We start from the raw sequence: 100597 nt of genomic DNA on the forward strand, positions 1-100597 counted from the left end.
GGCGTCGGGCTCGACCTGCTGCCGTGGCCGTCGATCGACTTTGAGAAGTTCGGCGAGGTGGAGCGCGTTGAGCGGTCGCGGATCCAGCGCATCTCGGCCCGCAATCTGGCGCGCAACTGGGTGATGATCCCGCACGTCACCCACAACGATGAGGCCGACATCACCGACCTTGAGGCCTGGCGCAAGCGCCTCAACGAGGAGCATGCCCGCGACGGCGTCAAGTTCACGATGGTCTCATTCCTCGTGGCGGCATGCGTCGCGGCGCTCAAGGAGTTTCCGTTCGTCAACGCCTCGCTTGACGGCGAGGAACTCGTGCTCAAGCGCTACTACAACATCGGATTCGCCGCCGACACGCCCGGCGGTCTCGTCGTTCCGGTCATAAGAAACGCCGACACGAAGGGCTTGATCGAGATCGCGCGGGAGTGCCAAGAGCTCGCCGGAAAGGCGCGCGAGGGGAAGCTGTCGCTTGCGCAGATGCAAGGCGGAAGCTTCACGATCTCTTCGATCGGCGGAATCGGCGGGACGGCGTTCACCCAGATCGTCAACGCCCCCGAAGTCGCGATCCTCGGCGCGACGAAAACGGAGACCAAGCCGGTCTGGGACGGTAAAAAGTTCGTTCCGCGCCTGATGCTCCCGATCAGCGTCAGCTACGACCACCGCGTCGTCGACGGGGCGGGAGCCGCGCGCTTCCTCGTCTATGTCGCCGAGCTCCTCGCAGACTTCCGCCGGGTCATGCTCTAAAAGCTGACAAGAGGTGGGGGGCGATATACTTGACGCATTAACGCTTGCCTGATATAATGGGTTTATGCCAGCACGTAAGCCGAAAATCTCCCCTGAGCCCGCCACCCTCCGCGAGGCGGTTGTCTACTTTGGCGACCTTGATCGGGCGCACGATTTCGTAATGAGCCTGCGTTTCCCGAATGGCCTTGCCTGTCCCCGATATGGATGTGGTTCGGCCAACGTCGGTTTCGTCCAAACGCGCCGCCTGATTCAATGCAAGGACTGCAAGAAGCAATCGTCCCTGAAGGTCGGAACCATCTTTGAGGATTCGCCCATCGGCTTCGACAAATGGCTCCCCGCCATGTGGATGATCGGCGGCGACCGGAACGGCATTTCGTCCCATGAACTTGGCCGCGCCATCGGTGTGACGCAAAAGACGGCCTGGTTCATGCTGCACCGTATCCGTTTGGCGATGAAGGACAAGTCCATCGAAAAGCCCTTTACGGGCGAGGTCGAGGCGGACGAAACCTTCATCGGCGCTAAGGCTAAGCTGACGTGGAATAAATACCATACCCGCAAAGTCCAAGCGCACGGACCTGCGACCGACAAGGCCGTCGTGTTCGGCATAGCGGAACGCGGCAACCCGTCCCAAGTACGTGCGATGGTCGTGCCCGATTATAAGAAAAGCACGCTCGCCCCGATTCTTACCGCGAACGTGGCAAAAGGCTCGACCCTCTATACCGATGCGCTGCGGTCGTACCGTGGACTCGAACCGCATTTCGTCCACGCCTTTGTGGACCACATGATCGAATACGTGAACGGGCGCGTTCATACGAACACCATCGAAAACTTTTGGTCGTGCTTGAAGCGCACAATCAACGGGACGTATATCTGCCCAAAGACGTTCCACATGGAGGCATACGTTGACGAGCAAGCATGGCGGTTCAATAACCGCGAGCTTGCCGATAGTGCACGCCTAAACGTCGCGCTAGAGGGTGTCGAGGGCAAGCGTATCACGTACAAAGAACTCAAGACGCGCAACGCTACTCTTCGGGCTCAGGCCGCTCGCAAGGGTCAATAGCCTCGGGTTCCATATTCTGCACATCCTCTTTGGTAACGGTAAGAATCTGGGAAACGAAGTCCTTGAAGCGGTCCATCGGGCTTTTATCCATCAGCGGTCTTTCCAATCAGGATGCACCGGAAGCTCTTTGAAGCCATAGGGCGGGAACTGCCCGGCGTGCTTTTCCCCCAAGTAGATAGAGCCGTCAAGCCCTGGGTCGCCATCAAGCGAAGCAAAGGCAACGTTGCCGTTAAAATCCTCACACAGAACTTTTATAGAACGGACGTTTTGCTGTGTTGCGCTGTCCGCCGGAAGAAGTGCGAGGAAAAATCCCATCGGGCGTTCACCAGATTCGATCGGCCTTGCCGTCATAGTACCAATGTGATCGTCATCGTCGTAGGCTTTCCTGTTGGACAACGCCTCCGGCGGCTTAACTGACCAATCCACTTCTTGAACCTCTTCGACGTACCGCCAATCGCCAAGCCGTACCTCTGGAACCGGAATGCTCGCTCTCACCTGCATTCGCCATTTAGTAGCGGTGCTGCGGTATCCGTTATTTGCTACCGACACAAGCGCTAGGATAAAGAGGCTCTCGTCCGCTCCTACTTGGGACTTTGATTGAACGGTGAGATGCTCTATGCGAAGCGTAAGTTTCGGCTGTTTCGCAGTCAGGTCCGCGTTGGCTAAGCGTAGGCTATGGGACTGTTCCCCCCACGCCTGCACTAGAGCTGCAAAAAATGAAACAACCAACCATAAACCAGCACAAATACCGACGTAGGTTGCCAGGTTCTTTGAAATTGCACCCCATTGGGGTAGGTCGCCGGGAAAACTAGATGCGGCCCGATATATCCCGCCGAAGATAGCGGCCAAGATGATAAGCCCCAAAGTGACCCGCCCGCCGTTCACGTTTGCCGCCCATTTTCGGGATACGGCGTCGGCCATCTCGATAAAAGTGGCGATCCCGCTGCGACGTTCCATCCGGCCTGCTTCGCCATGTTAGCCCATGCTCCCACTGAGCCAAGTATATTGTCCCCCAGAGCGTGTCAACTATCCGGGTTCCCACGTCGAGCCATTCGTTTCTCCGGATGCCAAGAGAAATATTAACTAAAGTCAATATCTGCAAGAAAAAGTGACTATATTTATTTTTTAGACTCGATTTTATGGTAATAATAATCATCTTTTCGGGGGTGAAGGAGCTCAGAATGACGCCGTCCGGTTCAATGTCGCTCGTTTCTTCGTGCTCCGGTTCACCCGGCGCAGTGCCGGCCGGGGAAAGCGACTCTTTGCAGACGGCGCAGCGCGTACGAGAACGCGTGCCAATCAAACAGTTCAGCGATCTCGTGCCTGGAAGCAGCAGCGCGATTTACGATCCGTCTAACCTTGCCGTCGGGCCCGACGGCGCGCTTTGGGTAACGAATAACACCGATCAGGATTCGGGCGAAAGCGCGGTCGTGCGCATCTCGACGTCCGGAACACGTACCAACACGTACTTTTTCAGCGGCGTCACCAGCCAGGGTTCGTACTTGGACGATATTACCACCGGGCCGGACGGCGCGCTTTGGGTCACGGACGGCTACAACGAAGAAATTCTTCGGCTCAGCGTGCAGGGGAAGTATACTCGCTTCCCCCTCGGCTCGTACGGCAGCCCGTCCGGCATCGTGACGGGTCCAGATAAAGCGCTCTGGTTCACGGAAAACTTTGGAGCGAAAGCCGACGTTGTGAAGATGACGACGAAGGGCAAGCTGACGCCGTACGCGACCACGGGCGAGTTAATCGACATCGCCTCCGGCTCCGACGGAGCCCTCTGGTTCACGGACTTCGGAGGTAATCACATCGGCCGCATTACGACGACGGGGAAGATTACCGAGTACTCCAAAGGCATATCCGCCGGTGCGCAGCCGTTCTCGATCGCGCCCGGGCCGGACGGTGCACTCTGGTTCACGGAGTTGGCAGGGCGCATCGGCAGAATCACGACGGGTGGGAAGGTTACAAAATACTCGAACGGCATCACACAAACCGAAATGCCGCAAGACCTTGTCGCCGGCCCCGACGGTGCGATGTGGATTACCGAGTTCGGGTCGGGGTCGGGCTCAACAGGCGCCAAGATCGGCCGCACTACGATGCAAGGCAAAATCACCGAATATTCAAAGATCGATCCGGCCTCGGGGCCGAGCGGAATCACCAAAGGCCTCAAGGGTGACCTTTGGTTCGGCGAGGGCAGTACGAACGAAGTCGGACGGCTGCGAATTCGATGAACAACGCTTCGCAATTTGGTTTCACCGGAAGCGGTATCGGGTTGAAGCGTATGAACGTATTTTCGTTGGTCGCCCTTCTCATAATTGGTGCGCTGCTTGGAATGCCCGCGTGCTCAAGTTCTACCGGCGCGCTGCCGGCCGCCGAAGCTAGCCGGGGTTTGCAAGCGCCGCCGTCGGTACCCGAACGAATAGAGGTCAAAGAGTTCAACGACCTCGTGCGTGGAAGCAGCAGCGATATTTACGATCCGTCCGACCTCACCGTGGGACCCGACGGCGCGCTTTGGGTATTGGATAACGCCGATCCGGATTACGGCGAAAGCGCGGTCGTGCGCATCTCGACATCCGGTAAGACGCACGCACGCGTACTTCTTCAGCGGCTTCTCCAGGAGCGGGGGGTCGTACTTGGACGATATCACCACCGGGCCGGACGGTGCGCTCTGGGTCACCGATAGCTACAACGACGAGATTGTTCGGCTCAGCGTTCGGGGAAGGTATGCACGCTTTCCGCTCGGAGCGGACGGCACCTTAGGCGGCATCGTGACCGGTCCGGATAAGGCGCTCTGGGCGACGGAGAACTTTGGAACGGATGCCGCTATTGTGCGGATAACGATGGAGGGCGCGGTAACGTCGTACTCGACCACCGGCAACTTGCTAGACATCGCCTCCGGCTCCGATGGCGCGCTCTGGTTTACCGACTTTGACAACGGTCGCATCGGCCGGATTACGCCGGCTGGGAAAATTACCTGGTATTCCAAAGGCCTTTCCCCCGGTGCGAAGCCAGGGTCGATTGCGCCCGGTCCGGACGGCGCGCTCTGGTTTACGGATGTAGGGCGCATCGGCAGAATCACGACGCGCGGGCAGATTACGGAATACTCGAGCGGCATCACCCCAACCGAAAGGCCGCAGGATCTCGTCGCCGGCCCCGACGGTGCGATGTGGTTTACCGAATTCGATTTTAGTTACGCCGGAGACGCAAAGGTTGAGCGCATTACCATGCAAGGCGGAATTACCGAATATTCGAAGATCAATCCGGTCTCGGGCCCGACCGGCATAGCCGAAGGTCTCAAGGGTGACCTTTGGTTCGTCGAGACCAATACGAACGAAGTCGGGAGGCTACGAATTCGATGAGCAACGCTTCGCAATTCGGTTTCACCGAAAGGGGTGACGCGATGAAACAGGTGAATAGGTTTTCGCTGGCCGGCCTTCTTATAACGGGCGCGCTGTTTGGAATGCCGGCGTGCTCGGCTTCTCCCGGCGCGCTGCCTGCCGCCACGATGGGAGGCAGTACGCAAACGCCGCAGGGAGCGCGCGAACGAATAACGATTAAAGCGTTCGAGGATCTTCCGAAGGGGACCCCGCAGCGGCGTTTCCTACCACCCCTCAAACCTTACGGTTGGACCCGACGGCGCGATCTGGGTAACCGACGACATCGATCAGGACTCCGGGTCGAACGCCGTCGTTCGCATTTCGACGTCGGGAAGGCGCACGAATACCTATTTCTACGACGGTCGAACCAGCGAAGGTTCGTCGCTCGGCAGCATTACGACCGGGCCTGACGGAGCGCTATGGATGACCGACGCATACAACTTTGAAATTCTTCGGATGACGCTCGACGGAACGTATACGCGCTTTCCGCTCAGCGGCTACGCCACGCCAAACAACATCGTCGCCGGTCCCGACAAGGCGCTTTGGTTTACCGACGGAGGAGACTCCGGATCGAACGTCGTGCGAATGACGACGGCAGGCGCTATGACGTCATATCCCGAGCCTGGGGCGCTGGTCGACCTCGCCGTCGGCTCCGATAAGGCGCTTTGGATTACGGACTTTGAGGGGAACATCGACCGCATTACGACCGCGGGCAAAATCACCGGATACTCCAAGGGACTCTCGCCCGGCGCGCAGCCGTTCTCGATTGCGCCCGGCCCGGATGGAGCGCTCTGGTTCACGGATTTGGCCGGGCGCATCGGCAGAATCACGACGCACGGACACATCACCGAATATTCGCGCGGCATCTCCCAAGCCGAAAGACCGCAGTATCTCGTCGCCGGCCCCGACGGCGCGATGTGGTTTACCGAGCACCAGCAACAATCGAGCCGCGTTGCCGGCTCTAAAATTGGCCACATCACGATGCAAGGCAAAATCACCGAATATTCAAAAATCGATCCGGACTCGGAGCCGCTCGGAATCGCCCAGGGCGTCAAGGGTGATATCTGGTTTGTCGAAAGCAATACCAACGAAGTCGGTCGCGTGCGAATTCGGTGAACAACGCTTTACCACTGCGCGTTCTCGCAATTTGCTCGCTGGTAGCCGCTGCCGACTGCTCTGGTTTTAGCGGCGGCGGAACTCTTACTCCGGACACCACTACAACGAACGACGCACGATCCGGGAAGGCGACCAGCGAGCGAGCCCGGATCAAGCAGTTCGACGACCTCGTCGCGCCTCGGGGCTACTATAACCCGGCAGCGGTTACGGTAGGGCCCGACGGCGCGCTCTGGGTAACCGACGACACGGACCAAGATTACGGTGAGTCCGCGGTCGTTCGCGTTCTGCCGTCGGGTAAGCGTTCAAAAACCTACTTCTATTACGGCCCGGTCAGCGAAGGCTCGGGGCTTGACGCGATTACGACTGGTTCGGACGGCGCCCTATGGCTGGCCGACTCGTTTAACCGGCAGATCCTCCGCTTGTCGACCTCGGGCACCTTCACAGGGTTCCCACTGAAGCACTTCGAGTCTCCACGGGACATTACAAGCGGTCCGGACGGCGCGCTTTGGTTTACCGCTCAATTCGATTCGACGGCTCAGGTCGGCCGCATTACGACGTCAGGGCAAATCACAACGTACGATGTCGGTGAAGGTGCCAATGGCATCACCGGCGGCCCCGATAACGCGCTGTGGTTCTGCGAAGCGGGCATCGACACGATCGGTCGCATCACCGTCGATGGAACGGTGACAAACTATTCGAAGGGCATTACGCCGGGTTCTCAGCCGACCTCCATTGCCGTCGGACCCGACGGCGCGCTTTGGTTCACCGAATCGGCGGGAGGCCGCATCGGGCGTATCACGACGAGCGGTAAGGTGACCGAATACTCCGGCGGAATAACGGCCGCGGACGAGCCGTCGGGCATCACAGCTGGCCCCGATGGCGCGATGTGGTTCACCGAGTACGAGAACTACCAGTCGTACTCGGTGCAGAATTCGAAGATCGGACGTATCACGCTGCAAGGCGCCATCACGCAGTACGCTCTCGCCAATCCCGCTTCCGAGCCGACTGGGATCGCACTGGGCCGCAAAGGCGATCTCTGGTTCGTCGAAACGGGTACGAACGAACTCGGCCGCGTCAGAATTTTAAAGGAACCGCAATGAACGTCACTTGGAGTCGCTTTGCCCTCGCAGCGGCTATGCTCTTTGGAGCGCAGGCCTGTTCGAACTCGGGGACGCCGGGGGCGTTGCCGGAGAATACCGCCCAATCCACGCAAAGAACCGCGCAAACCCGATCGTCCACCAAACGCGTCACGATCCAGGAGTTTAAAGACTTGCCGCGCGGCTACACCCCCTTCTACTTTCCTACCGCGCTCGCGGTTCGCGGCTACGCCCTTTGGATCGCCGACGACATCGATCAGGATGCGGGCGAGAGCGCGGTGGTGCGTATATCGCCATCAGGTAAGCGCACGAAAACCATTCATTATCAGAACGACGCGAGTCCGGCCTTCGAAGGAATCGCGCAGGGGCCCGATGGGGCTCTGTGGCTCACCGATTTTGGCGACGGGCTCATTGCTCGGGTCACCGTTGGCGGGCAGATAACGACCTACTCGCTCGCGCCGTACGACCTCGGCGAGCCTCAAGGAATCGCCGCCGGCCCGGACCGCGCCTTGTGGTTTGCAGACGATGGTTTTTACGGGGCGATCGGACGCGTTGACCTTTCCGGGCATATTTCGATTTATAAGCAGGGACTTTCCCAAGGCGCGGTGATCCAAGGTATCGCGCTCGGCCCCGACGGCGCTCTTTGGTTTGCCGAATCGAGCGGCGATCGCATCGGCCGCATCACCGTCCAAGGAAAAATCACCGAGTTCGCTGCAGGCATTACTGCTGGATCCGAGCCTTACTCGATCGTCACGGGTCCAGATGGCGCCCTGTGGTTCACCGAACTGCACGGCGGCAGAATCGGGCGCATTACCGCCAAGGGTAAGGTGACCGAGTACTCGCGTGGGATTACCGCAGAAGAGCAGCCTAACGGCATCGCCGCGGGTCCGGACGGTTCGTTATGGTTCACGGAATCGAAGGAGCCGTCTCCCTACTCGTATTCAGATGCGAAGATCGGCCGCGTCACGACCCGCGGCAAGATCACGGAATACGCGGTCCCAAGCGGCAACGGAAACCCAACCGGAATCGTGCAAGGGCCCGACGGCAACATGTGGTTCGTGGAGACGGGCTCGAACAAGCTGGGGCGCGTCGACCTCTAGGCGCGGCCGGCTACGCCTCGCCGTCGTAGTAATCGAGCAGCGGCTCGGAACGCACCAACGTGTCGGTCTTCTCGACGAGCAGTTTCTTCGAATCCGGATAGAAACAAACGTCGTGCGGCGAGACGTTGGAGATCAAGATAACGGTCGCCGGAGCGTCGCTATTGTTGACCAGTTTGTGCGCGCCGAATTCGCGCGTCGGAAAGGCGACGAAGTCGCCGGGGCGCAGCGGTATCGATCCGTGTGGAGTCTCGACCGCCGGCGTGCCTTCCCACACGATGAACAGCTCCTCTTCTGCCGTGTGCCAGTGCATCGGGCAGAAGACGCCGCCCGGCCCGATGCGCGTCGTCCAGTAGCCGAGCCTTTCCGCCCCGAGGCGAAAACCGATTTCGGCCAACTCGACGGTATAGTTTGCCGGACCCGTCTCGGTTCGCAAGCGCAGCTCGTCGAGGTTGACGCGGTTGACCGCGGCCTCGCTGCGGCGCTCCAAGCAGTCGTTGATTGCTTCGTACGCGCGCCCGAAAATCGGCGCGCCGTCGCCGACCAAGAGATTGAGCGGGAAGACCTCGCGCAGCCGGCAGAGCGAACGCGCCGCTCGAATCGGATCGATGAGTTTATCGTCGGGCATCATTCGAAGCGAGCCCACCGGTTCGCCCCATAGTGCGTCTCCCGCGATAACGGTGCGCGTCGCGGGGAGGTGCAAGGCAAACTCGCCCGCCGTTTTGAGGCCTTCGAGCGCGATCACGCGCGCCGGGCCGATTTCGTCACCGTCGCGCAGGATGCGGTCGGGCGGACGAGCGAGTTCGTTCGCGTCCGCAGCGCCGGAAGCGATCCGCGCGCCGAAACGGGCTGCCAAGTCGCTCGACGCGCGCTCGTGGTCGCGGTTGGTAACGACGACCCAGGCGACTCCGCCGGCAGCGAGCATTCCATCGATGTCCGACTCGTCCGCCGGCAACGGATCGACCAGCAGATTCTCCGCGCCACTCTCGACGAAGTAGGAATTGAAAAACATGCTGCGGTCGGGTTGCCAGCGAGAGTACATCGCGATGCCGGCGATTGACGTTGGCTGCACGTGCGTGCTCCTCGTCGTTACCGCTTGTTTCGCAGCTGGCGAAGCACGTACTGAAGAATTCCGCCGTGCCGGTAATACTCGGCTTCGTTGGGCGTGTCGATGCGAACTCGAACGTCAAACTCGATCGACTTGGCGCTCTTGGGATCGGTCGCCTTGACGTGCGCGCGCATCTGCGGTTCGACGCCGCCGGCGATGCCGTCGATTTCGAAAATCTCTTCACCGGTGAGAGCAAAGGTCGAGCGATCCGCTTCGTCGACGTATTCGAGCGGCAGGACGCCCATCCCGATCAGGTTGCTGCGGTGAATCCGTTCGAACGACTCGGCGATTACCGCCTTGATTCCGAGCAGGTACGGGCCCTTGGCGGCCCAGTCGCGCGACGAACCAGAACCGTATTCTTTTCCGGCTAAGACGATCAACGGCGTGCCGTCCGCCCGGTAGCGCATCGCTGCGTCGAAAATCGACATTCGCTCGCCCGACGGCAGATATCGGGTGACGCCGCCTTCGACCCCGTCGGCGAGCGCGTTGCGCAGGCGTACGTTGGCGAAGGTTCCGCGCACCATGACCTCATGGTTGCCGCGCCGTGCGCCGTACGAGTTGAAATCCGCCGCTTCGATGCCATGTTCCAAAAGATACTTCGCCGCGGGGCTGATCTTCGAGATGCTGCCGGCCGGCGAGATGTGATCGGTCGTGACCGAGTCGCCGAGCACGGCGATCGCGCGCGCGCCGGGGATGTCCGCCAACGGGGCCGGCCGCTCGGGCATTCCCTCGAAGTACGGCGGCTTCTTGATGTACTCCGATCTGGGATCCCATTCGTAGCGCTCGCTGCCGTCGACTCGCAGCTCTCGCCAGTTCTCGTCACCGTCGAAGACGTGCGCGTACTCGGTCGAAAACATCTCTTCGCCGATCGCCCTGGCCATCGTCGCCGAAATCTCGTCGTCGCTCGGCCAGATCTCTGCAAGGTAGACGGGGCGTCCGTCGCGGCCGACCCCGAGCGGCTCGCTCGTCAGATCGAGATCGATCCGACCGGCGAGCGCGTAAGCGACGACCAACGGCGGCGAGGCTAAGTAGTTCGCTCGAACCTGCGCGTGGATACGTCCTTCGAAGTTCCGATTGCCCGAAAGCACCGCGGCTACGATCAAGTCGCGATCGGCAACCGCTTCGGCAACATCGGTTGGCAGCGGCCCCGAGTTTCCGATGCAGGTCGTACAGCCGTAGCCGACGAGGTTAAAGCCGAGCCGGTCGAGGTACTCGCGCAGCCCGGCCTTGTTGAGATAGTCGGTGACCACCTTTGAGCCCGGCGCCAACGAAGTTTTCACCCACGGCTGCACCGAGAGACCACGCTCGACGGCGTTTCGCGCCAGCAGGCCGGCGCCGATGAGCACCGACGGATTCGATGTATTCGTGCAGCTGGTAATCGCGGCGATCACGACGGCGCCGTCATAGATATCCATCGCCGTCTGCGCGATCGTCGCCGTTCCGCCTCCGCCCTCATCTTCGAAACGCGCGATCGCACCGTTGCGCTCGCGCGAGGCGATCCACTCTTTGGCCGCCTCCTGGAAGTTGCGTTTGACGTCGCGTAACGGGACGCGATCCTGCGGCCGGCTCGGCCCCGCGAGGCACGGTTCGACCGTACCGAGGTCGAGCGAAAGCGTATCGGTAAACTCGGGGTCCGGCGTCGCATCGGTGCGGAAGAGACCTTGCGCTGCAGCGTAGGCTTCCACGAGATCGATTTGCGCCTGCGAGCGGCCGGTGAGACGCAAGTACTCCAACGTACGTTCGTCGACCGGAAAGATCGCCACCGTCGAACCGAACTCCGGCGACATGTTGCTGATCGTCGTGCGGTCGACGACCGGCAATGCCGAGAGTCCGCTGCCGTAGAACTCGACGAACTTTCCAACCACGCCCTTGCGCCGAAGCATCTCGGCGACGGTCAGCACCAAATCCGTAGCGGTCACGCCTTCTCGCAATGCGCCCTCGAGACGAAAACCGACGACTTGCGGGATCAGCATCGTCACGGGCTGGCCGAGCATCGCCGCTTCGGCTTCGATCCCGCCGACGCCCCATGCAAGGACGCCCAGACCGTTGACCATCGTCGTGTGCGAATCGGTCCCCACGGCGGTATCCGGATAGGCGAGCGCAGCGCTCGTCTCGCCGGAGGCACCGAAGACGACGCGCGCAAGATACTCGATATTGACCTGATGCACGATTCCGGTTCCCGGCGGGACCACGCGAAGGCCGCTCAACGCAGACTGTCCCCACTTCAGGAAGGCGTAGCGCTCGCGATTGCGCTCGAACTCGAGATCGGTGTTCTTTTCCAGCGAGCCGTTTGAGCCGAAATAATCCACCTGCACGGAGTGATCGATGACGAGCTCGACGGGCTGCAGCGGATTGATCTTGGCAGGATCGCCCCGCATCGCCGCCATCGCGTCGCGCATCGCCGCAAGATCAACGACGCAGGGTACGCCGGTAAAATCTTGCAGCAGAACGCGCGCGGGCGAAAAGGCGATTTCCCGCTCCTTCCCGGGGGCTCCGTCGTAACGCGCCAAGGTTTCGATATCGTCTCTGCTTACGCCGATGCCGTCCTCGCATCGCAGCAGGTTCTCGAGCAAAATTTTGAGCGAAAATGGGAGCCGCGAGAGTTTCGTGAGGCCGCTCTCTTCGAGCGCCGCCAGGCGAAAGTACGCATAGGAGCGATCGCCGGCGCGAAGCGTGTCAAGCGCGTTGAAGCTATTCGGGTGGTTGTTCATCGAGCAGCCGTACTTTGGGATCGCCGCTCGCGTAGCCTTCGATCCATAACGAGGCGCGGCCGCACAACAGCCGCCAGAGGGGATCCCCGACGAGCGCCAGCCGCCAGGGCTGCAGCGCCAGGCCGCGCTCGAAGCTCGCCCGATCGCGCGGGACCTCGCGCGCGATCCGTTCGAGCGCAGCCCGCGGCACCAGCAGGCTCGACGGCAGCCCCGCTTCACGAGCGATCTCGGAGATCGCGGCCCCGAGCAACGAAACGAGCGCATCGCGCGCGGGCGTTGCCGGCCGAACGGGACGCTGCGGCAAATCGTCCTCGGGCAGCGCCTGGCCGCGCGCAACCGCTTCGAGTATTGCAGGCCCAAGCTGGCGCTTCATTCCGCCATCGAACCGGCGCAGCTGCGCGAAATCGTCGGCGCGTGCCGGTTTGGTCGTCGCCAGTCCGGCGACGACGTCGTCGGGGAGTATGTATCTCACCGGAAGGTCGCGATCGCGTGCGACATCGTTGCGCAGCCGTACGAGCTCGCTGAGAATGCCCAGCTCGCGACGGCTCATCCGCATCGCGCCCGGAATGCGTAAATACGCGCGCCGCTCGTCCATTCGATACCGCTCGATATCGCCGAGTTCGGCGCATTCCTCATAGACCCACTCGTAGCGCCCTTTTTGCTCGAGTCGCGGCTGGAGCGAGTCCCACACGGGCAGCAAATGCACGACGTCGCCTACCAGGTACTCGATCTGCCGCTCGGAAAACGGCCTTGCCGACCAGTCGCTGACCGTCTGCGATTTCGACAAACCTACGGCGCGGACGCTGCGCACGAGGTCGGCGAGTGAGACCTGCATACCGTATCCGAGAAACGCCGCCGCGACTTGCGTATCGAAGACCCGCGACGGCACGAGGTCGTAACGATCGGCGAAGATCTTCAGATCGGCGGAGAGCGCGTGACCGACGACCGTGGTCTGCGTCAACGCCAGCACCAGCTCTCGAAGGTCGGGCAATGCCAGTGCGTCGACGATCGCCGCACCTTCGTCAAAGGCGAGTTGAACGACCATCAGCCGCGGCGAGTACGTGCGCTCGGCGTGGAACTCGGTATCCAACGCAACCCGCGCCGCGTCGCGAACCTGCGCGCAGAGGCGCGCGAGGGCGGCTGAATCGGCGACGATGGCGGGCGTCATGGCGAAGGCGAGGGTTCCCCGCGACGGCGGAAGTGAAAGTGCGGGCAGCGATGCGTGATACAGTACGTACGCGCGTAGTGGCGGGCGCGCCATTCGTAGCCGTGCAGCGCGACCGTCAGCCGATCGCCGAAAATCGTCAACAGCGCGCAGATCGGCACGGCGATGGCGCACATCGTCCACACGTGAATCCAGATCGGGACGCGAAAGGTGGCTGCCGTGGTCGTCGCGACGGTTCCGCCAAAACCCGGGATGACGCGCACTGCCAGCAAAAAGGCGGGAGAACCGACCGGAAAGCGTTTGACCCATGGCGGCAGCCGGTCGAGCGATTGTTGCAGATCGAAGAGTTTGGTCGCGTGCAGGTTGATCCAATAGCCGAGCAGCGCCGCGAAGAAGAGGCCAACCGCATCGATAAGCGTCCCCTTAACCGGGCCAAAGATCGCTCCATTCATGATCGCGAGCGCGTCGGTCACCGAAAACGGAGCGGACGCCACGACGGCAAAGATTACGATCGCGAGGGGATACGCAAAGGGTCCGATTACCCGAATCACGTGCTCGACGTGCGGTTGATAGCGGATCACGAAGAACGCCAAAGCAAAGGAAGCTGCCAGCAGCGCGACGGCAGCGCAGCGCCGAAGAAGGCGGGTCAAGCGATGATCGTACGCGGAATTATCACGGTTCTCTGCGGAGTTGGGCTCTACGCCTCGCTTTTCATGCTTCACAAGAGCCGGCGCGCCGCGCGCGGCGAGCTTCTCGGACCGAGCGTCGTTAAAACGCCCCGGGCACACCTTTTTGGCGTACCTAATTCCCTGCTCGGCGCGCTTTATTACCCCTTTCTCGCGATCGCCGTGTGGTTCGTCGGACCTCCAGCGACGATTCTGCTGCTCGCCGCGGCCTTCTTCGCAGCCGCCACATCGGTCGTGCTGGGCTACTCCCTGCTCTTCGTAACCCGTCGAGGCTGCCCGTATTGTTGGACCTCCCACGTGGTGAATTGGGCACTGCTTGCTCTCTCTGCCTGGATTTTCGTTCCAGACGTATTGAGTAAAGGGATATGATTTTGGTAAAATCGGCGTCTCTGGTCAGGACGGCGAGAACGGTCGCCGAAACCGCCCGAGAAGCGGTGCCGGAAGCGTAGCGTTAGTTTCTACTTTCCGGCAAACGGCAGAAAATGAGGGGGTGGCGCGAGCGCGCCACCCCTCTGCTTTTCCTTTTCGCGTTTTGCGGACCGTTCGCGTTGTCGCGCGGGCCCTTGTGAACGATCGGAGTTCACGGCGGGCCCGCGCTCCTAGCGCCCGGCCCGCAAAACGTGAAAAGGCTCCCCTCGGTCCTATGGGTCAATGGCCCTATTGGTGGCGGAGGGTGTCGATCATTGCGCGGTAGGCTGGGTCTTGCGTGGGGCAGGCGGCAAGCCACGCGGTCAGCATCTCGCCGGCGAGCGCCGGCGGCGTGGCGCGGATGCTCAAGCAGAGGACATTAGCGTCGTTCCATTCGCGCGCGCCTTCGGCGGTCTGGGCGTCGGCACAGAGCGCCGCTCGAACGCCGGCGACCTTGTTCGCGGCAATGCTCACCCCGGTGCCGGTCCAGCAGCAGAGAACCCCAAAATCGGCTTCGCCGGCGGCGACCGCCTCGGCGACGCTGCGTCCCACCGATGGCCACGCGTCGTCTGCGCCCGGCGCCAGCGCTCCGTAGCGGCGAACGCTGTGCGCTCGCTCGCGCAGCCAACGATCGATCGCCTCCGGCAGCTCGCCGGCCATATCGCTTCCCAGTGCTACTCGCATCGAGAGGTTTTCGCCACGCGGTGACAGGACGCTACTCTTTCGTGAACGATGTGCGTTTGGCGGCTACGGTGATCCTCGCCCGTGCGCCGTTCGAGGTCTACCTAACGCGACGCAGCGCTCGCAGCGCGTTCGCTCCCGACGCGTTCGTCTTTCCAGGCGGTACGATCGAAGCGCAAGACTCTTCGGCCGCCATGCGAGAGCGGGCCGTGGGGCTGCAGGCCGAGCGCGTCAGCGAAGAGTTTCGCGCAACCGTTCCTGCGGCGCTGTCGACCAGCGAGCCGGCCGTCGATACCGACGCCGGCCGCGCGCTGCTCGTCGCCGCGGTGCGCGAGCTCTTCGAAGAAGCGGGCGTGCTCCTCGCCTGCGACGCCGCCAAGCACCCCGTCGGCGTGACGGGCGCCGATTTGGAAGCGGCTGCACGCGATCGGGTTGCGCTGCGATCGGGCGAGCTCGCGTTTTCCGAGTATCTGCGCCGCCGCGATTGGTTTGCCGACACGCGGACCCTCACGCTCTTCTCGCACTGGATTACGCCGCGCAGCGAGCCGCGCCGATATAACACGCACTTCTTCTTTGCGCTCGCGCCGCCGAACCAGGCCGCGCAAGCCGATGCCTACGAAACCCACGACGGTATTTGGATCCCCCCGCGCCTCGCTCTCGAACGCTACCGCGACAAAGAGCTGCATCTCGTCTATCCGACCATCAAACACCTCGAGCGTCTGGCGCTCTTCGATTCCCTGGGGCAAGCGCAGCGCTACGCGCGCAGCAAACCGGTTTTGACGATCATGCCGACGGACGGCGACGACGAATTTGCGATTCCGGCGGTGCTCGAAAACGCATGGTAACGCTCGTCAGCGCTCCCAATCCGTCGCCGATGACGCTCTCGGGTACCAACTCGTATTTGCTCGACTGCGGCGAAGACACGGCGCTGGTTATCGATCCGGGGCCGCCGCTGCAACGGCACGTCGATGCCCTGCTCGAAGCCGCCGCCGCGCGCAACGCGACGATTCGCCACATCGTCTTGACGCACGGTCACCCCGACCACTCGGCCGGCACCGCGAAACTCGCGGCGATGACGGGCGCGGTGATTCACGCCCATGCCGCGTGTCGAGTCGCCCATGACGTCGACCTCCCGCTCGAAGGCGAGCTCTCGGTCAACTCGCTGCGGCTGCGTACGATCGACGCACCCGGGCACACCTTCGATCACGCGATCTTCTATCTCGCCTCGGAACGCGCACTCTTTACCGGCGATACGATTCTCGGCGAAGGAACGACCGTCGTCGCTCCCCCGGGCGGGGCGATGCGCCCCTATATGAAGACACTGGCGAGGCTGGCAGACGAGTTTGCCGGCGCGCGTACGATCTACGGGGGCCACGGACCGGTCGTAGACGACGCCCCGGCAAAGATCGCCGAGTACATCGCGCACCGGAAGATGCGCGAGGAACAGATCGTCGCCGCGCTGGGGGTTGGAGCGCGCACGATTCCGGATCTCGTCCGCGCGATCTACTCGCAGCAGCGGGTCGCGCTTTGGCCGGCGATGGCGCGCCAGGTCCTCGCGCACCTTCTCGCGCTCGAAGAGGAGGGTCGCGTCACGTCTACGCCCGTACGCCGCGCGCTGCGTCCCGAAGAGTCCGAGATGCTCAATCCGAATCTCGAAGAGATCGTCGGCCCCGAGGAGGCGGCGCTTCTCGAAGCCGAGCTGGGCACGCAAATGCGTCTGGAGTCGCTCGATGAATACCGGCTCGCCGAAGGGGGCTCCTGAGGCGCTTCGAACCACGCGTCATGCCGATGCGCCCGCGCCGCTGGCTCCTCCTTACGATCGTCGTCGCGCTCGCCTCTTGCGGCCGGTCCGCCGGCCCTTTGCTTCCTCCCGGCGCCGCGCCCGCGAATCACGCCTCGTGTTACGCCGTCAAGCAAGATCCGCAGACGGTCTCCGCGACGATTACCTTCTACGGCTGGCCGGACAACTCACCGCCCGGCAATAAGATCGCCCACGGCGTCATCCACAAACGGGCGGGCGGTGACGGAACGTACTGCAATCCGACGACCTTCGCAACGGAACGCGCGAACGACAAGCAGATTCCCTACGGCATCAAGATCTACGTGCCGTTCATCAAGCAGTACTTCATTCGCGAAGACCTCTGCGCCGCGTCCGGTCCGAAGAAAGGCAGCGGCAGCAACGGCTGCAAGAAGTTGTGGTTCGATCTTTGGATCGGCGGCGACGGGAAATCCCGATCCCGGGCGGTGATCAAATGCGAACGCGAGTTAACGCCGAACGAGAAGGTCTCGGTGATACTCTATCCCAACGAGGGAATGCCGGTCGCGCACGCTGGACCGATCTATCGAGACGATCCCCCGCCCAACGGTACGTGCGACGGCGCGCCGGAAGGCTCGTCAGCCGTCGACGTTTAGTACGACTTTGCCGAACTGATTGGAGTCGAGCAAGTGCTGCGCCGCGGCCGGCGCATCCCCGAGCGGAAAGACGCAGTCGACGACGGGACGCAGACCCGCCGCGAAGAGATCGAGCATAGCTTCAAAATCCTGGGGACTTCCCATCGACGTACCGAGGATCGTTACGTGCTTCCAAAAGAGCGGGAAGAGTTTGATGCTCGCTTCGCCGTTGGTTCCTCCGTAGATAACGATGCGTCCTCCGGGCCGCACGGCCTCGAGCGCCACGCGCAGCGTCTCCCCTCCGGTCGAGTCGACGACCAGATCGATCGGGCCGGCGCGAAGCGCCTTCCGCCAGTCGGAATCGGTGCGGTAGTTGAGGCAGAGATCGGCGCCGAGCGCCTTCGCTCGTTCGAGCTTTGCGTCGCTGCTCGACGTAACGATCGTGCGCGCACCGGCGTGCTTGGCAAAGAGCAGTACGAAGGTCTGGACGCCGCCGCCGACGCCGGGTATCAGTACGGTTTCGCCGCGCGTTAAGGCGCCGCGCTTGAAGAGCGCGCGATAGGCCGTCAAACCCGCGAGCGGAATCGCCGCGGCCTCCTCCATAGAGAGGTTCGCCGGCTTGGGGTAGACGTTGGCTTTCGGTACGGCAACGTAACCCGCGAACGTTCCGTCGTGGGGCATGCCCAAGATGTTTGCCGTCTCGGGATCCCAGACGCGTGGGTCATTTCCCCACGCCAGCATCGGATCGATGACCACCTCCTCGCCGGTTTCAACGAGCTCGCCGGCACCGTCCGCTCCGAGGATCACGGGTAACGCAATCTTCGGGTAAAGACCCTGCGTGATGAAGACGTCACGGCGATTGAACGCCGCCGCCCGAACTCGAACGAGTACCTCACCGGGCGCCGGCACCGGCAGCGCAACTTCGTCGAGACGCAGGCCCTGCGGCCCCGAGATCTCGTGCAGCCGCACGGCCCGCATCCTCGTCATTCGTGCGCTCCCTTGGCATTGCAGAAAAACATGGCTTGCTCGCTTCGGCCGCAAGGGTGCCAGGCCTTCCCGGACGATTCGACGTAAAACGCTGCTGCATGAATAATCGAGCGCGGACGCTGCGCGCACTTCTCCGCGGTTTCGCGCGCGTACAAAAGAGCTTCACGATCGAAATTGGCCCGCTGCGCGCCACCGGCGTCCCGGCGATCCTGCTCGGCGTAACCGGAATCATACTCGCCGGCGGCGTAACGACGGCGCTTTCGAAGAGCGCCGACCGGCTGCCGGAAACGTTCGGCGAGGCGCGTAAATTGGCGGACAGCCTCAACGCGAACTCGCCGCGTTTGCGATCGTGATCGACTACGACGCGTTGGCGGGCCTCATCGTCGCGCGGCTTCCCGACGCGCAGGTCAACATCGAGGATCGAACCGGAACGATGGACCATTTCAACGTCACCGTACGCTCGCAGGCCTTTCGCGATCAGTCGAAGCTCGACCAGCACCGGCTCGTGCTATCCGCGCTGCGGGCGGCGCTCGACGACGGGCGCATTCATGCAGTCGAACTCAAGACCATCGTTGACGAAAGTTAAGGAGAACTCGTTTTATGCCCGAGGATTTGAAAGAGGAGATCGCGCGCGAGATTGCCGGCGCCCGCATCGTAATTTTTGGAAAAGGAACCAAGACCGCTCCGCGTTGCGGATTCACGCTCGAGACGATCGAGTTCTTCAATCGCTACGGCTATCCGTTCGAAGTAGTCGACGTCTTGGAAAATCTTCCCAAGCGCGAAGCGCTCTCGGAGCTGACCGATTGGCCGACGCTGCCGAAAGTTTTCATCAACGGAAAATTTTACGGAGATACCGACGTGCTCGAACCCATGGCGCAGAGTGGGGAGTTGAAGGCCGCGCTCGAGGAGGCCTTTGGAGCCGCGCCGCCCGAGCCCAAGCAAACGATCAATCTGCACTAGCCTCGTGGCGTTCACGACGATCGTCGCCCCGCGGGAACTCTACGAACGGCTCGGCTCAGCCGAACTGGTCGTTATCGACTGCCGTCACTCGCTCGGCGATTTTGCGCTCGGGCGGCGGCTTTACGAGGAGTCGCACATTCCCGGCGCCTTCTTCGCCGGCGTCGAGGAGGATCTCGCGGGCGAAAAAACCGGCCGCAACGGCCGCCACCCGCTCCCCGATCCGCAAGTCTTCGCGCAGTTTCTTTCCGGGCTCGGTGTCGAAGACGGCACGCAAATCGTTGCCTACGACGCGGGCGGCGACATGTTTGCCGCACGCTTGTGGTTTCTGTGCCGCTGGATCGGTCACGATTCGGTGGCGATTCTCGACGGCGGCCTCGCCGCGTGGACGAAAGCGGGCTACTCCGTAACGGCTGCGCCGTCGGTGCCCGCGCGCGAAGGCCGCGTCAGCGTGCGCTTACGCCCGGAACTCGTCGTCGACGCGCAGTACGTTCTCGCCAACCTGCACGACGAAGCGACGCAGCTGCTCGACGCGAGGGCACGCGAGCGTTTCTCCGGGGAGACCGAGCCGATCGACCCGGTCGGCGGCCACATCCCGGGAGCCCGCAACCGCTGGTTCAAAGCGAACTTCGAAGCCGACGGGTCGCTGAAATCGCCCGAAAGCCTGCGGCGCGAGTTCGCGCAGGCAGCGCTCGACGCGCAACGGACGATCCATCAGTGCGGTTCGGGCGTCTCCTCCGCGGTCAACGTGCTGGCGATGGAACACGCGGGACTCACCGGCTCACGCATCTACAACGGCTCGTGGAGCGAGTGGGTCGCCGATACCTCGCGCCCGGTCGAGACCGGCTCCTAGGCTCCTAACGTTTAACCGGAGGCGGAACGGCGTTCGGCTTCGCGATCGCTCCAGCCGGCGAAGCGTTCAGCCGCTCGAGTTCCTCGCTGCTCGGGACTTGCGGAAAATCGCGGCAACTCTCGACGAAACAGTAGAAGCCGAACGGCGTCTCGCCACGGTTGACGAACTGATGTAGTTCGTGTGGGCCGACGTAGACGACGTCATCCGCGCTAAGCTCCGTGACGTCGTTGCCGATAACGGCGTAGCCGAGGCCCGTCCGCACGACGACGTAGTGCTCGTGCTCGTGCTTCTCGAGACGCGACGCGGCTCCGGGAGCCACTTCAAAGTAGCGCAACTCCATCTTGGGTCCCGGCTCGCTTGCATCGTTCTTGCGGGTTCCGACGATCGTGTGACGAGCGACGCCCGTACGGGGCGCGTTCGGGTCGTAACCGCTGGGTTCCACACCTTCCCAACCGTGCTCGGCCGCACGGATAATTCGCTGCTGCATGGCCGCCCCCACGATAGCATAGGGGGCGCTCGGATAGCCAGGGCATACCTCACGCCCCGCGAAAGGCGCCCGTATGCTGAAGCTTCTTGAGAAGGCGCGCTGCGCGGCGTGCCTATCTGCATTTGCCGCTCTCTCCGCCTGCGCGGGAAACCAAATGCAGGCGGCTCCGGCGGTGCCCGCACAGCAGGCTTCTGCGCATCGGGCGGCTCGCGGCAGCGGCGATCTCCTCTACGTCGGCGCCCAGCGCGAAGGAACGATTTATTCGTATCCGGGCGGACGCCTCATCGGCACGTTCAGCACCGCGGCAACGATTCACGGCATGTGTTCCGACGCAACGGGCGACGTTTTCGTCGTCGCCGGCAAAAACGGCGCGGAGCCGTCGGCCGCGGGCTACGTCTACGAGTTCGCGCACGGCGGCACGTCGCCGGTCGCAACGCTGAATCTTCCGAAGCGCGAAATCCCGGTCAGCTGCTCGAGCGACCGGGGGAGCGGCGATCTCGCCGTCACTAGTTACAACAGCCGCAACTTTGCACCAATGATCGAAGTCTACGCGGGCGCGCACGGCACGCCGACGACGTTTATGAGCCGCGCGCTCGGAGCGAATCCGCAAGCCGGGTACGATGCCGGCGGCGATCTGTTCGTGACCAGCGGCGGCAATGTCGGCGTAGAACTTGTCAAGGGGAGCCGGCAACTCGCAACGATCAACCTCGATCAGACGCTCGGGGGTGTCGACCACGTTCAATGGGACGGCGCTCACTTCGCGCTGCAGTCGTTCCAAGACTCGGAGCACAATAAAGAGCGCATCTTCGAGCACATCTATCGCCTAAAGATCTCCGGAGACCGGGCGACGATTCTGGGATCGAGCCAGTTCAAGAACTGGCACGCGGGTGAGCCGGGACAATCGTGGATCGACGGTCATACGCTCGTCGCGACGCCGGGCAGCAACATCGCGCTCTGGAAGTACCCGGCGGGCGGCCAAGCCTACCTCGTTCTTCACCCTTCGCGCGTCAGCAAAGCGGTAACGATTAGCAGCGCGCCCTAATGCCGCGCTACTGGCTGTTCAAGACCGAACCGGGGGCCTATTCGTTCGAACAGCTTCGCACGGACGGCAACACGCCGTGGACGGGAGTGCGCAGCTTTCAAGCACGCAACAACATGATGGAGATGAAGCTCGGCGATCTGGGGCTCTTCTATCATTCGAGCATCGCCCAACCGGCTGCGGTCGGCATTTGCCGGGTCGTAAAAGCGGCCTACCCCGATTTCACGCAGTTCGATCGCGCCGGCGAGTACTTCGACGGACGCGCAAAGCCGGACAAGCCGATCTGGTTCATGGTCGACGTCGAGTACGAGAAAGCATTCGACCGGCCCGTCACCCTCGCCCAAATACGCGCGGAACCGCGGCTAGTGGGCATGGCCTTGCTACGCCGCGGCCAGCGCCTTTCGGTGCAGCCCGTCATGCCGCATGAATGGAACGTGGTCCTCGCCCTCGGTAAAGCCGCGCGAATCTCGGACAAGCTCTAAAGGGCGACTCCGGTGCTCGTTACCAGCACCGTCCAGGTTGCGGGTCCGAGGACGTTGCCGAGCGTCGCCGCCGTTCCGCCCCCGGCGAGCGGAATGGATACGCCCCCTCCGTAGATCGGCACGACGCCGGACCACGCGTTGAAGATGTTGTTTCCCGAGATCTGCAGCGCCAGCGAGCGCGTCACGGAGTAGCGCAGCGTAACGTACCCGTACCCAAACGGCGGCTCGTTGTACGAGTTGTTATTTCCGTAGTACGTCGTTCCGAGCAGGGCGTAGGCCCCGTTGGGAAACGCATAGGAGAGCGACGCGTTGCCTTGCGCGTACGGAATGCGCGTATTGAGCGATCCGACGGTGCTTCCAAAACCGAAAAACGGCGAGAAGGCGACCGTACCGATACCCTCGCCGTTGAGGTTCTGATTCGCGATGATGTTGAGATTCTGGTTGTATTGGCAGCGTGGGCCGGGACTGCTGCAATAGAAGTACGGCGGCAAATTATAAACGTAGCCGCGCATCAGCGAGCCGGCGAGATCGAAGCCCCAGCCAACGTGCGGTGCGCGCTGCAGCTGCAACTCGATCCCCTCAAAGCGGAAATTGCTGATGTTGGTGTTGAGCGCGTAGTAGAGCGGCGTCGCACCGGGCGCCTTCATCCCACTCTCGGAGAGGCAGGGGTACGGGGCCTGAGCGCAGGTCATGCCGCTGTAGAGCGTCTCCCCGAAGTAGTGATTGAAGAGGTTATTTTCATAGACGTCGCCGGATGCGACCGTCGCGCCGTCCTTGAACCGGTAGTCCGCACCCAGATCGTACCCGAAGGCCGTCTCCGGGAGCAGCTGCCCGCTGTTCTTCGTCAGGGTTGCGATGTTGGTCTGCTGGTCCCAAAGAGCGGTCGGCGCCGTCACCTGGCTCAACAGATCGAGGTAGGGCGGTGCGATCGCGCTGCCCGCCGCAAACCGGACGGCAAGGTCGTGCGACGGCTGCCAGACCAATCCGAGGCGCGGATCGTTGTGCGCCGTCGTCGAGCTCGCGAAGGTGACGTTGCTGCCGTCGATCGCGCAGTTCGAAAAGCCGAAGGCGAACGGACAATTCGTTGCGTACCGAACGCAACGCACCGGAGTAGCCGCTTCCGGGGCGGTACATACTCGCCGGCTACGTGCCTGCGAGTTAAGGCGTCTTTACCGCAGTCTTAACGAATTATTGGTCTGATGATTACGCGAGCGCTTGCGCTTGCGTGAGAAAGACGCGCTGCGCATCGACGGGCATCTGACCCGTGCCGGGCGTGCAGCGGCGATAGCTGCCGTCGCTTTGCAGCTCGCGGCTCTTGACGTTGTCGGAGAGCAAGACTGAGAGGATTTGCGAAGCGACCGTCTCGGCCATTACCGGGTCCAAAACCGGTACCGCCAGCTCGACGCGGCGGTCGAGGTTTCGGCCCATCCAGTCGGCGCTGGCGATGTGAACCTCCAGCTCGCCGCCGTTTTCGAAGACGAACATTCGCGAGTGCTCGAGGAAGCGTCCGACGATGCTGCGCACCCGAATGTTCTCGCTCACGCCGGCGATACCGGGCCGCAGGACGCACATTCCGCGGACGAGGAGGTCGACCGGTACCCCCGCCTGCGACGCGCGGTAGAGCGCGCGCACGACGTCGCCTTCGGTGATGGCGTTGATCTTTGCCCGGATGCCGGCGCGGCGACCCGCGCGCGCGTGCTCTGTTTCCCGGTCGATTCGCGCGATCAGCTCGCGGTGCAGCGTCACCGGCGCGACCCAAAGATCCTCGTAATCGGTAACCTTCGAAAAACCCGTGAGCGCGTTGAAGAGCTGCGCGTCGTCGGTTCCGATCTCGGGGCGGCAGGTGAAGAGGCTGAGGTCCGTGTAGAGGCGCGCCGTTTTCTCGTTGTAGTTTCCGGTTCCAAAGTGCATGTAGCGGCGCAGTCCGTCTTCGTCTTCGCGGACGACGAGCAGCGTCTTCGCGTGGACCTTCTGATTGGCAAACCCGTAGACTACATGCGCCCCGGCGCGCTCCAGGCGCTTGGCCCACTCGATGTTGTTCTCTTCGTCGAATCTCGCTTTGAGCTCGATGACGACGGCGACTTGCTTTTCGTTCTCCGCTGCGGTCAAAAGCGCTCGTACGATCGGCGAGTTCTTCCCCGACGTGCGGTACAGGGTCGCCTTGATGGCAAGAACCTTTTCGTCCTCCGCGGCCTGCTGCAAGAACTGGATCACCGGGTCGAACGACTCGTACGGATGGTGCAGAAGAACGTCGCCGTCGCGAATCTGTGCGAAGATATCCGTCACGCCGATGAGACGCTTGGGGATCGCCGGCATGAACGGCTTGTCGCGCAGGTGCGCGTAGCCGGGCAGGTTGACGATCTGCCAGAGATCGCTCAACGCCATCAGCCCTTCGATCTCGTAACAATCGACGGCTTCGAGCTCGAGCGACGTGCATAGGAAGTCTCGCATGTACTCGGGCATGCCGCGCTCGATCTCTAGGCGCACCGGTTCGCCGAAGCGGCGCCGGCGAAGTTCCGACTCGATCGCCCGGAGCAGATCGTCGGCCTCGTCCTCTTGCAAATCCAGGTCGGCGTCGCGCGTTACCCGGAAGAGATACGAATCCCGCACGTGCATTCCGGGGAAGAGCCCGTCGAGATGATGGGCGATCAAGTCTTCGAGCAGCACGAAGGTGCGTTCGCTCGAGCCCTCGACCGGCACGAATCTCGGAAGGGTCGGCGGGATCTTTACGCGCGCAAAGTGCAGCTCAACACCGTCGCTGGTGGGCTCCTCGAGCTCGACGGCTAGCGAGAGCGAGAGATTCGAGATATAGGGGAACGGGTGCCCGCTATCGACGGCCAGCGGCGTCAGCACCGGGAAGACGCTGTCGTCAAAGGTTCGCTCGAGCGCGGCCTGGGTCTCGTCGTCGAGCTCGGCGACGCGCAACAGACGGATGCCCTCACGCTCGAGTGCCGGGAGCAGGCCGTCGTTGAGCAGGTGCATCTGCTGCGGGAGCGACGAGCGCAGGCGCGCCGAGATGGCGGCGAGGTGCTCCGTGGGCGTTCGCCCGTCCTCGGAGCGGCGGACGACCTGCGCCTCGATCTGCTGCTTGATCGCGGCCACGCGAATCATAAAGAATTCGTCGAGGTTCGTACCGTAGATCGCGACGAACTTGAGGCGCTCCATCAACGGGTTGCGCGCGTCGAGGGCTTCCTCAAGGACTCGGTCATTGAACTCGAGCCACGAGAGTTCGCGGCTGATGTAAAGCGACGGGTCGTCGAGGGCGACTGTGGGAGGCGCTGGCTGGGCCGGGAGCGGTTTCGCGATCACAAGTGGTCTCTTTGCTTAGCTCTCGGGGCCGGGTTTCGCCTTCCGTTGGACAAAAAACGGCAGGGATGGCCTCGATGGACCTCGTCGCGCACGTGGGCGAGCACTTGCAGCTCGCGTTCTCCGCACTGGGCTTGGCCCTAGCGGCGGGGTTGCCGCTGGGAATTCTGGCCGCGCAAGCCTCTCGGCTGCGAGGCGCCGTCCTTTCTTTGGCCGGCATCGGACGCACGCTCCCCAGTCTCGCGGTGCTGATGCTGTTGCTGCCTTGGCTCGGCGTCGGCACCACGCCGGCGATCGTCGCGCTTGCGCTGCTCGCCATTCCGCCGATCGTCATCAGCGTGGACCTCGGGATCCGCGGCGTCTCGGCTGCCGCGCTCGACGCGGCGGCCGGTATGGGCATGACCTCGGTGCAGCGTTTCGGCCGGGTCGTCGTGCCGTTGGCGCTGCCCGTCTCATTCGTCGGCCTGCGCACCGCGACGACTGAGACGATTGCCAGCGCCACGCTGGCGACCTTCATCGGTGCCGGAGGCCTCGGCGACGAGATCGTTCGCGGTCTACAGACCGACGATGCGGCACTGCTCTTTATCGGCGCCGCACTGGTTGCCGCCCTCGCGTTGGGAGCCGATCTTCTCTTGGGCCTCCTGGGCCGGCGCTGGGCGGAGCGATGGTGAACTTCTCGCGCGGTCGCGCCATCGCGCTGCTGGCCGGGCCAGCGCTGCTCCCGTGCTGCGCGTTCGATGCTTCTCGCGTTCGCGTCGGCTCGAAGAACTTTACCGAGTCCTTTCTGATCGCAGAGATCTACGCACAGGCGCTGGAAAACGCCGGCATGCGGGTCGAGCGCATCTTCAACCTCGGTTCCACGCAGATTGCAATGGCGGCCATGCGACGCGGTAATATCGATCTCTATCCCGAGTACACCGGAACGGCGCTCATCGACGTCTTGCACCGCGCACCGATTTCAGACGCGCGCGAGGCCTACCGCGTCGTCGCGCAAGTCTTCGAGCAGCGCTACGGCATCATTTGGCTGCCGCCGTCGCCGATGAACGATTCGCAGGGGCTCGCGACGACTCGAGAGATCTCGGCGAAGCGTCATCTTCTCACGCTCTCCGACGTCGCCGCCGCTGCATCGCACCTCCGCCTCGCGACGATTCAGGAGTTCCTGGCCCGACCCGATGGATTGCCGGGCCTGCAGCGCGCTTACGGCGGCTTTCAATTCGCATCCGTGCGAACCTACGACATCGCACTGAAGTATCGAGCCCTGCTCGACGGCAACGCCGACGTCGCGAGCGCATTTACGACCGACGGGGCTATCGCCTCCGACGAGCTCGTCGTTCTGCGTGACGACAAGCACTTCTGGTCGGCCTATAACGTCGCCCCTGTCGTGCGACGCGCGGCCCTGACCGCTCGGCCCCAGATCGCCCGCGTTCTCAACGCCGTTTCGCCGGCGATCACCGACAGCGCGGCGCGCAGGATGAACGCCGAGATCGAGACCGGACAACAGGACCCGGCCGACGTCGCGGCCGCGTTTCTCAAATCGCGCCACGGCGCGGAACCGAAAACGTGACGCCGGCTTCGATCGCTTTCGACGGAGTCGTCGTCCGTTATCCAAACTCCGATCGCAACGCCGTCGACGGCGTATCGCTCGAGCTGGGCGGCGGAGAGCTCGTCGTCATCCTCGGCCCCTCGGGCTGCGGCAAGTCGACCCTCCTGCGAACGGTGAACCGCCTGGTGAGCCTCGATGCGGGCCGCGTCCTGCTCGACGGAGGGGACGTGACCGAACTCGATCCGGTGCAACTCCGCCGCAGCATCGGATACGTCATTCAAGCAATCGGACTCTTCGGGCACATGACCGTTGCGCAGAATATCGGCGTGGTTCCGTCGCTGCTGGGCTGGAAGCCCGCGGAGATCGCGCGGCGCGTCGACGAACTGCTCGAACTCGTCGGGCTCGACCCCGCGCGATACCGAGATCGGCGCCCGAGCCAGCTTTCCGGCGGCGAGGCTCAACGGATCGGCGTAGCGCGCGCGATCGCGGTCCGGCCCCGGGCGCTGCTGATGGACGAGCCTTTCGGCGCGGTAGATGTGGTGGCGCGCACCTCGCTGCAGCGCGAACTCATTCGCATCGTGCGCGAACTGACGACGACGACACTCTTCGTGACGCACGATGTCGACGAGGCGTTTCGTCTGGCCGACCGCATCGTGGTAATGCGCTCGGGCCGCATCGAGCAGGCGGCCCAGCCGCTCGAGCTCTTCGACAACCCGGCGACCGGCTACGTACGCGATCTCACGCACGCGGGCGACGACGTGTATCGCCGCTATTTCCTGCACACTCGGGATCAACTGCGAAGCTCGGCGCAATGAACTATCTCTTCTCGCACGCCGCCCGCGTGGCGGCGTTGTCGCTCGAGCACCTGGAAATCGTCGCCGTCTCGCTCGCAGCCGCGGCCGTCATTGCCGTTCCCCTGGGCTTGTGGGCTGCGCGGCGGCCACACGTCGCGCCCTGGCTGCTGGGCATACTCGGGGCTATCTATACGATTCCGAGCCTCGCGCTCTTGGCGATGCTCGTCGAACTCTTCGGCCTTGGCTTTACGCCGATCTTCGCCGCATTGGTGGTCTACGCGCAGTTCATGCTGGCGCGCAACGTCGTCGCCGGCATCAATGCCGTCGATCCGGCGCAGATCGACGCGGCACGGGGGCTCGGGATGTCGCCGTTCCAGGTACTGCTGCGAGTAGAGTTCCCGCAGGCGCTCCCCATACTCATCGGCGGCGTCCGAGTCGCCGCGATCGCCTTGATCTCTATCGCAACGCTCGGCGGTTACGTCGGGGGCGTGGGGCTCGGCGTGCTGATCTTCAACGGGCTGACCCTGCATCAGCCGCAGATGATCGTCGCCGGAAGCCTCGCCGCGTGCCTCCTGGCGATCGCCGCGGATGCCTCACTACGCTTCGTCGAACGCCGAACCGCACCAAGGTAACAACTGAGCCGCGCTCATTTCATCGGCGAGGAGCCCGGATCTTAGCAACAACGAGATCCGCGAAATAATGAATCGAGGCGCGTGCTCTAGGGCCGAGATTTCGTCGAGCTCTAGGAGCCGGGGGACGAAGTTTGCTTCGCAAACGAGGCCCCCGGCGACAACGAGATCGGCGAAATAACGGCCCTTAGATGACTTCGATCTTGGCCATCATTCCTAGATCTTCATGATCCAAGATGTGGCAATGGAAGACGAACTCGCCACGGATAACGGGATCGCGGAAATCCATCAAGAGCACGAGCGTACCGGGCGTCGCCTTCTTGCCATTGGTAATGCGATGAGGAACCACGACGCTGTCGGCCCAGTACGGATGTTCCACCTTTACGCCGTTCACGCTCTCCACCAAGAAATGGATTTGGTGAATGTGGAAATCGTGAACCTCCTGCGTAACGTTCTCAATAGTCCACTCCTCGGTCGTCCCGCTGTGCACGACGAACATCGGCTTGGAGTGGATGTTGAACGCTTTGCCGTTGATGAAAAAGCGCGGCTTCAGTATTTCGCTGAAGATCACGACGCGTTTGACCGTGGGACGCGGAAGGCCCGTGTTATAGTCGTTGGGCACCAGCGGGGCGGCGACCGCTACCGGCCCGTAGTAGCCGGCTTCTTTGTGCGGCGGCGGCACGATAGTGGCTAAGAAGATCTGACGATCCGGATCGCCGTTCGGACCGGTATTGTAACAGAGCGTGCGAAGCCGATCGCGTTTGGGCAGACCAGTCACGATGAACTCCGCGCGAGCCGCGGGCGGAATGATAAGGAAGTGGCGTTTCTGAAACTCGGGCGTGCCCGGGTAGGTATCGAGCGCAAAGCCGTCGATCGCGACGAGCGAAACGTCTTCGTCTTCCAAGTTGAGCTTCAGCGTCTTATGGCCGGTCGCATTGACGACCCGGAAGAACTGCTTCTCGCCGGGCGAGATCGTGATGAGGGGCCGGTACGCGCCGTTGAGCGTCGTCGTCAGCAGGTCTTTACTCTTGGCCGAGCACGGGGTCTTGTTGCTGCCGTCGGGATTGATCCCGTTCTTTCCGCTCATATCGGTCATGCTTTGAATCCCGAGCTTATCTAATGCGTCGTCGGGAGCATTCGACATATTCTGATCGGACATGTCGTTGTCCGACATGTCCATGCCGCCATCGTGCGGCGGGGCGTTGATGCCGACGCCGGTCGAGCGGACAATGATAACGCGCTGCTTCATCTTCGCGAGGGCGGGGATGTGCTGCTCGAGCCCGTCGATGATGATGGCGCCGGATGCGCCGCCTTCACCGACTTGGTAACTGGTCTGCCCGTGAACGTGCGGGTGGTACCAGTAGAGACCCGGCTCTTGGTTCTTCGGAACGTGCACGACGTAGTGGAGGCTTTGCCCCGGCGTCGCGAGCCGGAAAAGAACGTCGTCGGCATTACCCCGCGGAGAGACCGTCAGGCCGTGAAAGTGGAGATTGATGTCATCGTACATCTTGCCGCTGGCCGGCAGATCGTCGGTAAGGTCGACTTTAAAAGTCTCGCCGGGTTTTACCTCGATCGTGGGGATGACCCCCTGCATGCCGTCGTAGCGGAAGGTCGGCAATCCGGTCGCCGGGTTCACGTCGGCGATGAGCGAGACGTTCGCGACGCCGTGAACGGCCTTGATGACCGGCGGTTCGGGCAGTTCGTTCACGCTGTAATCCGGCGTTGCGTTCGCGCCCGGGCCGGCCTGCGGCAGCGATTGCGGCCCCGCAGCCGTTCCCGGTGGGAGCGCGCCGGTTGGTCCGCTGGCTCCGCGGCATCCGGCGATGCAGGCGCAGGCGAAAATAAAGAGCAGTAGGCGTGGTTTCATGGAAGTCCCCGTCGCAACAATGAGGTGTAACGCGCCAGGCTAGCGCGTCGGGGCGTTACTTCCAATAAACGGTTCTACAGCCTTCTTTAGTTCCTCACGAGGAGGCTGACGCTGAAGCGCTTGGCGCGGTCCCGCCAGACTGAGACCGCTCGAAAATCCGCGTCGGCCGCGAGTCGCGCTACGTCGGCCTCGGCGAATTTGTACGAAGACTCTGTGTGGATGCGCTCGCCCGCCTCAAACGCGGCGTCGAACGCGGCACCAGGTATGTGAACGAGCGTACGCTCGCGCGCTTCGAGGAAGGAGGCAACGCGGCCCTGGGCCTCCTCGTACTGCGCGACGTGCCGGAAGTTGCGCAGATCGAAGTCCCCGCCCAGCTCGCGATTGATGCGCGCGAGCAGGTTGCGATTGAAGGCAGCCGTAACGCCGGCCGGATCGTCGTAGGCGAGCTCAAGCGTCGCGGGATCCTTTTTCAGATCGGTGCCGATCAACAATCCGTCGCCGCGGCGCAGGGCGGAGCCGAGGAGCCGCAAAAGCCGCTGCGCTTCCTCGGGTTCATAGTTGCCGATGTTCGATCCCATGAACATCGCGAGCATCTTGCGGTCCGAATGCACCGCGTGCGATCCGAGCACGTCGAAATAATCTCCGGCATACGCGCGCACGCGCAATCCCGGATAACTCTCGACGAGCGCGAGGGACGAGGCGCAGATCGCCTCGGTCGAGATGTCGATCGGACTGTAGCGCAACTCTCCTTGAACGCGCAGCGCTTCGCCGATGAGCAGCCGCGTCTTCACCGCGCTTCCGCTTCCGAGTTCGAGAAAGTCGACCGGCGCATCGAGCAGCCGCACGATCTGCCACCCCCACTCGGAGAGTATCTGGGTTTCAGCGCGCGTCAGGTAGTATTCGGGCAGCCGCGTGATCGCGTCGAAGAGCGCGGAGCCGACCTCGTCATAGAAATATTTCGACGGCAGGCGCTTGGGCGATGCGCTCAAGCCCCCGGCGACGACCTCGGCAAAGGAGGGCAGCCCCTTCGCCGGGGGTACGGTGACGAGTTCGAAGCGGTCGGAGACCGCGGTTTGCAAGCTCAACTGAGCCCCCTAGTTCCCATGTAGGTGGTGCTTATAAACAAGGATCGCCCCCAGGGTTGCACTTTTAGGGCTCGACGGCCTCGAACCGCAGGCGCGAATTGTGAAATCCGTAGAGGGCGTAGACCAGGATTCCGACACCGAACCAGATCCCATAGCGCACCCAGGTCGCGACCTGCAAGCCGCTGATCAGATAGAGGCACGCCGCCGCACCCACGATCGAAAAGAGCGGCACCAGCGGTGCCCGGAAGGGCCTCGCCGCCGAGGGATTGACGATTCGTAGAACCAGTACGCCCGCGCAGACGATCGCGAATGCCGCGAGCGTGCCGATGTTGACGAGCAGCAGCAGCTGCGTCAGCGGAAGCACGGCGGCAAAGATCGCGACGATGCTTCCCGTGATTATCGTCATGCGCGCCGGCGTTCGGAAGACGTGGTGAATCTGCGCAACGGCGGGAGGCAGCATTCGATCGCGCGCCATCACGTAGAAAATGCGCACCTGTCCGAGCAGCGAGGTGAGCATCACGGTGGCGTTTCCGGCCAATCCGCCGATCGCTACGATCCAATAGAGCGCGTGGCTCTTGCTCACCGCCGCCAAGGCGTCGAGCATCGCCGCTCCGTCGGAAAGCCGGTCGAAACGCACCACGCCGACGGTACAAAGCGTCAGCGCGACGTAGAGAATACCGCCCAGCGTCAGCGCGAGGATGATGCCAATGGGCACGTTGCGCTCGGGCTGTTTTGCCTCTTCCGACGCCACCGTTACGGTATCGAAGCCGATGTAGGCAAAGAAAACCAGCGCGGTACTCGCGAGAACGCCGTGATACCCCATCGGCGCGAACGGCCGCAGGTTCGACGGGTGCACGGCGTGCGCGACCGCGACGATGAAGACAATCATCGATACGATCTGCACGATTACGAGCGCGCCGTTCACGCTCGCCGATTCTCTGATGCCGCTCGCGACCAGCATGGTCACCGCGAGCGTCACGATGCAGGCGAAGAGATCGATCTGGGGATGACTCGCGTGGACGTTCGCGGTTTGCGCCCACATGGGAAGAACGATTCCCACGTTGGCGAGCATGTGCTGGAGGTAGTCGGAGAGCGATGACGCCGTCGGCGCGAGCGACAGGCCGTACTCCAAGATCAGATCCCAGCCGATGATCCAGGCGACGATTTCGCCCATCGTTGCGTAAGCGTACGTGTAGGCGCTTCCCGCAACGGGCACCATCGACGCAAACTCCGCATAGCACAGCGCGACGCAGAGGCTGACCAGTCCCGAAAGGACGTACGCCAGGATGACGGCGGGCCCGGCGGCGTGCGCTCCGGCGCCGATCGTCGGAAAGATGCCGCCGAGCATCGTTCCGAGCCCGATTCCCGTCAGCGCGGGCCAACTCAAGACGCGCCGCAGGGGCGGCCCCGACGATTGCGGCGCAGTCCACCCGAGGGGCTGTCGCGCGAAGAGCTGTCTTAACGCACTGCGCTGCGCCAAACGATCACGGTTTCGCGCAAAGCTCTCTCAGGGATGCCATCGCCATCGGATTGGGCGGCGCGTCAACCGGCCGCACGTACATCGCGATGTACGACGTGCCGCCGACGTCGCTTAGCACGAGGTCGACGCGGTCCGAGCGCCCCTTTGAGGACGAGCCGCGGGCCTCGACGTAGGTGGCCGGCTGTCTCCCGCAGATCGTGATCGGCTGGCGCCGGACGATTGAGGCGTCCTGCAGCGTATCCTTCATGCGATCGCTCGAGAAGATGTCGTCGGGCGTCAGTCTCTTCGGCGAGCGAAAGAGCATCAGGAACTCGCCGTTGTTCGCCGGGGCGCGCCAGAACTGCATGAAGCCCAGGACCCCGGGGGAGGCTTTCCAGCCGAGCGGCGCCGCAAAGTTCAGGCCTTGAGCCGGACTGCTTTGGAACCCGCATCCGGCCGGCACGAGAGCGAGCAGCGCGACGAGGGCACAGCGTGCGGGCGAACCGATCACGACCACCTCCTATGGGCGGGTACGCTTCAACGCTGCGACGCGAATTCCGCCGGGCGCTCGTACGACAGGATCCGAGCCCAGCGCTCGTAGATCAGCGCGATGTACTCGCGCGTTTCGGGATACGGCGGTACGCCGTCATAGCGCGCGACCGCGAGCGGGCCCGCGTTGTAGGCCGCGAGTGCGAGCGCATAGCGGTCGCCCGAACGGTAGCGGTACGCGGCAACGTAGCTCCCCGCCAGCGCGGCCGCGCCGTCGATCGAGTCGAACGGATCGTACGGATCGATCCCCATCCCCGCCGCGGTCTCCGGCATGAACTGCGCGAGCCCGATCGCACCGGCCGACGAGATGGCCTGCGGATCGTATGCCGATTCCTGAAGCAGCATCGCTCCCAGAAACTCGGGGGGAAGCAGGTGCGCGCGCGCAGCGCGCGTCGTCGCTCCGGCAAACACGAGGGCGTACGCCTGCACGAGCCGCGGATTCGTTCGCAGGATCGCACGCGTAATCGCCAGCTCCGGCGCATCGACGGGCCCGCCGTCGCGCAAGAGCACCGCTCCGGCAAGCGCGTCGATGTCAGCCGGCGCCGGCCAGCTTAGTACGATATTAAGAGCACGCTGCAATCTGGGCGCTTTAGGCGTGACGCCAGTATGGTATATGGTAGGTATGGTGCATGTGCACAACACTATGACCGCCATAACGAACGAGATACTGTGAATCTGCAAAAGGCCGCCTGAGGGAAAGGAACGCATGCTCTTCATTACGGCTCTCATCGTCACGCTGGTCGTGGGAGACTTTGGTTCGACCTTCTTCTATCACGTTCCGCAGCATCTTTGGTTCACGCTTCACCTGCGCACCCACCACGACCGCCGCCGTCCTTACTTCGATCACGCCGTGCTCTCGATCGATCCGGCCGTACTGCTCGATGGATTTCTCGGTGCCGTACCCTACATCGTCGCCGCCGCCGTCGTCTGGCACCTCTCGTGGCCGGGAGCGCTTGCCGGACTCCTGCTCGGCCAGCTGCACGTCTGGTGGCGGCACACGACCGAGCTGGGATGGCGGACTCCGGGCTGGGTCCGAGGCACCCTTCGCCCGCTCTGTGTCGTGCTTCCCGAGGACCACGACGGGCACCACCGAAACCCGGATGTCGAGTTCGGCGACATCTTTCGTTTCTACGATGTGCCGGCTCGAGCGCTATTAGCTTGGCTCGCCCCAACGAGCCGGAGAGCGCGAAACGCCGGCCGGCGCACAACGAGGAGGGTTCCGGCCAGAGCCTAATCGGGAGGTCGAATGGCCAAACGGGCGCTTCTTTTGATTTCGGACACCGGCGGCGGCCATCGCAGCGCCGCCAATGCGATCGTGGCCGCGCTAGAGGAGCCCAGCGCGCCAAACGCCTTCGAGACCCGGATCGAAGATGTCGCAGCTCATTGTGCCTTCCCGCTGACGCAGCTGGGCCTCGGATACAGCATGGCCCTGCGTTACGCTCCGCCGGTCTACGGCGCGCTGTACTACGCTACCAATGGCCGGCGGCGCTACCGGGCGCTCGTGCGCTTTTGCGAGCCGCTCTATCGCGAGCGTCTGCGCGACCTCTTCATCAGTTACCAGCCCGACGTTATCATCTCGGTTCACCCGCTGCTTAACCACGCGGCGTTGCGAGCCCGCGACGATGCGCGCATGCAGCACGTTCCGGTCATCACGGTCATTACCGACCTCGGGAAGGTCCACGAGTCGTGGCTGGTGCCTAATGCCGATGCCGTCGTCGTACCCGCGCGCGAAGTCTACCAGCGAGCGCTATCGCGAGGCGTCCCGACCTCGCGTCTGCATCTGCTCGGCCATCCGATCCATCCGAAATTCGACGACGTAACAGGAAGCAAGGAAAACCTGCGCGCGGCGCTCGGTCTCTCGCCCGACTTACCGGTCGTCATGCTGATGGCCGGCGGCGAGGGCGGAGGAAAACTTCTCTCGACGGCGCTGGCACTGGCGCGCGCAAAGCTTCCGATCGAACTCGTCGTCGTCTGCGGTCGCAACGAACCGCTGGAACAAAAACTGCGCGACGTCGCGCCGTCGCTCCCGACGCGGATGCACGTCCTCGGCTTTACCGACAAGATTCCCGAGTATTTCCGGGCCGTCGATCTGCTCGTCACCAAGGCCGGCCCGGGGACGCTCGCCGAGGCCAACGCCGCGCAGCTTCCAATCATCGTTTACGATTACGTTCCCGGTCAGGAACGCGGCAACGTCGACTTCGTACGGCACAACGGCCTCGGTCTCATCGCCCTCAACGGTGCCGCGGGCGTCGTGCGCGCGGTCAAAACGCTGATCGACGCGCCGGATCGCCTCGAAATGATCCGGCACAATCAGGAGGTCGTCGCGCCTCGCCGCAGTTCTCGCCGCATCGCCGCACTGATCTCCGACATCACCGAGCACGCGGCGCACCCAACGCTCGCAGCAGTCTAGCTACTTGGCGTCGACGCCGTTCCAGACGATCGCGTTGGGCAGCACTTCGGGCGCGCGCGGCGCCTGAGAAAAGTCGAAGTCTTTACGAAGGTCGCCGAGGATTTCCACGTTCTCGCGAACCGTGGGACGGCGGTCGGGGCGGCCGTCGGTGCTTGGATCGATCCGCGAACCGCCCAAGAAATCGTCCTCGATGAATTTGACGTAGGCGTCGTGGCTGAGGGTTTGGTGGTCGATGAAACCGCGGCGAGCGTACGGGCTGATCACAATTCCCGGTACGCGAAGGCCATAACCGTTCTGGTCGACGCGCGGCGGAACGACGTGATCGTAGAATCCGCCCCAATCGTCCCAGCTCAAGAAGATCGCCGTACTCTTCCAATCGGGGCTTCGCATGACCGCATTGACGAGGCCGGTTACATAGGACTGACCGCGGCTGATTAATGCGGGCGGATGCTCGCTAAATGGGCCGGCCGGGCAGATCCAGACGACTTCGGGCAGCGTGCCGTTGTGCGCGGCAGTGTAGAAATCGCGCAGATCGCGGATGTTCCCGAGCTCGCCGTCCTTTTTGACCGTATCGAAATAGGGCAGGACGTTCCAGATTCCCGGGGTGTGGTACCGCTGGTCCATCGGCGCGCAATCCTCTTCGTTGTTGACGCAGTCGGGCGCAGTACCGGACATGATGTAGTAGGCCCAACTGACGTGGCGCGCGTGGAGCAGGTACGTGAGATCGGTCCAGGCGTAGTCCGGATGTCCGGGCGCGTGGACGCGACTATTGCGCTTGTCGTAATCCGGCGGAAGGTCGGGGTTCTGCAGTTCGTTGATACAGCTTATCGGGTCGCCGATTCGCGAACACGCGGCCGACCACTCCGAAACCATGAAGAGATGCTGCGGCAGACTCCACGACGCATTTGGTTCGAAGAGTCGATCCTGCAGCACGTAGTCGCGAGCGTAGCGCCAATAGTTGACGAGCTGCCTCCCGTCGTGGTAGCCCATCACGTCGGGCGAGCCCCCGCAGTTCGGTGCGTTGGGATCGCGGCATGGGCGCCGTGCGCGACGCGACTGCTCGAGAAAACCGTCCATCCGTCCGTCGTCGACGTCGCCGCTCGCCGCTTTGGCGTTGTGCGGACCGCCGCGATCGACGTCCTTCGTATCGTAGAAGGGCCGCACGCAGTTGCCTCCGCGCGGATTTGGTAGGCAAACCGCGGGCACGCCGTCCGCCATCGGAATACCTTGAGCTCCGGGGTAGGTCCCGAAGTAGGTATCGAACGAGCGATTCTCTTGCATGATGATGACGATGTGGCGGATCTTGTGAATCGCGTCACCGGACTGCGAACGCGCCGGCAAGCCGCCCAGTGCAAGCAGACCCGCAAGAAAAAGAAGTCTATACCGCGACCGCATCTCCCGCTACCAATCCTCTGCGCAGCGCCATCGTCGCCGCGCCGACCTGACCCGCGTCGTTCCCCAGCGACGCAATCACGATCTCCGTCGTTCCTTTCGGCACCATCGTGGTCAGCGCATCCACCGGACCGCGGACCGCGTCGAGCAGGTAGTCTTCCGCACTCGAGACTCCGCCGCCGAGCGCGATCTTCTCGGGGTTCACGAACGCGATGATATTCGCGAGCCCAATCGCCAGATCGGCGCTAAAGCGCTTCCACGCGGCCATCGCATGGCCGTCACCGGCCTGCGCCGCTTTGCGGATCTTCTTGGAGCTGAGCTTGTCGCGCGCGACGTCGAGCATCGTGCTGCGCGGAAACGAGGGCGCAACTGCAAACGCGTGGCGGATCAAGCCGGTTCCCGAAGCCTGAGCCTCAAAGCAGCCGATCTTTCCGCACCCGCAGACGAAACCGTCGGTCGGCCGAATCTGATGATGGCCGATCTCGCCGGCGCCCCAACGGTAGCCCAGGACCAGCTCGCCGCCCGCGACGATCCCGCCGCCGATGCCCGTTCCCAGGGTCAACAGCGCAAAGTCTTTCGTCCCGCGGCCGGTACCGAACGTATACTCTCCCAGCGTGGCACATCGGGCATCGTTGGCGACGTAGACCGGAACCGAGAACTTCTTGCGCAGCGCCTCACCCAGCGGCTGGTTCTCCCAGCCGAAGTTCGGGCTGTACAGCACGGCGCCGGAAGCCGCGTCGATGTTCCCCGGCGAGCCGATACCGATTCCGCTGACCTGCCCGGCATCGCGCAGCGCCAGCGAAACCATCTCTTCGATCGCACCGACCACGGACTCGAAGCGAAGGTCCTCGAGGTCCTCCTCGTGCTGGCTGTGGATCTTCCCATCCTCGGTTACGACGGCCGCCGTTACGTGACTGCCGCCGAGATCGACGCCGATTGCCGTCTGCATGCTCCGCTCTTTTGATGCCAACGGAGGCCGCACCCGCAGGGCGCGGGAATCGAAGAGCCGTTATGGAGACGATCGACCTTACCACTTTACGAAACTTCACGCGCCGCACCGGACAAGCGACGCATCCCGAGCTTCTCGACGCTCGTCCGCTGCAGCACGTCAACAAGATCGAGATCGACGAAGAGCACGTGACGATGGAGTTCGACGAACAGACGACGCGTTATTATAACGTCAACGAAATCACGCACCGCGAGTGGGTCTACAAATACAACGACGACCCTGAATTCGTGGAGGCCGTTGCCCGCGTCATCGACCTGGCCCGAAAGCATCTCAAGGACATGCCGGACAACATCGCCTGCCCTCCGGGGTGCGCGGAGTGCTGCAGCGGCTACGAGCCATTCGTCAGCCAGGCCGACGTGCAGCGCATCGCCGACCACCTCGGCATGAGCTATGATGAAACGCTCCGCCGCTATGTCGTCGAACGTTCTTCTGCCGACGGCTTCCACGTGGGCTGGCTGCGCAAGGTCGGAGACGATCTCGGCGATCAGTGCGTCTTCCTCATGGGCTCGCGCAGCGGGCGCCACTACTGCGGCATCTACGAAGGGCGCCCGCACGATTGCCGCGACTTCACCCCGATCGGCTGCGGCGACGTCGATACGTCGCTGCCGCGTAAGACGAGCTGGAAGATCGGTCCGGCCTTCCAACCGAAGCGGCGCGGGCGCAGCCCCAACGGCCGGCGACTTTGAAAATCGCGCCGGCGGCCCTCGCCGTTGCGCTGACGCTCGCAACCGCCTCGGCCGCCGGCCCCGCGATCGATTCGTCGCTTTATGCCGCAATGCACTGGCGGTTCATCGGTCCGCTGCGGGCCGGACGGACCGTCGCGCTCGACGGAGTCCCCGAACTGCCAAACCTTTTCTACGTCGGCGCGGTCAATGGCGGGATCTGGAAGAGCCCAGATGCGGGACGAACCTGGATGCCCATCTTCGATCGCGAACCGACCGGCTCGATCGGAGCGATCGCCGTCGCCCCCAGCAATCCCAGCGTCATCTACGCCGGCAGCGGCGAGGGGCTGCAGCGTCCCGATCTGGCGGTGGGCGACGGTGTCTATAAGTCGATCGATGCCGGCGCGACGTGGACGCATCTCGGGCTGCGCGACGGCCAACAGATCGCCTCGATGGCGATCGATCCGAAGGATCCCAACCGCCTCTTCGTCGCCGTGCTGGGCCATCCGTACGGTCCCAACGAGCAGCGCGGCCTCTATCGGACGCTCGACGGCGGGGCCACGTTTTCGCGCGTGCTTTACAAAAACGAGAACGTCGGCGCGTTCGACGTCGTGCTCGATCCCGCCAACCCGAAGGTCGTCTACGCAACCCTCTGGGCGGCACGCCAAGCACCTTGGGAGATTGGGAGTTCCTTCGAGATTCCGGGAAGCGGTCTCTTCAAATCCAGCGACGGCGGCGCGAGCTGGACGCAGCTGACCGCGGGGCTCCCGTCGCGCATCGGCCGCGCCGAAGTCGCCGTCGCGCCGAGCAACGCCAACGTCGTCTACGCGTACGCCGACGCCGAGAACAAAGGCGACGAAGCGGGGGCGCTGTACCGCAGCGACGACGGCGGCGCGCACTTCATCGTCGTCAACCGTGAGAATGAGATCGCGCAGCGCGGCGACGACCTCGTTTCGCTAGCCGTCGATCCGCGCAACGCGCAGACCGTTTACTTAACGAACACTTCGACCTACCGCTCGACGGACGGCGGGGAGACGCTGGCCCCGATCAAAGGCGCACCCGGCGGCGACGACTACCACAACGTGTGGATCAATCCTCGCAATCCCGAAATCGTCGCGCTCGCGAGCGACCAGGGCGCGACGATCAGCGTCGATGGCGGTGCGACGTGGAGCTCTTGGTACAATCAGCCAACCGCGGAGATGTATCACGTGAACGCCGACGATCGGTTCCCGTATTGGGTCTGCGGAGGCCAGCAGGAAAGCGGCTCGGCCTGCGTCGTCAGCCGCGGAGACTGGGGACGGATCACCGAGCGCGACTGGCACACGGCCGGCGCGCAAGAGTACGGTTACGTCGTCCCCGACCCGCAGCATCCCGGGGTTACGTTTGGCGGAAAAGTCGAAAAGCACGACGAGCGCACCGGTCAAACGCAGGAAGTCTCACCGATCGCCCTGCCCTCCAAACGATATCGAGTCGTCCGCACCGAGCCGATCGCCTTCGACCATTTCGACCGGCACCGTCTCTACTTTGGCGCAAACGTCGTCTTCGCAACCAGCAACGGCGGCCAGAGCTGGCGCGCGATCAGCCCCGATCTGACAAGGGGCCACCCGGGAGTCCCGCCGGTGCTCGGTTCGTTCGAGCAAGACGATCCGCAGGGCGGCGCGCACCGCGGCGTCGTCTACGCGATCGCGCCCTCGTACGTGCACTCCGGAACGATCTGGGCCGGCACCGACGACGGGCAGGTTTGGATTACGCGCAATGCTTCGACGGCTAGCGCGCGCTGGAAAAATATTACGCCCCCGGAGCTGACGCCGTGGAGCAAGGTTTCGCAGATCGACGCCTCACGGTTCGACGACGAGACCGCCTTCGTTGCGGTCAAGCGCTTCCGCCTCGACGACCTGCGGCCGTACGTCTACATTACTCACGACGGCGGAACGCACTGGGAGCTCAGCGTCGCGGGCCTTCCGCAACAGCCGGTCAACGCCGTACGCGAAGATCCCATCGCGCGCCCCCTGCTCTACGCTGCGACCGAAAACGGCGTTTACGTTTCGTTCGACGGTGGAGTACGCTGGCAGTCGCTGCAGCAGAATCTGCCGCACACGTCGGTACGGGATCTGATCGTGCACGATAACGACGTCGTCGTCGCGACGCACGGCCGCGGCTTCTGGATCCTCGACGACGTCGAACCGCTGCGCGAACTCGCCGGGGGCGCAGCAGCGCCGCACCTCTTCACTCCCGAGCACGCGTACCGCGTCCGCCGCAGTACGAATACCGACACGCCCCTGCCGCCGGAGGAACCGTCCGGCCAGAATCCTCCCGACGGCGCGATCGTCGACTACGCGCTCGCGTCGCCGGCAAACCGCGTCGTGCTCTCGTTCTACGACACGCAGGGGCGACTCGAGCGCCGCTATTCGAGCGACGACGCCGCGCCCGCTCCGATCCCCCATCTCGACAAGCCGGCGTATTGGGAGCGTCCATTCGTCAGACCGGCGACCTCGGCGGGAATGCACCGCTTCGTCTGGGATCTGCGCGAAACGGCGCCGCGCTCGACCGTGCAGGATCTGCCGATCTCGGCCGTTCCGCACGACACACCGCGTACGCCGGAGGGGCCGCTCGTAACGCCGGGCACCTACGTCGTACGGCTCTCGATCGACGGAAAGATCTCCGAGCAGCGGTTCGTCGTGCTGATGGACCCGCGCGTATCGATCTCGCACGAAGCTCTGGCGATGCAGTATTCTCTCTCACGACGTCTGGAGTCGCTGATGAATCGCAGCTTCGCCGCCGAAGCGCGCGCACCCAAGAGCACCAAGCCGGCGTACGAGCGCATCAACGAATCGGCCGCAGTCTTGCTCGACGTCGTCGACGGTTCGGATTCGCCGCCAACGGCACAGGCAGGTGCGGCGGTCACGACGCTCGAGGGGCGGCTGAACGCGCTCGGGCGCGCCCGCTCGGCGCCCTAGCGAAGCGAGGGTAGACCGCTCGAACGCAGAACCGCCCGCAGATGAAGAGAATTATAATGTTCGCGGGATGCCTGGCCCTCGCGGCAACCTGCATCGCTTCCACCTCTGCGGCGACAAACACCCTGACCGTCAACTTGAAAGCTCAGAACGGATCGGGCGAGAACGGAACCGCAACGCTCACGCAGACTCCCGACGGCGTGACGGTCGTCGTCAGCATTCCCAACGGCCCCGCGGGACCGCAGCCCGCGCACATTCACGACGGAACCTGCGCGCAGCTCGGCGCCGTCGTCTATCCGCTCACCAGCGTCGTCAGCGGCAACGCGACCTCAACCGTCAAGGGGGTAACGATCGACAAGCTGCTCGCGGGCAAGTATGCGATCAACGTGCACAAGAGCACGTCCGATCTCGGTACCTACGTCTCTTGCGGCGAGATCGTTACATCGTCTTCGATGTGAGCAACGCCGCGTAGCGGCTCGGATCGATATTCCCGCCGCTGATCACGGCACCCACGCGCTTATTTGCAAGCTCTGGTATGCGCCGCGCGAGCAGCGCTGCCAGAGCCGCCGCTCCGCTCGGCTCGACCACAACCTTCATCCGCTCGAACATGAAGCGCATCGCGTCGCGGAGCTCGTCGTCGCTGACGGTAACGACCGCACGGACGTGCTCGCGGACGATCTCGAAGGTAAGATCGCCCGGGGCGGTCGTCTGCAATCCGTCGGCGATCGTTTTTGGAACTCCGATCGAGACGCGCCGCCCTTCGTTCAACGAGCGTACGAAGTCGTCTCCGGCTTCCGGCTCGACCCCATAGAGGGCGATCGCCGGATCGATCGCGTGCGCGGCGATCGCCGTTCCCGAGAGTAATCCGCCGCCCCCGAGCGGCACGACGATCGCGTCGAGGCCGCCGGCCTCCTCGATCAGCTCTAGCGCTACCGTGCCGGCGCCGGCGACGATTCGTTCGTCGTCGAATGGGGGCACGAGCGTAGCGTTGCGCTCCCGCGCCAAGTCCCGCGCAATCTCTTCACGATGCGAGCTTTCGCGTTCGTAGTGAACGACTTCGGCGCCATATCCCTGGGTTGCCGACAGCTTGACGGCCGGCGCGTCGGTCGGCATGACGATCGTTGCGGGTACGCCGAAAAGCCGCGCGGCCAAGGCGACGCCCTGGGCGTGATTGCCGCTCGAGAACGCCACGACGCCGCGTTCCCGCTGCGACGGCGGCAGCGACGCCAAGAAATTGTACGCACCGCGAAACTTGAAGGCCCCCATACGCTGCAGGTTCTCGCACTTGACGAAGAGGCGCGCACCGCACGCATCATCGAGACTACGAGAATGCAATACCGGCGTACGATGCGCCACACCGGCGAGCCGCTGCGCTGCGTCGCGGACGTTTTCAATCGTAACGCGGGCGGTCAACGTCACTGCGGGGCCATGTGAAAGTCCCAGTTGACGACCTTATGGTTCTCGTCGAAGCGCATGCGCTCGACGTACGCGCGCTTGGCAAACTTCACGTCGAAGCAGTGCCAGCCGGGTTCGCAGCCGGTCGTCGTCTCCTTGACCGAGATCAGTTTTCCTTGATCGTTGAGCTCGTCAGACCACTGCGCGACCTTGACGCGCGTAATGCCCACGCCTTTGGCGATATCGTCCTGGACCGGTCGAAGGTCGTTGCCGATCACCGCCTTCGTGATTTTATCGGCCTCCCGCTCGTTGCCGTTCTGGAACGAACAGGCCGCCAATACGCCGGCCGCGGCGACGGCTAGGAGCGTGCGAACAAGCTTCACGATGCGAGTGCCTCCGCACCGCTCTGCGCGGAGAACGCGGTAAAGCGCAGGTTGGGATTCCACTCCCGTGCGAGCCGCACGCTCCACTCGCTTTCGAACACGGCGGCCGCGCGCCCATGCCAATCTTCGACCAGCTTAGCGTTCGACGGAAGGTGGGCGGCGGCGAGATCTTCGCGCTCCCCGTCGACGTAGAGCGCGAGCGAGTACGGCAGCGTCGAAACGATCGTCTTTACGCCGTACTCCGACTCCAGGCGATACTTCGCAACCTCGACTTGCAGCTCGCCGACCGCGCCGACGATCGGTTCGGTGCGCGGCGTTCCCCATGGATAAAAGACTTGCACGGCCCCCTCTTCCCGCAACTGCGATATGCCTTTGCCGAACGATTTGTAACCCGAAACGTCGATACTCCGAATCGAGGCGAAATGTTCCGGAGCAAAGGCTGGGATCGGCGGAAAAGCGACGGGGGCCCCTTCGTACAGGGTATCGCCGATCGCGAAGGCGCCCGGATTCACGAGGCCGACGACATCGCCGGCATACGCAACGTCGAGAGATTCCCGGTCGTCGGCAAAGAGCCGCATCGCCCGCGAAAGCCGCACGGCGTTTCCGGTGCGCGCGTTTCGTACGGTCATGTCGCGCGCAAACTCTCCCGAACAGACGCGCACGAAGGCGACGCGATCGCGATGCCGCGGATCCATGTTCGCCTGGATCTTGAAGACGAACCCGGTAAAATCGCCGGCGTCCGGATCGACTCCGGCCCTCGCCGCCGGCGGCGGCGCCATCTGCACGAACTCGTCGAGAAAGAGACCGACGCCGAAGTTCGTTACGGCGCTGCCGAAAAAGACCGGAGTCGTCTCGCCGCGCAGCATGGCGTCACGATCGAAACGCTCGCCCGCGCCGTCCAAGAGCTCGATCGCCTCGCGAAACTGCTGGTACGAATGATCGTCTACCAGCGCGCGCAGCGCGGGGTCGCTCGCGTCGGTTACGGAGACCGTGGCGCGGGTCGCGCCGTGCGCGGCGCGCTCGAAGAGGTGTACCGCTTTGCTTTGCCGGTCGTACACGCCGCGGAAACTCTCGCCGTTTCCCAGCGGCCAGTTCATCGGAAACGCCCCGATGCCCAGCACGCTCTCCAACTCGTCTAGCAGTTCGAGCGGATCGCGGCTCGGGCGATCGAGCTTGTTCATGAAGGTGAAGAGCGGGATGCCGCGCTCGGCGCAGATTGCAAACAGCTTTTTCGTTTGCGGTTCTACGCCTTTGGCTGCGTCGATGAGCATTACTGCGCTGTCGGCGGCTAAGAGCGTCCGATACGTGTCTTCTCCAAAGTCTTGGTGACCCGGCGTGTCGAGCAGGTTGAGCGTGTAGCCGCCGTAATCGAACTGAAGTACCGTAGAGGTGATCGAGATGCCGCGCTCGCGTTCCAGCGCCATCCAGTCACTGGTCGCCTGACGCTGACGCTTGCGCGCCGAGACCTGCCCTGCGACGTGAATCGCGCCGCCGTACAGCAAGAGCTTCTCCGTGAGCGTCGTCTTGCCGGCGTCGGGATGTGAGATGATCGCAAAGCTTCGCCGCTTGCGAACCTGCTCTGCAATCGTCTCGTTCTCACTCATGGCCGTACGGGTTGATAGACTCGGAGTTCCACGTTGCCGTCACTCTCGCGCATCATCGCGAGCAAACCTGCCGCACGGTAGAACGCGACGCTCGGCGGGATCCGAAACCGGTCGGCACCCCGGGCTACGAGCGCGGTGTTCCCCGTAATCGCGATCGTGCAATCGCCGTAGGTCAAACGTGCCGGAGGCTCGATCCGCATCGCACCGGGGGGGATGCGGGCCCGCACGTAACGCGCGGAACCGCTCGACATCGAGACCTGCGAGAGACACTCGGGCAACGCGGAGAGCGCCCAGGGCGCGTCGCCGGCGAAGCCGGGGGCGCGGCCGCTGCCGGAGTGCTGCGGCGCGGCGGCTTTCGGCGCGACCCGCGCGTAAACCGACGCGATCTTGATGCGAATCAAATCGCGATTCACCCACGCGGCAACGGCGATCGCGACGCCCAAAACGAGCAGCGTCGAGATCGCGAGGTACTTGAGCACCGCCCCAGTTCACGCTTTCGGGGTTTCAATCGTCATCCGCGCGGCACCGATCGCATAGTCGCTCATACCGTAATAGATGTCGTACACGTGCTCGCCGAGGTCGGGTCGCGGATCGAGGCCGGTGGGAAAAACGACGTTGTCGACGATGCCTTTGCGCTCTTCTTTCATCTGCGGCGCGAGAATCGGTTGGGGCGAGCGGTACAGGATCTTGTCGGGGCGTTCGAGGTCGTGCAGCACGATGCCGGCCCGGTACTGCAGCGAAGGCTTGCGCGCGCCGTTACCGATCGAATCGACCCCGTGGAAGAGCGAGAGCCACATCTCCGTGCCGTCGAGTGCGATCTTGACCGGCGGCGTGCCCGCGCCGATCTTGATCGAACCCCAGGATGCATCCGGAGAGAGAACCTGGCGGCTCTCGGCGACGTTGCAAAGCTTGTTGCGGTCTTTCAGGACCGGCGCCAGCGGCACGTAGCCGATGCGGATCGATTCGCGATCCTCAAACGGCATGCGCTCGATCATCGGAATTGCAGCGCGTCCGTCGACACTCGAAAGATGGAGCATGGGCCGGTGATAGAACGCCAGCGACTTGCGGCCCTGGGGCGAAAGCACCGGTTCGGGAAAGAAGGCTGCGTCCTTGTCGTCCCCGACGACGTTTGCAGAACCCGCGAAACGCACCGGGCCGAGACGCTCCCAGTGATACGCATCCTTCGAGAGCGCGATCGCGATGCGCGGGCCGTCGGGCCCAAACGCGGTGTACGCCATCACGTACGCCTCGAGCTGGGGCACATAGGTGACGCGAGGATCCTCGCACCCGTAGCCAGGACGAGGCCGCACTTCGTACGGAGCCTCCGGCTGCAGCGCAAAGTCGAGACGATCGCAGCGAAATCCGTCGGGTTCCTGCTGCGTCCGCATCGTTCCGACACGCGAAATGTTTCCCTCGGCAACACAGCGAGGGTAGAGCAGCAGCTCTCCGCCGGGCGCTCGCGCCGCTGCCGGATTCAGGATGCCCCCGGCCTCGTCCGGAGTTCCGTCCGGCATCGTCACGACGCCCAGGCGGTCGACCTGCACCGCGAGGTTCTCGAGTGCGTCTGAATCTGAGGATGATTGTTCTTTCGGAGAGAGCACGGCTACCCTATGGCAAGTAGGTCGTTGCGATCGGTGCATCGCTCGGCGTTACGACTTCAACTCGAACGCCTCGACGATAGACCGAGTTCGGAACGATCCAGAGCGTAAAAGTACGGTATGGCGCCGATGGCTCGCCGGCGTCGGCGGGCGCCTGTTCGAACGCGACGACGCGCACGCGCTGGGGACTGGCACTAATCGATTCCACGATTTGCTTATAACCCGTTCGGTCGTGCGGGCCCATTAAAAGCGCGACGCCGAACTCGCCTTTGAAGTGAACGGGCGCACGGATGCCGAGCTTGCTCAGGGAGACCGCATCGCGTACTATAGTGATTTGGTTGCCTCCTAAGACGGTGGTTGTGCCCGTTGCAAGCGTTTTTACGCGCACCTCGCGACATCCGACCAGCACGATGAGCCCCAAGGCTAGACCGGCCAGGGTCAAGCAGCGCTTCACGGCCGACCGCTTCGCCCGAGCCGTTCATTTGTCATTGCCGCCCGGCTCCAACCGGGCTACGCTGAGGATCGGATGAAACGACTCCTGCGCCTCGCGCTCGCTGCCGATGCCGTCGCCATGATGACTATCGTGCTCGGGAGCTGGACGCGCATCAATGGGGCCGGGCTCACTTGCCCGGATTGGCCGCTTTGCAACGGGCACCTGATTCCGGCCATGACCGGCGGGACGCTGTGGGAGTGGACGCACCGGCTGCTCGCGTTCCTGGTGGCGCCTCTCACGATCGCCCTGATCGCCGTCGCGTGGCCTGAACGGCGGCGTTTCGCCTTCGTGGGCCCCACCATCGCCGTGATCGTCGCCCTCTTCACGCTGCAAGTCGTGCTCGGCGCCGAAACGGTGCGGCTCGGAAACTCGCCCGCCTCGGTGGTCCTGCACTGGGCCACCGCAATGGCCTTCATCGCGTCGCTGACCGCGATGGCGGTCTTCGCCGGGGCCTCGCAGGGAGCCGGAGAGGCTTCCAGCACGTCCTCGGAGCGCTCCTCGCCATACCTGCTCGTCACGGTCGGGGCGACCGCGGCGCTCGCATTCGCGACGATGTGCGTGGGAGCGTACGTGAGCTCGAGCGGCGCCGGCCTCGCCTGTCTTTCGATTCCCGGCTGCGCCGGCAACGTCGTCGTCTACACGACGGGCCAGTTCGTGCAGATGGTGCATCGCATCGCGGCGGGCGTCACGCTCGCCAGTGCAGCCGCCGCGCTCGCGCTCGCGTGGGCGCGTCCCGCGTCCGTTCGCGTTCGCGCAGCCGTCGCGACGGGCGTCGTGCTCGTCTCCATTCAAATCCTGTTGGGTCTGCTCAACGTTGCGCTGCGCTTGCCGGTAGATCTGCGTGAGGCGCACGCGGTCAATGCCGCGCTCCTCTTCTTGGCCTTCTTCGTTGCAACCGTCTTTGCGCTGATGGACGCGGCGGTACCGCGGCCCGCGCGCGAGTTGGGGTCCGGCGGGTCTGGGCGTTGACCGCACTAACTCGCGTACGCGATTACTACGAGCTTTCGAAGCCGCGTATCATCGTATTGCTGCTCGTCACGACCGCCGCGTCGATGGTGATGGCCGCACGGGGCTTGCCGCCGCTCGTGCTGGTCTTTTGGACGCTGCTGGCCGGAGCGCTAGCCGCCGCATCGGCCGGGGCGTTCAACTGCGTCTGGGATGCCGACATCGATCGCGTGATGAAGCGCACCCAAGATCGGCCGATTCCCGCCGGGCGAATCTCGCGGCGCGCTGGAACCGTTTACGCTGCCCTCGCCGGCGCGTTGTCGTTCGGGCTGTTCTACGTCTTCGTCGATCCGCTGGCCGCGTGGCTTTCCTTGGCGGGGAATGTCTACTACGTCGGAATCTACACGATGTGGCTCAAGCGCATCACGCCGCTCAACATCGTGATCGGCGGAGCCGCAGGTTCGGTGCCGCCGCTGGTCGGCTGGGCCGCCGTCACGAACCACATCGGCGGCCCCGCATTAGGGCTTTTCGCGCTGATCTTTCTTTGGACGCCGCCGCATTTTTGGTCGCTCGCTCTGATGACCGAGACCGATTACGGCAAGGCGAACATCCCGATGCTGCCAAACGTCTGCGGCCGCGAACGAACCAAGCGCGAGATCGTCTACTACAGCCTCTTGCTCGTCGCGGCGTCGCTCTTGCTTTACCCCCTGCACGTGATGGGTGCGCTCTACTTCGGCGCGGCCGCGGTTCTCGGCGGCATCTTCGTCCTCGATGCGTGGCGAACGTGGCGCGAGCGCAGTGGAACGATCGCAGCGCGGAAACTCTTCCGCTTCTCGCTCGTCTACCTCGCCTTGATGTGCGCGGTGATGGTGATCGACAGGGTCGTCTAGTGGGGCCGCGATGAGTCGCCTGCTGTGGACGCTCTCGCTCGGCGTCTTTGCCGGTGCGCTCGATTTGAGCGTGCTCTCTCCGGCGCTGCCGGCGCTCGGGCGAGCCTTCAGCGTCGAGAGCGGTGACCTAGCCTGGGTCTTCACCCTTTACTTGCTCGTGACGGTGATCTCGATCGCGGTGGCGAGCGCGATGGCCGATCGTTTCGGCCGCCGGCCGGTCTATCTCGTCTGCATCTCGCTCTTTGCCGCCGGAAGCATCGTCGCGATCCTCGCGCCGAACTACGGCGTCTTCCTCGCCGCGCGCGGAATTCAAGCGCTGGGAGCGGGCGGGATTTTTCCCGTCGCTACCGCTGCCATCGGCGACGCCGTTCCGGCGCAGCGGCGCGGCGCGGCGCTGGGCATCGTTGCCGCGACGTGGGGCTTGGCGGCCGTCATCGGCCCCAGCCTCGGCGGGCTCGTTACGCACTACGTTTCGTGGCGCTATATCTTCGTCGCGAACGTTCCGCTCGCGGGCGCCGTCTTCTGGATGGCGATGCGCGACCTGCCGGTGGCGATTCCGCAGCGCAAGCGCCGGCTCGATCTCGTTGGATTGACGCTGCTCTGCGTCGGCCTGCTCGCGCTGACCGAAGGCCTGATCGAGATGCGGCTGGCGGTCGGAATCGGCGGAATCGGGATACTCGCCGCGTTCGTCGCCTACGAGTTCGGAGCGGACGATCCCCTGCTGCCGGTCGGCGTTTTGCGTACGACGCAGCTCTTCAAAACGTACGCGCTCGAGCTCGTCATCGGCGTCTTGGAGGGTTCGCTCTTCTTCATACCGGCGGCACTGGTCGCCGCGCAGGGCCTATCGTATGCCGCCGCGGGCTTTATCGCCGCGCTGGGCGCGCTGATGTTCGTCCTGGTCATTCCGGCGTCGGGACGCGCGCTCGATCGAGTGGGCAGCCGCGACGTTCTGCTGGCCGGCACCGTCTGCAGCGAGATCGGCCTCGCCGTCTTCGCGTTGGGATTTACGTCGCTGCCGCTGGCCTTGCTCGCGATCGTCGTCGCGGGTGCAGGGTTCGGCGCGCTGCTCGGTGCGCCGACGCGTTACATCGTCACCAACGAGACTCCGCGAAGCGCACGCGCAACCGCGGTCGGCCTCTTGAGCCAGGCCTTGATCGTCGGACAGATCCTCGGGAGCTCGCTTGCAGGCGGCTTCTTGAGCGCCGCGCAGAGCGACGTCGCCGGTTACCGGCACGCGTACCTCGCATTTTGCGCGGTCGCCTTCGTTGCGGTCCTGCTGGCAGCAACGCTGAAGCCGCGCGCACAGGAGCGAACGCACCCAATCGAGGAGGCTGCTTAACGGCCCCACCTGCCATGCTCGACAATCAACCGCCCGCGCTCGAGAACTACAACCTCTTCCGAACGGATCGCGTTTTGCGGGAGGCGGTCGCGCGCGAGGCGCCCGACGGCGTAAACGGCGAGTTAACGGTATTGGGCGAGCTGGCCGGACGAGCCGAAACGATCGCGCTCGGATTCGACGCAAACGAACATCCTCCAGAGCTTCGCACGCACGACCGGTTCGGCGAACGCATCGATGAGGTTCGCTTTCATCCCGCGTGGCATACGCTCATGTCGCACGCACTGCGTGCGGGCCTTGCGGGGCTAGCCTGGGACGATCCCAGACCGAACCCGCACGTGCGCCGCGCGGCGAAGTTCTTTCTGTGGTCGCAGGTCGAAGCGGGGCACGGCTGCCCGCTCTCGATGACCTACGCTGCGGTACCGGTCGTACGCGCCCTGCAGCACGCCGGCGCAACGTGGGTCCGGGCGCTGACGCAGCCGCACTACGACGCGCGAACGCTGCCGATCGAGCAAAAGAGCGGCGGACTCTGCGGCATGGGCATGACGGAGCGGCAAGGCGGGTCCGACATTAGAACCAACCAGACGCGCGCGATTGCCGCAACGACGCCCGGCAGCGGGCAAGAGTACCTGCTGGACGGCCAAAAATGGTTTTGCAGCGCGCCGGCCAGCGATGCATTCCTCGTTCTCGCGCAGGCGCCGAGTGGAATCTCCTGCTTTCTCGTGCCGCGCGTGCTTCCCGACGCGACCCGCAACGCAATGCAGCTCGTTCGGCTAAAAGACAAACTCGGTAATCGCAGCAACGCATCGGCCGAAGTCGAATTTCACGCGGCGCATGGGTGGCTGATCGGCGACGAGGGCGAAGGGCTCGTCCGGATCGTCGAGATGGTCAACCACACGCGCCTCGACTGCGCGCTCGGTTCGGCCGGCCTCATGCGGGCCGCGCTTGCACAAGCGATCCACCACGCAATCTACCGTCGCGCGTTCGGCAAAGCGCTGATCGATCAGCCGCTGATGCAAAACGTACTGGCGGACCTCGCGCTGGAGTCCGAGGCGGCGACGCTCCTCGTCTTGCGCGTCGCGCGGACGATCGACGCGCCGAATTCGCCCGCGGCGTCGGCGCTCAAACGCATCGGAACCGCGCTCGCGAAGTACTACATTTGCAAGCGAGCGCCGGCGATCGCTGCAGAAGCCCTCGAATGCCTTGGCGGCAATGGGTACGTTGAGGAATCGATCATGCCGCGGCTCTACCGGGAAGCGCCTCTGAACTCGATCTGGGAAGGCTCTGGGAACGTCAACGCGCTCGACGTCGTCCGGGTGCTGCAAAAACAGCCCGAAGCCTATGCGGCCTGGCGAGCCGAACTCGAAGCTGCGCTCGACGAGCCGCTCATCGCGGCGGAACTGCGCGGCTTCGAACGCGACCTGCGCGATCGATCCCTCGCGCAGGCGCAAGCCCGCGCGCTCGGCGAGAAAATGGCGCTTCTCTGGCAGGCGGCGCTGCTCCATCGCTACGCACCGAGTTTGGTCGCGGAAGCCTTTTTGCGCAGCCGTCTCGGTGCGGCGGGACGAACGCTGGGAACGCTGCCGCCGGCTATCGATTTCCGCAGCATCATCGATCGCGCCGCGCCGATGGAAGCGCCGTGAAGGCGCGCGAGTTCGACCAGCGCAAGCACGGTCTCGCGCACCGGCGGTGGACCGCGCAGGAACGCCGTATCGTCTGGCGCGGGCTCACGGGCCGGTTCGCACTGGCGGTCGAGCCTCTGATCGGGATGGCCTTCATGGCGTTGCTGACGTGGGGAATCGTCTACCGCGCGCAGCACGTTGCGTCGGACGCCACCTTGATCAAGATCGCCTGGATTTTCGCCGTGGGCACGATCGCGTTTGCGGGCTACTTCGTCGCGGTTCTGGTCGCCCCGGCCGTCGCCTACCTGCACACGTTCCGGCCGATCTACATTCTCGACGGCTACGTCCGCTATCGCGAGCCCGATGCCCAGTCGCGCAGCGATGCTTGCGGCTATGCGGCGGCGCTCTTTGCGGATCGCGAGCTCGCCGGCGAGTGGGAATGGCTCGGCCAGCGTCGCCTCCCGAACACGACGATCCCGGCGCTGATCGAGTTCTCGCTCTACGCGGGGATTCACAAGATCGACGGAAGGGCTACGGGCGTATTGCCCGATGAGGACTTGCCGCTGCTCGCGATCGGCATTGCGACGCGTCGCGGCAAACGGATCGACCTCTAGGAGCGACAGGCTCCTGAGTTATTTCAGGGGAACGCGCTGCGTCGTATCGGCGGGCCAGTGATGCCCGTAGCCGGACTGCAGGCAGACCGCCGCGCCGATGGCGAAAATTATCAGCAGCCCGACGCTGGCAATCCGAATGAGGCCCGGCGGAATGCCGCGGCTCTCGGGAACTTTGCTAAAATCCATGTACTCGTCGTCTCGAACGATCATCCTATGCCCCCTTCGGCGCGAAGCCGACGATGTTCAGCCCGGCCAAGAGCGCCAGCACCGCGCCGATGCCGAGCAGCACCAGCATCAACTTGAAAACTTGGTTCTCGACGCCGGTCGCTTGCCAATCCTTATAGAGCGCGTAAAAAGCCACGACGGCAACGATGATTCCGCCGATCACGGCTCCCATTCGTTCGATCAGTTGTGCGTTCACGAACGTCGCTCCTTAAATTAGATAGAAGATCGAAAAGAGCACGACCCAGATCACGTCGACGAAATGCCAGTAGAGCGTGCCCGCCGTGATCCCAAAGTACTTTCCCTTAGTGTAGACGCCGGCCGCCGACTGCAGGACGAGCACCGTGAGATAGCAGACACCGAAGAAGACGTGCATTCCGTGCATGCCGGTCAAGGTGAAGAACGATGCGCCGAAGATGCCGCTGCCCCACCAGGTCACGTGCTCGCCGAAGATCAGGTGATTGTATTCGTAGGCTTGTCCGCCGAGAAATCCGGCGCCGAGTACGATCGTCGCCAGCAGGAACCACATGTACCTTATGAAGTTGCCGTGCTTGAAGTTCTCGAGCGCATAGTGCATCGTCGCGCCTGAGCCGAAGAGCACGACCGAGTTCCACGCCGCGAAGCCCACGTCGAGGCGCTGGATGCCGGGCGGCGGCCAGCCCTGCCCGCTGTTGCGCAGGTAGAGATAGGCGAAGATGAACGACGAGAACAACACGCAGTCGCTGACCAGGAAGAGCAGGAAGCCCTGGAGACGCAGTTCGCGCGTCTCGACGTAGAGCTGGTCTACTCCATCGTGACCGTCTGCGCCGATCGCCGCAACCGACATCAGTGAGCTCCCGCCGCAACCGGCGGCGGAGAATCGGTGAGTTCTTCCTCCAGCCCCTTATACGGCAGCGGCTGGCTGAAGTCGTACGGCAGACCGTAGATCGTCGGGATGTGCTTGAAGTTGTAATAGTTCGGCGGGGACGGAATCTGCCACTCGAGCGTCCGCGCGCCCCACGGATTCGGGCCGGAACGCTTCCCGTTGCGGATGCTCCAGAGCACGTTGACGAAGAAGATTAGGATCGCAAACGTCATGAGGTAGGACGAGAACGACTCGAAGCGATTCCAGAAGGTGAACTGCGGATCGTAGGTCGCGACTTCGCGCGGCATGCCGAGCATTCCGAGCCAGTGCATCGGGATGAACGTTCCGTTGAAGCCGATGAAGAAGAGCCAGAAGTGCAGCTTGCCAAGCGTCTCGTTCAGCAGCCGCCCCGACATCTTGGGGAACCAGTAGTACATGCCGGCGAAGACGCCCATCAGGCTTCCTCCCACCAGCACGTAGTGGATGTGACCGACGATAAAGTACGTGCCATGGACGTGCAGATCGAACGGAATCGCCGCCAGGAAGATACCCGTGATGCCGCCGAGCGTGAAGAGGCCCACGAAGCCGATCGCAAAGAGCATCGCCGTCGTGTAGTGGATCTTTCCGCGCCACAGCGTCGCAGTCCACGAGAAGATCTTGATGCCGGTGGGGACGCCGATCACAAAGGTGATGATCATGAAGGGGATCTGCAAGAACGGCGCGAGGCCCGAGGTGAACATATGGTGCGCCCACACCATGAAGCCGGCCAGCGCAATCGCCATCGACGAGAACGCGATCAGCTTGTAACCGAAGATCGGCTTTCGGGAGAACGTGGGGAGCACTTCGGAGATGATGCCGAAGGCCGGCAGAATCATTATGTAGACGGCGGGGTGCGAATAAAACCAGAACATGTGCTGCCACATCACCGGGCTGCCGCCTTTGGTCGGGTCGAAGAACGGCACGCCGAACTGGCGCTCGATGAAGAGCGCGGCGAGCGCCGCCGCGAGCGCGGTCGTCGCGATCATTAGCAGGGGTGCGGTGGCGAACTGGCCCCAGACGAAGAGCGGCATGCGGGTAAACGTCATTCCGGGCGCCCGCATCTTCAAGATCGTGACGACGAAGTTTATGCCGGTCATCGTCGAGCTGACGCCGACCAAAAAGATCGCCGCGGCCCACATCGAGGTCCCCGCGGCTCCTTGCAGCGAGACCGGCGGATACTCCATCCACCCGGCGGTAGGCGCTCCCATTAAGAACGACGAGAACAGCATCAAGCCCGCAACCGGAAATATCCAGAAACTGAGCATGTTCAGCCAAGGAAACGCGACGTCACGCGCCCCGATCTGCAGCGGAAACACGAGGTTGCCGAAGCCGCCGGTCAAGACTGGAATGATGACCAGCCAGACCATCGCGCTCCCGTGGACGCTGTAGACTTCGTTATACGTATCGGGAGCGACGAACCCGCCGTTGGCGTTGAGCAGCTGCGTGCGAATGACCTCAGCGAGCAATCCGGCCAAGACCATGAAGACAAAAGCGGTGATGATGTACTGAATGCCGATGATCTTGTGGTCGAGCGAGAAAACGTACCGGCGGACGAACCCCTGAGGTTCGGGATGGATGTGACCGGCGATTCCGCCCGCGGGTACTGCTGCTACTGCCATTATTTCCGTAATCTCATTTCAGTGTGTTGAGGAAGGCGACGAGGTCGGCGATATCCTTGGCTGAAAGCCCGTTCGCGCTCGCGTTGGGCATGGCGCCCATACTCCCCGTATATCCATTCTGAAGGATCGTCGCGACGTCTGCCGGAGTTGCCGCCTGACCGTTTACCAAATTGGGGTGCGACGGGTCGTGCAGCACGCCGAGAAGTCCCGGCCCGACGAGTTTCTGATCGAAGGGCGCGAGCTTGTGACAGGCCGTGCACTTTTGTGAGAAGAGCTGCTTGCCGGAAGCAACGTCACCGCCTTGCAGCGAGATCGCGCCCCCTCCCGCGGATGACAGCGCATTGCTCGCGTGCGCGTTCTTCTGCTGCCACCCCTTGAACCAACGATCGAACGAGGCTTTGTCTTCTATTACGAGGACCTGTTTGTCCATCTGACTGTGCAGCACGCCGCAGAACTGCGTGCAGATGATCGGGTAACGGCCGGCAAGGCGCGGGGTAAAGCGAATCGACGTCACGAGCCCCGGAACCGTGTCGTTTTTGAGGCGCATCGCCGGAACCCAGAAGCCGTGGATGACATCGGCCGACGTCAAGTTGAGCGTGACCGGCACGCCCAGCGGCAGGTGCATCTCGTCGGTAACTTCGCCGTTGATCTGCGGATACCGGAACGTAAAATCGAATTGGTGTCCGATCGCTTCGACGACCAGGCCGTTCTCCGGCTCCAGCATGATCTCATACCAGATGCGCACGCTGACGATCGAGAGGAGCACGACGAAGAGCGTCGGGATGAGCGTCCACCAAAATTCGAGCTTACGATTGTCGTGGATCTGCACGCCGACCGCGCCCGGCGGATCGCTCGCTTTGGCTCGATAGGCGATCGAGAAAAAGACCAGATAGCCGGCGACGAAGATGTAGAGCGCGCTGCCGGTTGCGGCCATGAAACGGAAGAGCGTGTCGACCTGGCGCGCGGTAACGATCGCCTCCGGCAGATACCGGTCGATCGGAAAGACGTACCAAAAGACGATCGCAGCAACGGCGAGCAGGGTCAGGACCGCGGTGGCACCCCAGAAGCCACCATCGAGTCTGACTGGCTCCGCTCCGTTTTCTATCAAAGAATGCTCTCCCTAACAGCTACTATAAGGCACAGCGCAGCGTCTCGCACCGACTAAACGGGCTGTTAAGAGCGCCCGTCGGCGGCCCCTGCAAACTCCCTGACCAACCAGTCCACGTTCGTGATGGCGCTCCCGACGACAACCGCATTCGCGCCGGCATCCAGTGCGGCGCGAACCTCGGCGGGCGTTCGAACGCCACCCTCGCAAACGGTGAAGCATCCGAGCGCCGCAATCTCTGCGACGAGATCCAGTGCTGGAAGCGATCGGTCTGCGGTCTCCCGCGTATATCCGCAGAGCGTGGTTGCGACCACGTCGGCGCCGGCCTCGCAAGCGGCTATCGCCTCCCCGGAGGTCGAGCAATCGGCCATCGCAAGGCGCCCGGCAGCGTGCACCGCAGAGACCACGTCGGTCAGAACGCTGCCGTCGGGCCGGCGGCGCGCCGTGGCGTCGAAGGCGACAATCTCGGCGTCCGAGCCGATGACGGCGCCGACCTCGGCGAGTGACGGCGTAATGTAAGGTTCGAAGCCGGGATACTCGCGCTTGATCAGGCCGATCATCGGCAGCGCGATCCGGCTGCGGACGGCGCGCAGGTTCGCCTGACCCTCGATCCGCACCGCGCGGCTGCCGCCGTCCTGCGACGAGCGCGCCATCGCCGCGATGATCTGCGGATCGTCAATCGCCGAGCCGCGCCAGGCTTGGACCGAAACGATCAATCCGCCGCGAAGGCCGTCGAGGAGGTTCACTCCGACAACTCCGGGATCGGCCGGCCGATCTCCCGGTACGCCAAGAGGAGCGCACCCAGAGCGGGCTCGTAGCGCGGATCCACGATCCGCGCAGCGGGCACGAGCTCGAGGACGCGACGCGAAACGCGCTCTCGAAACGGCGGGTCGGCGAAGAGTCCGCCTAAGAGCGAGATGTTCGGACGAGCGATCGGCTCTGCCGCCGTACGGATCAGCCCGGCGAGCCGATCGGCGCCGCGCCGCGCGATTCGGCGAAAGAACGGAAACGCAAGGGCGGCCGGCGCAAACGACGCGAGCTTGTCGCGCGTAATCTCACCGGCGTAGATCGCGCGTGACAGCTCGCGCAGCGTACGCACACCGAAGAACGCGCACGCTGCGGCCGACTCGCGTTGGCGCAAGCCGGCGTCGTGCCCCTGCATCACGCCCGCGAGCCCCTCGCGCACGATCCCGAAGCCGCTCCCCTCGTCGCCGAAGAGGGGCCCCCAACCGCCGAAGGTTCGCTCCGAGCCGCGCTCGTCGCGCGCGTAGACGACCGACCCGGTTCCGGCGATCGCGACGACGCCCGGCGCGCCGGCGAGCGCACCTGCATGCGCGATCGGCGCATCGTGCAGCAGCGTGAAGCGCTGCGCCCGAAACTCGGGCTTGCGGCCGTAGACTCGCCCTTCGTAGCCGCTAACCCCCGCGACGATCCCGGCGAATTCGGACTGCGGGCCCAGGCCTGCGCGCGCGCACGCGTCGCCAAGCGCGGCATGCAGCGCATCGTGCAACCGCGTCGAACTTGCCCCCACGCCGATCTCATCGGCCGGCCCGGCTCGCCCGCGCGCCAGAATTCGGCCCGTTTCATCGGCGATTGCCGCGACCGTCGAGCTTTGGCCGCCGTCGATCCCCGCGAACAAACGGCTCATCCCTCGGTCGCCGTGAGCTCGCGGGCGTATGCGTCGGCGGCGGCTTCCCGGGCCGCGCGCGTCGGCAACAAAGAGACTTCGCCGATTGCTTCCCGATGGTGATACAGCTCGTGGCCGATCGCGAAGGCGACCAACTCGGGCGCCAGCCGCACGTGCACGCGAATCTCCGGGAGTGCCGGATCGTACTCCGAGCGCAGTTCGTGCTCGCCCCATTCGCCGAGATCGGTAAAGCGGATTACGACGCCGTACTTGCGCGCGAGCTCGCGAGCGCTCACTGCGCGCGCCGCAAGTCGACGCCGTCGGCGATCAGCTGCTCGCGCAAGCGCGCGGCGTCGACGTCGCCGACTCGCACCCTCTGCGCACAGGCAATGGCGGCGGCGGTGCCGGCGGCTTGTCCGAGCGTCATCACCGTCGGCGTGAGTCGCGTCGACGCCAGCGCCTCGTGCGTCGTCGAGATGCAGCGGCCGGCGACGATCAGCCGCTCGCGGTTGACCGGCAGCATCGTACGGTACGGAATCTCGTAGCTGGCGCCGGGCGCCAGCCGATGCGTCGTCGTTCCGCTGCCGCTGGGATTGTGCACGTCGATAGGGTACGCGCTGCGCGCGACCGCATCATCGAAGCTGCGGCCCTGCAGGACGTCGTCGCGCGTCAGCGTGTATCGCCCGACGATGCGCCGCGATTCGCGGATACCGACCTGCGTACCGGTCGCCGCGATTCGCGCGTTCTCGAAGCCCGCAACGCGCCGGCGAAAGAACTCGAGCAGCTGCATCGCCTGCAGACGCGATTGGACTTCGGCGCGCGTGAGGTCGTCGGGATCGAGCGGATCGACGTTGACGACCCGCGTCATGTTCACCGTCACTTCGTCGGGATAGGGAGAGATAAAGAACGAGACGAGCTCCCGCGGTACGTCGACGAGACCGTCGCTGCGCGCCTGCTCCCACAGGTCGCCCAGGCCGGCGACCGCGGTCAGCGCCTGCGGGACCCGCTCCTGCGGCGCCAGCGACGTGCGCATCTGGTCGGGATGATCGCGCAGATACTCGGCGAGCTTCGCGAGGTCGACGTGACTCAGGCGAAACATCAGCGTTGCCGGCTGAACGCGGCCTCGCTCGTCGCCTTGCTGCGTCGGCACGCCGGCCGAGGCAGCGACCAGCGCATCGGCGGTCGCGTCGACGACGACCGGCGCAGCGTACGTGCGACTTCCGCCGATGGTCGCAAACGTCGCGCTCCGTACTTCGTCGCCTTCGACGTGCGCCGACAAGAAGTAGGCGTGCAAGAGCAAGCTGACACCGGCCTCCTGCATCAACTCGAAGAGCAGCGCTTTGTGAACTTCCGGATCGAACGGAGTGATCGTCGCTACGTAATCGGAAGAGTCACGAAGATGACCGGGCGAGGCGCCTTTGCGCTGTAGGCGCTCGACGATCTCCTGCGCGATCGCGCCGACGATGCGCTCGTTGGACGAATGAAAGGTCATCCACGGCCCAACCATCGCGGCGGTTGCGGTGCCGCCGAGGAAGCCGTAGCGTTCGACCAGCAGCGTTCGCGCGCCGTGGCGAGCCGCGGCGATCGCTGCGGCGCAACCGGCGTTGCCGCCTCCGACGACCAACACGTCGTAACCGGCACCTTGCGTGTGTGGCGATGAGCGCACGCAAGCGCAATTCGTCGCCCTGCAGAGCAGGCCATTCCGGAGCGCCCGGCAATAGAGCGGAATGCAGGTTCAAATCGCTCCCCAAGAGCGGAATTGGGCTATGGCCGCACACTTGAGCGCGCTCGTCGCGATTGCCGGCTTGCCCTTCGGCCATATCGTCGGCCCACTGATCGTTTACCTGATCAAGGCGCACGAATCAGCGTTCGTGGCCGAGCATGCACGTGCGTCACTGAACTACCAGATCACGGTTTCTATCGTCGGGCTCGTGGGGATTCTCGTGGCCGTGGGAGCGATGTTCGGCCTGATCGCAACGGGTGCGACGGTTCATACCAGAGATGCCGGCTATGCAGCAGGGCTCATCGCCCTCTGGGTGTTTTTCGGAATTGCCGTCGCGCTCGTCTTCTTGGTTTCGCTGATCTTCATCGTCGCCGGAACGGTTGCCGCCAGCAGTGGGCGCCCGTACACCTATCCGTTTGCTATCCGATTTTTGCGTTAGGAGCACGTACGCAGCATGTTGATGTCCCGAGTTAAACCGCTCGCGCGAATTCTCGCCGAGGGAGCCGACGAAGAACACGGTCTCAAGCGTTCGCTGGGTCCGTGGGCGCTGACCGCGATGGGTATCGGCGCGATCATCGGCACGGGCATCTTCGTATTGACCGGCGTCGCTTCAGCAACGCGCGCCGGCCCGTCGCTCACCCTTTCATTCGTCGTCGCCGGCTTCGTCAGCGCACTCGCCGCGCTCTGCTACGCGGAGGTGTCGAGCAAGATCCCGATCTCGGGCAGCGCGTACACATACACGTACGCCACGCTAGGCGAGTTCCTGGCGTGGATCATCGGATGGGACCTCGTGCTCGAGTACGCGCTCGGTGCCGCGACCGTGAGCATCGGATGGTCGGGGTACTTCGCCAACATCCTGCATCAGACCGGGATCTCGTGGCTGGCGATTCCGCCGCAATGGGCGAACGGGCCGCACTGGGGCCTCGCGGGTCAAGCCGGCGTCAGCGGTTACGCGAACCTGCCTGCCGCCGGGATCATCCTCGTGATCACTGCATTGCTCTGTCGCGGAACTCGCGAATCCGGTTCGGTGAACGCCGTGATCGTCGCCATCAAGCTGCTGATCGTGCTCTTCTTCATCGCCATCGGCGTCGGTCACATCAACGGTGCCAACTATCACTTGCCGCCGGGCGGCTCGAACGGCCTCGGCGGCTACTTCCCGTTCGGCATAAGCGGCATGCTCGGCGGCGCCGCCTTTATCTTCTTCGCGTACATCGGTTTCGACGCCGTTTCGACGACCGCGGAAGAGGCCAAGAATCCCGGGCGAGACCTGCCGTTTGGAATCATCATGAGCCTCGTGATCTGCACGCTCCTGTACATCGTCGTCGTTGCGATCCTCAACGGCATGGTGCCGTTCTATCGGCTCAACGTCGCGTATCCGGTCGCCTTTGCGATGAACTACGTCGGCCTGAGCTGGGCGGGCGTCATCATCTCGATCGGGGCTATCGCCGGACTGACGACCGTCCTGCTCGTGATGATGTTCGGGCAGAGCCGAATATTCTATGCGATGTCGCGCGACGGGTTGATACCCGCCTCGTTTACACGCATCCACCCGACGTGGCGCACGCCGATCTTCTCGACGCTCTTTTTCGGCATCTGCATCGCGGCGATCGCTGCCTTTACACCGATCAACATCGTCGGCTCGCTGACGAACATGGGCACCCTCGTCGCCTTCATTCTCGTCTCGATCGCCGTGCCGATTCTTCGCCAACGTCACCCGGAGATGAAGGGCCAGTTCACACTGCCGCTCGGCCCATACGTCATTCCGATTGCTTCGGCGGTTACCGCCCTGGGACTGATTTACTACCTCAGGGTCGGTAACCCAGTTTGGTTCCACGTTCCGATCGTTTGGGCGTGGTTCCTGATCTGGATGATCCTCGGTCTCGCGTTCTACTTCGCCTACGGGCGCAACAAGAGCTACGTGGCGCTCGAGGAGGCCGAGCAGCTCGCGATCGTCCAACCGCCAGTGAATTGATCACTCCGCTTTGAGCCGGACCTAACTATGCGACGCGCGGCTCGACGAGCACGACGATGGGCTCGCCGGCCGCACAGCCCTGCAGCTCTTCGGCGGCGAGCGCAACCGCTTGCTCTACGCTCGTCAATCCGTCGAAGACCGCAACGCGCGAATGCCGGAGCAGATAGAGCGCCGGTAGGGCGCGGCCGACGTCGCCGAATTGCGTCGCGCCTTCGACGACCTCGCGCAGGTGCGGCTCCAGCTCGGCGACCGTCGTCGTCGTCAGCTCGTAGTCGGTGACCGCAAGGCGGATGACGCCGTGATCGTCGACGGCGCGAAGCCGGCGCCGTTTGCGTTCGGTGTGAACGTAACCGCTCAACTCGCCGGTTAGCGACACCGGTTCGAGCGCGCTCGCCTCGCACGCCAGCGATTGCGCGGCGATCGCGCGACGCTCCTCCGGCGTGCAGCCGGCGCCGGCGGCCGCCTCCACAAGCGCGGTGGCGCCGGAGGCGGTCGCGGTGACGCGGCTGCGCTGTGAGTCGATCTCGACTTCAACGACGACGCGGTCGGGAGCGGCGCCGGCGGCGATCACTCGATCGGCCGCCTCGCGGCGAATGCTCGCGATCTCCTCGGGCGTCGGTGAGGGAATCGTCCGTTCGACGACGTCGCGCACGAGCGCGAGCGCTACGCCGATCGGCGCGATGACCTCCGCGTCTCGCGCAATGCGATGGGGAAGCTGCATCGCTTCTGCGAGCGCCGGCACGAGCGCGCCACACCCGCCGCCGCCACCGACGATGACGAGCCGCTGCGGATCGAGCGAGTAGTCGGCAATCAGTGCGCCCAGCGCCGCGCGAAGCTTTGCGACGCCCAGCTCGATCGTGCGCTTCGCTAGCGAAAGCGCATCGCCGCCGAGATGCTCCGCGAGCAGCTCGAACGCGCGCCGTGCCGAGCGTTCGTTGCCCCGCGCAAACGCGCCCGCCGGCACGAAGCCGGCAGCATTTGCCGCGCAGGTTACCGTCGGCGCGATGCGAGTTCCGTTTCGCGCGACGAGCACGGCGTAATCGGTACGATCCTGCGGCGTCGGTGCAACGAGCTCGACGCGTGACCCCTCGAGCAGCTCCGGTTCGACGAAAGACGCATAGAGGCAGCCGGCAATATGGGCGCTGCGCGGCCCGACGTCGGAGAGGCTCGCCTCGTTGACGCGCAGCATGCTGCCGCCTCCGATGCCGAGCGTGCGCACGTCGAGCGTGCGCAGCATCGTCCGGTGGCCGCCGATCCTCGCGGGCTGCATCTGCGGCCGCCCCTGCACGATGGCCGAGCAATCCGAGCTCGTGCCGCCGACCTCGACGAAAATTCCGTCGCTCAAGCGTTCGTAGAGCAGCGCCCCGGCGATGCCGGCGGCCGGACCGGAGAGCAGCGTAAGAATTGGGCGGCGCTCGATCTCCCGAACGTCCATGACGCCGCCGTCGCTGCGCATCACCATCAGCGGCGCGGGGATCGCGGCGCGCTCGACGGCACTCGCGGTCATTCGCGCGGTGCGCAGCATCTTCGGCAAGATGGCGGCGTTGAGCGCCGCCGTGCGCGTGCGAGATCGCAGCCCGTACGTGGAGCTGACGTCGTGCCCGCTCGTCGCTTCGATGCCGCGCTCGCGCGCATAATCGATCGCTTCCGACTCGCGTTCCGGCCGGTCGACGCCGAAGCTGCGACTCGCCGCCAGCGCTCGCGTGCCGCCGTCGATCAGGCGATCGATTCCGGCACGCACGGCTGTATCGTCTTGCGCGTTTGCGAATTCGAACGCCGGCGCAAACGTGACCCCTGAGGCGAGCGCCATCGGCGCGAAACGCATTTGCCGGCGTGCCGGCCACGAGAAACCGTCGAGCAATCCCAGAACGCCGACCGATGCGAGGTCGCCTTCCAAGAGCGCGTTGGTCGCCTGCGTCGTCGAGTGCGCGATGAAGGCCACCGAACTCGCGTCGACGCCCGTCCGCTCGAGCAATCGCTCGATGCCGGCGACGATGCCCTCCGCAACTCCGCCGGCAGCGTCGTGGGTCGTTGGAATCTTGACGCGCGCGACCAGTGCGCGCGTCGCCGCGTCGACGGCAACCACGTCGGTAAACGTTCCGCCGACGTCGATCCCGACGCGCAGACGCTGCGCCGGAGCGCCGGCCATCAGATCAATGCAGCCGTCACGACGTGCGCGACCATCTGCATCGTTACGCCGCCGTCGTGCTGGTGTTCGTCAAAGAGCGCGTGCAGGTCGCGGCGCAGCGCATCGGCTCGTTCGCCGGAGGCCGGCAGATATGAGGACGAAGCCGCACGGCCCAACAGCCCTTCGCGGTCGAGCGGCTGGTCGAAGTACGCCGCGGAGCGAGCGATTCGGGCACCAGGGAAGCGCGAAAAAGCCTCAAGTCCGCGCGCGCGAAGCGCTTCGGTATCGTCGGTTGCGTAGGCGCGCACGACGTCGCCGTAGGCTTTCGTGAACGGATCGCGTTCGTCGCGCTCGTACTGCAGAATTGCGACGCGCCGGCGCGCGATTCGGGCGAGTTCGAGCATCGCCTGCGGCGTAGCAAACCAGTGAAAGGCCTGACAGACCACGACGATGTCGACGCTCTTGTCGGGAAGCCCGGTTTGCTGCGCGTTTCCTTCGCGCCACTCGACGTTGGGGTGAGGCTGGGCCTGCGCGCGCATGCGCTCGTTGGGCTCGACGGCAATGACCTTTGCGCCGCGCTGCGCGAAGAGGCGCGACGAGATACCCGTACCGGCGCCGATGTCGGCGATCGTCAGCGCGGAAGCGTCGCCGAGGCCTTGCAGCGCTGCCTCGACGGCTTTCGCCGGATAACTCGGGCGAAAGGCGGCGTAGCTCTGCGCGCGCGGGCCGAAGCGCCGCAGCGAATCGTGCTTATCGGGCATCGGCGGCCGGCAGCGCGAAGGGCGGCCCGAGGCTCACGTCGACCGTTCGCCCCGCCCGGACGACTTCAAACGAGTGCGGCTTGCCGTCGTAGGCGAACTGCTGCGTGCGATACGTGCCATAGAGCCACCATTCCTTACCGTCGACCTTGTTGACGACCTCTCCCGAGCGCAGCCCGGAGCGGTACGCCGGCCCGCCGGCGCGCACGTAAACGCGCATGTTGCCGTCGATCGTGCGAAAGAATGCATAGAAATACGTCGGCTTGTCGCCGGCTCGGGCGGCGACTCCCAGCCCGAAAAGATTTTGGCTGCGCACCGGGTCGGCGCGCTGCCAGGCGCGCAGGCGCGCGACGCCCGCGCGGGCGAGGGCCGCCGCCTCATCCGCGCCGGACCTGGTCGTGACGATCTCGTGGTCGTGCCACTCTCCCACGATCCAGCCGCCGCAGTCTTCCAGACGCAAACCGATATCGAGATCCTTGCCTTCGATCAGCGCAAACGTCGAGCTCTCGACGCGCAGATAGGCCGCGTAGCGCTTGTTCGTGCAGTCGCTCGAATTCGGATCGTCGCGCATACGGACGGGATTATAGCCGTCCGCGCGCAGGGCGGCCGCAGCGGCGTCGGCCGCAATCCCTCCCAGCGCGGTCGCGTCGTCGTCGACCGCGACGCGGCCGCCGGCCGACGGCGGGGCGTAAAATCCCGCCAGCATCTCGTCCGCTCGTGCAATCGAGGCAACCGGCGCAAACGCCGGTTCTCCGAAGAGCGCGGGCGCCCCAACGACGACCAGCAGCGTGCCGAGCAGCGCAACCGCTACTTGATATGGCAGCGTGCGCCGGGTGATCGTCGCGATCGGCACGCCGGTGAAGTTCGCGACCCAGACGTTGGCCGTATTCGTGGGATCGCAGACGTTCTGAACTTGCACCACCGCCATGATCGCCGCAACGAGCACGACCGGCGGCAAGACGTGCGACGTCAGCAATACGGTGAAGATCGCGATTCCGACGCCGAAGGGATTGAGCGGCCCGCGATAGAGCGCGAGCGGGCTGGCCGCACCGAAGACGAGGACGAATGCGAGCGGATTGCGCAGCCAGTCGCCGGCGACGAGCGGGCGCAGTGCCGCTGCAAACTGCGGCTGCTGCGTCGCGACCAGCAGCATGCCGATGCCCATGAACAGCAAGACCGCGGGCGCCACGTCCTCGACGCCCCGAATCGCCGAGGCGACGAGCCGCTGCACCGCGATCGCGGGCCGGGTTATCAGCACGCCGAAGACCGCAGCGACGAGAAATGCAACCGCCGCCTCCATATGCAGCGCGTAGTACAGAAAGAGGGGAACCAGCGGCGTTACCAGCGCGACGGCGGGAACGTGCTGCGAGTCTCGCTCGGCTCTGCGACGCACCGCCCAGGCGGCGTACTTTCGCTCCCGGCGAAACGAGACGGCCGCGTAGACGAGCAGCGCGAGAGCGTCGACGACCGCGAGCGCAACCGCATAGGCAAAGAGCTGCTCGCGCGAAACCGAGAAGAATTTCGTGTAGAACGTCCAGTTCGCGATGTTGAAGATGTAGCCGAGCGCAAAGCCCATCAAAAAAAGCGTGGCCGCGATCGTTCGCGGTACGCCGGCCGTCATCATGATCGGCAAGACGATCGAGCCGACCATGATGACTGCGCCGAGGCCCGAGAGCGAGGTGAAGAGTACCGCGACGACCATACAGAAGCCCAGACTCAAGAGGAACGGCCGCTCCCCGCCGAATTCTGCGGCGAGATTGACGATCGCGCGCGCGATTCCGGTCTCGATCGTCACGCGGCCGAGCAGCGCACCGAAGAGAACGGCGACGTAAACCGGCGCGAGCTGCACCGATCCCTGGGTGATGATACCGCCGAGCGCCCCGGCTGGGACGCCCGCCGCGAGCGACATCAGCATCGCCATGGCGGGAACGGCAATCAGTGCGGGCATCCAGCGCCGGTACATCAGCACCGCGAAGACGGCGAAAACGAAAAGGATTGCCGCGGCGCTCAGGGCGACAGGACGCTTTCGAGCGGCGGGAGCGTCTTGGCGGTCACGTATTGCTGCGTCACCCGGTAGAAGGCGTCGGCGCGATCGATCGCTTTTTGCGCGGCGAGGTGATAGCGCTCCAGGTTACTCGCCAAGTGGCCTTCCCGGCTTTCGTACCGCCACGCGCGCGCGTAGAGCGGCTCGAGCTCTTCGTAAGCATCCCGCAGCTCCCACATCCAATACTTACACCAGAAAAGATCGCGGACCGTCGTATCGGAGTCGGTTTTTTCGTGTGCTACGGCATCGGCATACATGGCCCGCACCTCGGCGCCGATCTGGAATTTCCGGGCAAGGGCGTCGTAGCGCCGAGCGGCCAGAGAGATCACGAACGCGGCGTTGGAGTGTAAAGGCGGACGTGAGAAGTAACGATTCTGTTCGACCGCTTCGGCCAAGAGGCGGACCTGCCGCAGGTTCGACTTTGCAGCTTGGCTTGCCGCCGCCGCGTCAAACGGATCGGCCCAAAAGAGCGCGTCCGACTGGCCGTATGTAAGGGGGCTCGGTTCGAGCCGCGCGAGCGCCGCCGACAGGTCGTTCACGTCGCCGGCGTACGTTGGATCGTCGACGCCGAAGAATGCGTGCGGGAAGGCGCCGGCAAACTGCTCGGGTTTCAGGTCGCCGGGCTCCCACGCGGCCGCGGCTGCATAGACGACCGGATACCACGTCGCTTCGTAAAGCGTCTCACCATCGTCGTGCCAGACGGTTTGGAAGAGCCCGAGCACATTTTTGGCCTTTCCCTGATTGATGAAGAGCCGTTCGTTGGCGAGCGCCGTGCCGACCGCCGGAAAGATCTCGTTCCAATTGCTCGCACCCGGCGCGACCATCTGCTGGAAGCCGCCGCGGGCGATCGTTTCGATAAACGGTGCGAAGGTTTGCTGGGCACCGTAGTGCCAGTTCACGATCACCGCGGTGCGCGGGATCAGCTGCATGATCGAGGGGTCGTTTTCGATGCCGTCGTCCCACACCATCATTCGCGCGCCCGACGGCGCGATCAGCCGGTTCATCTCGACGAGGTGCTGCGCGTAAACGTTCGAGCGGCCTCGTTTTGCGACGTACTCCTGCGTCCGCCCGAGACCCAGCGTCGCCGTCTCGTCGGAACCGATGTGAAAGAACGGCGTGGAACCAACCGCAGCAAGCTCCTGGGAAACCAGGCGTGACAGATACTCCATCGAAAGCGGCGAGTTCGGCGCGAGAAGAAAGCCGTGCGAAAGCTCGGCAGCATCGGCGTAGCGCTCGACCCGTAACGTATTGTGCATGTGCGCGAAGCTTTGCTGCTCGACGATCAACGCGACGTGAAAGCGTTTTGCGTAAAGCGACAGCTCCCGGAGCTGCGCGGGCGTGATGCCGTCGAGCGGGGCCGGCAGGGGATCGGTGGGGCTGAGAAAGACGTGCTCCATATACGGCGAGTAGCCGTTCATTTTAAAGGCAGCGATCGTGCGAATGCGCTCTTCGAAGTAGCGCATCGTCGGAAGCGGGCCGCGCGAAACGTCGTCGGAGAGGATGCGCCAGCGCAGTGCCGGCTTGTCGGCGATGCGAACGCACGGCATCCTCCACGCCCCATTCGAGCGCTGCGGGAGCTGCGCCAGCGTCATCGCGCCGTAGAAGGCCCCAGCGGCGTCGGCGCTCTCGATCGTCGCGCGCCCGCCGGCAATCGTGAGCCGATAGGCCTGCGGGGAGAGCGTCGCGTCTTTGCGCACGAGGATGGTCGCTGCATTCCCGTTGTGAAGGCGCCCGATCCCCAGCGCCGCCCAGCGTTCGTCGATCTCCGTCCGCGCCGCGCCGTCAAACGAAGCCGCGACCACGCGGGGGACGGCCGAGGCGGAGCATCCGACGTCCTCGACGCTCTGCGGGCGGGGCAGGAGATGCAGCGACGTCGCGAGCGCGGCTGCAAACAAGAGCCCCGGGTGCATAGCGCCAGGGTACGACGCCCGCGCCGCAAGGGCCTCGATACGCATCTGGGAAGATAGAGGGCGTGAAGCACGCAGCGGTATGGCCGGCGTACCTCGTCGCGGCAGTCTGTTTTGCGATCGCGTTGATCTCGTCGGTTGCGAATATCTCGCTGCTCGGGCAGGTGAAGCTGCAGCAGCGCGAACTGGCGACCCTATCCGAGCGCTCGCGGGCGCTCGCGCGGACGCTCGCCGACGAGCGAACCGCGCTCTTCGATATGCTGGACAGCCGCACGAAGCACTATACCGTCGGCAACGGCGAGGTCGTGACGCGCGGCGGCCGCATCGATCTCGCGCTCCATGCGATGCCCGAACCGCCCCATGGACGCGTCTACCAGGTGTGGACCCGGCCGGTCGGCTCGACCAAGCTTTCGCCGTCGCCGACCTTTCTGCCGGACGCGCGCGGGGTCGCACTCGTGATCGTCCCCGCAGACGCCCGCACGACCTCGGAGGTCGCCGTCACGCTCGAGCCGGAAGGGGGCAGCAAAGAGCCAACGAGCAAACCGCTGATCAGCGTCGCCTTCGGTCCGCAGTAGCTCGATGCGCGTAGAGCCGGTCTCCGCCGCGTCGCAGCGCGCGGTGCTCGAGTATCTCGACCGCGCCCCGTACGATAACGTCTTTATCAGCCACATTCTCTCGCACGACGCGTCGTACGCGTCCAAGCACGTCGACGCGATCTTCGACGACCACGGCGTTGCGGGCGTCGTCTATCATGGCCGCCACATCGTGATCGCCGCTGAAATGTCTGCGGTTCCCACACTGGCGGCGAGCCTGCCGCGCCACATCAACGCGCGGATGATCATCGGACCGCGCGAGGCCGTGATCGAGCTTTGGAGACTCGTGGGGGAACGCTACGTTCGCCCGCGCTTGGTGCGCGACCGTCAGCTCGTCATGATGGTGGATCGCGCGCGTTTGCTGCCGGGCGGCCGCAGCGTTACCGTGCGGCACGCGCGACTCGACGAGTGGCGCACCGTCGCCGACGGATCGGCCGAGATGATCCAGCAAGAGCTCGAATACGATCCCCGGCGCGGCATGCCGAACTTCGACGTCGGCGTCAGGCAGATGATCGAGCGGAAACTCTGGTGGGTCGGTCTCTCCGAGGGGAAGCTCTGTTTCTTTTGCCACATCGGACCGTGGTCGAGCCGGACGCTGCAGCTGCAAGGGATTTGGACGCCGCAGCCGCTTCGCGGCCGCGGACTCGCGGCCGCCTCACTCTCGGCGATTTGCGCTCGACTGCTCGAAGCATCGCCCACGATCTCGCTGTACGTCAACGATTTCAACGACGCGGCGATCGCACTATACCGTCGCGTCGGTTTCGAACACGTCGGCGACTTTCAGACGATCCTTTTTTAGAGTCTCGCTTTTAGAGCCTCTCTTTGAGGTTGCTGATGCCGCCTTCGACGGCTTGCTCCGTCTTCGTAAAGAGGCCGACGATCCAGCGAATCGTCGCGTAAAGGCCGATCGCCGCAAAGATGAAGACGATGAGGAAGAGCCACCCCGCGGTCTCAGCCAGACGTACGAGTGCATGTTCCATGCGAACTTTACCCCGCGCTCGAACCTAGAGATCTCCGCAAGCCACGTAGTCCTTGAGGTCGCTTGCCGATTTGTGAACGTTTACCGCGAGACCGCCTGCCGTTAACGTTGCGATCGACACATCGACGGTTGTTTCGGAGATTCCGTTCACTACCGAAGTCAGCGGGTACTTTGGCACCGGATTGAGGTGGCTGCACGAGCCGGCGTGAATGTGGGCCGGCTCCGCGGTGGCGGGAGCTCCGAGCAGGTGAACCTCCACTACCGTCTTCGAGCCGCGTGGTTTGAGTGCGATGGTTCCGTGTTGCCCGGAGCCGTTTTGGGCATCGATCGCAAAGACTTTACCACCGGAGTTGTCGGAGGCGGCGGCGGGACCGGCGATAAGGAAGCTTGCGAGCGCTAAAGCGGAACAAATGAGTGCGTACTTCATACGGCTTTTGTACCCGCTGGGATGAGCCGCCAAGCGGGCTCTCGTCCTGAGTTTCAAGGCCGGCTGCACGAAAGATTTGGCCGCAAAACCGCGAAACAATTCTTATGCCACGCATCCTCATCGCATTCTTATTCTTGCTATTACCGGTAACGGCCGTCGCGGCGCCCGCCGTGGAATGGCAAGCCGATCTCGTTCACAGCCGCGCACAGTTCACCGTCTCCCATCTCGTCGTTTCGAAGGTGTGGGGACACATTCCAATTCAATCGTTGACGATCGTTAACAAAGGCGGTTCGATCACACCTCAGAAGATCGACGTAGTCCTCAACGTGAGCCGCGAAGATACCGACAACCACGACCGCGATCGAGACCTTCGCTCCGCGACCTACTTCGACGTAGCACAATACCCGACGATGGAGTTCCACTCCACCGCCATCTCGCCGATCGACGGCACCTCGTTTCGCGTCGCCGGCAACCTCACGATCAAGAACGTCACGAAACCGGTCACCTTCGTCGCCAACCTCGTCGGAGTTATCCCCGAGGGCAAGGGCTGGCGCGTCGGTTACGAGTCGTCGCTGGAGATCGACCGGCGCGAGTGGGGCATCGTCGATGCCCGGCTCACCGCGGCTGGGGTTCTGCTCGTTGGTTACAAGGTCGACATCGGCCTAACGGTCGAGGCCACGACCAACGATCCCGGCCTCCACCGCACGAGCGCGCAGTAACTCGATCCCAAGGGCCGGGGTGTCGCGACAGCCCGGCCCTTCTTCATTGCTGCTAGCTGTGCGGCTGTCCGATTAAGTACTGATAGCTGAAATAGACCGAGCGGAAGGGCAGACCGAACCACTCGGTCGCGGCCGAGCCGATATATGGTGTATACGAGGACGGCTTTGCGTACTGGTTGAGCGCCAGCGGAACGCCGTCGCCGACCAGCCCCGCGATCGAGGCATACTGATTGAACAGGTTTTGCACCGTCGCGGTCAGGACGCCGTTGCCGATCGGATAGGCTGCCGTAACGTTGCTGTAGTCGTAGGCAGGCAGATCCTTGGTGTTCCCCGACGAGACCGTGTACAGCGTGTAGCGCAGGTCGAGTTTGTTATTGAAGGTGTAGTCTGCCGAGACGTTTGCCGTGTGCAGCGGCAGCCGAGCCAACTGCGCGAACGGAATCAGCGTGGTGTTCGCCTCGAGCAGCTGCTGGTTGGCTCCCAGCAGAACCGTCGACGTCAATCCCCAGTCGTAATCGAAGTAGAGATTTCGGGTCGCGCGAATTCGGCCGCTAAAATCGACACCCTTGGCGCGCATCGTCCCGACGTTGAAGTTTCCGGTGAGCCCGAGGAGCGACGGCGCGACGGCGTTGCCGCATTTCGCGCCGACGGCGTTGATGAACTCGGCGAGTAGTGCTGGGGGGATGAAGCTCGTACCCGTCGACGAGGTCGAAACGATCGTCGAGTAGAGCTTATCGAAGATGTTCGTGTTGTAGAGCGTGAGCTGAGTCTGTGAATCACCAAACCAGCGATGCGTGTACGCCACTTCCTCGTCCACGCCTCGCTCGGGCATCAGTGTAGACGTGGGCACGCTGCCGATCGAGTTCAGCCCCGCGCAGTTGATCGCCGACCCTCCGCCCGCGCCGATGATGTCGTCGTTGGGAATGTACGACTTGTTGAGCATGTCTTGGCTCGGCTGGGTCGTCGTCGAGCCGACCGATCCGCGGATGATGTCGTGATTGGTAAGGCGATCGACGACCGAACCGCGTGCGTCGATGTAGGTGGTATTCGTCTCGCTCGCGTGCTTGTCCCAAATGTTGGCAAAGGCCGCGAAGGGCGAGCCGGACGGATGGTAGACGTCACGCAGGAAAAATGCCGTCTCCCAGACGGTTGGGAAGGACGAACTGCTGCTGAGGGTGCCGCCGCTATTGGCATTCTGCGTTAGGAAATAGGCGTTGTTCATGTACGACATGCCGGCTTCGATATCGTTATTTTGGTTATACCAGTCCTGGCTGCTGATAAAGCCGCTCTCGTTGACGCCGGTATCGCGCCACGACGCGTTCGACCCCGAATAGGTATAGAATGGGAGCTGAAACGTACGATCCCATGGATTGTCGTAGAGGCTATTATAAAAGGTCGAACGGAAGACCGAGTTCCCGTTCTGGTGCTCGTAGGTCAGGCTGTTGTCGTAGAGGTGAAAGGACTGCCATGACGGACCGGCGCCCTGCCAGCCCGTGTTAAAGGCGGCATACTGCGAGGGCGTCTGACAGGTGATTCCGCCGTCCGGCTTACCGTTAGGCCCGAAGCCGTTTAAAATGCCGAGTGCATTGCTTGCGGGAAACGTTCCCTTCGGGCACTGGACGCTGCTCGACGAGCCCGGAGAGTACGATGCGAGCTGCTGCTTGCCGCGAGCGAGCGCCGTGTTATACGGAAGAAAGTCGCCATCACCGTTGCCGGTTTTATCTTCCCAGCGCGAGCTCGATACGTAGGTGTACTGGAGGCTGTTCTTCGGATCGAAGGTGTAGCGCAGCTTCACGAGCCCAGCGTTCAGCGTCGCCGTTCCGCTGTCGGTGTAGACTCCGAGCTGATGGACCGGCCCCGAAAGCACCGATTGGTCGAAGGCCGCGCCGGGCTGGTAGAAGCTGGCGTTGTGAAACGGCCCGTTGAGGTATCCGACGCCGTACGCGACCGCATAACCGAGCTTGCCGAGCGTGCCGGTCGAGCGGAGGCTCGTAGACAGCTGATCGAAGGTGCCCCAGCCTTGCGTTATCGCCGTCTGCGCGTACGGCGTCGGATCGAGCGTTTCGAAGTTGATGACGCCGCCGATTGCATCGACGCCGACGAGGTCGCTCGCCGACCCGTAGAGCACGGTCGCGTTGCGGAAGCCGTAGACCGGTGAGAGGTTGTAGTTGTAGCCGCCCTTGATACCGTAAGCGATCGGATGACCGTCGATGGCGGCTTCCGTCTCGAGCGTACCGATACCGCGAATGCTGAGGTTGATGTCGTCGGCAAGCGACGCGGTATTGCCGGTGATGCCGTTGTTGACGCCCGGCAGTTCGCGCAGCGTATCCGCGATGCGGGTCACGCCTTGACGCTCGAGTTCTTCGGTATTGACGGTTTTGGTGAACGTACTCGACTGCTGCAGCGACTCGCTCGCGCGGGTCGCGGTCACGGCAATCGTGCTGAGGTTGGTCGTACCTCGATTCATAGAAAGCGTCACTTTGAGCGTTGCGCCGCCGAGATTTACGGGCTCCGAGATGGCGGGCTGGTAGTCGCTTTTGCTCAGCGCCAGCTGGTAAGATCCTGGCGGAAGCCTCTCAAAGACGAAATGCCCGGAGGCGTCGGTCTGGGTCCGCCGGCTCGTGCCGACGACGCGGACGCTAACGCCGGGAAGCGGTACGCCGCTGCCTTTGTCGACGACCGTGCCGACGATGCTGCCGATCGGCGTCTGCGCCGGCGCGGCGACCGCCGGCAGCGCAGAGGTGAACGCGATTACGAGCGCGACGAGCGCACGCAACACGCGTAGAAGAGCGAGGTTCACGCGGTTCTCCTTGTAGTAGGCGTAAAAATGCATGGTGCTGGAGTCCGAGCGCCAGGGGAGGTCCGCGTTTACAGAGGCGAAGCGCGTGTGGTGCGCGCCGTCGGCGCGGCGCACGAATTTGGATGGAGAGGTCGGCGACACGCGGCAGCGACGCGTTCTCCTGACGCCGAACGAGCGTCTCGATGATCGCGGCGATGTGGTCGCGATGCGAGACGAGCCATCGCGCCAGCGCATAGATGACCCAGGCGACGAGCGCCGCACACACAACGGACGTCGCGACGCCCAAAAGGATCGAGCCGCCGAACGCATCCGCGAGGGTATCGACCGGCACGCCGGCGAGCCGGTCATCAAAGCACTCCATTGCCGGCACCCCGGCAACCGCGCCGAGAATGGTCGCAAAAAGGAAGCTGAGCCGCTCGCCCCCGGAGCGCCGCGCCTGCGGCAGGCGATGGCGGTAGCGTGCCGCCAGCTCGCAGCAGATACGTAACCCGCGCAGCGCCAGCGCGAAGGCGAGAATGAGGGCGACTCCGCTGGCGAGATCGCGTGAGGCATGCGCGATGTCGTCGTACGTGTCGTGCGGAAGCGCGAAGTCGCCGATGACGTCGATCAGCACGTGCGCCGCCGAGCCTGCGGCCGTAACGGCACAGGCAGCCAGTGGAAGCGTGGTTCGCAATCCCAGACGCACGAGTTTCGGGTCTAGATCGCCCGGGTCACGACGAAGAGAACCTGCGCGCCTTGCAGCACGAAGGCGTTGGGAGTGATCACCGGTTGCCCGGGAAGCGTGCCGTAGGGAACGCCCCCGCCAACGATCGTAAACGGACTGCTATAGACGTTCGTTAGATTCGTCCCATAGAGTCCGTACTCGAATCTCGCGTGCCGATAGGCGAGGTGAGCGTCGATAGTTGCGTACGGCGAGCGGTTCAGCTCGTTGTAGTTTCCCTCGTAGTTCAGGCGCGCCCCGTACGCGAGACCATCGGCGACTTCCCGATCGACGGAGAAGTAGGCTTTATGCAGGGGCTGCCCGAGCGACTGTTCGCCGACGACGAGCGTTCCATCTTGAATGTTTTGCGGAACGGAGGTGAGATACGAGCTGTCGACGTCCCAGCCGGCGCGAATGTGGAACGTTCGCCCGAGCTGCTGGTCGGCGTGAATGTCGAGGCCGCGGTAGATGCCATTTCCGGCGTTTACCGGATAGCTGATCGGACAAGGCTTCGGTTTGCGCCGCGTCTGACAACCCGGTACCGGATCGACCTCGAGCTGGTTTGCCGGGCTGCGCAGGTTCGTCTGATAGAGATCGAACGCGAGGTGGAGCGGGTTGCCGAAATCCCGCACGATCTGCTCCATGCCGAGATCGTAATCGGTGGCGTGGTCCGGCTGAAGGTTCGAATTGCCGATGAAGATGATTCCTCCGACCGGTACGCGATCGGCGGGCGGCGGCACGACCAGCTCCGAGAGCTGCGGAATCTGAAACGTCGTTCCCACCGAAGCGCGAACCGCGGTGTTGCCCGTCGGGGTCCAAACGAACCCGGCGCGCGGGTCGAAGCTGGTGCCGAAACTGCTGAAATTACTGTAGTAGCCGGCCACCGAATAGTGAATGTGGCTCGTCGGATCTCCGTTGTATCGGAGCACCGCCGAACGCTCGGTTTGACCGAGCGAGAGCACCTGGACGGGCGGCGGCGGACGGTCGTTGGGCACGAGCGCATCGTTCGAGACGCTCGCCCCCTGCAGCGGGATCGGGCCGCCGACGGGTATGCCCTCGGCCGTGACTTGGCCTTGGACGTAGTTGGTTGCGAGCGTCTCCGTCTCGAGATCGTACTTGAACGAGAGCAAACCCGTGGCGAAGCGGTGATCGATCAGCAGCCAGTCATCGCCAAGGTTATCGCGCTGATTGTAAAGGTAGGGAAGCGTCGCTTCGCCAGGGCCGGTGACGGACTGCGAGTTCACCGAGGTCAGGTGGCTAAACTGCAGCATCGTAGCGGGGCCTCCATCGAGCATCTGCTTTCCGAGCGGCACCTGCGCATCGAAACCGTAGTTGCTCTGATGCGCCATCAGCCACGTGCCGGCAAAGCTTTGGAATCCGCCGGGGTTATCGTCGTCGTCGTCGAGCGGCGTTACGGCGGCACCGGCGTGAAGCGCATCGTCGCCCCCGCTGCCGCTGAAGCCCGGCGGGGTAAAGTTGCTGAGCAGCGCCGAATCGTCCTTGACGACGTTCTGGTTGCGGAAGTTGAACTGTAGATACCCGTAACCGTTGGGGCCGCCGAGCTGATAACGGAGCTTGGTGAGGATCGAGTTGCCCCATGAGTTGCTGCCGACGCTCTGCGCGACGTTATCGTCCGAGTCGCCGGATGCAGGCGGAGCGAGGATCGTCTGATTCACCGAGCCCAGCGACGACGTGCCGTGGAAGGAAAAGGCGTATCCCAATCGATCTTCAGTTCCGGTCGCTTGAACGGTACCGCCGTACGTTCCGTAGGAACCGCCGAAGAAGCGCAGCAAGCCGTGAGGCTCGGTTGTTGGTTGAAGCGTCGTGATGTTGATGCCGCCGCCGATTGTGTTCGGGCCGATCAGCGACGAAGGAGCGATGCCGTAGACGATCTCGACCTCTTGCAGCGCGGCCGGATCGATCAGCGACAAATCAAAGTCCCCGGTGTTTCCGTTGTTGACTTGGTGCCCGTCGATGTCGACGAGCGTCTCGGTCGGGTCGGGGCCGCGTACCGCAAAGGTCTCGGTAGCATTGCTGCCGCCGCCGAGCGGGATTACGGGCGTCGTCGAGAGCTGATTCCACACCATTGGGCCAACCGACGTCACGCCCGCGGCGGCCGCCTGTTGAGCGCTCATCGAAATGGTCGGCGCCGAGGCCGTCGAGACGGTCTCGCCTGAAGCGGCCGAAACCTGCCCGATAACGGTCAGCGAATTGGTCGTTGCGGGATACAAGACGACCGCCAAATGCTCGTTGTCGAGCGCGATCGATACCGTTCTCTGCGAAATCGGCTGATAGCCCGGTGCGACGGCGTGCAGCGCGTACGTGCCGGCACGCATGTGCTCGAGCTCGACGATACCCCGAGAATCGCTGGCACCGCTTCGAACGAAATCGCCGGCCGAGAGGGAGACCGTGGCGCCCGAGACCGGAGTTCCGTCGTTGGCCCGCACCACGATTGTGAGGTGAACGTCTTCACCGCTGCTTTGGTCACCGCGCTCGTCATCGGCCGCAGCGATACCCGCGCCGAGGAAGAGCATGATGCCGAAGGCAAGGCCGGCGCGTGACGCGCACGCGAAAATCCTTCCCATAGGGATGCTCCTGTAAAAACGAGATGTAGTAGTTGGAGGTTAAGCGGTTAAGCTTACAGGAGGTCCGCGTTTGGAGAAGCGCAGCGTATACGTGAGGCGGTCGGCAAAGGTCAGCCGTTCGCGGCCGAGATTCTGCGTCGACGGGCGGGGCGAGTCCCCGGTGCGCCGCAACATCGTTTCAATGATGGCAGCGATCGTCTCGCGGTTCGAGATGAGCCAGCGCGCAATGGCGAAGACGACAGTGGCCACAACGACGGCGCAGACGAGGGTGGTGCTAAATCCGAGTGCGACCGATCCGCCGAACGCGTCGCTAAGGCCGTCGATCGTGACCCCGTCGGCACGGCCGTCGAGCCACTCCATCGCGGGGACGGCGGCGCAGCTTGCGAGCACCGTCGCCGCCAGATAACCAATGGTCTGCCGAATTCCAAAGGTGATGCGCGCAACCCGCCGGCGGTTGAGCGCGGCGATCTCGCAGCAGCTTTTCAGGCCGCGCAAGGCAAGCGCGAGTGCGACGAGAAGCCCAATTGCCGTGACCAGCTCGCGCGAGCCGTGCGCGAGATTGTCGTAGCTGTCGTGCGCCAACGCAAAATCACCTACGACGTCGATCGCGACGTGCGCCATCGCCGCCGCGGCCGTAGCGGCACACAAAGCAAGCGAGCATAGCGTCCAAAATCTCAGGCGCACCGAGGTCGCGCTTCGACGTACCCCCGAGCCATCCTCGAAAAAACGTGGGATAGCGATTTATGTCAATTCTCAGGCTTGGCGGCCGCGCCTTCTATTCGGTATCGATGGGTTCGTTCGACTGCGGCTCATGCTCGAAGTACCGTTGCGAAAACGACGACGGTATCGCGACGAACGGCCGCGGCTTCTGCATAAAATCGAATGAATCGACGATGCTCGTAGCGCGCGAATCGCTCGTGCCGAGCGAACCAAGCCCCCAGTTCTGCTCGATGAACTTCAGGATGCTGCCGAACTCGTACTGCGTGTGCGAGATATAGCCCGGCTTGCTCGATGAGGTTTCGCGCGCATACGGCGAGATGATCAGTAGAGGGACGCGGAATCCTAAGCCTCCCCAGTTATCGAAGAACGGCGGCGGCTTGTGATCGTAAAAGCCGCCCCAATCGTCCCACACGACGACGATCGCCGTCGAGGACCAGTACGAACTCTTTCCGATTGCATTGACGACGCTTGCGACCCATGCCGGGCCGTTATCGGCTTTGTCGGCCGGGTGATCGGAGTTCGGGCCAAGCGGGATCACCCAGGACATCGAGGGGAGCGTCCCGTTGGTGACATCCTTGAAGAAGTTGGTATTCGGCGAGTCGATGTTGCTCTTCCACTCGTTACCGTACCGCACCGGCGCGATCACGTCGAACGCGTTCCAAAGGTTCCCAGAGCTGTGGCCCGAGATCGCCGGCACGTAATACTTCCACGATATCGACTTCGCATCGAGCAGATCGCGCAGCGTTTCGTAGTAGGCACCCGAGGCTGGAAACTTGTTCGTACACGGAAACGGCCCTTGGTCGGGCTCTTTCTTGAGGCCGCTTCCGGTTTTTACGAGAAGCGAGGTCACCGTGCCGCCCGGAGCGTCGCAACCCCACGGACTGTTCGTCGGGAAGTCTACCAAGCTCGTGGTCTGATTCTGGTCGATCGTCGTCGATCCGCGGATGAGATCTTGGTGCCCAGTAAAGCTGCCGCTGCCCTGCGTCTGGAACATATGGTCGGCGAGAACGTAGGTCTTCGCGATGTCCCAGTATGGGGTAATTTGGCTTGGAATGACGTACTGGTATGGGTTGCCTTTGTGGCACTGCGACGCGCCGCCGGCAAAGCCGTTCATCTTGCCGCCGGCATAATCCGTCAGGAAGTTTCCGCGCGAGTGTTGGAAATCGCAAGTGCCGCGCAGGCCGACCTCCACGAGTTTGACCGTCTTGTCTCCGCGCTTTCCAGTCGTCGTTCCGTCGGCGCCCGGAAATGTCGCGAAGAAGTCGTCGAAGGAGCGGTTCTCCTGAATCAGCACCACGATGTGCGAGATATAGTTTGACGTATGCTTGTGCGGGCGTCCCGGCATCGTCGTCGTTGTGTCCGCAGGCAGCGGTGCGGACGGTTGCGATCCGCCGCAGCCGCCGAGCAAAGCGGCGGCGGCGAAAAGACCCAACGCGGGACGCTCAAACATGACGCTGATTCCTCAAAACTCGACGCTACGCTATATGGAAAAGCGCTTCGTCGGCTCGCCGCGAGGCGCCTTTACCAGACGCCCCCGCCGAGGCGCCCGCTAGCCGCAGGTGCAGTAATAGAGCATGCTGCCGCCGCCAAGATCCTCGCTTACCAGCGTGCACGTTCCGGTGCAGGTGCACTGGCTGCATCGCCAGTTCGTCGGCAATCCGTTTACTACGTCGCAGCAGACGCCGCATGCGTTATCCGGATCGGCGATGGCGTTGGCCGGAGGGCTGGTGGCCTCTACGATATGTTGGCGAGTGGTCGTATCGATGTAATGCATGAGCGCATCCCCACGGACTTGCATAAGATGATGACTCCTCTTGTTGTAAGGGCTGGTCCCCTAAGCATAGCAAAGAGCGGAGCGCTCGTCTCTAGGACAGCCGGCCTATAGGGGGACGTCTCCTCGACCGGCAGCACCGGCAGCGAACCCAGGGCTCGGACCTTCGACCGGATGCCGAGCCGGCAGACGGTCTCGCGCGCGGGAGGGACGCGCTGCATTGCTAAACGGGGTCGATTCTTGAAGGAAGCACGTTCGCCCGGAGACCTCAACATCGCTCGAATCGAGGCATTCAGCGACGGTATCTTCGCATTTGCCGTCACGCTGCTGGTGCTCACCCTCACCGTTCCGGAAGTCGCGGACAGCCTTGGCGGGCAGGGACTGCGGGCGGCCCTGCTTGCCGAATGGCCTAGGTTTGCCATCTACCTCATCAGTTTTCTGATGGTCGGCCAGGTGTGGATAGCCCACCACTTCTTCTTCAGCCACTTTGCTCGGGCCGACAGAGCGCTGCTCTGGATCAACATGCTGGCGCTGGCAACCATCGCGGTCTTGCCCTTCTCAACGGCTCTACTTGGGCATTACATCGGCCACGAGCATGACCGCGTCGTCGCGGCGATCGTGTACGGCAGTTTGTGGACGATCGGGGCGTTCTGCCTGAGCGCGCTGTTCTGGTATGCAAGTGGTCCCGGGAAGCTGCTGCTGCCCGATTATTCACCTTCGCAAATTCGAGCCGTGCGCCGAGCCAGCTGCGTTGGCCCGCTCGTGTTCGCTGTTTTTACACTGCTGGCGCTGGCGAGCTTCTGGCTCTTTCTAGCCGGATTCGCTTTCGTGCCGCTCTTTTACATCGTGCAGTCAGCGAGGTTCGTACGCTGATAAGCCGGCGCGACGCTCCCAGAGCGAACGCGTGTACAGTACGGCAAATCCGCACCGGCGAAAGTTGCGCTCAGACGCGCTGCCCGGAGTCGCGGTCGCGCGCATGACGCGGGCGCCGGCGTCACGGGCTCGCGCGATACGATCGCGGACCAGCGCGAGATGCCAGCCGCGGCGGCGAAACTCGGGGACCGTCGCACCGGCAAAGAAAAACGCGCATTCGCCACGCAGGCTCATGATGGCGGTCGACGCGATCCGTTCTCCGTACGTGCCGGCCAAAGCGATCGCACCTTCGGAGGATGCGAGGATCAGCCCGACGCGCGGATCGCCGGCCTCCGCCGCCTCGTCGCCGAGGAATCCTTTCATCGAGGCCGCGGCCCAATCGTCCAGATTTGCAGAAACGGAAACCCGGTCGTCGTAGCGAGCGTACGTTTCGAAGTCGTCGGAAACGAGCACGTTTTCATATTCAGCCGGTGCGTAACCGGCACGGGCTAATCCGAAAGCCAGCGACGGATCGGACATCGGCGTGACGAAGACGCGCGGCGTCGAGTTGCGCGACTCAAAGAACCTGGTCAAGAGCGCGATTTCCTCGGCGTCGACGCCGGCGAGGGTTCCTATGCCAAAGGCTTCAGAGAGCGCCTCGAACCCATTGAACCGCGCGATCCCGCCGGCAATCTCGAGGCTCGCAGCTTCCAGTTCGGGGTAGAGCCGCCGCGTCGCTTCAACGCTTTTGCGGATACCGTCGATTTCGCAGCGGCGAATCGTTTCATCGAGCAATCGCGTAAGGTCCACGAGCCTAACTTCGAGCCTTCCCCTGCAAGCTGCTGCAGGTTCCATATCTGGGTACACCGCATCCGAAGGGGGACTAGCGGTGGATCCCCACGCTCAAACGAGGAAAGCAACGGAAATGTTAAAGGCCGGCGATCGAGTCTTCATCGATGGAACCAACGAAGAAGGGACCGTTAAGGAAGTGCACCCGCATGAGGCCGTGGTGCGGGTAAAGACGAGTCAGGGTCACGAGGAGCGCAGGTATGCCTTTGAAGCGCTGCGGCTCGATCCAACCATGGGCGAAGCCTCCGATTTCGTCGATCATTAGTGCCGCCGGCGCACCCCGACAAGCTGCGAGGCGGACCTAGTTCGAGTCGACGCGACCTGCCGAGGGCAACGGGAAAGAAACGTTGAAATTCGCCTCGAGCGCGATCGGGGAGGAACGAGATGTTTATCGCAGCGATTTTGGTGTATTGTGGCGCGACCATAGTCGTTGCCGGTATCTTCCTGTGGCGCCTTAAGCGTGAGCCCCAAAGATGGCCTTTCTTTCTCAGCATGTTTGCGTTCTGGCTGGCGGTACCGATCGTGGTCCTCGTGGCGCCGCCTGGATGGATACCGCTTTCTAAACGCGGCCACCCGAGCTGGCTGAGCGTCGCTTTGTTGGCCGTGATGATTACCGTGGTCGCTCTTCAAATCCGGGAGCATCCATCGCGCCTGCGGCAATACGCACTGATATGGGCTCCGATTCTCGCGCTGCTCATCGTGGCGCAAATCGTGTACCCGCTGGTTTGGCAGCGGTGACCTCGAGCTCCGCGGAGAATTTTGCTTCGCCGCCATCCTTAGTCCCGGCTTTCCTCTTTAAGATCGAGCCATCGGCGACTAAGAAGGATATTGGGCCGCCCAGCCACACAGTTTACCGGCATCGCTTCGACTTGCTTTGAACGCGCCGTTGGCGCGATTGCCGCTCGCGTGCGGTCCCGCCATCGAAGCTTTACTGGAACCGCTTATTTTATGCGCACCCTTACTCAACGAATCATCATCCACTGCTTTTACCTGGTCTTAGGGGCGACACTGGCCGGCTGCCACGCCGACGTTACCTTTAGCATCGATGTCCGTCCAGATGGAAGCGCTCTCGTGAGGACAAGGGAAATCGTGGATGAGGCCTTTTACAGAGCGGCGTTAAGCCAGGGCAGCGACGGCGACCCCTTTAAGATCGAGTGGATGCGCCGCAGAGGATGGGATGTTCGAACGTCCATTGATCGGTACCGAAACCATACGATCCTTATTTTCAAACGCGTTAGGCGAGAAGATATCCACGACCTGGCAAATGCAACCCCAGGGCTAAGCGGTCGCTCAGCGCAGTTTGGTCCGATTTCTCTCATACGGGCACCGGGGTTGCTCGTCGATCGTGTTTCTCTCGCTGCAACGGTTCCTCCGTTGCTGAGCCTGACGTCGCCCGAGATTGGCACGTTCGATTATGGAATCGCATCAGCATTCGCGGCGTCGGCGGTTACCGCGCACTTGGAGTTAAGGACTCCAATGATCGTTACCTCGACTAATGGGTCGAGAGGGGCCGACGGATTCGTGCGATGGGACCTTGGACTCCAAGAGCCAACCTCAATCTTCTACGTGGCTCGCGCCGTCAACATCACTCACGCACTCATCGCAGTAACTCTTGTTTTTGCAGCCGCAGTTTTGAGCTGGATATTTCTAGGTGCGCGCCGCAGATCGGCCTGATTTAGCCAGAAGTCGGGCTACTTCACATCCTTGCTCCCTTCAATGTGAACGGTACCGGTGTTCACCACGCGGCCTCCTGAAGCCGATTTGAGTGTGACCGTACCTGAGCCGGTTTTTGCACCAATTCCCTTGACGGAGATCAGAAGCGGACCTTCAGCCAGGGGCGTTGCTTTTCCGTACTCGTGCAGGTTTGGAACAGCCGCTGCGGCGCCGTCAAAGCTCACCCCCTGATAATGAACCTTGGGAAGATAAAAGCATCCAGCCATCCCGTTGCCGAGCTTGTAGGTTCCATAGTAAACGGTGTAAGGCGCCTTGATGCTAGGCAATTGGATTACGGGCAGATGCTTTCGCCCTTTCCGGAATGAAAAGTTTGCCCAGATCGACACGGCTGATTCGGCGAAGCTGTTCCCGACGAACGTCCCCAATGCCGAGAAAATCGTAAACTTCCCCGGAGCATGATAATAGTGGGCCCGGCAAGGCGGCAGCGAGACCCCCGCCCATCGAACGAGCGGATTGCCAAATGTCGAGGCAGCTGGGACGTACGAATGGGATGGTACGCCACCGTTGCAGCCGCCCGCGAGTAAAGCCAAAACCACGCCTACTTTATGCCGGCCCGGAATGTTGTGCCGTATCACTTAGCCCTCCTGGCAATGCGAGCCGGTTCCGAGGTTAAGTTCGCCCCGGAGCCTTGCATTAATCTTACTACCCTGGACGATGAGTTGACCAGGCCCCCGGCTCTCGCCGCCAACTCTCAATAGAGATTTCACGAGCATCTGGTCCGGAATCAAACCTCGCCCTCGGCTCGCCGAAACATCTGGCCCGCTGGCGTGTACTAGGTCAAAATGAGAATGATTCGCTTGTTGCTTGCCCCGAAGACGCCCTTTTTTCAAGCGATGCCACGGATGCGCGAAATGCCCGTCAGCGGAAGATGCATTGCTCGCGATTCTGTCGTCGCAGCTCGTTAGTCGGGCCCGCGTCCTCGCTTGCGAGCAGACAACAGAGCGCCTCCGTGGCGACGAGTCTCACCGGCGCTGCTGGCCGTCTTGTTTATTGCAGCCGGCAGCAATCATTTCATTCACCCAGCGTTGTACACACGGATCGTTCCACCGCGGCTGCCCGCGCCCGCGCTGCTCGTCCAGGTAAGCGGCGCCTGCGAAATCCTCGGCGGTGCCGGAGTGCTCCTACCGCGCCTTCGAAGGCTCGCCGGTATTGGCCTCATCGCGCTTTTGATCGCGGTATTCCCGGCCAACATTCAGATGGCTGCACATCCCGGGCTCTACGCCGACCTCGGGAGCGCACCACTGTTTTATCTGAGGCTTCCGCTTCAGCTGGTACTCATCGCGTGGGTTTGGTGGGCGTGCCTCTCCGCCGGGTTCGCCCCGGCGGCCGTTAGTGTGGGGCGTAGGTGACCCCGACGACGTCGAGACTTTGCGAAAGGCCGGTGTTGAAACTGCCGACGTAATTTACAACGGTCGGCGTGTACGTATAGAGATCGATCTGGCCGTGCTGGTAGTCGGCAACGGCCAACATGTCGCGGCTCTTGTTGAGATGGCCGTACGACGACGTGCCGGCCATCGAAAACGGGCCGCCGGCGAGCTTGCATCGCGGGTTGCAGCCGCTGTAAACGTACAGCTGCGCGCTGGTGTTGCTGAAAGAGACGAGGTTGCCGGCTGCGTCAATCTCGAGGCCGCCGAATGCCGGATTGATGAAACCCTTGGCGGTTTCACCGCTCCCCTTACAGCCCTTGAAAAAGGTCAAGTTGGCGTGAGACTGCGCGTCTTCCGCCGAGGCCCAGCAATCGCCGCCTTTGGACATGGCCACGCCCACCACTTCGTCCATGTTCGGATTCGTCAAGTTCGTCGTGCAGCCGCCCTTGAGCGAGCAGAGCGAGATACTGCCATTGGTACGCTGCGGGCCAAAGATGTTGGCGATTGCGATCGTACCGTTCGCGGCGTCCGCACTCATCGCATCGGCGGGCTGCCCGTACGGATCGGCCACGGTTCCCAAAACGGCTCCGCACTGCGGGCGAAAAATCCGCAGCTCACGGCCCCCGCCGTCGGGCTCGATCAGGTCACCTTTCGCGTCGGATGCGAGATCGTTGACGGAGGCGACGCCGCCGATCGTGCACACCGCGGCACCTTTGCCGTTTCGCCGAAATCCGTAGACGCTGGTACCGTAAAATTCGCCCACGTACAGGCCCGCCTTGGCGGCGCGAGCGCTGCGGCCTCCAAGGAGCGAGGCCGAGCCGACGCCGGGGGCTTGTCCGGCCGGCGCCAGTCCGGGCGTTGCCGCACTGCAGCCCGCGGCGAGCATCACGGCCGAGACACCCAATCGGCGTAAGAAGCGTCGCGCCTGCATCAAAACTATGCGGTCTTCACTTTTTTCGTTCGCTGATCGCGGTGCCGATTGGAACCTCGAACCCGCTAATGATCTTCTCCTGCTCGCCTCCGCCGGGATACGGCCAGTACATCACTTGACCGCTCGTGGCGTTGGGGCCGACCACGGTGCCGCCGCGGATGGAGAACTGAACGACGTCGCTCGAACCCTGCGTTTCTGTGTGACCAACCTCGGTGCCAACGCTGCCCGCAACCGTAAACTGGTAAATCACGGGAGCCTCTTGATCGGCGATCGCAACGTACTTGCCGTCCCATTGAACGCCGCCCGGCCCCCCGATCGTTTGGTTCAGGGTGACGTTCTGCAAGCTCTTTGCGCCCTTGGGCAGCTCGGCGAACGCGAATCCAAAGCTCGTGGGCTTTGTGCCGTCGACGAACAGGTTGCCGGCGGCGTCGTAGCCGCAGAAGTAGTCGGCGATCATTTGCGGGTCGGTGTACTTCTTCGGCGTGCCGTGAGCTCGCCGGAAGACCGAAAGGCTGCCGTTGGTGTACGAGTCGTCAAAAATGTTCGTCGCCGCCAGGTCTCCATTCACCCGGCTGACCGCACATCCGATCGGATGTTCACCGGAGTCGTTGAGCGTCGCGATCGGAGCCGTACCGCCGTGCGCGTATTCCAGGATTTGCGCTGCATCCGAATTCGTGATGAAGACGTGGCCCGCCTTATCGACGCACATTCCTTGAGGCGTCGCAAACCCCGTCAGCGTCCCGACGAGCTTGCCGCGCGGATAGGAGAATACCTTAACGACGTTCGCGGCCGAATCGGAGGCGTAGAGAAGAGCGCCTTTCTTGGCGTTGGGGTCCATCCACGAGGCGCCGGCGGCGAGCGAACGCGCCGCGCTCGACGAAGGAGGCAGGGATTGCAGCGAATTCCCGGCGCAGCCGCTGAGCAACGCGGCTACCGCGAGCGCGCCGGCGCCGCGCGCGAACGAGTTTGAATTCTTCATACGAGCGAAAAGCGTAGTCGCCTCATCCGCTCGGTGTCAAGACAGCCGCGAGAATACGGCGTGCGCAGTGAGAAAACGGACCCCCTACACCGCGAGCTCGATCCCGATCTCGCGGGCAAGGCGTGCGAAACGCCGTTCGCCGGTGATGGCGGCGGCGACTTGGTAGGCGTGCCCCAGCGAGAGGAGGCTTCCGCTGCGGTGCACGGTATCGATCGACGCTCGAATTTGTTCCTGCGCGAGCATTTTGCGACCGATCGTATTGGCGCTGGAAGCGATCACGCGCTGCAGGCCGCCGCAGATCCGCGTGTACCCCGCGGCGCGCGCCAGCCGTTCGGATGCCGTCGCTACGGCGATGCTTCGCTCGGGCTGCCCGATCTTTGCCAGATAGATCGCCTCGAAAGCTTTGCAGAACAGCCAGTTGTAGCTGCCTTTCGCGAAGGCGTCGCCCAGCGCCGGCAGCATCGCCCCGGCGAGACGCCAGTGCGAACTGCCGATGAGCGCGTCGGTCATTTCCAGCCGGGTCATCGCGGCGAGGTGCCGGCCGCCAAAATCCGCGGCCAACCGCAGTGCGCTCTGCGAATGCAGCATCGCCGTCTTGGCGTCGCCCAAAACGACGTGAACGGACATGAGATTCAGCAGCGAGCGGACCTCGTTCTCGATCGAGCCGCTTCGGCGCGCGAGCTCCAAGGCCGAATGAAAGTTGTCGAGGCGCCTCGCCACTTTCGGGCGCTCTTGCACCCCCGGCGCAACCCACTGCAGCCGCGATAGCGTGCGCGCGACAAAGCTTTTCTGCGGAGAAGTGTCCGCCAGCGAGCGCGCGCGTTCGGCGGCGAGCGCCGCGAGCGTTTTGGCGCGCTCGAAATCGCCAATCGCCTCATGCTGCTCTGCGCCCTCCGCGAAAAGGTCGGCCACGACGGCTTGCGATGCCGCATCACAGATCGATTGGTCGATCGAGGCACGGCGGATCGCTTCTTCTAAGATGGGCAAGCTTTTGCCGGATCCAGGCTCGTCGAAGTCGAGCCGAGCCGTCCAGATCTCGATTTGGCATTCGCCGACGAGCGCATCGCCGGCCGCCACTTCCTCGCGCGATGCCTGCAGCACCGCTCGCGCCTGGGTGAGCTGCGACCGCGAGCGCGCGAGATCGCCGCGCTCCCGTTCCACCGACGCGATGAGGCATAGCGCTCGAATTCGCATCAAAGCCGCAGGCGCGTGCGCTGCGATGTCGTCGCAGATCCGTTTGGCTCCGGAAAACTCTCCAAGCCCGGCGCGCCGCTCCGCGAGCTCGAGCCGCACGGACGCAAGATCCGTGAAAGCGTGACCCATACGCCCGGAGCTTTGCGACATGATGCGAGCGATGCGCAGGCACAGCTGCTGTTTCGCGCGGTAATACTGTTGAACCGAAAGGCCGAGCGCATTTGCGGCGACGCGATAGGGTCCGTCCCGCGTGCACATCGCTTCGAGGAGACGAGTGTTGCGCTGCGCGTGGCGATGCCGCCCGGCGTCGCGGTCGTCGCGCTCGCACTGCTCGGCAGCCTGCCGGACGGCCCGGCGTATCGCTACCATGGCATCGACGTCGGTCCACCGCTCGAAATAGTGCGCGACAATCGGATTGCGACGCAGCTCGCCCGACTCGTCGAGGTGGCGAAACAGATGCTTGGCGGCTACCTCGATCGAGCGAGACGGATTCGCGCGCGGCATGACGCTTCGTCACTTTCCGGCGTACGCTCGGCGAGCCTGCCGGGACCCTGGCGCGCCGAACCGCGATTCTAGCGGGAGCGCCCGGGAGCCGTTGGTAATATGCCCGTTATGCGCGCGGGGCAATGAGGGCCAACTGAAAAGCGATGTGCTCGCGGGACATGCTTCAGCTCAAAAGCAGCTCTGAGCAAAGCGCTATTGAATCTTCTCGATCTGTACGATGCTCAGCGCACGAATGTATTCGGGCAACGCGATGAATCGGACTGAGGTTAAGTTCTTGAAGGAGCTGCCGTTGCACGAATCGATCGCCCACGACAGAAACTCGCGGATCGCGGCGGCAGTCGACGGATTCGGCTGCCGCGTCGAGACGATCACGTACTCGTAACCGATCAAGGGGTACGAGTCCGCGCCGGGCGCATAGACTAAGCTCAATCGCTCGTCGGACGGCGTCCGCGGATCGAGCGTCGACGCGCCCGCGCCTACCGTCTGAGGGGTGGGAAGCAGAAACCTACCGGCTTGATTGCCGATCCGTGCCGTTCCAATCGCCGCCTTTGCTACTTGATCGTGAAGGCTCGTACCAATGTAGGCGATCGAGTAGGGAGTTTTCTTTGTCGCTCCCACCATGCCGGGATTCCCGTTCGCGGTGATCGTTCCAGGAACGGCGGGCCACGCAATCGTCGTGCCGTAGCCCGGCCCGGTCTCCCATGAGGGCGTCGAAAATGTCAAGTACTGCGTGAAGAGGAAGGTCGAGCCGGAGCCGTCGCTGCGATGAATCGGGACGATCGCGCGGTGCGGGAGCTTCAACCCCGGGTTTAGGTCTGTAATCGACTTGCCATCCCAAAAACGGATCGTGCCTGCGTAGATTCCGGCAATCGTCGGTCCGTCGAGTCGCAAGTTCGCTCTGTTCAAGCCGGGGAGGTTATAGTTGACGGTCTCGGCAGCGATCGCGAGCGGAATGTTGAGCATGTGAGGATTGCCTCGCAACTGCTCGTCCGACATGAAGGCATCCGAGGCGCCGACCTGCACCGTTCCGGCGATTGCTTCTTTGATGCCCGCTTCAGAGCCGGTTCCGCTTGCGGTAATGCGGACGTTCGGATTCGTTTTGGCATATTGAGCGATCCAGATTTTGAAAAGCGGATAGAAGAGCGTCGAACCGGACTCGACGAGCGTGAAAGCCGCGGCGCGCGCCGGCGGTGCAGGCAGCAGCACGGCCGCCGCGAGCGAGAGCAGCAAAGCGAAACGCAGACGCGTCACAAGACCTCCTCCGCCGGCTCGACGAACTGCACGACGGTCACGCCCTCGCCCGGAGCGTCGCCGATTCCGATTCGATCGAGCTTCACGCCGGTCGTCTCGATGCGGAAGAGCCACGTCACCACGGCACCCAAGAGCGACGTGACGATCAGCAGATAGAGGAGATACCTCGTCCCAATCGCGACGAGCATGATCGGGAAGAGGAAGGCCGTAAGCACCGCGCCGACCTTGGCGAAGGCCGCCGCAAAGCCCGCACCCATGCCGCGAATTTCGGTTGGGAAGACCTCGCCCGCGAGGAGGTACGTCTGCGCGTTTGGGCCGAGATTCGTCATGAAGTCGAAGAGCATGAAGCCGGCAAAGATCATCAGTATCTTCGATTGACCGGCGAGGTCAACCGAGAATGACGCGAGGAAGAGACCGACCGCGCAGCCGATGAAGCCGAATATCTGCAGCTTGATCCTGCCAACCTTGTCGGCGAGGAGCACGGCAAAAAAAATGCCGACGATCAGCAGCGAGGTAATCAGCGCCGATCCCTTTGCCGCCAGGACGTCGTTCGTGATGAGATCGCTGGTACTGCGAACGTGATCGGCCGGGCTTCCGAAGGCGGTCGCGAGGATCGTCGGCGTGAAGATACCGATCCCGTAGGTTCCGAGGTCCTGCAGAAACCATGGAACGGAAGCGAGGATCGTCGCGCGCAGATTGTGTGCGTTATTAAAAAGCGCGGCGAAAGATGGTCGCCGGCTAGGAGCGGGCTCACCTAGGTCGAGTTTCCCAAGCGTAATTTGGTTCGGGTATTGGGGCATCCGCACGAGAAGCGCCGCCATCGCGCGCTCGGCCTGTACCGTTTTGCCCCGAGCGAAAAGCCAGTTCGCGCTCTCCGTGATAAAAAAGCGGCCGATCGTAACGATGATCGCCGGAATCACTGCCGTAGCAAACATCCAGCGCCAGGCGTCCAGCGTGGGATTGAACGATAGAACCATGTAGCCCACGCCCGTTCCGGCAAGCGCGCCGACCGCTTGAAACGCAAATGCGCCCAAGACCAAGCTGCCGCGTTTAGCGCTGGGCGTGTTTTCCGAGATGATCATGTGCGCAGTCGGGTAATCGCATCCGAGCGCGAGTCCGAGCCCGAAGAGGCAGATGACCAGCGACAAGAAGCCGGTCGACAGCATCAGCAGCGCTAGGAAGAGGACGAAGATGATCATCTCGACCACGAACATGCGCTTCCGTCCGAAGTAATCCGATAGGCCACCCAGCGCTACGGCGCCCACCAGAATTCCGAAGAGGCTTGCAGCGCTCACGATGCCGTTTTGTGCGGGCGCGATCCCAAACTCGCGCGAGATGAGCGGCAGCGCAACGCCGGTCATGAAGACGACGAAACCTTCGAAGAACTTTCCTGCCGCCGCAAGGTACCAGATGAGCCGCTGCATGCCGGTCATCGGGATGGACGAAAGCTGCGTGCCATCGGACCACGTAGGCAGCTCGTCTATGTAGTCTTGGACCGACCTATGCGCCACTTCGGTACTCCTTTCGGATGGAGGCCATTCTAAGGCGCTTTGGTTAACGTTCGTTTATGAAACGCGGATCGTTCGCCATTTGCCAACCGAGACGAAGACCCAGAGTGAATGCTCGAAGGAGTCAACCGAGATACCGGCCCGGTCCGTAGAACGGCGGATACAAGGCCAGCATGGTGAAAGAAGAGCGAGCCAATCGGGCCCGCCAAGAGCGGTGCACGAGAGCAACATGAAGCGATTTGCGGTAGCTTTGGCATTGGCACTCGGAGGCCTCGTGGTTGTGTACGTGCCGACGTTCGTGCTCGCTGCTTTCGCGATCAAATCGGGAGCTTTTGGCTCGCCGGCTGCGAGCAGAGGGGAGCCAGTCGTGGTCCCTCTGATCATATGCATCAGTGCGGCAATCGCGTTAACGCTGATAGCGGCACTGGCGCAATACAGCACCCTGAATCCGGTTGAGTTTGGGTTCAAGGCGCCGGCGGTGCGATCCGTGACTCTTGCGCTCATGCTGGGGTTGTTGTTTGCGGCAGGCTTGCGCGGTTTGAGTCTGATACTGCCGATCGGTAACTCGCCTGATCTAGGAGATATGCATAGGTGGCAAATCATTGCCTACTTCTGGCTCGGGGCGCCGATTCAAGAGGAGATAATCTTTCGTGGGCTTTTGCAGACCATTTTTCAGGCGCGCGATCCGCGAAGCGCGCTGATAGGTTCGGTCGCCCTGCCGTTTTCTGTATTTGCCTGCGCTGCGATTTTCGCCGCAGTACACGTCGCGACGGTGAGACTGGGCGCGTCGCCAGCTCACGTCGCGTTCATTGTCTTCGGAGCGTTCGTGCCGGGCGTCCTGGCCGGCTACCTCCGCTGGAAAAGCTCCAGCCTCTTACCGGCAATAGCAGTACATGCAGTTTTCAACATGTTCGCATCCTGATAAGGCCGGCAGCCGCCCGAACCGTGCTGACGCCTCGAGCGCATTGACTGACCAAATTTAAAAACGCGTCGACGCCGCCGACGGCAGGGATTTCTATCTTGGGAAACGCCTCGCCGTTGTGCAACAGGAAGCCTACGTGGCGTTCCGGCCGCCGTCGACCGCGAGCACGACGCCGTAAACGAAGCTGGCCTCGTCGGAGGCTAAATACACGATGGCCGCGGCGATTTCGTCCGGTGATGCCGCGCGATTTGCGGGCGCCATCGACGCGATTTGTTTCAGGCCCTCACCCATCGCTGCGCTCCCTTCCGTTCGGGTCGGTCCGGGGCTGACGGCGTTCACACGTACCCCGCGTGGGCCAAATTCTGCCGCCCAGGCCTTGGTGAGAAGCTCGATTGCTGCTTTGCTCGATCCGTACAGCGCCATGCCGTTCATCCCGAACGTTGCAACCATGCTGCTAACGTTCACGATCGCTCCAGCACCGCGCGCGGCCATTGAGGGCGCGAGCTCGGCGACGAGCATAAACGGAACTTTGACGTTGACGTTATAGACTTCGTCGAACGTCTCTTCCGAAACTTCGGCGGTCGGTCCGAAAGGAAAGATTGCAGCATTATTGACCAGGATATCAATTTGGGGCGCAGTCTTTACCGCCCGGCTTACAAGATCGCGGGCCGTCGCCGCATCGCTGAGATTCTCCGGCACGAAGTCGGCCGCGCCGCCGGATCGCCGGATATTGTCGACGACTGAGGAGCCGCGTCCCGCATCCCGCCCGGAGACAATCACGTGCGCGCCTCGGGCGGCCAGGGCGAAGGCAGTTGCCTTACCGATTCCGCTCGTGCCGCCCGTGAGCAGCGCCGACTTGCCGGCAAGGTCTTGCTTGCTGTTACCATTCATTCTTACGATTTGACCTCTGGAAGGGAGAAAATGTAGTGTTTGCTCCACTCTAGCGTCTGAAAAATGGAATGTCCACTCCAAAATATGTGGTATACTGACGCATGGCCATGGTGAACGCAGTGCCGGTGCCGCGCACATTTACGCGGAAGGGCTCGGCGACGCGCGACCGCATTGTCGCCGCCGCTGCCGCATTAATCTTTAAACGGGGCGTCGCGCAAACGACCACGGAGAACGTTTGCGACGCTGCGGGCGTCAGTACGTCCCAGCTGTATCACTACTTCAAGGACAAGATGGCGCTTGTGCGCGCCGTGATCGATCGTCAGACCGAGAACGTTCTCGGTGCCCAGCGGGAATATTTGGGGCGTCTCGACAGCATTCCGAGGTTACGCGCCTGGCGCGACCACATCGTAGGGTCGCAGTTGTCTGGGGGATGCAAAGGCGGATGTCCCCTCGGTACGCTTTCCTCGGAACTCTCGGAACGTTCGGAGGAAGCGCGCGGCGACATCGCCCTCGGCTTTGCTCGTTGGGAAGACGGTATTCTTTCGGGGTTACAAGCGATGCGCGACCGGGGGGAATTGTCCAAAAAGGCCGATCCCCGCCAGTTGGCGCTGGCGACTCTTGCTGCGCTCCAGGGGGGGCTCGTTTTGACGCAATTGCGTCGCGATCCCGAGCCGCTTCGCGCAGCGCTGGATGCGATCATCGATCACATTGAATCGCTCGTTCGCGCCGAGTCAATCACGCCTCCAGCTGCGAAAGGCTAACAGCAATCGCTCCTGCACGGTTGGGGAGACCGATTCGGCGGGGATCCTGCCCAGCGCAAAGAGCGTTGCCCGCATCTGCCGGAGATACTCGTAACAGTACGGGCACTCGCGCAGGTGCGCCTCAAAGCGGTTGTGGTCCGCATGTGGAAGCGTACCCTCGAGATAGTCGGTAACGAGTTCGACCAGTTCGATGCAATCCATCAATCAGATCTCCGAGCTTTCTGGTGATTCGGCGAGGTATCGCTCGAGTTGGCCACGGACCTTCGATCGAGCCCGATGTAGAAGCACTCGCATGTTTGTCTCGGATATGCCTAAAGCGTTACAGATGGCCGGGGCGTCGTAGCCGGCAAAGTCGCGCAGCGTGATGACGGACCGTTGCGCCGGCGGAAGTGCCTCGAGCACGCGCTCGATGTGCGCCATCGTCTCGCCCTGAAGCAGCCGCGCTTCGGGATTTTCAGACCAGGGTCGCGGCGGTTCCGCCCAATGCCCCGGCCATTCCACGTCGTGGCCCCGAAAGCGCCCTGGATCCACGGCCGGCTGGCTGCCCGAGGCTTCCTCGGCTGCCAACGCCGAGAACGGCGTCGAGCGCGCCTCGCGCACGGCCTTGGTCTTTGCCCGGTTGACCACGATTGCGAAAATCCAGCTATGGAGCGAACTCCGTCCTTCAAACGAGCCTAGTCCCCTGAGCACGCCCATCCACGCATCTTGAACCACCTCTTCGGCCGTTGCGTGATCGTGCACGAATCCGCGCGCGACTCGGAGCATCGCTCCGTGATACCGATCGACGAGCGCGGTGAATGCGCTCTCGTCGCCTTCCCGCAAGCGCGCCAAGAGACTCTCTTCATTATTGTTTTCGCGCTGAACCGTCATGATGTAACGTTTGCCGCCGTCAAGAGACGTAGCGGCGTAATACTAGTTCATCTTTTCTAGGAGAAAGTCATGTTCAGCTGGTTCCGCAAGCGCCCCCTCGCCGTCGCAGTCGTTGTCGCCGCTGTATTCGCCCTTTGGCTCGCCTTCAGGCCAGAACTGCTGTTTGTGAACAAGAGCGTTGACGAGCCCTTTCCAACCGCATCGGCGTCTGTAACGATTCCGGCCATGCAAGGACACTAGTACGTCGGGCGACCGAACGAACCCCGACAACCGCACTAACTTAACGAAAGGTTACAAGTCACAATGAAGCTTTCTCGCTTTTCGGCCCTCGCCGGTCTCCTCGTCGCTCTTGCCCCGGCGTTGGCGTCGGCGGCGCCCGCCGCGCTCGAGTCGGGCAGCCTGGTATCGGGAGCACACGATACCGCCGGAACCGTAACGATCTACAAGCTCGACAACGGCCAGCACGTCCTGCGCCTCTCTGATTTCCACACTTCGAACGGCCCGGACGTTCACATCTACCTAACCTCAGCCAAGAAAGTCGCGTCGAACGGGGACGTGACCGGCGGAAAGTACCTAGACTTGGGCTCTCTCAAGGGGAACGTCGGCAATCAAAATTACGACATCCCCACCGACGCGAACCTGGGCGACTATCACTCGATCTCGGTTTGGTGTGCCCGTTTCCACGTAAATTTTGGCGCGGCGCAGTTGAAGTAGGTGAGGGATACGGCAGGTTGCCAGGAGCGCACCAACGCCGGGCAACCTGTTTCTATCCTCTAAACTTCAGACTCACATGCTTGATTTTCACTTAGTGCACCTCGATGAGGTAACATTTACCAGCTCCCCGGAGCTCGCCGGAATGTACAAGTTGAGCCCCTGCGTGTGGCGGGAACGCGATCGCTACTCGCTGTTGGTTCGCATCGTGAACCATTCCGACAACCCGTCCGAAAAGATCGCGCGCATTCACTACGGCGAATCCGCCGACGGCCTGCGTTTCACCCTCGACGACAAGCCCGTCGTCGCACCGGGCCCGGATATTCCCGGCTCTTACGACAGCGGCGGCTGCGAGGATCCGACGGTGGCCTTCGACGACGGCACGTATTACGTGTATTACAGCGGTTGGAACGAGCATATGAAACGCGGTGAGCTGCTCCTGGCTTCAGGTTTCGAACTTCACGAACTCTGCAAGCAAGGGATCGCGCTTCCGTCCAGGGAGGCTGCGGCGAATCCGAAAGAGGCGACCATCGTGCGGGCACCCGACGGCACGTGGCGCCTCTTCTTTGAGTACGCGCACGACGACAGGTCGACGATCGGAATTGCGCGATCGGCAAGCCCGGCCGGCCCGTGGGAGGTCTTGCCGCCGCTCTTCGGGCCGCGCGCCGAAGGTTGGGATTCGTGGCACCTCAGCACGGGACCAATTGCCGATTCGAACACGAGCTCCCCCGTGATGTTTTACAACGGCGCAACGCAGAGTGCGCAATGGCGAGTCGGCTGGATCGTTTTTGACGCAGACTACACCCGCGTCGTGGCACGCTCCGAACAGCCCCTGGTCCTTCCGCATATCAAGCGCAACAACGACGATTCGGACATTGCGTTTGCCGCTTCCGCCATTGAAGCCGACGGTGTAATCTACCTTTATTATTCTGTGTCCGATCAGTACATTATGCGGGCGACCGTCGCGCGCATCGACAACGACTCATCCGCAGCCGCCTCGCCGGCGTACTAAGAGCATGCAGCTAATTCTTGCGGCGGCGATTGCCGCCACCAGCCTGTTTACCCCTTTGCAGCACGCTTCGGATTGGATCGGCGCAGCGGTGCGCCCGGCCGACCTTGCGGGCAAGGTCGTGCTCGTCGATGTATTCACTTTCGAATGTATCAATTGCAAGCACGTCGTCCCCGAGCTGCGTCGCTTACGAACGGCCCTTCCGTCAAGGGACCTTGCCATCGTCGGCATTCACAGCCCGGAGACGCCGTACGAGCGCGTGCGCGTAAACGTCGTGCAAAACTTAGCGGCCCAAGGCATCACCTGGCCCGTTGCAGTTGACAATTCTTTCGACTTGTGGCGCGCGTACGGCGTCGAGTATTGGCCGACGCAACTCATTTTCGACCGGCACGGGAGGCTTCGCAAAACGGTCATCGGCGAAGGCCAGGACGAGCTCGTCGCCGCCACCGTTCGCGAACTTGTCGGGGAGCGATGATAGTCCCGCTTGCCGCCGCAGCCGCGCTCAGCGCGGGGCCGGGCGCCCGCGCGTACCGAATCACCATTCACTCGCAGCCCGGCGCGCAGGTCGTCGTACGCGTGCGGGTTCCGCCGGGGTGGGTGGGCGCGTTCTGCACCCCGCGCGTCTGCGCCGTCGGCCACGTCACGGTGGTCGTCTCGGCGTCGGGCGTTGCGGTTTCCGAACTACACCTCTACCGCGAGAGCGCTACCGCCGCACATCATTTTACAATCTTCCTTAGCGCGGGGAGTTCCGAGCTGGTCTTACAAGCCTGATCGCTTTTATTGCGCGCTCTGTGCCGGCACGGCAAACACGCTCTGCCGACGCCGCGAGCCGAACGATTGCGGATCGTCCGAGTCGAGATGGTGACCCGCACTCAAGCTCGCTAGCGAACTGCTCGGGCAATCCGGGAACGTCACGGCGAAGGTCTCTCCTCATATCAGGACGAGCAACGACGGGCCGCAGCGAACCTGCTCGACGATGTGTCTCGTTCGCTGACCCAGGTCCTACGACCGTGTCGTTAGTCGGCGCGATCTTGGGCTCACGCAGTGGCCTACTTCAGTGGCAGTCGGTCAAGGACAAACGCTGCGACAGAATCTGCAGCTGGAGGGTCGACATTCGCTAGAACAGCAACTACGTATCCCGAGCTCGGACAGACGTTTAGACTACCGTTCATTCCAGGTGCTCCGCCGTTATGACCAAAGCACCTCTGGCCGTTTATCTGTTCATCCGCGAATCCATATGCGTACCGGCGAAGGTTATCAGGCAAGATTGAGATCGCGACGACGCCTTTGGTGAGCATGCGTGTATATTTCTTGTTTAGCAGCAAATTCGACTGCAGGGCCTTCGTGAAGCTTAGCAAATCGGCCACGGTTGTGTAGCCGCCGCCCGCTGAGGTGCCGCGATAAGGGAGTGTGTCGGTGTTCAACTTCCAAAGATGACCGACTTTCGTATACCCTACGCTCCGATCGGGAACCACTACACTCTCTGGTTCCGATCCGGTCGAAATCATCCCCGCCGGTTCGAAGATACGTTGGCGGACGTAATCGTAGTAACTTTCCCCGCTTGCCTTTTCTATGATGTCCCCTAGTAATATGTAGCCGTAATTGCTGTAGTCGAAGTGGCTTCCAGGACGAAACTTCGGTCCGCGAGTTCCGTACAGACTCACGTAGTCGTCAATCGTTTTCAGGTCGAGCCGGCGTGCATCGAACTCCGGGCCAAAGATATCACCCGTGCCTCCGGTGTGAGTTAGCAGTTCCTGAACGGTGAGCAGGGAGATCTCTTTGTTTGGGTAATCGGTCAGGTATTTTCCGACCGGGTCGTTGAGCCGGATCTTGCCGCTTTGAATAAGTTGCAGGATTGCGACTGCGGTAAACATTTTATTAATCGACCCCATGCGGAAACGGGTCGCATTCAGTACCCCGCGTGCGCGATCTGCGAACCCGTAGGCACTCTCAAAAATAGTCTGTCCTTCCTTGGCGATGAGGACCGCCCCGCTGAAAAGCCCGCTCCTAGAATCGCGTTGTAACTCCGAAGCGAGTGCCGCGAGAAGCGCCTGTTCCTGCAGGTGCATCTTTTGCGCTAGCGGCGTAAAGAAGAAACCATCGATTTTTCTGCGCCGGTCGACCTGAAGGACCCATATTAGCGACGTTTTTGGGAAGGTGGCGATAAACTCGTAGTTCGTATCCTGCCTCGACGAACTGGATCCGACGTACGTCTGTGATTTTAAAGTACCGAGCCGCGTTAACGCGTTAGCGGTTCGGCTTTCGAGTTGTGGTGTAAGTTTTGCGCCGGCAAATCCTGATAATTGCGAGCGATCGATGCGACCACTTTGAAGGCGAACGAGCCACTCTCGCGCTAATGCATCAACCTTGGGATCAATCCGCGGAGGAGGAGGCGTTGGGGGCGGGGCGAGGTTCGGTCGGTCCGACCCGTAAGGCGGCCATACCCAGTCGGACATCAAAATATCGCTCGCTTTGTAGCGGCGGCGGTGACTTCCCAGGATTTTTGTACGTACGAGACGGTGACGGCGGCCGGACTCCGCGTGGGTGCCAGGATCACGCTGTGGGATTGAGTCAGGGGGTCGCTCGCCCACGTGGCTGCCGCGCTTTCATGCCAAGAGAAGGCCACACGCGTTCGCATATTAGCGCCTAAGTGACCGCGCACTGGCGCTGTCCAAATGATACGGTCTGGAATGATCTTTGAATAGCAAAGGTAAGACAAATGCAGCGGATTATTTCCGAAGTCGTTTCCTCCGAAATAATACGGAAACGCGCGTTCGGTGAGATAATACCGTGTCCCGTTTTGTGTGGACTCGCTTTTTGCCATTCCGGCCTGAACGAGCACGTTTAGCATTTGGTACGCCAACAAGGCTTGAGGACGCGTTCGTATCCTCGCTGGAACTGAGCCAACCCACAGCGGCGCTAACCATACATCGCGCGGGGAGAACTCAACACTATAGTCCGGCACGAAGGAACCATCAATGGGAGACGCATTCCAACCGAGAGGAATGCAGCGGTGAAACTGATCGGCGTAGTGATCCGTTATCGCGCGTTGAAAGGTATTATGAGAGCACGCGGTAAGGACTAGCGCGGTAAGGATTAGCGCGGTCAAGATCCTATTGAGGCGGCTGAAATTCACTAAAGAGTATCTTCGCCACTAAAGCGCTCTGAACCTAACTTATGATTCTCCGGCAAGATCCTGCTAAAATTGCCTTGCAATCGCAAATGGCTGGCGCGTGTCGGATACCGGCCGCGACGATATGCCGTGCCGGGGCGAGCAGTGGGAATGTCTTCAGCGCAGACTGGCGCGTGAGATAGGGCGGTCACGCAGTAGAAGCGCGCGCGCCGCCAGAAGTGCCAGCCGCATGAGACGGCCCGTCCTACTCTTGGCACTGTGGATCTTGCTAATCGCATTGACCCCCGCGCCGTCGACAAATTTGCGCGGCGCGCCGACTCCGGCGGAAGTCCAGCTGCTTGGCGCGATGAAACTGTGGGGAGACGTGAAGTTCTTCGACCCGCAGATTGCTAGTGGCGCCGTCGACTGGGATGCGGCATTCATGAACGCCGAGCCGGCTATACTCGCGGCGACATCACGCGAGTCGTACAGCTCCGCGATCGCCGGACTTCTCGCGCCGCTTCACGACCCGGCGAGTCCGGGCGTGCTTTGGCGGACGCTAGCGGAAACGCCGCCAGGAGAAACCCATATAGCAACGCCGTTTCTGCCTATTTTCGCTATGCTGCTAGTGTAGTGAGTTAGAAGTTCGTTCGCAAACCTTTACCACTTTATCCAGGATCATGTCGGCGGTAGCGGTCCACACGAACGGTTTGGGGTTCTTGTTACGTTGTCGGACGTAGGCGCGGATTTCCCGCTCGAGTTGCGCCACACCGGTGAAGCTGCCATTGCGAATCCGACGCTGCGTGATCTCCGCAAAGAAGCGCTCGACGAGGTTGAGCCAGCTGGCGCTGGTGGGAGTGAAATGAAGATGAAACCGCGGATGCT

Annotated in this window: 104 protein-coding genes; 48 read left to right on the forward strand and 56 right to left on the reverse strand. The window is 63.1% G+C overall.

Annotation, left to right across the window (positions count from 1 at the left end):
* Both VGG51_00005 and VGG51_00010 read left to right on the forward strand, forming a co-directional pair.
* A partial coding sequence (locus VGG51_00005) for a 2-oxo acid dehydrogenase subunit E2 (GenBank protein HEY1881406.1) occupies positions 1-741 on the forward strand: 741 nt, incomplete at its 5' end.
* A 64-nt stretch (positions 742-805) separates the two neighbouring features.
* Entirely contained in the window at positions 806-1801 is a 996-nt protein-coding gene (locus tag VGG51_00010) for an IS1595 family transposase (protein ID HEY1881407.1), read from the forward strand.
* 90 nt (positions 1802-1891) lie between these two features.
* Here VGG51_00010 and VGG51_00015 read toward each other — a convergent pair whose 3' ends face one another.
* A complete protein-coding gene (locus VGG51_00015) occupies positions 1892-2758 on the reverse strand; it encodes a hypothetical protein (GenBank protein HEY1881408.1) in 867 nt (288 codons plus the stop codon).
* A gap of 182 nt (positions 2759-2940) precedes the next feature.
* Between VGG51_00015 and VGG51_00020 the strand changes: the two genes are divergently transcribed.
* From VGG51_00020 to VGG51_00045, 6 genes are all read left to right on the forward strand, one after another.
* Positions 2941-4035 (forward strand): hypothetical protein, encoded by a 1095-nt coding sequence (locus tag VGG51_00020; protein ID HEY1881409.1) that lies wholly within the window; start codon positions 2941-2943, stop codon positions 4033-4035.
* The gene (locus VGG51_00025) at positions 4032-4487 is read left to right on the forward strand and encodes a hypothetical protein (protein HEY1881410.1); all 456 of its coding nucleotides are present in this window, start codon (positions 4032-4034) and stop codon (positions 4485-4487) included. Before VGG51_00020 ends, VGG51_00025 begins: the two co-directional genes overlap by 4 nt.
* Positions 4438-5163: an SMP-30/gluconolactonase/LRE family protein gene (locus VGG51_00030; GenBank protein ID HEY1881411.1), complete on the forward strand. Its 726-nt coding sequence runs from the start codon at positions 4438-4440 to the stop codon at positions 5161-5163. Before VGG51_00025 ends, VGG51_00030 begins: the two co-directional genes overlap by 50 nt.
* A 441-nt stretch (positions 5164-5604) precedes the next feature.
* On the forward strand, positions 5605-6297 hold the full coding sequence (locus VGG51_00035; GenBank protein ID HEY1881412.1) for a hypothetical protein: 693 nt from the start codon (positions 5605-5607) through the stop codon (positions 6295-6297).
* Positions 6294-7397, forward strand: a complete 1104-nt coding sequence (locus VGG51_00040) for a hypothetical protein (protein HEY1881413.1) — start codon at positions 6294-6296, stop codon at positions 7395-7397. The genes VGG51_00035 and VGG51_00040 overlap by 4 nt, the downstream gene beginning before the upstream one ends.
* Positions 7394-8494: a hypothetical protein gene (locus VGG51_00045; GenBank protein HEY1881414.1), complete on the forward strand. Its 1101-nt coding sequence runs from the start codon at positions 7394-7396 to the stop codon at positions 8492-8494. The genes VGG51_00040 and VGG51_00045 overlap by 4 nt, the downstream gene beginning before the upstream one ends.
* A gap of 10 nt (positions 8495-8504) precedes the next feature.
* On the opposite strand, the gene VGG51_00050 is transcribed toward VGG51_00045, so the two are convergent.
* The 4 genes from VGG51_00050 to VGG51_00065 are packed head-to-tail and all read right to left on the reverse strand — an operon-like array spanning position 8505 to position 14125.
* On the reverse strand, positions 8505-9563 hold the full coding sequence (locus tag VGG51_00050) for a cupin domain-containing protein (GenBank protein HEY1881415.1): 1059 nt from the start codon (positions 9561-9563) through the stop codon (positions 8505-8507).
* A 17-nt stretch (positions 9564-9580) separates the two neighbouring features.
* On the reverse strand, positions 9581-12310 hold the full coding sequence (gene acnA / locus VGG51_00055; GenBank protein HEY1881416.1) for an aconitate hydratase AcnA: 2730 nt from the start codon (positions 12308-12310) through the stop codon (positions 9581-9583).
* Positions 12291-13478 carry a ribonuclease D gene (locus VGG51_00060; protein ID HEY1881417.1) on the reverse strand — a complete coding sequence of 396 codons (1188 nt, stop codon included), beginning with the start codon at positions 13476-13478 and terminating at the stop codon, positions 12291-12293. Before VGG51_00060 ends, acnA begins: the two co-directional genes overlap by 20 nt.
* Entirely contained in the window at positions 13475-14125 is a 651-nt protein-coding gene (locus VGG51_00065; protein ID HEY1881418.1) for a VTT domain-containing protein, read from the reverse strand. The genes VGG51_00060 and VGG51_00065 overlap by 4 nt, the downstream gene beginning before the upstream one ends.
* A gap of 3 nt (positions 14126-14128) precedes the next feature.
* On the opposite strand from VGG51_00065, the gene VGG51_00070 reads away from it, so the two are divergent.
* The gene (locus VGG51_00070) at positions 14129-14530 is read left to right on the forward strand and encodes a vitamin K epoxide reductase family protein (GenBank protein HEY1881419.1); all 402 of its coding nucleotides are present in this window, start codon (positions 14129-14131) and stop codon (positions 14528-14530) included.
* Between the two features lie 288 nt (positions 14531-14818).
* Here the strand turns inward: VGG51_00070 and VGG51_00075 are convergent, their stop codons facing one another.
* Positions 14819-15253: an RpiB/LacA/LacB family sugar-phosphate isomerase gene (locus VGG51_00075; GenBank protein ID HEY1881420.1), complete on the reverse strand. Its 435-nt coding sequence runs from the start codon at positions 15251-15253 to the stop codon at positions 14819-14821.
* A 41-nt stretch (positions 15254-15294) separates the two neighbouring features.
* On the opposite strand from VGG51_00075, the gene VGG51_00080 reads away from it, so the two are divergent.
* The 3 genes from VGG51_00080 to VGG51_00090 are packed head-to-tail and all read left to right on the forward strand — an operon-like array spanning position 15295 to position 17662.
* Positions 15295-16095, forward strand: coding sequence for a hypothetical protein (locus VGG51_00080; GenBank protein ID HEY1881421.1), 801 nt, complete (start codon positions 15295-15297; stop codon positions 16093-16095).
* Entirely contained in the window at positions 16089-17012 is a 924-nt protein-coding gene (locus VGG51_00085) for an MBL fold metallo-hydrolase (GenBank protein ID HEY1881422.1), read from the forward strand. Before VGG51_00080 ends, VGG51_00085 begins: the two co-directional genes overlap by 7 nt.
* A 20-nt stretch (positions 17013-17032) precedes the next feature.
* Positions 17033-17662, forward strand: a complete 630-nt coding sequence (locus VGG51_00090; GenBank protein HEY1881423.1) for a hypothetical protein — start codon at positions 17033-17035, stop codon at positions 17660-17662.
* Here VGG51_00090 and VGG51_00095 read toward each other — a convergent pair.
* Positions 17645-18628 carry an NAD(P)-dependent alcohol dehydrogenase gene (locus tag VGG51_00095; GenBank protein ID HEY1881424.1) on the reverse strand — a complete coding sequence of 328 codons (984 nt, stop codon included), beginning with the start codon at positions 18626-18628 and terminating at the stop codon, positions 17645-17647. The genes VGG51_00090 and VGG51_00095 overlap by 18 nt on opposite strands.
* Positions 18629-18726: 98 nt before the next feature.
* Between VGG51_00095 and VGG51_00100 the strand changes: the two genes are divergently transcribed.
* From VGG51_00100 to VGG51_00115, 4 genes are read left to right on the forward strand one after another with little or no spacing between them, the layout of a single operon-like run.
* Positions 18727-18981 (forward strand): hypothetical protein, encoded by a 255-nt coding sequence (locus VGG51_00100; GenBank protein HEY1881425.1) that lies wholly within the window; start codon positions 18727-18729, stop codon positions 18979-18981.
* Positions 18978-19214: a BolA/IbaG family iron-sulfur metabolism protein gene (locus VGG51_00105; GenBank protein HEY1881426.1), complete on the forward strand. Its 237-nt coding sequence runs from the start codon at positions 18978-18980 to the stop codon at positions 19212-19214. The genes VGG51_00100 and VGG51_00105 overlap by 4 nt, the downstream gene beginning before the upstream one ends.
* Positions 19215-19228: 14 nt before the next feature.
* Positions 19229-19588, forward strand: coding sequence for a glutaredoxin domain-containing protein (locus VGG51_00110; protein HEY1881427.1), 360 nt, complete (start codon positions 19229-19231; stop codon positions 19586-19588).
* 4 nt (positions 19589-19592) lie between these two features.
* Positions 19593-20438, forward strand: coding sequence for a sulfurtransferase (locus VGG51_00115; protein ID HEY1881428.1), 846 nt, complete (start codon positions 19593-19595; stop codon positions 20436-20438).
* A 4-nt stretch (positions 20439-20442) separates the two neighbouring features.
* Here VGG51_00115 and VGG51_00120 read toward each other — a convergent pair whose 3' ends face one another.
* Positions 20443-20925: a cupin domain-containing protein gene (locus tag VGG51_00120; protein HEY1881429.1), complete on the reverse strand. Its 483-nt coding sequence runs from the start codon at positions 20923-20925 to the stop codon at positions 20443-20445.
* A gap of 73 nt (positions 20926-20998) precedes the next feature.
* Between VGG51_00120 and VGG51_00125 the strand changes: the two genes are divergently transcribed.
* Both VGG51_00125 and VGG51_00130 read left to right on the forward strand, forming a co-directional pair.
* The gene (locus VGG51_00125) at positions 20999-21967 is read left to right on the forward strand and encodes a hypothetical protein (GenBank protein ID HEY1881430.1); all 969 of its coding nucleotides are present in this window, start codon (positions 20999-21001) and stop codon (positions 21965-21967) included.
* Positions 21967-22446, forward strand: a complete 480-nt coding sequence (locus tag VGG51_00130; GenBank protein HEY1881431.1) for an EVE domain-containing protein — start codon at positions 21967-21969, stop codon at positions 22444-22446. Before VGG51_00125 ends, VGG51_00130 begins: the two co-directional genes overlap by 1 nt.
* On the opposite strand, the gene VGG51_00135 is transcribed toward VGG51_00130, so the two are convergent.
* Both VGG51_00135 and ppk1 read right to left on the reverse strand, forming a co-directional pair.
* The gene (locus tag VGG51_00135; protein ID HEY1881432.1) at positions 22443-23552 is read right to left on the reverse strand and encodes a TonB-dependent receptor; all 1110 of its coding nucleotides are present in this window, start codon (positions 23550-23552) and stop codon (positions 22443-22445) included. The two genes, VGG51_00130 and VGG51_00135, sit on opposite strands and share 4 nt — an antisense overlap.
* Positions 23553-23649: 97 nt before the next feature.
* Positions 23650-25755 (reverse strand): polyphosphate kinase 1, encoded by a 2106-nt coding sequence (ppk1, locus tag VGG51_00140; GenBank protein HEY1881433.1) that lies wholly within the window; start codon positions 25753-25755, stop codon positions 23650-23652.
* Positions 25756-25820: 65 nt separating this feature from the next.
* On the opposite strand from ppk1, the gene VGG51_00145 reads away from it, so the two are divergent.
* From VGG51_00145 to VGG51_00160, 4 genes are read left to right on the forward strand one after another with little or no spacing between them, the layout of a single operon-like run.
* Positions 25821-26423 carry an ABC transporter permease gene (locus tag VGG51_00145; GenBank protein HEY1881434.1) on the forward strand — a complete coding sequence of 201 codons (603 nt, stop codon included), beginning with the start codon at positions 25821-25823 and terminating at the stop codon, positions 26421-26423.
* Positions 26420-27316: a glycine betaine ABC transporter substrate-binding protein gene (locus VGG51_00150; GenBank protein ID HEY1881435.1), complete on the forward strand. Its 897-nt coding sequence runs from the start codon at positions 26420-26422 to the stop codon at positions 27314-27316. Before VGG51_00145 ends, VGG51_00150 begins: the two co-directional genes overlap by 4 nt.
* On the forward strand, positions 27313-28110 hold the full coding sequence (locus VGG51_00155; protein ID HEY1881436.1) for an ATP-binding cassette domain-containing protein: 798 nt from the start codon (positions 27313-27315) through the stop codon (positions 28108-28110). Before VGG51_00150 ends, VGG51_00155 begins: the two co-directional genes overlap by 4 nt.
* Positions 28107-28721 carry an ABC transporter permease gene (locus tag VGG51_00160; GenBank protein HEY1881437.1) on the forward strand — a complete coding sequence of 205 codons (615 nt, stop codon included), beginning with the start codon at positions 28107-28109 and terminating at the stop codon, positions 28719-28721. Before VGG51_00155 ends, VGG51_00160 begins: the two co-directional genes overlap by 4 nt.
* Positions 28722-28905: 184 nt before the next feature.
* On the opposite strand, the gene VGG51_00165 is transcribed toward VGG51_00160, so the two are convergent.
* The 5 genes from VGG51_00165 to VGG51_00185 form a co-directional block, all read right to left on the reverse strand.
* On the reverse strand, positions 28906-30585 hold the full coding sequence (locus tag VGG51_00165) for a multicopper oxidase domain-containing protein (protein ID HEY1881438.1): 1680 nt from the start codon (positions 30583-30585) through the stop codon (positions 28906-28908).
* 86 nt (positions 30586-30671) lie between these two features.
* Entirely contained in the window at positions 30672-31670 is a 999-nt protein-coding gene (gene egtD, locus VGG51_00170) for an L-histidine N(alpha)-methyltransferase (protein HEY1881439.1), read from the reverse strand.
* Between the two features lie 64 nt (positions 31671-31734).
* Complete coding sequence (locus VGG51_00175; protein ID HEY1881440.1) at positions 31735-33057, reverse strand: amino acid permease; 1323 nt, start codon at positions 33055-33057, stop codon at positions 31735-31737.
* Positions 33058-33154: 97 nt separating this feature from the next.
* A complete protein-coding gene (locus VGG51_00180) occupies positions 33155-33640 on the reverse strand; it encodes a hypothetical protein (GenBank protein ID HEY1881441.1) in 486 nt (161 codons plus the stop codon).
* Positions 33641-33666: 26 nt separating this feature from the next.
* Positions 33667-34257, reverse strand: coding sequence for a lytic transglycosylase domain-containing protein (locus VGG51_00185; protein ID HEY1881442.1), 591 nt, complete (start codon positions 34255-34257; stop codon positions 33667-33669).
* Positions 34258-34384: 127 nt separating this feature from the next.
* On the opposite strand from VGG51_00185, the gene VGG51_00190 reads away from it, so the two are divergent.
* Both VGG51_00190 and VGG51_00195 read left to right on the forward strand, forming a co-directional pair.
* The gene (locus tag VGG51_00190) at positions 34385-34912 is read left to right on the forward strand and encodes a hypothetical protein (GenBank protein ID HEY1881443.1); all 528 of its coding nucleotides are present in this window, start codon (positions 34385-34387) and stop codon (positions 34910-34912) included.
* A 12-nt stretch (positions 34913-34924) separates the two neighbouring features.
* Positions 34925-36088, forward strand: a complete 1164-nt coding sequence (locus tag VGG51_00195; protein ID HEY1881444.1) for a glycosyltransferase — start codon at positions 34925-34927, stop codon at positions 36086-36088.
* Here VGG51_00195 and VGG51_00200 read toward each other — a convergent pair whose 3' ends face one another.
* Both VGG51_00200 and VGG51_00205 read right to left on the reverse strand, forming a co-directional pair.
* The gene (locus VGG51_00200; protein HEY1881445.1) at positions 36089-37483 is read right to left on the reverse strand and encodes an alkaline phosphatase family protein; all 1395 of its coding nucleotides are present in this window, start codon (positions 37481-37483) and stop codon (positions 36089-36091) included.
* Positions 37467-38429 carry an ROK family protein gene (locus tag VGG51_00205; protein HEY1881446.1) on the reverse strand — a complete coding sequence of 321 codons (963 nt, stop codon included), beginning with the start codon at positions 38427-38429 and terminating at the stop codon, positions 37467-37469. The genes VGG51_00200 and VGG51_00205 overlap by 17 nt, the downstream gene beginning before the upstream one ends.
* A 62-nt stretch (positions 38430-38491) precedes the next feature.
* Here VGG51_00205 and VGG51_00210 point away from each other — a divergent pair, with 62 nt between their 5' ends.
* Genes VGG51_00210 through VGG51_00220 form a run of 3 tightly spaced genes read left to right on the forward strand, consistent with a single transcriptional unit; the run spans position 38492 to position 42563 of the window.
* Positions 38492-39175 (forward strand): YkgJ family cysteine cluster protein, encoded by a 684-nt coding sequence (locus VGG51_00210; GenBank protein ID HEY1881447.1) that lies wholly within the window; start codon positions 38492-38494, stop codon positions 39173-39175.
* Positions 39172-42108, forward strand: a complete 2937-nt coding sequence (locus VGG51_00215) for a hypothetical protein (protein HEY1881448.1) — start codon at positions 39172-39174, stop codon at positions 42106-42108. Before VGG51_00210 ends, VGG51_00215 begins: the two co-directional genes overlap by 4 nt.
* A gap of 41 nt (positions 42109-42149) precedes the next feature.
* On the forward strand, positions 42150-42563 hold the full coding sequence (locus VGG51_00220; GenBank protein HEY1881449.1) for a CHRD domain-containing protein: 414 nt from the start codon (positions 42150-42152) through the stop codon (positions 42561-42563).
* On the opposite strand, the gene VGG51_00225 is transcribed toward VGG51_00220, so the two are convergent.
* The 6 genes from VGG51_00225 to VGG51_00250 are packed head-to-tail and all read right to left on the reverse strand — an operon-like array spanning position 42544 to position 47539.
* The gene (locus tag VGG51_00225; protein ID HEY1881450.1) at positions 42544-43524 is read right to left on the reverse strand and encodes a threo-3-hydroxy-L-aspartate ammonia-lyase; all 981 of its coding nucleotides are present in this window, start codon (positions 43522-43524) and stop codon (positions 42544-42546) included. The two genes, VGG51_00220 and VGG51_00225, sit on opposite strands and share 20 nt — an antisense overlap.
* On the reverse strand, positions 43521-43883 hold the full coding sequence (locus VGG51_00230) for a hypothetical protein (GenBank protein HEY1881451.1): 363 nt from the start codon (positions 43881-43883) through the stop codon (positions 43521-43523). Before VGG51_00230 ends, VGG51_00225 begins: the two co-directional genes overlap by 4 nt.
* Positions 43880-45487 (reverse strand): peptide chain release factor 3, encoded by a 1608-nt coding sequence (locus VGG51_00235; protein ID HEY1881452.1) that lies wholly within the window; start codon positions 45485-45487, stop codon positions 43880-43882. The genes VGG51_00230 and VGG51_00235 overlap by 4 nt, the downstream gene beginning before the upstream one ends.
* Positions 45484-45966: a hypothetical protein gene (locus VGG51_00240; protein HEY1881453.1), complete on the reverse strand. Its 483-nt coding sequence runs from the start codon at positions 45964-45966 to the stop codon at positions 45484-45486. The genes VGG51_00235 and VGG51_00240 overlap by 4 nt, the downstream gene beginning before the upstream one ends.
* 9 nt (positions 45967-45975) lie before the next feature.
* Complete coding sequence (locus VGG51_00245; protein HEY1881454.1) at positions 45976-47088, reverse strand: hypothetical protein; 1113 nt, start codon at positions 47086-47088, stop codon at positions 45976-45978.
* Between the two features lie 7 nt (positions 47089-47095).
* Positions 47096-47539, reverse strand: coding sequence for a hypothetical protein (locus VGG51_00250; protein ID HEY1881455.1), 444 nt, complete (start codon positions 47537-47539; stop codon positions 47096-47098).
* Between the two features lie 72 nt (positions 47540-47611).
* Between VGG51_00250 and VGG51_00255 the strand changes: the two genes are divergently transcribed.
* Genes VGG51_00255 through VGG51_00275 form a run of 5 tightly spaced genes read left to right on the forward strand, consistent with a single transcriptional unit; the run spans position 47612 to position 52985 of the window.
* On the forward strand, positions 47612-48547 hold the full coding sequence (locus tag VGG51_00255; GenBank protein HEY1881456.1) for a COX15/CtaA family protein: 936 nt from the start codon (positions 47612-47614) through the stop codon (positions 48545-48547).
* Positions 48544-49413 carry a heme o synthase gene (locus VGG51_00260; GenBank protein ID HEY1881457.1) on the forward strand — a complete coding sequence of 290 codons (870 nt, stop codon included), beginning with the start codon at positions 48544-48546 and terminating at the stop codon, positions 49411-49413. Before VGG51_00255 ends, VGG51_00260 begins: the two co-directional genes overlap by 4 nt.
* Positions 49414-49423: 10 nt before the next feature.
* Positions 49424-50752: an MFS transporter gene (locus VGG51_00265; GenBank protein ID HEY1881458.1), complete on the forward strand. Its 1329-nt coding sequence runs from the start codon at positions 49424-49426 to the stop codon at positions 50750-50752.
* A gap of 14 nt (positions 50753-50766) precedes the next feature.
* Positions 50767-52392 carry an acyl-CoA dehydrogenase family protein gene (locus VGG51_00270; protein ID HEY1881459.1) on the forward strand — a complete coding sequence of 542 codons (1626 nt, stop codon included), beginning with the start codon at positions 50767-50769 and terminating at the stop codon, positions 52390-52392.
* Positions 52389-52985 carry a hypothetical protein gene (locus VGG51_00275; protein ID HEY1881460.1) on the forward strand — a complete coding sequence of 199 codons (597 nt, stop codon included), beginning with the start codon at positions 52389-52391 and terminating at the stop codon, positions 52983-52985. The genes VGG51_00270 and VGG51_00275 overlap by 4 nt, the downstream gene beginning before the upstream one ends.
* Before the next feature lie 18 nt (positions 52986-53003).
* Here the strand turns inward: VGG51_00275 and VGG51_00280 are convergent, their stop codons facing one another.
* From VGG51_00280 to VGG51_00320, 9 genes are all read right to left on the reverse strand, one after another.
* Positions 53004-53195, reverse strand: coding sequence for a hypothetical protein (locus tag VGG51_00280; GenBank protein ID HEY1881461.1), 192 nt, complete (start codon positions 53193-53195; stop codon positions 53004-53006).
* Between the two features lies 1 nt (position 53196).
* Entirely contained in the window at positions 53197-53406 is a 210-nt protein-coding gene (locus VGG51_00285; GenBank protein HEY1881462.1) for a hypothetical protein, read from the reverse strand.
* A 12-nt stretch (positions 53407-53418) separates the two neighbouring features.
* Positions 53419-54033, reverse strand: coding sequence for a heme-copper oxidase subunit III (locus VGG51_00290; GenBank protein HEY1881463.1), 615 nt, complete (start codon positions 54031-54033; stop codon positions 53419-53421).
* Entirely contained in the window at positions 54033-55709 is a 1677-nt protein-coding gene (locus VGG51_00295; GenBank protein ID HEY1881464.1) for a cbb3-type cytochrome c oxidase subunit I, read from the reverse strand. Before VGG51_00295 ends, VGG51_00290 begins: the two co-directional genes overlap by 1 nt.
* A gap of 13 nt (positions 55710-55722) precedes the next feature.
* Positions 55723-56817 carry a cytochrome c oxidase subunit II gene (coxB, locus tag VGG51_00300; GenBank protein ID HEY1881465.1) on the reverse strand — a complete coding sequence of 365 codons (1095 nt, stop codon included), beginning with the start codon at positions 56815-56817 and terminating at the stop codon, positions 55723-55725.
* 65 nt (positions 56818-56882) lie between these two features.
* A complete protein-coding gene (locus VGG51_00305) occupies positions 56883-57560 on the reverse strand; it encodes an N-acetylmannosamine-6-phosphate 2-epimerase (GenBank protein ID HEY1881466.1) in 678 nt (225 codons plus the stop codon).
* Positions 57557-58462, reverse strand: coding sequence for a BadF/BadG/BcrA/BcrD ATPase family protein (locus VGG51_00310; protein HEY1881467.1), 906 nt, complete (start codon positions 58460-58462; stop codon positions 57557-57559). The genes VGG51_00305 and VGG51_00310 overlap by 4 nt, the downstream gene beginning before the upstream one ends.
* Positions 58459-58737, reverse strand: coding sequence for a hypothetical protein (locus VGG51_00315; protein ID HEY1881468.1), 279 nt, complete (start codon positions 58735-58737; stop codon positions 58459-58461). Before VGG51_00315 ends, VGG51_00310 begins: the two co-directional genes overlap by 4 nt.
* Complete coding sequence (locus tag VGG51_00320; GenBank protein ID HEY1881469.1) at positions 58734-60107, reverse strand: FAD-dependent oxidoreductase; 1374 nt, start codon at positions 60105-60107, stop codon at positions 58734-58736. The genes VGG51_00315 and VGG51_00320 overlap by 4 nt, the downstream gene beginning before the upstream one ends.
* Before the next feature lie 61 nt (positions 60108-60168).
* Between VGG51_00320 and VGG51_00325 the strand changes: the two genes are divergently transcribed.
* Together VGG51_00325 and VGG51_00330 are read left to right on the forward strand one after the other, a co-directional pair.
* Positions 60169-60603 carry a DUF4870 domain-containing protein gene (locus VGG51_00325; protein HEY1881470.1) on the forward strand — a complete coding sequence of 145 codons (435 nt, stop codon included), beginning with the start codon at positions 60169-60171 and terminating at the stop codon, positions 60601-60603.
* 15 nt (positions 60604-60618) lie between these two features.
* Positions 60619-62136, forward strand: a complete 1518-nt coding sequence (locus VGG51_00330; GenBank protein ID HEY1881471.1) for an amino acid permease — start codon at positions 60619-60621, stop codon at positions 62134-62136.
* 25 nt (positions 62137-62161) lie between these two features.
* Here the strand turns inward: VGG51_00330 and VGG51_00335 are convergent, their stop codons facing one another.
* From VGG51_00335 to VGG51_00350, 4 genes are read right to left on the reverse strand one after another with little or no spacing between them, the layout of a single operon-like run.
* The gene (locus VGG51_00335) at positions 62162-64285 is read right to left on the reverse strand and encodes a hydantoinase/oxoprolinase family protein (GenBank protein HEY1881472.1); all 2124 of its coding nucleotides are present in this window, start codon (positions 64283-64285) and stop codon (positions 62162-62164) included.
* On the reverse strand, positions 64285-65025 hold the full coding sequence (locus tag VGG51_00340; protein ID HEY1881473.1) for a class I SAM-dependent methyltransferase: 741 nt from the start codon (positions 65023-65025) through the stop codon (positions 64285-64287). The genes VGG51_00335 and VGG51_00340 overlap by 1 nt, the downstream gene beginning before the upstream one ends.
* The gene (locus tag VGG51_00345; protein HEY1881474.1) at positions 65015-66970 is read right to left on the reverse strand and encodes a hypothetical protein; all 1956 of its coding nucleotides are present in this window, start codon (positions 66968-66970) and stop codon (positions 65015-65017) included. The genes VGG51_00340 and VGG51_00345 overlap by 11 nt, the downstream gene beginning before the upstream one ends.
* 59 nt (positions 66971-67029) lie before the next feature.
* A complete protein-coding gene (locus VGG51_00350) occupies positions 67030-68976 on the reverse strand; it encodes a glycoside hydrolase family 20 zincin-like fold domain-containing protein (protein ID HEY1881475.1) in 1947 nt (648 codons plus the stop codon).
* Between the two features lie 62 nt (positions 68977-69038).
* Between VGG51_00350 and VGG51_00355 the strand changes: the two genes are divergently transcribed.
* Positions 69039-69548, forward strand: coding sequence for an anti-sigma factor (locus tag VGG51_00355; protein ID HEY1881476.1), 510 nt, complete (start codon positions 69039-69041; stop codon positions 69546-69548).
* A 4-nt stretch (positions 69549-69552) separates the two neighbouring features.
* Entirely contained in the window at positions 69553-70365 is an 813-nt protein-coding gene (locus VGG51_00360) for a GNAT family N-acetyltransferase (GenBank protein ID HEY1881477.1), read from the forward strand.
* A 10-nt stretch (positions 70366-70375) separates the two neighbouring features.
* Here the strand turns inward: VGG51_00360 and VGG51_00365 are convergent, their stop codons facing one another.
* Both VGG51_00365 and VGG51_00370 read right to left on the reverse strand, forming a co-directional pair.
* The gene (locus VGG51_00365; protein HEY1881478.1) at positions 70376-70546 is read right to left on the reverse strand and encodes a hypothetical protein; all 171 of its coding nucleotides are present in this window, start codon (positions 70544-70546) and stop codon (positions 70376-70378) included.
* Positions 70547-70570: 24 nt separating this feature from the next.
* On the reverse strand, positions 70571-70972 hold the full coding sequence (locus VGG51_00370; protein HEY1881479.1) for a hypothetical protein: 402 nt from the start codon (positions 70970-70972) through the stop codon (positions 70571-70573).
* Between the two features lie 104 nt (positions 70973-71076).
* Between VGG51_00370 and VGG51_00375 the strand changes: the two genes are divergently transcribed.
* Entirely contained in the window at positions 71077-71691 is a 615-nt protein-coding gene (locus VGG51_00375; protein HEY1881480.1) for a YceI family protein, read from the forward strand.
* A gap of 52 nt (positions 71692-71743) precedes the next feature.
* Here VGG51_00375 and VGG51_00380 read toward each other — a convergent pair whose 3' ends face one another.
* The 6 genes from VGG51_00380 to VGG51_00405 form a co-directional block, all read right to left on the reverse strand.
* On the reverse strand, positions 71744-74443 hold the full coding sequence (locus VGG51_00380; protein ID HEY1881481.1) for a TonB-dependent receptor: 2700 nt from the start codon (positions 74441-74443) through the stop codon (positions 71744-71746).
* The gene (locus tag VGG51_00385; GenBank protein HEY1881482.1) at positions 74331-75176 is read right to left on the reverse strand and encodes a hypothetical protein; all 846 of its coding nucleotides are present in this window, start codon (positions 75174-75176) and stop codon (positions 74331-74333) included. The genes VGG51_00380 and VGG51_00385 overlap by 113 nt, the downstream gene beginning before the upstream one ends.
* Positions 75177-75187: 11 nt before the next feature.
* Entirely contained in the window at positions 75188-77776 is a 2589-nt protein-coding gene (locus VGG51_00390; protein HEY1881483.1) for a TonB-dependent receptor, read from the reverse strand.
* Positions 77777-77815: 39 nt separating this feature from the next.
* The gene (locus VGG51_00395; protein ID HEY1881484.1) at positions 77816-78460 is read right to left on the reverse strand and encodes a hypothetical protein; all 645 of its coding nucleotides are present in this window, start codon (positions 78458-78460) and stop codon (positions 77816-77818) included.
* A 91-nt stretch (positions 78461-78551) separates the two neighbouring features.
* Positions 78552-79946, reverse strand: coding sequence for an alkaline phosphatase family protein (locus VGG51_00400; GenBank protein ID HEY1881485.1), 1395 nt, complete (start codon positions 79944-79946; stop codon positions 78552-78554).
* Positions 79947-80045: 99 nt separating this feature from the next.
* A complete protein-coding gene (locus VGG51_00405; protein HEY1881486.1) occupies positions 80046-80294 on the reverse strand; it encodes a hypothetical protein in 249 nt (82 codons plus the stop codon).
* A 213-nt stretch (positions 80295-80507) separates the two neighbouring features.
* On the opposite strand from VGG51_00405, the gene VGG51_00410 reads away from it, so the two are divergent.
* Positions 80508-81140, forward strand: a complete 633-nt coding sequence (locus VGG51_00410) for a TMEM175 family protein (GenBank protein ID HEY1881487.1) — start codon at positions 80508-80510, stop codon at positions 81138-81140.
* On the opposite strand, the gene VGG51_00415 is transcribed toward VGG51_00410, so the two are convergent.
* A complete protein-coding gene (locus VGG51_00415) occupies positions 81120-81929 on the reverse strand; it encodes a hypothetical protein (GenBank protein HEY1881488.1) in 810 nt (269 codons plus the stop codon). The two genes, VGG51_00410 and VGG51_00415, sit on opposite strands and share 21 nt — an antisense overlap.
* A 115-nt stretch (positions 81930-82044) precedes the next feature.
* Here VGG51_00415 and VGG51_00420 point away from each other — a divergent pair, with 115 nt between their 5' ends.
* Both VGG51_00420 and VGG51_00425 read left to right on the forward strand, forming a co-directional pair.
* Positions 82045-82233, forward strand: coding sequence for a hypothetical protein (locus VGG51_00420; GenBank protein HEY1881489.1), 189 nt, complete (start codon positions 82045-82047; stop codon positions 82231-82233).
* 119 nt (positions 82234-82352) lie between these two features.
* Complete coding sequence (locus VGG51_00425) at positions 82353-82706, forward strand: hypothetical protein (GenBank protein ID HEY1881490.1); 354 nt, start codon at positions 82353-82355, stop codon at positions 82704-82706.
* 953 nt (positions 82707-83659) lie between these two features.
* Here VGG51_00425 and VGG51_00430 read toward each other — a convergent pair.
* On the reverse strand, positions 83660-84232 hold the full coding sequence (locus VGG51_00430) for a hypothetical protein (protein HEY1881491.1): 573 nt from the start codon (positions 84230-84232) through the stop codon (positions 83660-83662).
* A 453-nt stretch (positions 84233-84685) separates the two neighbouring features.
* Between VGG51_00430 and VGG51_00435 the strand changes: the two genes are divergently transcribed.
* Entirely contained in the window at positions 84686-85051 is a 366-nt protein-coding gene (locus VGG51_00435; protein HEY1881492.1) for a DoxX family membrane protein, read from the forward strand.
* Here VGG51_00435 and VGG51_00440 read toward each other — a convergent pair.
* From VGG51_00440 to VGG51_00460, 5 genes are all read right to left on the reverse strand, one after another.
* Positions 85032-86003: a hypothetical protein gene (locus VGG51_00440; GenBank protein HEY1881493.1), complete on the reverse strand. Its 972-nt coding sequence runs from the start codon at positions 86001-86003 to the stop codon at positions 85032-85034. The two genes, VGG51_00435 and VGG51_00440, sit on opposite strands and share 20 nt — an antisense overlap.
* A gap of 13 nt (positions 86004-86016) precedes the next feature.
* On the reverse strand, positions 86017-86979 hold the full coding sequence (locus VGG51_00445; protein HEY1881494.1) for a hypothetical protein: 963 nt from the start codon (positions 86977-86979) through the stop codon (positions 86017-86019).
* 84 nt (positions 86980-87063) lie between these two features.
* A complete protein-coding gene (locus tag VGG51_00450) occupies positions 87064-88677 on the reverse strand; it encodes a hypothetical protein (GenBank protein HEY1881495.1) in 1614 nt (537 codons plus the stop codon).
* Positions 88678-88869: 192 nt separating this feature from the next.
* Positions 88870-89928, reverse strand: a complete 1059-nt coding sequence (pstS, locus tag VGG51_00455; GenBank protein ID HEY1881496.1) for a phosphate ABC transporter substrate-binding protein PstS — start codon at positions 89926-89928, stop codon at positions 88870-88872.
* Positions 89925-91439, reverse strand: coding sequence for an MFS transporter (locus tag VGG51_00460; protein HEY1881497.1), 1515 nt, complete (start codon positions 91437-91439; stop codon positions 89925-89927). The genes pstS and VGG51_00460 overlap by 4 nt, the downstream gene beginning before the upstream one ends.
* A 226-nt stretch (positions 91440-91665) precedes the next feature.
* Here VGG51_00460 and VGG51_00465 point away from each other — a divergent pair, with 226 nt between their 5' ends.
* Positions 91666-92358, forward strand: coding sequence for a CPBP family intramembrane glutamic endopeptidase (locus VGG51_00465; protein HEY1881498.1), 693 nt, complete (start codon positions 91666-91668; stop codon positions 92356-92358).
* A gap of 132 nt (positions 92359-92490) precedes the next feature.
* Here the strand turns inward: VGG51_00465 and VGG51_00470 are convergent, their stop codons facing one another.
* A complete protein-coding gene (locus VGG51_00470) occupies positions 92491-93249 on the reverse strand; it encodes an SDR family oxidoreductase (GenBank protein ID HEY1881499.1) in 759 nt (252 codons plus the stop codon).
* A gap of 101 nt (positions 93250-93350) precedes the next feature.
* On the opposite strand from VGG51_00470, the gene VGG51_00475 reads away from it, so the two are divergent.
* Positions 93351-94010, forward strand: a complete 660-nt coding sequence (locus tag VGG51_00475; protein ID HEY1881500.1) for a TetR/AcrR family transcriptional regulator — start codon at positions 93351-93353, stop codon at positions 94008-94010.
* Here the strand turns inward: VGG51_00475 and VGG51_00480 are convergent.
* Positions 93981-94211 (reverse strand): zf-HC2 domain-containing protein, encoded by a 231-nt coding sequence (locus tag VGG51_00480; protein HEY1881501.1) that lies wholly within the window; start codon positions 94209-94211, stop codon positions 93981-93983. The two genes, VGG51_00475 and VGG51_00480, sit on opposite strands and share 30 nt — an antisense overlap.
* A gap of 3 nt (positions 94212-94214) precedes the next feature.
* Positions 94215-94880 carry an RNA polymerase sigma factor gene (locus VGG51_00485; GenBank protein HEY1881502.1) on the reverse strand — a complete coding sequence of 222 codons (666 nt, stop codon included), beginning with the start codon at positions 94878-94880 and terminating at the stop codon, positions 94215-94217.
* A gap of 303 nt (positions 94881-95183) precedes the next feature.
* Here VGG51_00485 and VGG51_00490 point away from each other — a divergent pair, with 303 nt between their 5' ends.
* The 4 genes from VGG51_00490 (at position 95184) to VGG51_00505 (ending at position 97371) form a co-directional block, all read left to right on the forward strand.
* Positions 95184-95594 carry a DM13 domain-containing protein gene (locus VGG51_00490; protein ID HEY1881503.1) on the forward strand — a complete coding sequence of 137 codons (411 nt, stop codon included), beginning with the start codon at positions 95184-95186 and terminating at the stop codon, positions 95592-95594.
* A 76-nt stretch (positions 95595-95670) separates the two neighbouring features.
* Positions 95671-96603, forward strand: a complete 933-nt coding sequence (locus tag VGG51_00495) for a hypothetical protein (GenBank protein HEY1881504.1) — start codon at positions 95671-95673, stop codon at positions 96601-96603.
* Positions 96604-96607: 4 nt separating this feature from the next.
* Positions 96608-97075: a redoxin domain-containing protein gene (locus VGG51_00500; protein ID HEY1881505.1), complete on the forward strand. Its 468-nt coding sequence runs from the start codon at positions 96608-96610 to the stop codon at positions 97073-97075.
* Positions 97072-97371, forward strand: a complete 300-nt coding sequence (locus tag VGG51_00505; GenBank protein ID HEY1881506.1) for a hypothetical protein — start codon at positions 97072-97074, stop codon at positions 97369-97371. Before VGG51_00500 ends, VGG51_00505 begins: the two co-directional genes overlap by 4 nt.
* A 278-nt stretch (positions 97372-97649) precedes the next feature.
* Here VGG51_00505 and VGG51_00510 read toward each other — a convergent pair whose 3' ends face one another.
* On the reverse strand, positions 97650-99056 hold the full coding sequence (locus VGG51_00510) for a serine hydrolase domain-containing protein (protein HEY1881507.1): 1407 nt from the start codon (positions 99054-99056) through the stop codon (positions 97650-97652).
* Positions 99057-99962: 906 nt separating this feature from the next.
* On the opposite strand from VGG51_00510, the gene VGG51_00515 reads away from it, so the two are divergent.
* Positions 99963-100346 carry a hypothetical protein gene (locus VGG51_00515; GenBank protein ID HEY1881508.1) on the forward strand — a complete coding sequence of 128 codons (384 nt, stop codon included), beginning with the start codon at positions 99963-99965 and terminating at the stop codon, positions 100344-100346.
* Here VGG51_00515 and VGG51_00520 read toward each other — a convergent pair.
* The coding region (locus VGG51_00520; GenBank protein HEY1881509.1) for an IS630 family transposase at positions 100338-100597 on the reverse strand (260 nt) is incomplete at its 5' end. The genes VGG51_00515 and VGG51_00520 overlap by 9 nt on opposite strands.

This window comes from Candidatus Cybelea sp., from assembly GCA_036489315.1.
Taxonomy (GTDB): Bacteria; Vulcanimicrobiota; Vulcanimicrobiia; order Vulcanimicrobiales; family Vulcanimicrobiaceae; genus Cybelea.

Excerpts from the sequence above, each read along its gene's own strand:
- VGG51_00085 (HEY1881422.1), top strand. The coding sequence starts at position 16,089 with ATGGTAACGCTCGTCAGCGCTCCCAATCCGTCGCCGATGACGCTCTCG.
- VGG51_00190 (HEY1881443.1), top strand. The coding sequence starts at position 34,385 with ATGCTCTTCATTACGGCTCTCATCGTCACGCTGGTCGTGGGAGACTTT.
- VGG51_00220 (HEY1881449.1), top strand. The coding sequence starts at position 42,150 with ATGAAGAGAATTATAATGTTCGCGGGATGCCTGGCCCTCGCGGCAACC.
- VGG51_00100 (HEY1881425.1), top strand. The coding sequence starts at position 18,727 with ATGAATAATCGAGCGCGGACGCTGCGCGCACTTCTCCGCGGTTTCGCG.
- VGG51_00110 (HEY1881427.1), top strand. The coding sequence starts at position 19,229 with ATGCCCGAGGATTTGAAAGAGGAGATCGCGCGCGAGATTGCCGGCGCC.
- VGG51_00405 (HEY1881486.1), bottom strand. The coding sequence starts at position 80,294 with ATGCAAGTCCGTGGGGATGCGCTCATGCATTACATCGATACGACCACT.
- VGG51_00450 (HEY1881495.1), bottom strand. The coding sequence starts at position 88,677 with ATGCCGCGCGCGAATCCGTCTCGCTCGATCGAGGTAGCCGCCAAGCAT.
- VGG51_00335 (HEY1881472.1), bottom strand. The coding sequence starts at position 64,285 with ATGGCCGGCGCTCCGGCGCAGCGTCTGCGCGTCGGGATCGACGTCGGC.
- VGG51_00290 (HEY1881463.1), bottom strand. The coding sequence starts at position 54,033 with ATGTCGGTTGCGGCGATCGGCGCAGACGGTCACGATGGAGTAGACCAG.
- VGG51_00470 (HEY1881499.1), bottom strand. The coding sequence starts at position 93,249 with ATGAATGGTAACAGCAAGCAAGACCTTGCCGGCAAGTCGGCGCTGCTC.
- VGG51_00370 (HEY1881479.1), bottom strand. The coding sequence starts at position 70,972 with ATGAAGTACGCACTCATTTGTTCCGCTTTAGCGCTCGCAAGCTTCCTT.
- VGG51_00205 (HEY1881446.1), bottom strand. The coding sequence starts at position 38,429 with ATGCAGACGGCAATCGGCGTCGATCTCGGCGGCAGTCACGTAACGGCG.
- VGG51_00445 (HEY1881494.1), bottom strand. The coding sequence starts at position 86,979 with ATGAAGAATTCAAACTCGTTCGCGCGCGGCGCCGGCGCGCTCGCGGTA.
- VGG51_00165 (HEY1881438.1), bottom strand. The coding sequence starts at position 30,585 with ATGAAACCACGCCTACTGCTCTTTATTTTCGCCTGCGCCTGCATCGCC.
- VGG51_00090 (HEY1881423.1), top strand. The coding sequence starts at position 17,033 with ATGCCGATGCGCCCGCGCCGCTGGCTCCTCCTTACGATCGTCGTCGCG.
- VGG51_00160 (HEY1881437.1), top strand. The coding sequence starts at position 28,107 with ATGAACTATCTCTTCTCGCACGCCGCCCGCGTGGCGGCGTTGTCGCTC.
- acnA (HEY1881416.1), bottom strand. The coding sequence starts at position 12,310 with ATGAACAACCACCCGAATAGCTTCAACGCGCTTGACACGCTTCGCGCC.
- VGG51_00365 (HEY1881478.1), bottom strand. The coding sequence starts at position 70,546 with ATGGAACATGCACTCGTACGTCTGGCTGAGACCGCGGGGTGGCTCTTC.
- VGG51_00485 (HEY1881502.1), bottom strand. The coding sequence starts at position 94,880 with ATGACGGTTCAGCGCGAAAACAATAATGAAGAGAGTCTCTTGGCGCGC.
- VGG51_00070 (HEY1881419.1), top strand. The coding sequence starts at position 14,129 with ATGATCGTACGCGGAATTATCACGGTTCTCTGCGGAGTTGGGCTCTAC.
- VGG51_00425 (HEY1881490.1), top strand. The coding sequence starts at position 82,353 with ATGTTTATCGCAGCGATTTTGGTGTATTGTGGCGCGACCATAGTCGTT.
- VGG51_00145 (HEY1881434.1), top strand. The coding sequence starts at position 25,821 with ATGGCCTCGATGGACCTCGTCGCGCACGTGGGCGAGCACTTGCAGCTC.
- VGG51_00475 (HEY1881500.1), top strand. The coding sequence starts at position 93,351 with ATGGCCATGGTGAACGCAGTGCCGGTGCCGCGCACATTTACGCGGAAG.
- VGG51_00280 (HEY1881461.1), bottom strand. The coding sequence starts at position 53,195 with ATGATCGTTCGAGACGACGAGTACATGGATTTTAGCAAAGTTCCCGAG.
- VGG51_00480 (HEY1881501.1), bottom strand. The coding sequence starts at position 94,211 with ATGGATTGCATCGAACTGGTCGAACTCGTTACCGACTATCTCGAGGGT.
- VGG51_00235 (HEY1881452.1), bottom strand. The coding sequence starts at position 45,487 with ATGAGTGAGAACGAGACGATTGCAGAGCAGGTTCGCAAGCGGCGAAGC.
- VGG51_00330 (HEY1881471.1), top strand. The coding sequence starts at position 60,619 with ATGTTGATGTCCCGAGTTAAACCGCTCGCGCGAATTCTCGCCGAGGGA.
- VGG51_00420 (HEY1881489.1), top strand. The coding sequence starts at position 82,045 with ATGTTAAAGGCCGGCGATCGAGTCTTCATCGATGGAACCAACGAAGAA.
- VGG51_00360 (HEY1881477.1), top strand. The coding sequence starts at position 69,553 with ATGCGCGTAGAGCCGGTCTCCGCCGCGTCGCAGCGCGCGGTGCTCGAG.
- VGG51_00400 (HEY1881485.1), bottom strand. The coding sequence starts at position 79,946 with ATGTTTGAGCGTCCCGCGTTGGGTCTTTTCGCCGCCGCCGCTTTGCTC.
- VGG51_00075 (HEY1881420.1), bottom strand. The coding sequence starts at position 15,253 with ATGCGAGTAGCACTGGGAAGCGATATGGCCGGCGAGCTGCCGGAGGCG.
- VGG51_00350 (HEY1881475.1), bottom strand. The coding sequence starts at position 68,976 with ATGCACCCGGGGCTCTTGTTTGCAGCCGCGCTCGCGACGTCGCTGCAT.
- VGG51_00340 (HEY1881473.1), bottom strand. The coding sequence starts at position 65,025 with ATGCCCGATAAGCACGATTCGCTGCGGCGCTTCGGCCCGCGCGCGCAG.
- VGG51_00020 (HEY1881409.1), top strand. The coding sequence starts at position 2,941 with ATGGTAATAATAATCATCTTTTCGGGGGTGAAGGAGCTCAGAATGACG.
- VGG51_00490 (HEY1881503.1), top strand. The coding sequence starts at position 95,184 with ATGAAGCTTTCTCGCTTTTCGGCCCTCGCCGGTCTCCTCGTCGCTCTT.
- VGG51_00060 (HEY1881417.1), bottom strand. The coding sequence starts at position 13,478 with ATGACGCCCGCCATCGTCGCCGATTCAGCCGCCCTCGCGCGCCTCTGC.
- VGG51_00390 (HEY1881483.1), bottom strand. The coding sequence starts at position 77,776 with ATGGGAAGGATTTTCGCGTGCGCGTCACGCGCCGGCCTTGCCTTCGGC.
- VGG51_00310 (HEY1881467.1), bottom strand. The coding sequence starts at position 58,462 with ATGAGCCGTTTGTTCGCGGGGATCGACGGCGGCCAAAGCTCGACGGTC.
- VGG51_00295 (HEY1881464.1), bottom strand. The coding sequence starts at position 55,709 with ATGGCAGTAGCAGCAGTACCCGCGGGCGGAATCGCCGGTCACATCCAT.
- VGG51_00015 (HEY1881408.1), bottom strand. The coding sequence starts at position 2,758 with ATGGAACGTCGCAGCGGGATCGCCACTTTTATCGAGATGGCCGACGCC.
- VGG51_00465 (HEY1881498.1), top strand. The coding sequence starts at position 91,666 with ATGAAGCGATTTGCGGTAGCTTTGGCATTGGCACTCGGAGGCCTCGTG.
- VGG51_00255 (HEY1881456.1), top strand. The coding sequence starts at position 47,612 with ATGAAACGACTCCTGCGCCTCGCGCTCGCTGCCGATGCCGTCGCCATG.
- VGG51_00125 (HEY1881430.1), top strand. The coding sequence starts at position 20,999 with ATGCTGAAGCTTCTTGAGAAGGCGCGCTGCGCGGCGTGCCTATCTGCA.
- VGG51_00010 (HEY1881407.1), top strand. The coding sequence starts at position 806 with ATGCCAGCACGTAAGCCGAAAATCTCCCCTGAGCCCGCCACCCTCCGC.
- VGG51_00130 (HEY1881431.1), top strand. The coding sequence starts at position 21,967 with ATGCCGCGCTACTGGCTGTTCAAGACCGAACCGGGGGCCTATTCGTTC.
- VGG51_00095 (HEY1881424.1), bottom strand. The coding sequence starts at position 18,628 with ATGACGAGGATGCGGGCCGTGCGGCTGCACGAGATCTCGGGGCCGCAG.
- VGG51_00510 (HEY1881507.1), bottom strand. The coding sequence starts at position 99,056 with ATGTCCGACTGGGTATGGCCGCCTTACGGGTCGGACCGACCGAACCTC.
- VGG51_00495 (HEY1881504.1), top strand. The coding sequence starts at position 95,671 with ATGCTTGATTTTCACTTAGTGCACCTCGATGAGGTAACATTTACCAGC.
- VGG51_00025 (HEY1881410.1), top strand. The coding sequence starts at position 4,032 with ATGAACAACGCTTCGCAATTTGGTTTCACCGGAAGCGGTATCGGGTTG.
- VGG51_00325 (HEY1881470.1), top strand. The coding sequence starts at position 60,169 with ATGCAGGTTCAAATCGCTCCCCAAGAGCGGAATTGGGCTATGGCCGCA.
- VGG51_00120 (HEY1881429.1), bottom strand. The coding sequence starts at position 20,925 with ATGCAGCAGCGAATTATCCGTGCGGCCGAGCACGGTTGGGAAGGTGTG.
- VGG51_00270 (HEY1881459.1), top strand. The coding sequence starts at position 50,767 with ATGCTCGACAATCAACCGCCCGCGCTCGAGAACTACAACCTCTTCCGA.
- VGG51_00265 (HEY1881458.1), top strand. The coding sequence starts at position 49,424 with ATGAGTCGCCTGCTGTGGACGCTCTCGCTCGGCGTCTTTGCCGGTGCG.
- VGG51_00195 (HEY1881444.1), top strand. The coding sequence starts at position 34,925 with ATGGCCAAACGGGCGCTTCTTTTGATTTCGGACACCGGCGGCGGCCAT.
- VGG51_00210 (HEY1881447.1), top strand. The coding sequence starts at position 38,492 with ATGGAGACGATCGACCTTACCACTTTACGAAACTTCACGCGCCGCACC.
- VGG51_00515 (HEY1881508.1), top strand. The coding sequence starts at position 99,963 with ATGAGACGGCCCGTCCTACTCTTGGCACTGTGGATCTTGCTAATCGCA.
- VGG51_00500 (HEY1881505.1), top strand. The coding sequence starts at position 96,608 with ATGCAGCTAATTCTTGCGGCGGCGATTGCCGCCACCAGCCTGTTTACC.
- VGG51_00035 (HEY1881412.1), top strand. The coding sequence starts at position 5,605 with ATGACCGACGCATACAACTTTGAAATTCTTCGGATGACGCTCGACGGA.
- VGG51_00200 (HEY1881445.1), bottom strand. The coding sequence starts at position 37,483 with ATGCGGTCGCGGTATAGACTTCTTTTTCTTGCGGGTCTGCTTGCACTG.
- VGG51_00045 (HEY1881414.1), top strand. The coding sequence starts at position 7,394 with ATGAACGTCACTTGGAGTCGCTTTGCCCTCGCAGCGGCTATGCTCTTT.
- VGG51_00375 (HEY1881480.1), top strand. The coding sequence starts at position 71,077 with ATGCCACGCATCCTCATCGCATTCTTATTCTTGCTATTACCGGTAACG.
- VGG51_00505 (HEY1881506.1), top strand. The coding sequence starts at position 97,072 with ATGATAGTCCCGCTTGCCGCCGCAGCCGCGCTCAGCGCGGGGCCGGGC.
- VGG51_00345 (HEY1881474.1), bottom strand. The coding sequence starts at position 66,970 with ATGCCCGCACTGATTGCCGTTCCCGCCATGGCGATGCTGATGTCGCTC.